Origin of the sequence: Chryseobacterium luteum (assembly GCF_000737785.1) — a bacterium.
In the GTDB taxonomy this organism is placed as follows: domain Bacteria; phylum Bacteroidota; class Bacteroidia; order Flavobacteriales; family Weeksellaceae; genus Chryseobacterium; species Chryseobacterium luteum.
In genome coordinates, this window is the sequence record NZ_JPRO01000004.1 from 1 (window position 1) to 115,343 (window position 115,343).

Annotated in this window: 101 protein-coding genes, 5 tRNA genes and 2 pseudogenes (1 of these 108 running past the window's edge); 57 read left to right on the top strand and 51 right to left on the bottom strand. The window is 37.1% G+C overall.

Annotated features, from left to right (window positions below):
- Positions 1–428, bottom strand: a pseudogene (locus tag IX38_RS06760) (hypothetical protein); the annotation flags it as partial.
- 177 nt (positions 429–605) lie between these two features.
- On the opposite strand from IX38_RS06760, the gene IX38_RS06765 reads away from it, so the two are divergent.
- The 4 genes from IX38_RS06765 (at position 606) to secG (ending at position 5,099) form a co-directional block, all read left to right on the top strand.
- Entirely contained in the window at positions 606–989 is a 384-nt protein-coding gene (locus IX38_RS06765) for a helix-turn-helix domain-containing protein (protein WP_034703181.1), read from the top strand.
- A gap of 212 nt (positions 990–1,201) precedes the next feature.
- Positions 1,202–2,515 carry a M16 family metallopeptidase gene (locus IX38_RS06770; protein WP_034703183.1) on the top strand — a complete coding sequence of 438 codons (1,314 nt, stop codon included), beginning with the start codon at positions 1,202–1,204 and terminating at the stop codon, positions 2,513–2,515.
- A gap of 52 nt (positions 2,516–2,567) precedes the next feature.
- Positions 2,568–4,613, top strand: a complete 2,046-nt coding sequence (locus IX38_RS06775) for a M16 family metallopeptidase (RefSeq protein ID WP_034703187.1) — start codon at positions 2,568–2,570, stop codon at positions 4,611–4,613.
- 129 nt (positions 4,614–4,742) lie between these two features.
- Entirely contained in the window at positions 4,743–5,099 is a 357-nt protein-coding gene (gene secG / locus IX38_RS06780) for a preprotein translocase subunit SecG (RefSeq protein WP_034703189.1), read from the top strand.
- Between the two features lie 51 nt (positions 5,100–5,150).
- Here secG and IX38_RS06785 read toward each other — a convergent pair whose 3' ends face one another.
- A complete protein-coding gene (locus tag IX38_RS06785; protein ID WP_034703191.1) occupies positions 5,151–5,984 on the bottom strand; it encodes a glycosyltransferase family 2 protein in 834 nt (277 codons plus the stop codon).
- Between the two features lie 2 nt (positions 5,985–5,986).
- Positions 5,987–6,598: a recombination mediator RecR gene (gene recR, locus IX38_RS06790; RefSeq protein WP_034703193.1), complete on the bottom strand. Its 612-nt coding sequence runs from the start codon at positions 6,596–6,598 to the stop codon at positions 5,987–5,989.
- A gap of 532 nt (positions 6,599–7,130) precedes the next feature.
- Here recR and IX38_RS06795 point away from each other — a divergent pair.
- From IX38_RS06795 to IX38_RS06815, 5 genes are all read left to right on the top strand, one after another.
- Positions 7,131–7,736, top strand: a complete 606-nt coding sequence (locus IX38_RS06795; RefSeq protein WP_034703195.1) for an LURP-one-related/scramblase family protein — start codon at positions 7,131–7,133, stop codon at positions 7,734–7,736.
- 18 nt (positions 7,737–7,754) lie between these two features.
- On the top strand, positions 7,755–8,246 hold the full coding sequence (locus IX38_RS06800) for a hypothetical protein (RefSeq protein WP_034703197.1): 492 nt from the start codon (positions 7,755–7,757) through the stop codon (positions 8,244–8,246).
- Between the two features lie 104 nt (positions 8,247–8,350).
- On the top strand, positions 8,351–9,793 hold the full coding sequence (locus tag IX38_RS06805; protein WP_034703200.1) for an aminoacyl-histidine dipeptidase: 1,443 nt from the start codon (positions 8,351–8,353) through the stop codon (positions 9,791–9,793).
- A 203-nt stretch (positions 9,794–9,996) separates the two neighbouring features.
- Positions 9,997–10,578, top strand: coding sequence for an LOG family protein (locus IX38_RS06810; protein WP_034703203.1), 582 nt, complete (start codon positions 9,997–9,999; stop codon positions 10,576–10,578).
- A gap of 16 nt (positions 10,579–10,594) precedes the next feature.
- On the top strand, positions 10,595–10,960 hold the full coding sequence (locus IX38_RS06815; RefSeq protein WP_034703205.1) for a hypothetical protein: 366 nt from the start codon (positions 10,595–10,597) through the stop codon (positions 10,958–10,960).
- 73 nt (positions 10,961–11,033) lie between these two features.
- On the opposite strand, the gene IX38_RS06820 is transcribed toward IX38_RS06815, so the two are convergent.
- Entirely contained in the window at positions 11,034–11,363 is a 330-nt protein-coding gene (locus tag IX38_RS06820) for a 2Fe-2S iron-sulfur cluster-binding family protein (protein ID WP_034703211.1), read from the bottom strand.
- Positions 11,364–11,375: 12 nt separating this feature from the next.
- Complete coding sequence (locus IX38_RS06825) at positions 11,376–12,431, bottom strand: NAD(P)/FAD-dependent oxidoreductase (protein WP_034703226.1); 1,056 nt, start codon at positions 12,429–12,431, stop codon at positions 11,376–11,378.
- Between the two features lie 157 nt (positions 12,432–12,588).
- Here IX38_RS06825 and IX38_RS06830 point away from each other — a divergent pair, with 157 nt between their 5' ends.
- Positions 12,589–13,356, top strand: coding sequence for a DUF3108 domain-containing protein (locus IX38_RS06830; RefSeq protein ID WP_051884539.1), 768 nt, complete (start codon positions 12,589–12,591; stop codon positions 13,354–13,356).
- Between the two features lie 267 nt (positions 13,357–13,623).
- Here the strand turns inward: IX38_RS06830 and pheS are convergent, their stop codons facing one another.
- Complete coding sequence (pheS, locus tag IX38_RS06835; protein WP_034703232.1) at positions 13,624–14,634, bottom strand: phenylalanine--tRNA ligase subunit alpha; 1,011 nt, start codon at positions 14,632–14,634, stop codon at positions 13,624–13,626.
- Positions 14,635–14,760: 126 nt separating this feature from the next.
- The gene (locus IX38_RS06840) at positions 14,761–15,420 is read right to left on the bottom strand and encodes a YceI family protein (RefSeq protein ID WP_034703234.1); all 660 of its coding nucleotides are present in this window, start codon (positions 15,418–15,420) and stop codon (positions 14,761–14,763) included.
- A gap of 75 nt (positions 15,421–15,495) precedes the next feature.
- Between IX38_RS06840 and IX38_RS06845 the strand changes: the two genes are divergently transcribed.
- Positions 15,496–16,452, top strand: coding sequence for a sulfate/molybdate ABC transporter ATP-binding protein (locus IX38_RS06845; RefSeq protein ID WP_034703236.1), 957 nt, complete (start codon positions 15,496–15,498; stop codon positions 16,450–16,452).
- A 278-nt stretch (positions 16,453–16,730) separates the two neighbouring features.
- On the opposite strand, the gene IX38_RS06850 is transcribed toward IX38_RS06845, so the two are convergent.
- Positions 16,731–17,078, bottom strand: coding sequence for a zinc ribbon domain-containing protein YjdM (locus tag IX38_RS06850; RefSeq protein WP_034703239.1), 348 nt, complete (start codon positions 17,076–17,078; stop codon positions 16,731–16,733).
- A gap of 396 nt (positions 17,079–17,474) precedes the next feature.
- On the opposite strand from IX38_RS06850, the gene IX38_RS06855 reads away from it, so the two are divergent.
- The 5 genes from IX38_RS06855 to IX38_RS06875 all read left to right on the top strand — a co-directional run bounded on the left by IX38_RS06855 (position 17,475) and on the right by IX38_RS06875 (position 24,631).
- Positions 17,475–18,680 carry an RsmB/NOP family class I SAM-dependent RNA methyltransferase gene (locus IX38_RS06855; protein WP_034703240.1) on the top strand — a complete coding sequence of 402 codons (1,206 nt, stop codon included), beginning with the start codon at positions 17,475–17,477 and terminating at the stop codon, positions 18,678–18,680.
- Positions 18,681–19,253: 573 nt separating this feature from the next.
- Positions 19,254–20,924, top strand: coding sequence for an asparagine synthase B (asnB, locus tag IX38_RS06860; protein ID WP_034703242.1), 1,671 nt, complete (start codon positions 19,254–19,256; stop codon positions 20,922–20,924).
- Positions 20,925–21,287: 363 nt separating this feature from the next.
- Positions 21,288–22,100: a hypothetical protein gene (locus IX38_RS06865; protein WP_034703247.1), complete on the top strand. Its 813-nt coding sequence runs from the start codon at positions 21,288–21,290 to the stop codon at positions 22,098–22,100.
- A 138-nt stretch (positions 22,101–22,238) separates the two neighbouring features.
- The gene (locus IX38_RS06870; RefSeq protein ID WP_034703249.1) at positions 22,239–23,642 is read left to right on the top strand and encodes an MFS transporter; all 1,404 of its coding nucleotides are present in this window, start codon (positions 22,239–22,241) and stop codon (positions 23,640–23,642) included.
- 113 nt (positions 23,643–23,755) lie between these two features.
- Positions 23,756–24,631, top strand: a complete 876-nt coding sequence (locus tag IX38_RS06875; RefSeq protein WP_034703251.1) for a pirin family protein — start codon at positions 23,756–23,758, stop codon at positions 24,629–24,631.
- 59 nt (positions 24,632–24,690) lie between these two features.
- Here the strand turns inward: IX38_RS06875 and IX38_RS06880 are convergent, their stop codons facing one another.
- On the bottom strand, positions 24,691–25,098 hold the full coding sequence (locus IX38_RS06880) for a hypothetical protein (protein WP_034703253.1): 408 nt from the start codon (positions 25,096–25,098) through the stop codon (positions 24,691–24,693).
- A gap of 589 nt (positions 25,099–25,687) precedes the next feature.
- On the opposite strand from IX38_RS06880, the gene IX38_RS06885 reads away from it, so the two are divergent.
- The 10 genes from IX38_RS06885 to IX38_RS06930 all read left to right on the top strand — a co-directional run bounded on the left by IX38_RS06885 (position 25,688) and on the right by IX38_RS06930 (position 32,673).
- A complete protein-coding gene (locus tag IX38_RS06885) occupies positions 25,688–25,999 on the top strand; it encodes a GNAT family N-acetyltransferase (RefSeq protein WP_034703255.1) in 312 nt (103 codons plus the stop codon).
- 62 nt (positions 26,000–26,061) lie between these two features.
- Complete coding sequence (locus IX38_RS06890; protein ID WP_034703257.1) at positions 26,062–26,961, top strand: pirin family protein; 900 nt, start codon at positions 26,062–26,064, stop codon at positions 26,959–26,961.
- A 22-nt stretch (positions 26,962–26,983) separates the two neighbouring features.
- Positions 26,984–27,523, top strand: a complete 540-nt coding sequence (locus IX38_RS06895) for an NADPH-dependent FMN reductase (RefSeq protein WP_034703259.1) — start codon at positions 26,984–26,986, stop codon at positions 27,521–27,523.
- Entirely contained in the window at positions 27,516–28,094 is a 579-nt protein-coding gene (locus tag IX38_RS06900; protein WP_034703261.1) for a TMEM175 family protein, read from the top strand. Before IX38_RS06895 ends, IX38_RS06900 begins: the two co-directional genes overlap by 8 nt.
- A 1-nt stretch (position 28,095) precedes the next feature.
- Positions 28,096–28,314 (top strand): (4Fe-4S)-binding protein, encoded by a 219-nt coding sequence (locus tag IX38_RS06905; RefSeq protein ID WP_034703264.1) that lies wholly within the window; start codon positions 28,096–28,098, stop codon positions 28,312–28,314.
- Positions 28,314–28,709: an OsmC family protein gene (locus tag IX38_RS06910; RefSeq protein WP_034703266.1), complete on the top strand. Its 396-nt coding sequence runs from the start codon at positions 28,314–28,316 to the stop codon at positions 28,707–28,709. The genes IX38_RS06905 and IX38_RS06910 overlap by 1 nt, the downstream gene beginning before the upstream one ends.
- Position 28,710: 1 nt before the next feature.
- Positions 28,711–28,998 carry a GNAT family N-acetyltransferase gene (locus IX38_RS06915; RefSeq protein ID WP_034703269.1) on the top strand — a complete coding sequence of 96 codons (288 nt, stop codon included), beginning with the start codon at positions 28,711–28,713 and terminating at the stop codon, positions 28,996–28,998.
- Positions 28,999–29,108: 110 nt separating this feature from the next.
- Entirely contained in the window at positions 29,109–30,668 is a 1,560-nt protein-coding gene (locus IX38_RS06920) for a sodium:solute symporter (protein WP_034703271.1), read from the top strand.
- 132 nt (positions 30,669–30,800) lie between these two features.
- A complete protein-coding gene (locus IX38_RS06925; protein ID WP_034703272.1) occupies positions 30,801–31,652 on the top strand; it encodes a transketolase in 852 nt (283 codons plus the stop codon).
- Between the two features lie 73 nt (positions 31,653–31,725).
- Positions 31,726–32,673, top strand: a complete 948-nt coding sequence (locus IX38_RS06930) for a transketolase family protein (RefSeq protein WP_034703274.1) — start codon at positions 31,726–31,728, stop codon at positions 32,671–32,673.
- Between the two features lie 594 nt (positions 32,674–33,267).
- Here the strand turns inward: IX38_RS06930 and IX38_RS06940 are convergent.
- Both IX38_RS06940 and IX38_RS06945 read right to left on the bottom strand, forming a co-directional pair.
- A complete protein-coding gene (locus IX38_RS06940) occupies positions 33,268–33,855 on the bottom strand; it encodes a recombinase family protein (protein ID WP_034703278.1) in 588 nt (195 codons plus the stop codon).
- Positions 33,856–33,914: 59 nt separating this feature from the next.
- Positions 33,915–34,457: an antirestriction protein ArdA gene (locus IX38_RS06945; RefSeq protein WP_034703280.1), complete on the bottom strand. Its 543-nt coding sequence runs from the start codon at positions 34,455–34,457 to the stop codon at positions 33,915–33,917.
- Positions 34,458–34,865: 408 nt separating this feature from the next.
- On the opposite strand from IX38_RS06945, the gene IX38_RS06950 reads away from it, so the two are divergent.
- From IX38_RS06950 to IX38_RS06995, 10 genes are all read left to right on the top strand, one after another.
- On the top strand, positions 34,866–37,031 hold the full coding sequence (locus IX38_RS06950; RefSeq protein WP_034703283.1) for an HsdM family class I SAM-dependent methyltransferase: 2,166 nt from the start codon (positions 34,866–34,868) through the stop codon (positions 37,029–37,031).
- Between the two features lies 1 nt (position 37,032).
- Positions 37,033–38,547: a restriction endonuclease subunit S domain-containing protein gene (locus tag IX38_RS06955; RefSeq protein ID WP_034703285.1), complete on the top strand. Its 1,515-nt coding sequence runs from the start codon at positions 37,033–37,035 to the stop codon at positions 38,545–38,547.
- Positions 38,548–38,812: 265 nt separating this feature from the next.
- Positions 38,813–39,022: a hypothetical protein gene (locus IX38_RS06960; protein ID WP_034703287.1), complete on the top strand. Its 210-nt coding sequence runs from the start codon at positions 38,813–38,815 to the stop codon at positions 39,020–39,022.
- Between the two features lie 6 nt (positions 39,023–39,028).
- Positions 39,029–39,487 (top strand): hypothetical protein, encoded by a 459-nt coding sequence (locus IX38_RS06965; protein ID WP_034703288.1) that lies wholly within the window; start codon positions 39,029–39,031, stop codon positions 39,485–39,487.
- An 11-nt stretch (positions 39,488–39,498) separates the two neighbouring features.
- Positions 39,499–39,864, top strand: coding sequence for a hypothetical protein (locus tag IX38_RS06970; RefSeq protein ID WP_034703289.1), 366 nt, complete (start codon positions 39,499–39,501; stop codon positions 39,862–39,864).
- Between the two features lie 393 nt (positions 39,865–40,257).
- Positions 40,258–41,802: a T9SS type A sorting domain-containing protein gene (locus IX38_RS06975; RefSeq protein ID WP_034703290.1), complete on the top strand. Its 1,545-nt coding sequence runs from the start codon at positions 40,258–40,260 to the stop codon at positions 41,800–41,802.
- A complete protein-coding gene (locus IX38_RS06980; RefSeq protein WP_034703291.1) occupies positions 41,799–45,032 on the top strand; it encodes a hypothetical protein in 3,234 nt (1,077 codons plus the stop codon). The genes IX38_RS06975 and IX38_RS06980 overlap by 4 nt, the downstream gene beginning before the upstream one ends.
- A 4-nt stretch (positions 45,033–45,036) precedes the next feature.
- Complete coding sequence (locus tag IX38_RS06985; RefSeq protein ID WP_051884541.1) at positions 45,037–48,816, top strand: DUF6443 domain-containing protein; 3,780 nt, start codon at positions 45,037–45,039, stop codon at positions 48,814–48,816.
- A 4-nt stretch (positions 48,817–48,820) separates the two neighbouring features.
- A complete protein-coding gene (locus tag IX38_RS06990; RefSeq protein ID WP_034703292.1) occupies positions 48,821–49,240 on the top strand; it encodes a hypothetical protein in 420 nt (139 codons plus the stop codon).
- 363 nt (positions 49,241–49,603) lie between these two features.
- A complete protein-coding gene (locus tag IX38_RS06995; protein ID WP_034703294.1) occupies positions 49,604–49,864 on the top strand; it encodes a hypothetical protein in 261 nt (86 codons plus the stop codon).
- A gap of 96 nt (positions 49,865–49,960) precedes the next feature.
- On the opposite strand, the gene IX38_RS07000 is transcribed toward IX38_RS06995, so the two are convergent.
- The 6 genes from IX38_RS07000 to IX38_RS07025 all read right to left on the bottom strand — a co-directional run bounded on the left by IX38_RS07000 (position 49,961) and on the right by IX38_RS07025 (position 55,649).
- Positions 49,961–51,391 carry a hypothetical protein gene (locus IX38_RS07000; protein ID WP_034703296.1) on the bottom strand — a complete coding sequence of 477 codons (1,431 nt, stop codon included), beginning with the start codon at positions 51,389–51,391 and terminating at the stop codon, positions 49,961–49,963.
- Positions 51,392–51,560: 169 nt separating this feature from the next.
- On the bottom strand, positions 51,561–52,343 hold the full coding sequence (locus tag IX38_RS07005) for a helix-turn-helix domain-containing protein (protein ID WP_034703299.1): 783 nt from the start codon (positions 52,341–52,343) through the stop codon (positions 51,561–51,563).
- Between the two features lie 13 nt (positions 52,344–52,356).
- The gene (locus IX38_RS07010) at positions 52,357–53,652 is read right to left on the bottom strand and encodes a phage integrase SAM-like domain-containing protein (RefSeq protein WP_034703301.1); all 1,296 of its coding nucleotides are present in this window, start codon (positions 53,650–53,652) and stop codon (positions 52,357–52,359) included.
- Between the two features lie 434 nt (positions 53,653–54,086).
- Positions 54,087–54,599: a hypothetical protein gene (locus IX38_RS07015; RefSeq protein ID WP_228377920.1), complete on the bottom strand. Its 513-nt coding sequence runs from the start codon at positions 54,597–54,599 to the stop codon at positions 54,087–54,089.
- The gene (locus IX38_RS07020) at positions 54,596–55,060 is read right to left on the bottom strand and encodes a hypothetical protein (protein ID WP_051884543.1); all 465 of its coding nucleotides are present in this window, start codon (positions 55,058–55,060) and stop codon (positions 54,596–54,598) included. The genes IX38_RS07015 and IX38_RS07020 overlap by 4 nt, the downstream gene beginning before the upstream one ends.
- Before the next feature lie 34 nt (positions 55,061–55,094).
- Positions 55,095–55,649, bottom strand: a complete 555-nt coding sequence (locus tag IX38_RS07025; protein WP_034703303.1) for a hypothetical protein — start codon at positions 55,647–55,649, stop codon at positions 55,095–55,097.
- A gap of 448 nt (positions 55,650–56,097) precedes the next feature.
- On the opposite strand from IX38_RS07025, the gene IX38_RS07030 reads away from it, so the two are divergent.
- The 5 genes from IX38_RS07030 to IX38_RS07055 all read left to right on the top strand — a co-directional run bounded on the left by IX38_RS07030 (position 56,098) and on the right by IX38_RS07055 (position 60,346).
- Positions 56,098–56,301 carry a TIGR04139 family peptide modification target gene (locus tag IX38_RS07030; RefSeq protein WP_034703304.1) on the top strand — a complete coding sequence of 68 codons (204 nt, stop codon included), beginning with the start codon at positions 56,098–56,100 and terminating at the stop codon, positions 56,299–56,301.
- Positions 56,302–56,409: 108 nt separating this feature from the next.
- Entirely contained in the window at positions 56,410–57,303 is an 894-nt protein-coding gene (locus IX38_RS07035; protein ID WP_034703306.1) for a hypothetical protein, read from the top strand.
- Positions 57,300–58,202 (top strand): grasp-with-spasm system ATP-grasp peptide maturase, encoded by a 903-nt coding sequence (gwsG, locus tag IX38_RS07040; RefSeq protein ID WP_034703308.1) that lies wholly within the window; start codon positions 57,300–57,302, stop codon positions 58,200–58,202. The genes IX38_RS07035 and gwsG overlap by 4 nt, the downstream gene beginning before the upstream one ends.
- Positions 58,203–58,377: 175 nt before the next feature.
- Positions 58,378–59,397, top strand: a complete 1,020-nt coding sequence (gwsS, locus tag IX38_RS07050; RefSeq protein ID WP_051884546.1) for a grasp-with-spasm system SPASM domain peptide maturase — start codon at positions 58,378–58,380, stop codon at positions 59,395–59,397.
- 64 nt (positions 59,398–59,461) lie between these two features.
- Entirely contained in the window at positions 59,462–60,346 is an 885-nt protein-coding gene (locus IX38_RS07055) for a hypothetical protein (protein ID WP_034703313.1), read from the top strand.
- A 115-nt stretch (positions 60,347–60,461) separates the two neighbouring features.
- On the opposite strand, the gene IX38_RS07060 is transcribed toward IX38_RS07055, so the two are convergent.
- From IX38_RS07060 to IX38_RS07070, 3 genes are all read right to left on the bottom strand, one after another.
- On the bottom strand, positions 60,462–60,839 hold the full coding sequence (locus tag IX38_RS07060) for a hypothetical protein (protein WP_034703314.1): 378 nt from the start codon (positions 60,837–60,839) through the stop codon (positions 60,462–60,464).
- 70 nt (positions 60,840–60,909) lie between these two features.
- On the bottom strand, positions 60,910–61,380 hold the full coding sequence (locus IX38_RS07065) for an Lrp/AsnC family transcriptional regulator (protein ID WP_034703315.1): 471 nt from the start codon (positions 61,378–61,380) through the stop codon (positions 60,910–60,912).
- A gap of 134 nt (positions 61,381–61,514) precedes the next feature.
- Positions 61,515–66,305, bottom strand: coding sequence for a translocation/assembly module TamB domain-containing protein (locus tag IX38_RS07070; protein WP_034703316.1), 4,791 nt, complete (start codon positions 66,303–66,305; stop codon positions 61,515–61,517).
- 4 nt (positions 66,306–66,309) lie between these two features.
- Between IX38_RS07070 and tsaD the strand changes: the two genes are divergently transcribed.
- The 3 genes from tsaD to IX38_RS07085 are packed head-to-tail and all read left to right on the top strand — an operon-like array spanning position 66,310 to position 68,479.
- On the top strand, positions 66,310–67,326 hold the full coding sequence (gene tsaD / locus IX38_RS07075) for a tRNA (adenosine(37)-N6)-threonylcarbamoyltransferase complex transferase subunit TsaD (RefSeq protein ID WP_034703318.1): 1,017 nt from the start codon (positions 66,310–66,312) through the stop codon (positions 67,324–67,326).
- Entirely contained in the window at positions 67,323–67,733 is a 411-nt protein-coding gene (locus IX38_RS07080) for a hypothetical protein (protein WP_034703320.1), read from the top strand. The genes tsaD and IX38_RS07080 overlap by 4 nt, the downstream gene beginning before the upstream one ends.
- A gap of 44 nt (positions 67,734–67,777) precedes the next feature.
- Positions 67,778–68,479 carry an RsmE family RNA methyltransferase gene (locus IX38_RS07085; RefSeq protein ID WP_034703322.1) on the top strand — a complete coding sequence of 234 codons (702 nt, stop codon included), beginning with the start codon at positions 67,778–67,780 and terminating at the stop codon, positions 68,477–68,479.
- A gap of 74 nt (positions 68,480–68,553) precedes the next feature.
- Here IX38_RS07085 and IX38_RS07090 read toward each other — a convergent pair whose 3' ends face one another.
- Entirely contained in the window at positions 68,554–69,225 is a 672-nt protein-coding gene (locus IX38_RS07090; RefSeq protein WP_034703324.1) for a TrmH family RNA methyltransferase, read from the bottom strand.
- 81 nt (positions 69,226–69,306) lie between these two features.
- On the opposite strand from IX38_RS07090, the pseudogene IX38_RS07095 reads away from it, so the two are divergent.
- Together IX38_RS07095 and IX38_RS07100 are read left to right on the top strand one after the other, a co-directional pair.
- Positions 69,307–70,270: pseudogene (locus IX38_RS07095) on the top strand (asparaginase).
- Between the two features lie 55 nt (positions 70,271–70,325).
- A tRNA-Ser gene (locus IX38_RS07100) sits at positions 70,326–70,412 on the top strand.
- Positions 70,413–70,593: 181 nt separating this feature from the next.
- Here the strand turns inward: IX38_RS07100 and IX38_RS07105 are convergent.
- The 7 genes from IX38_RS07105 to IX38_RS07135 form a co-directional block, all read right to left on the bottom strand.
- Complete coding sequence (locus tag IX38_RS07105) at positions 70,594–71,295, bottom strand: hypothetical protein (protein ID WP_034703326.1); 702 nt, start codon at positions 71,293–71,295, stop codon at positions 70,594–70,596.
- 205 nt (positions 71,296–71,500) lie between these two features.
- A complete protein-coding gene (locus tag IX38_RS07110; RefSeq protein WP_034703328.1) occupies positions 71,501–73,033 on the bottom strand; it encodes a M20/M25/M40 family metallo-hydrolase in 1,533 nt (510 codons plus the stop codon).
- Positions 73,034–73,149: 116 nt separating this feature from the next.
- On the bottom strand, positions 73,150–73,719 hold the full coding sequence (locus IX38_RS07115; protein ID WP_034703329.1) for a hypothetical protein: 570 nt from the start codon (positions 73,717–73,719) through the stop codon (positions 73,150–73,152).
- Positions 73,720–73,867: 148 nt separating this feature from the next.
- Positions 73,868–75,310 carry a TolC family protein gene (locus tag IX38_RS07120; RefSeq protein ID WP_034703331.1) on the bottom strand — a complete coding sequence of 481 codons (1,443 nt, stop codon included), beginning with the start codon at positions 75,308–75,310 and terminating at the stop codon, positions 73,868–73,870.
- The gene (locus IX38_RS07125) at positions 75,297–78,491 is read right to left on the bottom strand and encodes an efflux RND transporter permease subunit (RefSeq protein ID WP_034703333.1); all 3,195 of its coding nucleotides are present in this window, start codon (positions 78,489–78,491) and stop codon (positions 75,297–75,299) included. The genes IX38_RS07120 and IX38_RS07125 overlap by 14 nt, the downstream gene beginning before the upstream one ends.
- Positions 78,492–78,513: 22 nt before the next feature.
- Entirely contained in the window at positions 78,514–79,599 is a 1,086-nt protein-coding gene (locus IX38_RS07130) for an efflux RND transporter periplasmic adaptor subunit (RefSeq protein ID WP_185097674.1), read from the bottom strand.
- Positions 79,600–79,746: 147 nt separating this feature from the next.
- Positions 79,747–80,136, bottom strand: a complete 390-nt coding sequence (locus tag IX38_RS07135; RefSeq protein ID WP_034703335.1) for a hypothetical protein — start codon at positions 80,134–80,136, stop codon at positions 79,747–79,749.
- Positions 80,137–80,690: 554 nt separating this feature from the next.
- Here IX38_RS07135 and IX38_RS07140 point away from each other — a divergent pair.
- Positions 80,691–81,083, top strand: coding sequence for a hypothetical protein (locus tag IX38_RS07140; protein ID WP_034703337.1), 393 nt, complete (start codon positions 80,691–80,693; stop codon positions 81,081–81,083).
- A gap of 116 nt (positions 81,084–81,199) precedes the next feature.
- On the opposite strand, the gene IX38_RS07145 is transcribed toward IX38_RS07140, so the two are convergent.
- The 9 genes from IX38_RS07145 to IX38_RS07185 form a co-directional block, all read right to left on the bottom strand.
- On the bottom strand, positions 81,200–81,457 hold the full coding sequence (locus IX38_RS07145; RefSeq protein WP_034703340.1) for a SemiSWEET transporter: 258 nt from the start codon (positions 81,455–81,457) through the stop codon (positions 81,200–81,202).
- Between the two features lie 52 nt (positions 81,458–81,509).
- Positions 81,510–82,544, bottom strand: a complete 1,035-nt coding sequence (locus IX38_RS07150; protein WP_034703342.1) for an NAD(P)/FAD-dependent oxidoreductase — start codon at positions 82,542–82,544, stop codon at positions 81,510–81,512.
- Between the two features lie 55 nt (positions 82,545–82,599).
- Positions 82,600–83,538, bottom strand: coding sequence for a type IX secretion system ring subunit PorN/GldN (gene porN / locus IX38_RS07155; RefSeq protein WP_034703344.1), 939 nt, complete (start codon positions 83,536–83,538; stop codon positions 82,600–82,602).
- Between the two features lie 20 nt (positions 83,539–83,558).
- Positions 83,559–85,151: a type IX secretion system motor protein PorM/GldM gene (gene porM, locus IX38_RS07160; RefSeq protein WP_034703347.1), complete on the bottom strand. Its 1,593-nt coding sequence runs from the start codon at positions 85,149–85,151 to the stop codon at positions 83,559–83,561.
- A gap of 53 nt (positions 85,152–85,204) precedes the next feature.
- Positions 85,205–85,897 carry a type IX secretion system motor protein PorL/GldL gene (gene porL / locus IX38_RS07165; protein ID WP_034703349.1) on the bottom strand — a complete coding sequence of 231 codons (693 nt, stop codon included), beginning with the start codon at positions 85,895–85,897 and terminating at the stop codon, positions 85,205–85,207.
- A 57-nt stretch (positions 85,898–85,954) separates the two neighbouring features.
- Entirely contained in the window at positions 85,955–87,376 is a 1,422-nt protein-coding gene (gene porK, locus IX38_RS07170) for a T9SS ring complex lipoprotein PorK/GldK (protein ID WP_034703351.1), read from the bottom strand.
- A gap of 108 nt (positions 87,377–87,484) precedes the next feature.
- A complete protein-coding gene (glmS, locus tag IX38_RS07175) occupies positions 87,485–89,338 on the bottom strand; it encodes a glutamine--fructose-6-phosphate transaminase (isomerizing) (protein ID WP_034703353.1) in 1,854 nt (617 codons plus the stop codon).
- An 18-nt stretch (positions 89,339–89,356) separates the two neighbouring features.
- Positions 89,357–90,955: a DUF4270 family protein gene (locus IX38_RS07180; protein WP_034703355.1), complete on the bottom strand. Its 1,599-nt coding sequence runs from the start codon at positions 90,953–90,955 to the stop codon at positions 89,357–89,359.
- A gap of 11 nt (positions 90,956–90,966) precedes the next feature.
- Entirely contained in the window at positions 90,967–91,737 is a 771-nt protein-coding gene (locus tag IX38_RS07185) for a glycogen/starch synthase (RefSeq protein WP_034703356.1), read from the bottom strand.
- Between the two features lie 170 nt (positions 91,738–91,907).
- Here IX38_RS07185 and panC point away from each other — a divergent pair, with 170 nt between their 5' ends.
- A complete protein-coding gene (gene panC, locus IX38_RS07190; RefSeq protein WP_034703357.1) occupies positions 91,908–92,756 on the top strand; it encodes a pantoate--beta-alanine ligase in 849 nt (282 codons plus the stop codon).
- A gap of 178 nt (positions 92,757–92,934) precedes the next feature.
- Here the strand turns inward: panC and IX38_RS07195 are convergent.
- The 4 genes from IX38_RS07195 to IX38_RS07210 all read right to left on the bottom strand — a co-directional run bounded on the left by IX38_RS07195 (position 92,935) and on the right by IX38_RS07210 (position 93,512).
- A tRNA-Lys gene (locus IX38_RS07195) sits at positions 92,935–93,007 on the bottom strand.
- Positions 93,008–93,188: 181 nt separating this feature from the next.
- Positions 93,189–93,261: transfer RNA gene (locus tag IX38_RS07200), tRNA-Lys, on the bottom strand.
- A gap of 58 nt (positions 93,262–93,319) precedes the next feature.
- Positions 93,320–93,402: transfer RNA gene (locus IX38_RS07205), tRNA-Leu, on the bottom strand.
- 37 nt (positions 93,403–93,439) lie between these two features.
- Positions 93,440–93,512, bottom strand: a tRNA-Lys gene (locus IX38_RS07210).
- 114 nt (positions 93,513–93,626) lie between these two features.
- Here IX38_RS07210 and IX38_RS07215 point away from each other — a divergent pair.
- The gene (locus tag IX38_RS07215) at positions 93,627–94,142 is read left to right on the top strand and encodes a shikimate kinase (RefSeq protein WP_034703358.1); all 516 of its coding nucleotides are present in this window, start codon (positions 93,627–93,629) and stop codon (positions 94,140–94,142) included.
- Positions 94,143–94,155: 13 nt separating this feature from the next.
- On the opposite strand, the gene IX38_RS07220 is transcribed toward IX38_RS07215, so the two are convergent.
- Positions 94,156–94,593, bottom strand: coding sequence for an RNA-binding S4 domain-containing protein (locus IX38_RS07220; RefSeq protein WP_034703359.1), 438 nt, complete (start codon positions 94,591–94,593; stop codon positions 94,156–94,158).
- Positions 94,594–94,648: 55 nt separating this feature from the next.
- On the opposite strand from IX38_RS07220, the gene IX38_RS07225 reads away from it, so the two are divergent.
- Positions 94,649–95,392 carry a hypothetical protein gene (locus tag IX38_RS07225; RefSeq protein WP_034703361.1) on the top strand — a complete coding sequence of 248 codons (744 nt, stop codon included), beginning with the start codon at positions 94,649–94,651 and terminating at the stop codon, positions 95,390–95,392.
- A gap of 72 nt (positions 95,393–95,464) precedes the next feature.
- Here the strand turns inward: IX38_RS07225 and IX38_RS07230 are convergent, their stop codons facing one another.
- From IX38_RS07230 to IX38_RS07250, 5 genes are all read right to left on the bottom strand, one after another.
- The gene (locus IX38_RS07230) at positions 95,465–96,982 is read right to left on the bottom strand and encodes an FMN-binding glutamate synthase family protein (protein WP_034703363.1); all 1,518 of its coding nucleotides are present in this window, start codon (positions 96,980–96,982) and stop codon (positions 95,465–95,467) included.
- Positions 96,983–97,034: 52 nt separating this feature from the next.
- Complete coding sequence (gene mtaB / locus IX38_RS07235) at positions 97,035–98,381, bottom strand: tRNA (N(6)-L-threonylcarbamoyladenosine(37)-C(2))-methylthiotransferase MtaB (protein ID WP_034703365.1); 1,347 nt, start codon at positions 98,379–98,381, stop codon at positions 97,035–97,037.
- A 69-nt stretch (positions 98,382–98,450) separates the two neighbouring features.
- Positions 98,451–99,038 (bottom strand): DUF1572 family protein, encoded by a 588-nt coding sequence (locus IX38_RS07240; protein ID WP_034703367.1) that lies wholly within the window; start codon positions 99,036–99,038, stop codon positions 98,451–98,453.
- Between the two features lie 94 nt (positions 99,039–99,132).
- Positions 99,133–101,241 carry a T9SS type B sorting domain-containing protein gene (locus tag IX38_RS07245; RefSeq protein ID WP_034703369.1) on the bottom strand — a complete coding sequence of 703 codons (2,109 nt, stop codon included), beginning with the start codon at positions 101,239–101,241 and terminating at the stop codon, positions 99,133–99,135.
- Positions 101,242–101,410: 169 nt separating this feature from the next.
- Positions 101,411–102,208, bottom strand: coding sequence for a hypothetical protein (locus IX38_RS07250; RefSeq protein WP_034703371.1), 798 nt, complete (start codon positions 102,206–102,208; stop codon positions 101,411–101,413).
- 202 nt (positions 102,209–102,410) lie between these two features.
- Between IX38_RS07250 and glgP the strand changes: the two genes are divergently transcribed.
- Positions 102,411–104,066, top strand: a complete 1,656-nt coding sequence (gene glgP, locus IX38_RS07255) for an alpha-glucan family phosphorylase (protein WP_034703372.1) — start codon at positions 102,411–102,413, stop codon at positions 104,064–104,066.
- A gap of 86 nt (positions 104,067–104,152) precedes the next feature.
- Here the strand turns inward: glgP and IX38_RS07260 are convergent, their stop codons facing one another.
- Together IX38_RS07260 and IX38_RS07265 are read right to left on the bottom strand one after the other, a co-directional pair.
- Complete coding sequence (locus tag IX38_RS07260) at positions 104,153–104,338, bottom strand: DUF6496 domain-containing protein (protein WP_034703376.1); 186 nt, start codon at positions 104,336–104,338, stop codon at positions 104,153–104,155.
- 10 nt (positions 104,339–104,348) lie between these two features.
- Positions 104,349–104,822, bottom strand: a complete 474-nt coding sequence (locus IX38_RS07265) for a hypothetical protein (RefSeq protein WP_034703378.1) — start codon at positions 104,820–104,822, stop codon at positions 104,349–104,351.
- A gap of 120 nt (positions 104,823–104,942) precedes the next feature.
- Between IX38_RS07265 and IX38_RS07270 the strand changes: the two genes are divergently transcribed.
- Positions 104,943–107,072, top strand: a complete 2,130-nt coding sequence (locus IX38_RS07270) for a S9 family peptidase (protein ID WP_034703380.1) — start codon at positions 104,943–104,945, stop codon at positions 107,070–107,072.
- 99 nt (positions 107,073–107,171) lie between these two features.
- Here IX38_RS07270 and IX38_RS07275 read toward each other — a convergent pair whose 3' ends face one another.
- Positions 107,172–107,978 carry a GLPGLI family protein gene (locus IX38_RS07275; RefSeq protein ID WP_034703382.1) on the bottom strand — a complete coding sequence of 269 codons (807 nt, stop codon included), beginning with the start codon at positions 107,976–107,978 and terminating at the stop codon, positions 107,172–107,174.
- A 111-nt stretch (positions 107,979–108,089) separates the two neighbouring features.
- The gene (locus tag IX38_RS07280) at positions 108,090–108,884 is read right to left on the bottom strand and encodes a GLPGLI family protein (protein ID WP_034703385.1); all 795 of its coding nucleotides are present in this window, start codon (positions 108,882–108,884) and stop codon (positions 108,090–108,092) included.
- 94 nt (positions 108,885–108,978) lie between these two features.
- Here IX38_RS07280 and IX38_RS07285 point away from each other — a divergent pair, with 94 nt between their 5' ends.
- The 5 genes from IX38_RS07285 to IX38_RS07305 form a co-directional block, all read left to right on the top strand.
- Positions 108,979–109,329, top strand: coding sequence for a helix-turn-helix domain-containing protein (locus tag IX38_RS07285; RefSeq protein WP_316934138.1), 351 nt, complete (start codon positions 108,979–108,981; stop codon positions 109,327–109,329).
- Positions 109,330–109,484: 155 nt separating this feature from the next.
- Positions 109,485–111,140: a peptide MFS transporter gene (locus tag IX38_RS07290; protein ID WP_034703389.1), complete on the top strand. Its 1,656-nt coding sequence runs from the start codon at positions 109,485–109,487 to the stop codon at positions 111,138–111,140.
- Positions 111,141–111,272: 132 nt separating this feature from the next.
- Entirely contained in the window at positions 111,273–113,027 is a 1,755-nt protein-coding gene (locus IX38_RS07295; protein WP_034703393.1) for a peptide MFS transporter, read from the top strand.
- A gap of 57 nt (positions 113,028–113,084) precedes the next feature.
- Positions 113,085–114,080: a PDDEXK nuclease domain-containing protein gene (locus IX38_RS07300; RefSeq protein WP_034703395.1), complete on the top strand. Its 996-nt coding sequence runs from the start codon at positions 113,085–113,087 to the stop codon at positions 114,078–114,080.
- Between the two features lie 22 nt (positions 114,081–114,102).
- Positions 114,103–115,343, top strand: the 5' portion of a protein-coding gene (locus IX38_RS07305) for a peptide MFS transporter (RefSeq protein WP_034703397.1). The gene runs 271 nt beyond the window's last position; the window shows 1,241 of its 1,512 coding nt (coding positions 1–1,241); the start codon lies at positions 114,103–114,105; the stop codon falls past the right edge of the window.

Here is a 115,343-nt window from a genome sequence, read left to right on the forward strand (position 1 = left end):
TGAGAATCCATTCTCCAGAATTCCAATTCGGTTTCCTTATTTTTAAGAATACCTACTTCTATTCCGATAACCTCTTTGCCTTTAGCTACCGGGTAAAGAATCCACCGCTCATTCCCGTTTTTCATCATCAGCTCCTGAGAACGGATGTTAAATTCCACATATTCTTCCGATACCGATTTTCCCAGGATATTGTTTTTCAAAAGGGCTTTTCTTGTGTAGGCAGTACTATATATACTGTCGTATCTTTCCAGCAGGATTTTATATCCCAGGGGATAGTTTACAGGTTCTCCATTCCGGGAAGTAAAGATCTGAAAACGGTTCACCGTTTTCTGAGGATTGTGGTTTAGCTCGTCTTCCGTCCTGCAGGAGTGCAGGGAAAAGGTTGCAGCGGTCAGAAAGGCCAGCCGGAAAATAAATTTTTTCTTCATGCATTTTGTGTTTTTTTAGTTGTTAAATATAATTCTTTTCCTATTCACTTCCATGTGAATTTCGACAAAACTAAAACTAAATCTCAATCTGTACAACAACTTTTGTTTTAAAATCTACAACATTTGTTTTATTTTTAAAATCTAAAAAACAGTAAATTAGCAAAAAAATACACCCATATGTCTTTAGGAACCAAACTTCGTGAGCTGAGACACGAGAAAAAACTATCACAAACCCAAGTTGCCATAGAGCTGGATGTTTCCCAAACTGCATACGGAAAATGGGAAAGCGACCTGACAAAACCCGGAATAGATAATCTCTTGAAAATATCTGAGTTTTATGAAATGGATATTTATGATTTGTTAGGTAGTAAAGACGGAAATCATAATTTCAATAACACTTATGACAACTCAAACGTGAACAATGCGGTTGAAACGGTAAATTATTACGTTTCAGAAAAGCTGACCGAACAATACGAAGCCCGTATCACGGAGCTACAGGAAATAAATAAAGAACTTCGGGAGCAGCTTACTTTCTGGAAAAATAAGGCGGAAGGACAGTAACATACTTTCCCTTTTCACCGGACACTTCCTGCACCCTAGCAACAGACTTTCCAATATTCCGGAAAGTTCGTCGCAATACTGCAACGGACTTTCCGGGAACTCCGAAAACAACTTACACCTCTGCAACAAACCTTCGGGAATGATAAAGATATAAAACGGTGTAACATCTCACTTATATCTTCTACTAATCTATACAAAACAATTTCTACTTTATGAAAAAGCGACTTCTTTCTGTGGTAGCAGCATCTTTCTTCGGAATGGTCCTGAATGCACAGCAAATTAAATTCGAAGAGTATGACCTGCCAAATGGCCTTCACGTAATTCTTCATCAGGACAATTCTGCACCGGTAGTAACTACAGGTGTGATGTACCATGTAGGTGCCAAGGATGAAGTAAAGGGAAGAACCGGCTTTGCCCACTTCTTTGAACACCTTTTATTTGAAGGAACCCCCAACATCAAAAGAGGTGACTGGTTCAAGATAGTTTCTTCAAACGGTGGTCAGAATAATGCAAACACTACGAATGACCGAACGTATTACTATGAAACATTCCCGTCCAACAACGAACAGCTTGGTCTATGGATGGAAGCTGAAAGAATGCGTCACGCTGTCATCAACCAGGTGGGAGTAGATACTCAGAGAGAGGTTGTAAAAGAGGAAAAAAGATTAAGAATGGACAATCAGCCTTACGGAAATCTTTTCCCTACCATTCAGAAAAATTTATTTACGAATCACCCGTACAACTGGCCTACGATCGGTTCTATGGAAGATCTTAATTCTGCAAAACTGGAAGAGTTCCAGGCATTCTATAAAAAATACTACATTCCGAACAATGCTACATTAGTGGTTGCAGGAGATATCAAGCCTGAACAGACTAAAAAATGGATCCAGGAATATTACGGAGGAATTCAGAAAGGAACCCTTTATCCAAAGGATTTCCCGAAAGATGCTCCTATCACCCAGGAAAAAGAGGTAACGGCTACAGACCCGAACATTCAGCTTCCTGCGTATATTTTCGCATACAGAACTCCGGCCAACAAGGAAAAAGATGCGTATGTTCTTGATATGCTTTCATCTTATCTGAGCAATGGTAAATCTTCGGTTTTATACAAAAAATTAGTTGACCAGGATAAAAAAGCGCTTGCCGTACAGGCTTTCAACCAGGGTCTTGAAGATTACAGTATTTTTGCATTCTTCGCAATCCCAATGGGGCAGACTACGAAACAGGCTTTACAGTCTGACATTGATGCTGAAATCAAAAAACTGCAGACAGGTCTGATCTCTGAGGAGGATTATCAAAAACTTCAGAACCAGTATGAAAATCAGTTTGTGAATGCGAATTCAAGCATTCAGGGAATTGCTGCTTCACTGGCAACGAATCATGTACTGATGGGAGATACCAACCTGATCAATAAGGAAATCGACATCTACAGATCGATCACGAGACAGGATCTGCAGAACGCGGCTAAGAAATATCTGAATTCTAATCAAAGGGTAATCATTAATTACGTTCCTGAAAAAAAATAATCATTTAAAACCGAGGTTTGAAATATGATTATTAAAAATTAAATTTTTACAAATGAAAAAGCAATTAACATATATAGCTGTAGCGTTTTTATTCGCAGGAACGGTTTCAGCACAAAAAATTGACCTTAATGCAATGCCGAAGCCGGGACCTACTCCAGCGATCAACATTGCAAAACCAAAAACTTTCCAGCTAAGCAACGGCCTTACGGTAATGGTTGTGGAGAACAATAAACTACCGAGAGTAAACACTACTCTTTCTATGGACAGACCGCCTTTCCATGAAGGAAGCGTAGCCGGAGTAAGCTCCATCATGGCTGAACAGTTTGAAAACGGAACAACCAATCTGAGCAAAGAGGATTTTAATAAAAAAGTAGATTATCTGGGAGCTAATGTAAGCTTTTCTTCCAACGGTGCTTTTGCCAACTCTCTTTCAAAATATTTCCCTGAAGTATTGGGCTTAATGGCAGATGCGATCATTAATCCAAAATTCTCTGCGGAAGAAATTCAAAATTCAAAAGAAAGAGCCGTAGAAGGATTAAAATCTGAAGAGAAGAATGCTTCTTCTATCGCTGCCAAGGTTTCCAATGCGTTAATGTATGGTAAAAATACATCGAGAGGTGAATTTGAAACAGTGGAAACCATCAACAAGATCCAGTTAGCCGACGTACAAAACGTTTATAAAAAATATTACGCGCCTGACAATGCTTATTTAGTCATTGTAGGAGATGTGAAATTTGATCAGGTAAAATCATTGGTTGAAAAAGCTTTCAGCGGATGGAAAAAGGCGAATACACCTGTCACTCCTCTGGAACCTACCGCTAATGTTGGAAAGACCGAGATTAATATTGTAGACGTTCCTTCTGCCGTACAGTCTGTGGTTTCGGTAAACAACCTTAACAATCTTAAGATGAAGGATCCTAACTACTTCGCTGCTACTATGGCCAACTATATCTTAGGTGGCGGCGGTGAAGCGAGACTTTTCATGAACCTTCGTGAGAAAAACGGATTCACTTACGGTGCTTATTCCAGCATGAATGCCGGTAAATATTCTTCTGATTTCTCGGCCGAGGCAAGTGTGAGAAATGAGGTAACGGATAAAGCGGTTAAAGAATTTATGAATGAGCTTAATGCTATTTCTACCGTAAAACCTGAAGAACTGGAAAATGCCAAGGCTAAACTGAAAGGATCTTTCATCATGTCTTTGGAAAAGCCGGAAACGATTGCAAAATTTGCTTTAAATCAAAAAGTTCAGGATCTTCCATCTGATTTCTATACCAATTATTTAAAGTCAATTGATAAAGTAACTGCTGCTGATATTTCCAATGCGGCAAAAACCAACATCTTACCTAATCAAAGCAGAATTTTCATCGCCGGTAAAGCTGCTGATATTGCTGAAGGACTTGAAAAACTGGGCTATGCTGTAAAATATTACGACAAGGAAGCTAATCCGGTAGCAAAACCGACTGCACAGAAAGTGGATGCCAATGTAAGCGTAGCTTCTATCGCTGATAAATACATCAATGCAATAGGAGGAAAAGCCAATATTGCGAAGATCTCTTCTTATACAATGACTGCTTCTATGTCTATGCAGGGACAGAATATTGATTTTAAAATCATAAAAGCTCAGGGCGGAAAAGAATTGACATCAGTTACTGCCATGGGACAGGTTGTTCAAAAGCAGGTTTTCGACGGAAAACAGGGATATTCTGAACAAATGGGACAAAAAACACCTATGAAACCGGAACAGGTTGCTGAAAAACAGAAAAACACTGAGCTGTTTGAAGAATTAGGCTTCGCGAAATCTCCAGACTATAAAGTGGCTGGAATCGAAAAAATAGGTGGTGAAGATTCTTATACCGTTAAAGGTAATAATGTAACGTATTATTACAGCGTAGCTACAGGATTGAAAACAGGAGAAACCAGAACTGCAAAAGCGCAGGGACAGGAAATAACTATTCCTTCCACTTTCTCTAATTATAAGGAGGTAAATGGGGTAAAAATGCCACACACCATTTCAATCAATCAAATGGGCATGGACATGGTTATGAATGTAAAATCATACGAAGTGAACCAGGCTAAAGATTCTGATTTCAAATAAGAATACTCTTATATAGAAAAAACGGCAGCTGACGCTGCCGTTTTTATTTTTACTAATATTTACCGTGATGTTCTTTGTCATTCGGTAAAAAAAGATTAAATTTGCCCATTCAAAAAGATATCAAAATTAATGGATACTATATTTATACTCTTGATGGTTCTTGTTATGATCGCCAGCATCTTATTGGTAATCATCGTTATGGCTCAAAATCCAAAAGGAGGAGGCCTTTCCAGTACTTTCGGAGGTGCATCACCTGCACAGTTCGGAGTACAGAGAACCAATGATTTCATGGAAAAAGCAACATGGACTCTGGGCGCAGTAATCATCGTTCTTATCCTTATAAGCGTTGTAATTACGGGTAAGCCTACTACAGCAGCTCCTGCAAAGCAGCCAGTGAAGCAAGAAACTTCTGCCCCGGCAAAGCAATCTGCTCCTGCGGCTACTACCACGGCTCCGGCTCCGGTACCTGTAGCTCCGGCAAAATAATAACAGACCTATCTTATATACAACAAAAGCAGTTCAAATTGAACTGCTTTTTTATTTTAGCTTGATCTTCTCTATTTTGTGGCGGAGTTTCAGTCCCGCTTTTAAAAATGAATACTGCATAGGTTTAGATTTTCTGTAGTATTTATCAATAAAGATCTGCATAGCACCATAAAAACGGTCAAGGTATACCTCATCTTTAACGGTACTTTCGCCTTTGTGATGAAGAAGGGAAGCTTTTCCGTAATAATAGTTTTTATACCCGTTTCTCAACAGCGTATAACAAAGATCAATATCTTCTCCGTACATAAAATAGCTTTCATCAAGACCTCCTGTTTTTTCGTACACCTCTCTTCTGATCAATAAAAATGCTCCGGTAATAACATCTACTTCTTCCACTGCATATTCGTCAATATCGCTTCTGTAATAGGACTTTGAATTACTTCTTTTAAAATTTGTAAACAGTTTTTCAAAAGAATTGAACATATCCGGTACGGAACGTTTGCTTTCAGGCAGGAAATTTCCCTCTGCATCATGCATTCTTACTCCAAGACATCCGAAATCCGCCTTTGAATCTGCAAAATCCAGAATATCTTTCATATAAGATCCTTCCAGTTCGGTATCGGGATTCAAAAGAAGGACATAGTCTCCGGATGCCGTCTTTATCGCTTTGTTATTGGCGATGGCAAAACCTTCATTATGTGCGGAGGATATAAAATGTACCTCAGGAAATTCCGGAATGAGATCACCCCAGGAGGCATCCGTAGATGCATTATCTATAACGATCACTTCATAACTCTCCTCTTCCGTGTATTTCCTGATAGAAAGAAGGCAGTTCCTCAGCAGCCTGGTCACATTATAATTAACGATAATTATTGACAGTTTCATACTTAATCCTTTTCGTTATAAGGCAGCCTGTTAATAATGGATCTTCCCAAAGATACTTCATCCGCGTATTCCAGCTCATCCCCTACTGAAATTCCTCTGGCAATGCTGGAAAAACTGACATTAAAGTTCTTAAATTTTTTATAAATATAGTAGGCTGTGGTATCTCCTTCCATGGTAGCACTTAATGCAAAAATAAATTCCCTCACTCCGCCTTCATTTACTTTTCTTTCGATACTCGGAATATTCAGCTGGTTGGGACCAACGCCTTCCATTGGTGATATTTTTCCGCCCAGGATCAGATATTTCCCTGCAAACTTTCCTGTATTTTCTATGGCGATTACGTCACGGACGTCCTCCACAATGCAGATCAGCTCGCTGTTTCTTTTTTCATTGCTGCAAATCTCACAGACATCAAAATCTGAAAAATTATGGCATTCTTTACAGTATTTTATTTCGTTAACAAGGTTGATTAATGAGTTTCCAAGACCTACCGCTCTGGAGCTGGGCTGTTTTAACAGGTGTAGTGCCAATCTCAACGCTGTTTTTCTCCCGATTCCGGGCAGTCCTGAAATTTCGTCTACGGCTTTTGCCAAAACTTTACTAGGGTAATCCATAGGTGCAAAAATAAGGAATATTGTTGAGAATTGGACTTACAGGGCTGGAGGGTTTTTGCGTTTGAGAAATGAGAGTTTTAGGGTGGTTTTAAGTTTTAGTTATAAGTAAAGACAGAAGAGTTGCTCTGATTCCGGAAATACTGAATGGGTGACAAATATCCGGTGGTTGAACCTCCCAAAGCCAACAGCAGTAATTCTTGACGTATGTTCCCTGAAATCCATCCTTCACCATTCACTTGTGGAGCAAAATTCACAATTCACAGCTCAATCTCGTCTTGATTCCCGGCCTAAAATATCACGTCTGGTATCTAGTATCTAAAATCTTGACTTATATTCCTGAAATCTATCCTTCACCATTCACTTGCGGAGCAAAATTCACAATTGACAGTTTCAGTCTCGTCTTGATTTTCGGCCTAAAATATCACGTCTGGCATCTGGTATCTAAAATCTTGACTTCTGATCCCCGGTTCTTGGCTCTTCATTGTAAAAAAACCTCTATCTTTGGGATTCTAATATGAAAAAAATAAACTAAATGGTACTTAAAAATCTAAACTATCCGCTGGATTTCAAATTCAAAATCTCAACGTTGGCGAGTGACTTCAACATTACCGACAAAAACGGAAGCTATGTAGCCTATGTTCGTCAGAAGATGTTCAAACTGAAGGAAGATGTTATTGTTTTCAACGATGAAAGCAAATCTAAGGAGCTTTTCGGGATCAAAGCGAACCAATGGATCGATTTCAATGCGTCCTATTCTTTAAATGACCTTACCGACAACAAAAACTACGGAAGACTGGCAAGAAAAGGAATGCGCTCTATCTGGAAATCCACTTACGACATCCTGGATTCAAACGACCAGCCCAAATTCACAATCACAGAAGATAATGCATGGACAAAATTCTTTGACGGAATGGTAAGTGAGATTCCTATCATAGGTATGTTTACAGGGTATTTTCTTAACCCGGCCTATACTGTAAGAGGTATCGACGGAAAAGAATATTTTAAACTTAAAAAAATGCCTTCATTCTTCGGAAGAAGATTTCAGCTTGACAGAATGATCGATATTGATGACGAAGACGAAAGTTTGGTGATCTTATCATTACTGATGATGGTTCTTCTGGAAAGAGCAAGAGGCTAAAAATAAAAACAGCAGACAATGAAATATCTTATCATTTTCTTTTCAGCATTTCTTTTAACCGCGTGCAAAAAAGATAAAGAAACCGTTCAAAACCCTACTTCTAAAGATTCTTTAAATCTGGTTAAGGATTCTGCAAAAACAGGTACAGCATCAGGAAAAGTACTTGTAGACATTATCCCTTTTCCAAAAGAGATCAAAGAATGTTCATGCTATTTCGCAAGGAACAAGGCTGATTTTGAAGCAGAGAAATACATCTATGCCGACGATGCAGGAAAAACGGCCTACATGAAACTTGACGGTAAAAGAATGGCCATGAATCTCATTTCATCCAGTGATATGGAAGTGGACGAAGAACTGACAAAAGAAATTGAAAGTGACCAATACAAAATCTCTGTAAAAGGCAAAAAAATAAAAAGCGAAGAAGCTTTATTATTCGAAGGTACGCTGACGATTGAAAAACCGGACGGTACTGTAGAAACCATCCCTATCTATGGGGAATGCGGATGTTAAAAAAACAGGGATAAAAAACAAATTTACCTCTATCCCACTTATAAAATGCTTCCGGATTCACGGAAGCATTTTTTATTTTGTAATTTTGATAAAAATAAAAGTTCATGGAATTATCTAATATAGAACCGCAGATTATCTGGAAAAATTTCTCCAGATTAAATGCAGTTCCAAGACCGTCTAAAAAAGAAGAAAGAGTAATCGCTTTCATCAAAGAATTTGGTGAAAATCTAGGGCTGGAAACTACAGTAGACGAGGTAGGAAACGTTATCATCAGGAAACCCGCAACTCCGGGCATGGAAAACCGTAAATCTGTTGTCCTTCAGTCGCATCTGGATATGGTATGCCAGAAGAACAGCGATATTAATTTTGATTTTGAAACTGAAGGAATCAAAATGGAAATTGACGGAGATTGGGTAAAAGCAAAAGGAACAACTTTAGGTGCAGATAATGGCTTAGGAGTGGCAACAATTATGTCTATCCTGGAAAGTTCAGATATTCCTCATCCGGCTATGGAAGCTCTTTTCACGATCGATGAAGAAACAGGTATGACGGGCGCTTTAGGTTTAAAGCCGGGTCAGCTTACAGGAGAAATCCTATTAAACCTTGACACAGAAGAAGATGACGAAATTGATATTGGCTGTGCAGGCGGTGTAGATGTAACCATTACTCAAAATTACGGAACAGAAGCCGCAAAAGGGCAGATTGTAAAAATTGAGGTTAAAGGACTTCAGGGAGGACATTCCGGAATGGACATCCACAAAGGTTTCGGAAACTCCAATATTATCCTGGGAAGACTGCTTTACACAGGCGTGGCTAACCAGAATATCCAGCTGGTCTCTGTAGACGGCGGCGGATTGAGAAATGCAATTCCAAGAGAAGCTTCAACTCTTATTTCTGTGAGAAATGCTCAGGAATTTATTGAAGCTGCAACAGCTCTAAAAAAAGAAATTTTAGAAGAGTTTGCTACGGTAGAACCTGGTATCCATATTAATATTGAAAATTCTACAACTTCTGACAAAGCAATCTCCGAAGAAGATTCAAAGAAGATCATTCTTACATTAAAATCTCTTCACAACGGGGTTTACAGAATGAGTCCAGATGTGAAAGATCTCGTGGAAGCATCCAATAATGTAGCCAGAGTGGAATTGAAAGGCGGTGAGCTTAAAATTTTAAACCTGACCAGATCATCTGTAGATTCATCTAAATATTCTGTGGCAGAACAGTTAAAATCTGTTGCGGAATTAGCCGGAATGAACGTAGAATTCAGTGGTTCTTACCCGGGATGGAAACCAAAACCGGGTTCTGAAATCGTACAGCTTATGGAAAAGATCTACACAGAAAAATTCGGTGAAAAACCTCATGTGGTAGCTTGCCACGCAGGACTTGAATGCGGGATCATCGGAGCGAATTACCCTGAAATGGAAATGGTAAGCTTCGGACCTACAATCAGAGGAGCTCACTCTCCGGATGAGAAAGCCAATATTCCTTCTGCTCAGAAATTCTGGAGCTTTACTAAAGATATTTTAGCGAATATTCCTTTAAAATAAGAAGATAAAATTGCTATATTGAATATCCAAAATCGTATGATTTTGGATATTTTTATTTGAACCATTAAGGTTTTTAAGTTGTTAAGATGATTGAGAAGGCACAAGCTTCATGCTTAAAAATATCTCTGATATTTCTTTTTAACTTTCTTTAATAACTTCATTCATCTTAATGTTTGAAAAATTATTTAATAAGATTTACAATAATGAAAAGTATAACAGTATTTTGCGGCTCAAGTTTCGGCACAGATGATATTTTTAAAGAACAGGCTTTCCTGCTTGGGCAAACATTAGCAAAACAAGACATTCAACTCATATATGGTGGTGCAGATGTTGGCTTGATGGGAGCTGTTGCAGACGGAACTTTAAGTGAAGGAGGAAAAGCAACAGGAGTCCTTCCCCACTTCCTGCAGTCTAAAGAAATTGCCCATAAAAATCTTACAGAGCTTATCCTCGTAGAAACCATGCACGAAAGAAAAACGAAGATGAATGATCTCTGCGACGGCGTGATCGTTCTTCCCGGCGGCTACGGAACCCTGGAAGAGTTTTTCGAAATGATCACCTGGGCACAGCTTGGACTTCATAAAAAACCGATCGGGATTTTGAATATTGATGGATTTTATGATGATCTGATAAAACTTGTTCAGACGATGGTTGATAAAGGATTCTTAAAGCAGGTGAACAGAGATATGCTTCTGATAAATAACAGTATTGATGAGCTTTTGGAGAAAATGAGGAATTATGAGGCGCCTACTATTGGAAAGTGGATTTCGAAGGATAAAGTTTAAAACTTTTTAGTTTCATATGAATAATTACAATGTTAATAAAGAAATGCTTGGAGTTGCTACTGTATTTGTAACTATATTCATTATTATTCCTACTCTTTCTTCTTATTTTAGGGAAGATTGTAAGACAGCAATGGAAAGAATCAAAAAGCAAAAATGTAAAATTAAAGTAGAAAGTATTGAAGGTATAAGATCTCTTAAACTAACAGGAACTATTCCTGAAAGTTTTATGCACTGTGAATGTTCTGAAGACGGCCAATGGTGGGCTTCCTATAAAAATGAAATAGAACCTGGAGATTACTTTATAAAGAATGAAGGAGAAAATCATTTAGAAATCATTAAAGAAGACACTCTAATAAGACACGAGTATATATGTTCTCAATAATAAAATGGTTAATATAAAAAACAAAACCCGTTCAAAAATCTGAACGGGTTTTTATAGATTAAAAAAATATTTTCTAAGGATAAGGAGCAATAGCCACTTCAAGACCTTCCATTTCATCCATCATATGCAGCTGACATCCCAGTCTGCTGTTCTCTTTTACATGGTAGGCTTCTGCCAGCATCGCATCTTCTTCATCTCCCATTGGTTCAAGGCCCGGATCATTGATCACATATACCTGACATGAGGCGCACATCGCCATTCCTCCGCATACTCCAATGGTTCCCTCTTCCGCCAGTTCATAAGAGCGGATGATCTCCATCAGGTTCATAGACATATCTGTAGGTGCTACAACATCATGGGTTACCCCTTCCCGATCCGTGATCTTTATATTAATATCTGACATAATAATGCAAAATTAGTCAATTTTTTTCACAACTGCCTTTTCTGCTTCCTTACGGCTGCCGTCAAATCCGTCTACACCGCTTACTGTCGTATACTTAAGTACAAATTTCTTACCCGGATTCAGCCTGTTGTAAACACTCTGACACATCAAAGTAGCTTCGTGGAAACCGCAAAGGATTAGCTTCAGTTTACCCGGATAGGTATTGATATCTCCGATTGCATAGATTCCGTCGATGTTCGTTTGATAATCAAGGGCATTATTTACTACAATCGCATTTTTTTCGATATTCAGTCCCCAGTTTGCGATCTCGCCCAATTTTGGAGTCAGTCCGAATAAAGGAATGAAATAATCTGTTTCAATATCAAAAGCGTCCTGCCCTTCAATTTGTACTGTGATGGCTTCTACTTTTCCGTCCCCTTTGATACCGGTAACTTCAGCAGGCGTAATTAATTTAATTTTCCCCTGGTTTTTAAGATCCTGAACTTTCTCCACGGAATCCAAAGCTCCTCTGAATTCATTTCTCCTGTGGATCAAAGTAACCTCGCTTGCAACATTGGAAAGGAAAACACTCCAGTCCAGTGCAGAATCACCTCCTCCGGCGATTACTACTTTCTTATTTCTGAAATGCTCAGGCTCTTTAACGAAATATTCAAGACCTTTCTCCTCATAATCAGCAACATTTTCAAAAGTCGGTTTTCTAGGCTCAAAAGTTCCCAATCCACCAGCAATCGCAATAGCTTTACATCTGTGAACCGTTCCTTTATTGGTAATCACTTCAAACCATTCATCGTCCACTTTTGTATAAGAAACCGCAGTTTCCCCCAAAGTGAATCCCGGCTGGAACTGCTTGATCTGCTCCATCAAATTATCTACTAATTCCCCAGCATTCACTGAAGGATATCCCGGAATATCGAAAATAGGCTTTTTCGGATAAAGCTCTGCCAACTGTCCTCCCGGCTGCGGAAGCGCGTCGATAATGTGGCACTTCATTTTTAATAAACCTGCTTCAAAAACAGCAAAAAGCCCGGTAGGTCCGGCTCCTATGATCAATATATCAGTGGTTATCATAATAAAAAGATAATTTAATTATACTTGTAACTGCAAATTTACTAATTTTAATGCGAAGCATATTTAATTGATTCTAAATAAAAACCTGAGATTTATCAAATCCCTGTAAATACTTAAGAATCTTAATTTTGGCAACGTTTTTGTTAAATGTCATATCATGAAGAAAATTTTAACTCTTTTTGCAATGTGTATGTTCCTGATGAGCTATGCTCAGATCGACAATATTGCTGATGGCGAGTCTATTACATTCAGAATCCATTATGGAATCCTGAATGCCGGAACCGCCAATCTCACTACCAAAAAGACCAGCTATATGGGTGTTCCCCATCTGTACGTTAAAGGTACAGGAAAAACTACAGGTGCTGTAAAAGCCTTTTTTAAAGTAGAGGATTTATATGAAAGCTTCATCAATACACAAACCGGGCTGCCAAGCTTTTACGTAAGAAATGTACGGGAAGGAAGCTACCGCCAGCATTTTGAAACAGTTTTCAACCACAATAACAATACGCTGATTCTAACTGATAAAAAAACACCTGCCAACGGTTCAAAGGTGATTAAATCAGTAAAAGGAGTTCAGGATATGCTGTCCTGCTTCTACTACCTGAGAAGCAAAAGCACAAGCGAGCTGAAAGTAGGAACAGTGATCAATATGAATGTATGGATTGATGATGAAATGTTTCCGTTTCAGCTTAAAGTGACGGGAACAGAAGATCTGAAAACCAAATTCGGTACCATCAACTGTCTGAAGATTATCCCGTCTGTAAAGAGCGGAAGGGTTTTTAAAGAAAAAGAAGGCGTAACGATGTGGGTTACCAACGATGCGAACCATATTCCGATGCTTTTGCAGGCCGAACTGGCCGTAGGATCACTGAAAGCAAGTATTGATGATCTTAAAAATGTAAAATATCCTTTAAAATATAAGTAAAAGATAATCAGTCTTTTGATTAAAAAAATGCCGGCAAAAAAGATTTTGCCGGCATTTTTTATTTTATGATGTAATAGATTTCAACTTCTGATTGTCTTATTAATAACAGCAGATATAAGAATAAAGCTGCTTAACATGACATCCCTTCAGATGTCAGCCAATAAAGAATCACGTTGTAATTTTCAATACAATCGTTTTTAATTACGTTTTGTTTCTTAGGTCAGTAATTAAAAACAAAAACCTCCGGAAATTCCGGAGGTTTAATTTTTATAGTGATTTAAACTGTTCTAAAGTTCTGATATCATTTTCAAAGAACATTCTGATGTCGCTCATCTGGTAAAGAAGCATTGTAATTCTTTCAATCCCCATTCCGAAAGCATAACCTGAATATTTCTCAGAGTCGATATTTACATTTTTCAATACGGCAGGATCTACCATTCCGCATCCCATGATTTCCAGCCATCCTGTTCCCTTGGTAATTCTGTAATCGGTTTCAGAGTTCAGTCCCCAGTAAACATCAATTTCAGCACTCGGCTCTGTGAACGGGAAATAAGAAGGTCTCATCCTGATCTTGGATTTTCCGAAAAGCTCAGTGGTAAAGAACTGGATCGTCTGCTTAAGATCTGCAAAGCTTACATTCTCATCAATATACAAGCCTTCAATCTGATGGAATATACAGTGCGAACGTGAAGAAATAGCCTCATTTCTGAATACTCTTCCCGGAGAAAGGATTCTGATCGGCGGCTGGTTTTCTTCCATATAACGGATCTGTACGGAGGATGTATGCGTTCTTAAAAGGATATCCGGATTCTGTTCAATGAAGAAAGTATCCTGCATATCTCTTGCCGGATGGTATTCGGGAAGGTTAAGCGCCGTAAAGTTGTGCCAGTCGTCCTCTATTTCAGGACCGTCAGCTACCGCGAAACCTATAGATTTGAAAATTTCAATAATCCTGTTCTTCACCAGATTGATCGGGTGTCTTGACCCAAGATCCAACGGAAATGCGGGTCTTGTAAGATCTTCTTTTTCTGTGACCACAGCAGACTGGGAAGCATCTTTCAGATCTTCCAGCTTTCCTGCAACAGCCTGTTTCAAAGAATTGATCTTCTGTCCGAATTCCTTTTTCTGGTCGTTTGGAACTTCCTTAAATTTTTCAAAAAAATCATTCAGAACCCCTTTTTTACCATTATACTTAATCCGGAAGTTTTCTATTTCCTCTTTAGACGTAGCATTGAAGCTGTTTACTTCGGTAAGTAGTTCTTCTATCTTTTCTATCATTGTTTTACCCTTTCAAAATGTTTTGCAAAAATACGTTTTTTAAGTTTAATAATGAATCTGTGATAAAAAAATCTGCCCCTTTACGGGAGGCAGACTTCAATCACTTATTTCACTTAAATAAAAAAATTATTTCTTTTCTAAAGCTTTAACGTTGATCTGAAGAGTTACCTCATCCTTAATCACTCCGTTTTCAGCAGGAGCCTGGAACTTCACGCCAAACTCTTCTCTTTTAATATCCTTAGGCTCAGTAGCCACACTTACTTCTGCGCCTTTTACAGAAACATTGGCCTTAAACTGAACCGGTTTTGAAATACCTTTAATCGTTAAATTCCCGTCAAGAAGTGTATTGTAATCTCCTTCCACAGCCGGTGTCACTTTTGTAATTTCAAAAGAAGCTGTTGGGAATTTTTCCACTTCAAAAAAATCACCGCTCTTAAGATGGCCGTTCAGTTTTCCTAACTGATCAGCGTCATTTTTCAGATCTTCAGAGGTTAAAGAAGCCATATCAGCAACAAATTTTCCGCTTTCAAGCTTCCCGTCTTTCACCGTTACGTCACCACTTTCAAATTTGATGGTTCCGAAATGGCTTGTACTTTCAGACTTGAAAACCTTATATCCTTTCCACTCCACTTTACTGTTTAATGTATCCACCGTATACTGATTCCCGTCTTTTGTAGTTGTCACTTCATTGCCTTCGCTTGTAACCGGTTTGTCTTTTTTACAAGAAACCGCTACAGCCACAACAAATAAAGCAGGAATAGCCAGTGAAAACAGTTTTTTTCTCATTTTTGATATATTTTTATTACTTCCGCTAATATAATAAAAAATTTTATTTTTTCATAAAAACCTTACATTTGTATTATGCTTTTAGAAATAAACAATTTATATTTTTCCCACAACCAGGATAATCCCCTGTTTCAGAACCTTAATCTGGGTTTTGAAGAAGGCAGAATCATTGCACTGGCAGGAGAAAGTGGCTGTGGAAAGTCTACATTGCTCAACCTGATTTACGGTCTTCTGGACTGGGAAAGCGGCGAGATTATTTTTAACGGAAAACGGCTTCTGGGCCCTAAGGGAAACCTTGTTCCCGGAGAAGCTGAGATGAAACTGGTGGCCCAGAATTTTGACCTGATGCCTTACGCTACCGTTGCCGAAAACGTAGGGAAATTCATTTCCAACATCAATTTAACTCAAAAAAAAGAAACGGTCATGGAACTTCTGGAAGTGGTAGGACTTCAGGAATTTGCCCATGTACTTCCTAAATATCTGAGTGGCGGCCAGCAGCAGAGGGTTGCCATAGCAAGGGCACTTTCCGTACTGCCGAAACTTCTTATTTTAGACGAACCTTTCAGCAACCTGGATTTTTCCAGAAAAATAGAGCTTCGCGAAAGACTGTTCAGATATGTGAAACAGCATCAGATTTCGTTGATCATCTCTACCCATGAGCTTCAGGAAATTATGCCGTGGCTGGATCAGATCGTGATCCTGAAAGACGGAAGGCTGATCCAGAACGACAGCCCTGAAGAAACCTATAAGCATCCTTACAATTCTTATGTAGCCAAACTTTTTGGTGAGGTCAATATTTTCAGTGAAGAGGAAAAAGCAGAATTCCGGCTTCCAAAATTTTCATACTATCCTAAAGAAATAAAAATCTCTGAAAACGGAACCGAGGCCGAACTCCTGGAAAGCAGATTTGCAGGAAACCATTACTGGAATAAAATCAGGGTCCAAAATAAAGAACTTACAGTTTATACGGATGAGAAGATAGAGGGAAATATCAGGATTTCTTTTGTTCAACCCGGAGAGAAATTAAAATAGCTGTTGAAGTTAATTCCTATCAACAAATTCACAGATACACTCATCAATCCTCATAACTCATACATTTTCTTGTAGTTATTGTTAATATGTGGATAAAAAAAATACAAATCTAAGAAGCGGTCTGAAACTTTTTCTTACATTTGTATTTCTACAGCATAAGGAAATTTTTGGTTAATTCTCTTTCTGCCTTGAGACGGACATTAGCACACCCTGCAATCAAGTCTTTTTGAAAGATTACACTGTCCAATCTTTTCCTTTTTTATTTTTTGCAATAAGCCTTAAGCTTTCTTTACAAATTCTGATTTCAGAGCCATAGATCCGAAACCATCAATTTTACAGTCGATATTATGATCGCTGTCCGGTCTTAGACGGATATTTTTCACTTTTGTTCCCGCTTTTACAGGTTTTGGTGCTCCTTTTACAGGAAGATCTTTTATGACTACCACAGAATCCCCATCCTGAAGCTCGTTTCCGTTTGAATCCAGTATTTTTCCGTCATTAGCGGTTTCAGCAGCCGTTTCTTCAGGATTCCATTCGTAAAAACATTGCGAACAGGTCATCATATTATTTTCACTTGGATAAGTAAATTCGGAGCTGCATTTCGGACAAAGTACAGTATCACTCATATTTTTATTTTTTGCAAAGGTAAGATTTTTGTTTCAGATTTCAGATTTCAGACATGAGACAGGAGAAAGAGGTTAAGGCTGAATGGGAAGATGTCAATAGCAAATTTTGCTTTACAAGTGAATGGTGAATAGTTTAGATCTAAGGATTATAAAGTGTGAACTAAAGCTTAAAATGCAGCTATTAGATTTCAGATATGGTATCTTATGCTCAGAAACCCATACTTCAAAATTGAAACTCTCAAACCCTATGACCTTGAATCCCTCATCCAAAACCCAAACCTACTCTCAAACACTAAAACCCTCCAACTCTCCAACTTCCCCACCCTCAAAACTCTAATCCTGTAACTCTCAACTATAATTCGTACTTTTGCAGATTCAAACAGCGAAGCAAATTTTATGGAACTTATTCACAGAAACCTGGCTATCGGAATTCACGATGCTTTACAGGAAACATTTTTCGAAAAAAACAAATACGCAGATAAGGTAATCGAAAGACTTTTAAAAGCCCATAAAAAATGGGGAAGCCAGGACAGAGCCGTTGTTTCTGAGATTTTCTATAATATCATCCGCTGGAAAAAACGTCTTGAATATTATATGGGTGAGGGCGTAAAACCTACCAATATCTATAAACTGATGATTGCGTATCTGCTTTGGAGCAAGACGAATTACAAAAAGTTTGAAGAGTTTGACGGAATTAAAATCGCAGATATCCTTACCAAGCTTAAAAAGAACACCGTTCCCACGAAAGCTATCGAACATTCCATTCCTGAATGGTTAGCCGAAACTCTGGAAAAAGAATTGGGACCGGGCTGGGAAAAAGAAATGCATGCTTTAAATGAGCAGGCTCCAACCGTATTAAGAGCAAACAGCCTTAAAACAACTCCCCGGGAACTTATTTCTGATCTTTCGGATGAAGGTGTAGTAGCTTACACTGTGAAAAATTATCCGGATGCCGTACAGCTTGAGGAAAAGAAGAATGTTTTTCTTACGACAGCTTTCAAAGAAGGCTTATTTGAGGTTCAGGATGCTTCTTCACAGAAAATCGGGTATTTCCTTGATGTAAAAGAAGGACAGAGAGTTGTGGATGCTTGTGCAGGTGCAGGTGGAAAAACGCTTCACTTAGCTGCATTGATGGGAAATAAAGGTCAGATCGTTGCTTTAGACATCTTTGAATGGAAACTTGCTGAACTGAAACGTCGTGCAAAAAGAGCGGGAGCGCACAATATTGAAACCCGTATGATCTCTGACAATAAGGTGATCAAACGTCTTCATGACAAAGTGGACCGACTTCTGATTGATGCTCCGTGCTCAGGACTTGGAGTTTTAAAAAGAAATCCGGACAGTAAATGGAAAATTGACCAGGATTTTATCGACAGAATCAAAAAAGAACAGCAGCAGATTCTTCAGGATTATTCCAAAATGCTGAAAGTAGGCGGAAAATTGGTGTATGCAACATGTTCTATCCTTCCTTCTGAAAATAATCTCCAGGTAGAAGAGTTTTTGAAGAGCAATTCAGGCTATAAATTAATCAAAGATGATAAAGTAATGCCAAGTCATGGCTACGATGGATTCTATATGGCACTGATCGAAAGAATTTCTTAATCAGATTCAAATCTTAAAAATATACAGCTGCTCCATCCCAGGGGCAGCTTTTTTATTGGAAAAATTTAATCTTTATATATTTTAAGGTTTCAAAATCCAGAAAAATTTATATGTATTATGTATGGTGTCCGGTAACCTTTTATAAATGTCCGGAGAGCTGAAAGCGTGAAAACATATGATAAAGACTCGCAGGAGTAACGGAAGGTACGAGTTCCGGCTCGTAGGATGTTAATGCGTTCTGCTAAGGTACCCCTAAAACAAAACCTTCTTGCAAGAGAATTGCAAGAAGGTAAAAACACAAATGATGAAAAAAAATTATTTCGAGCCACAAAGTAAAGGCTAAATTTTATATAATAAATTATCATATATTATTAATTATTTCATTTTAATTTTGTATAGCATATAAGACGGGATTCTCACAGCGAAAAAAATCAATCAAATACGTAATAATTGATTCAAATAATTAATATTTTTCATTAAAACAAAGTATTTAGTTAAAAATATTAACTTTTAATTATTTTTTGTTGTTATTTTTAAACATCAAAGCTAATTTCGCTTCAAATAAGTAACAACATGTGTGGAATTGTATGTTTGTTTGATGCCAAACAAAAAACTGAAATGCTAAGACCTCAGGTTTTAGAAATGTCAAAAAAGATCCGTCACCGCGGTCCGGACTGGAGCGGTGTATTTCAGGATGATAAAGTAATATTTTCTCATGAGAGGCTAGCCATCGTAGATCCTGCTTCAGGAAAGCAGCCTTTATTCACCAAGGACGAAAAAGTAGTTCTGGCAGTGAACGGAGAGATCTATAACCATAGAGAATTAAAAGAGAAGTTTCCTGATTTTGAATTCCAGACCCAGTCGGATTGTGAAGTAATCCTTGCCCTGTACGGAAAATATGGGGAAAACTTCATCGAAAAACTTAACGGAATTTTCGCATTTGCCCTTTATGATATAGAAAAAGGAGTCTACCTGATCGCCCGTGATCACATGGGAATCTGCCCTCTTTATCAGGGTTGGGACAAAAACGGAAATTATTATGTGGCTTCCGAATTAAAGGCGCTGGAAGGAGTCTGTAAGACAATTGAAACATTCCTTCCGGGACATTTTGTATACAGTCCGGATGGAACTGAACTTCAGCAGTGGTACAAAAGAGACTGGGAAAGCTTTGACAGTGTAAAAGACAATGAAACCGATATTTCAAAAATAAGAAAAGGCCTTGAAGATGCCGTTCACAGACAGTTAATGAGTGATGTTCCTTATGGTGTACTCCTTTCCGGAGGACTGGATTCATCCGTTATTTCGGCAATTACAGCAAAATACGCAAGACAGAGGGTTGAAAGCGGCGATACTCAGGAAGCGTGGTACCCAAGACTTCACAGTTTTGCAGTGGGTTTGACAGGATCTCCCGACTTGGTGGCAGCAAGAAAAGCGGCAGACCATATTGGATCTGTGCATCATGAGGTTAATTTCACCGTTCAGGAAGGATTGGATGCAGTACGCGATGTGATCTATCACCTGGAAACTTATGATGTAACGACCATCAGAGCTTCTACGCCAATGTATCTTTTGGCAAGAGTGATCAAATCCATGGGAATCAAAATGGTTCTTTCCGGGGAGGGCTCAGATGAGCTTTTCGGAGGATACCTGTATTTCCACAAAGCGCCTAACGCAAAAGAATTCCATGATGAAACGGTAAGAAAACTGGGCAAGCTTCATTTATATGACTGTTTAAGGGCCAACAAAGCCCTGATGAGCTGGGGAATTGAAGGCAGGGTTCCTTTCCTTGATAAAGAATTCATGGATATTGCAATGGCTGTTAACCCAAAAGACAAAATGATCAGCGTTGAAGAAGGTAAAATCGAGAAATGGGTATTGAGAAAAGCGTTTGAAGATATTCTTCCGGAATCTATTGTCTGGAGACAGAAGGAGCAGTTTTCAGACGGTGTGGGTTATTCATGGATCGATACTTTAAAAGAGGTGGCCGAAAAAGAAGTCACGGATGAAATGATGGCCAATGCGAGATTCAGATTCCCGCTTAACACACCTCAGAATAAAGAGGAATACCGTTACAGAACAATTTTTGAAGAACATTTTCCAAGTGAAACGGCAGCGGCAACAGTTCCGTCCGTACCTTCGGTGGCCTGCTCCACTCCTATCGCTTTGGAATGGGATGAAGCTTTCAAAAAGATGAATGACCCGAGCGGAAGAGCCGTAAAAGTACATGAAACGAGTTATGAATGAGGATTCGGAGTTAGAACGTCGGAGAGTTTGAGGGTTTGAGGGTTTGGGAGGCTTAGAAGTTTCAATATAGAGTTTAAACAAAAAGTATTGATTTTGATCTCTCAATTTAAAATATAGAGTTCACTTGGGAAACAAAATTCAAAATTTGCGGTTTTCAGGTCTGAAATCTAAAAATTCAGTGTCTCATATATGATTTCTGACTTCTAATCTGCGGCTTCTAACAATTAAAATTTATCAATCCTGTAGAAATACAGGATTTTCTTTTGAATAACGCTAATAATATCAATATAATTTAACTGACAATCAAAAATAATATCTAAGAAATAATTATATTTGGACAACGAAAATATCAATTATAAAAAAATGAGAAGAAATCTTACTGTTTTATTTGCCTTACTATCCATCAGTTTTGCTTTCGGACAGGGAAAATATGGCAAATACTTAAATTCAAAAAAGCTTGCTTTGACTTATAAAAGCGTTAAGGATGCAGATAAGGACGACTATTATCAGCAGTTCTACTGGCTGGTAAAAGCGGAGCAGCTTAAAACGTATCCTCACCTTAAAGACGTAAAACCAGTCATTTTGTATGAGTTTGTAAAAAAAGTAAATCCTCAGAACCCTACGAAAAAGCTGGATGACAGAGGAAAAGAACTCAGAGCAACGGCAGAATTATCTTTAAATCAGTATTTTAAGAACAAAAAATTCGAGAATAATTCGGTTTTGATGTACAATCTTGAAACTTACGTAGATCCGTCCAAAGGTCAGTTTTACACCAAGGTAGATCCGGAGAAGATCAAAGAACTGGTTCCTAAAGAGCTTTTTGCCTTCAATTCTTTAAACAGGAACTTAGGTGAAGAAAAAACATACTACCTGTGGATCGATAAGAAAAAAGACGACCTTAATATTGTAGATATCATCCCTGACGAAAAAGATAACAAAGCTTTCTACGCAAGATTAAAACAGTATCTTCCGAGCTATAAATTTTCCAAGTATGTTCCGACTGTGAAAAAAGGGAACAAATCAGACAAAACAGATGTTGATTATTACTACATCATGCCGTTTGAACAGAACACCGATAATATCGAGTACAAAACAAAAGATTTCAAAACTTTTATCTTAAGCCAGTACAGAAAAGCCGGTGATGAATGGAAAGGAGTAGAAAAACCTAGAAAATAAATCTAAAAGTCCTGTGAAAATTCACAGGACTTTTTTAATTTTATAAGAAATTCCTGATCTAAGGTCAGACTGTAAAAAAAACAGAACTGAATCAATAAAAATAAATCTGGAAATAATTTGATCTCCAGTCTATAACGAATGACAGAAACAAGCCCGCAACAAACCTCTGTAAAAAAAATACTCCCATTAATCCTGGCCACTGCTATTTTTATGCAGATGCTGGATTCCACAATCCTGAACACTTCCCTGCCCTCCATCGCAAAAGACCTTCATGAATCTCCACTCAATATGCAGAATGCCATTATCAGCTATGTTCTTACATTGGCCGTTTTCATGCCTGCAAGCGGTTTCCTGGCAGACAGATTCGGAACAAAAAAAGTATTTATTTTTTCCCTGGTCCTTTTCAGTTTCGGATCACTGCTCTGCTCCATGTCGCAAAACCTTACGCATCTGGTTATTTCAAGGGTGATTCAGGGTGTCGGAGGAAGCCTGATGACACCAGTAGGAAAACTGGCCCTGATCAAGACTTTTGATAAAAGTGAATTGCTTAAAGCAATGAATTTTGCCATTATTCCTGCACTGATCGGCCCCGTGCTTGGTCCGCTGGTCGGAGGATATATGGTGGATTATCTTTCATGGCACTGGATCTTCCTGATCAATATTCCCATCGGATTTCTGGGAATTATTTTAGGGCTAAAATACATGCCCAATTACAAATCTACCGATGTTGACTTTGATTTAAAAGGATTTTTAATTTTTGCCGCCGCATCACTTCTGTTATCCGTTTCACTGGAACTTTTCGGGGATGTACAGAATATCAGTCCCGTCCTTTTTGTATTTATTCTGGGCTTTTTATTCCTCTATTACTATTACAGACATGCAAGAAGAGGCGGAAATCCTATTTTCCCCCTGGATCTGTTCCAGGTAAGAACGTTCCGCGTAGGAATTGTCGGAAACATGGCTACCCGGTTAGGGATCAGCTCTGTTCCGTTGCTCCTTCCCCTGATGATACAGATTGCTTACAAACAATCTGCGGTAACTTCCGGATGGATCATTGCTCCTATGGCCCTTACCGCTATATTCGGAAAATCATCAGTCATTAAAATTTTGGACAGATACGGTTACCGGCAGACTCTAATGGTGAATACCTTCATCATCGGAACCCTGATCTGTCTTCTTGCCATTCCCGATATCCATACTTCTCTATACTGGTTTGTCCCGATCATTGCTATACTGGGGTTCTTTAACTCTATTCAGTTTACCTCAATGAATACAATTTCCATTGCAGACCTTAGAAATTTCCAGACCAGCAGCGGAAATTCACTGATATCAGTTAACCAGCAGCTGGCTATCGGCTTCGGAATTGCTTTCGGACTTATCGTTTTGAAATTGTTTGAAAACTCAGATCTTATCGGGGGCGAAACTCACAATGCTTTCCGCTACACTTTCCTTACCGTGGGAATACTGACCATTATCTCAGGTTTTGTTTTCAGAAGGCTCCATATTTCAGACGGGAAGAATATGAAGTCAAAAGAAGATTGATATAACCGAACCAATCCGTTCCTTATCACTTTTGCTATTTTAAAGAACTTACCACAGATCAATGCATCTGATTCTTCGCTGCAGTATTTTTGTTATATAAAATTCACACTAGTATGACAGCGAAAAAAGTAGAAATCGTCGTATCACCAAAACCTGCACACTTTGTAGGTGATGGTTTTAGGGTTCATAATTTTATACCGGGGGCACAGGGATTGGACATGAAAAGAATGGACCCTTTCATTATGCTTGATTATAATTCAAAATTCCATTTTAACGGTTCGGAAACTCCCAGAGGTGTAGGAGTTCATCCCCACAGAGGTTTCGAAACCGTAACAATAGCTTACCAGGGAAAAGTAGAACATCATGACAGTGCCGGTGGTGGCGGAATCATAGGAGAAGGTGATGTACAGTGGATGACGGCTGCAAAAGGCGTTCTTCACAAAGAATATCATGAAACCGAATGGTCCAGAAAGGGAGGGATTTTCCAGATGGTCCAGCTATGGGTGAATCTTCCGGCAAAAGATAAAATGAGCTGCCCGAAATACCAGGCTATAGAAAATGCAGCCATGGAACGCGTCAGTCTTGGTGAAAACGGCCTGGTTGAGATCATTGCAGGAGAATATAACGGGCACAAAGGTCCGGCAGACACTTTCACCCCGGTGAATATGATGAATGCTAAATTAAAAGCCGGCGGAAAAGCTGAATTTAGTTTCCCTGCGAACTTTAATACAGCTGCGTTGGTAATTGAAGGAAACATTACCGTAAATGGAGAGGAAAAAGCAGCAGCAGACCACTTTATTTTATTTGAAAATGAAGGTGAAACATTCAGTATTGAAGCTCATGAAGATGCAATAGTACTGATCATCAGTGGCGAGCCTATCAATGAACCGATTTATCCTCACGGACCTTTCGTGATGAATTCAAGAGAAGAGATCATGCAGGCTTTTGAAGATTATAATACCGGAAAATTTGGATACCTGGAGGATTAAAAAAAGAAAAGGCATATTAAATTATAATATACCTTTCCTTTTTATGAAATGCAATATTCTTATTTAGGCTGTTGAGCCTGTACTAATTTCATTGCAAACTCTGACCATAATTTAGCATCATCCGGAGTCATTTTACCAGCCAAAGAAGACTGTTTTGTAGCCCACTCCTGTGCTTTTGCATTTAGTTCCTGTATTTTAGCTGCGTCACCGGATTTTGATGCTGCCATTGTTTCAGACACATAAGCTGCATAATCATTGGCAAATTGCTGCATCTCAGGAGTACTGAATTTTGGCACCTCAACACCATTTACAGTAGTAGGGGCAGCGGTTGATTCCTTAGCAGCCGGAGTTGAAGCAGTTGACTCTACAGGCGCTGCAGAAGTATCTGTAGTTTTTGCTTCTTCTTTTTTACATGCTGTAAGAAGTACCATACCTGCTAACCCCAGAGTTAATGAAAGTTTTTTCATGATTTTAATAATTTTATTATTTAGTTATCAACAAATATAAATAATATTTTAATTAATTATAATCAAAATTAAATTTTAACATAAAAATGGCAATAATATCACTTTATATAGAAAAATTAACACTTTATAAAAATAATTTAATCAGATAAATCCCGGTATTTTTTAATAGCATTTATCGTTAAAGCTAAATTATTTTGTATTAAATTATACTAATTATGAAATAACATTAAAGAGAAAAATAATAATAAATTTGCTATTTATGCCGGGTATCATTGAACTTATCACATAAATAAAAGCAGGATTTAACCATTCTGTTCTGTTTAAAAATAAAGATGAAATGTTATTCAACAGGATAATGAATGGATCTGTCTTCACGAACCTTTCAGAGAGAAAATTATACAGGCTTTTGAAGAATACAATACCGGAAATTTAGGTTATCCGGAGGATGAATAGAATTAATTGATCTTAATCTTACGTTATTGCTTTTTTATTTAACTTTATATAATGATGTTTGGTGAAATATAAAGATGCACAGTTTAAATGACTTTGCCTCTTTTGAGACACCAATCCTTTTACAATACAATAATTTATGAAACCAGAATTTGAAAACATTCCTCTTGTAAAAGCAGGAAAAAGATTTGAAATAGAAATCGAAGGGCATTTTGCATTTATCGATTACCGTGAAATGGGCCACCAGATCGCTTTGGTACACACGGAAGCAGAGCCTGAACTGGCAGGAACCGGTGCCGCCACTGCCGTTGTGGAAAAAACACTGGCTTATATTGAAGAAAATGAAAAAAAACTTCTTCCGTTCTGTCCTTATGTCTTTGCCTACATCAAGAAGCATCCGGAGTGGAAACGTATTGTTGATGAAAGATTTGAAGGATACGACAAACTGTAACCGTATACTTTAAAGACTGTCCATCCACTTAAAACAAAATTCAAAAAAACATTTACCTTATTATGTCAAATATCGGACTCATTATAGAAGAAAAAGCAGCAGACATCGGAAATTTCCTGGTCGGAAGACTTCTTCCTTTCCGTGAAAAAAGAGCAGTCGGACCTTTTGTATTCATCGATCATATGGGACCTTCTGAACTGAAGGATTACCAGAACCTTGATGTTCCGCCGCATCCTCATATCGGATTATCCACCCTAACTTACCTTTTGGAAGGCTCTATTTTTCACAGGGACAGCATTGGAAGCGCGGTTGAAATAAAACCGGGAGCCGTTAACTGGATGACTGCCGGAAAAGGTGTGGTACACTCTGAAAGAACTCCTGAATACCTGAGACACAGCGACAAAAGACTTCACGGATTCCAGATCTGGGTAGGTCTTCCAAAACATCTGGAACAGTCGGAACCTACATTCCATCATATTGAGGCCGATGAAATTCCGGTATGGGAAGAAGATGGAATCCAGTATAAGCTGATTGCCGGTGAGGCATTCGGAAGGAAGTCTGCAGTTCCTGTTCACAGCCAATTATTTTTTATCGAAATCAAAACGAAAGAAGCAAAGAAAATAAGCATCGGAAAGGATCTTTATGGGGAAGCAGCGATGTATGTGCTGGACGGAACGGTTTCTACGGAAGGAAATACTTACGGTTCAAAACAGCTGATGATCGCCAAAGACACCAAGCTTTGTGAGTTCGAGATGAGTGAAAACGGTACCGTGTATCTTTTCGGCGGCGAACCTTTTGATGAGGAGCGTTTTATATTCTGGAATTTTGTAAATTCAGATAAAGAAATGATCAACCAGGCCAAAATCAACTGGAATGATCAGAACCACGATGCTTTCCCTCTGGTTCCCGGTGATGAAAAAGAATACGTTCCGCTTCCTAAAGCGATTTTAAACAGGAAATAACCGTCAGTGTCAGTATACAACCATGAAAATATTAGCATTTGCAGGAAGTACTTCTTCCACTTCGATCAACAGGGAACTGGTAAAATTTGTTCTGAAAGATTTCAGGGAGGAAGAGGTCAATCTGATCGACCTGAATGATTTCACCATGCCTGTTTTCTCCGTAGATCTTGAAAAGAAAGGATTTCCGGATGAAGCCCACAGCTTTTTAAAAAGGATTGAAGAATGTGATGTGATCATCTGTTCGCTTGCGGAGCACAACAGATCCTACAGCTCGGCTTTTAAAAATGTCTTCGACTGGGCGTCAAGGATCAATGTCAAAGTATTCCAGAATAAGCCTATGCTTTTGATGAGTACATCTCCGGGAGGCTACGGCGGAGGTAATGTGATGAATACAGCCAGGACATTTTTCCCGCAGTTTGCGGCAGATATCAAAGATACCTTCTCACTTCCGAAGTTTTATGAAAATTTTGATCTGGAAAGCGGGGTCATCAATCCGGACCTGCTTAAGGAGCTTAAAGACAAGATAGAAAACTTTAAAAACGAGGTTAAAACCGATGACTAAAGGAAGACTGGAAGCTTTCAGTGATGGCGTTTTAGCTATCATCATCACCATCATGGTCCTTGAACTGAAGGTTCCGGAAGGAAGCAGCTGGAGCAGTCTCAGGCCTCTCCTGCCGAGGTTTCTTGCTTATATTTTCAGCTTTATTTATGTAGGAATCTACTGGAACAATCACCATCATCTGTTTCAGACCGTAAAAAATGTAAACGGAAGCATTCTCTGGGCCAATCTTCATCTGCTGTTCTGGCTTTCGCTGATGCCGATTGCCACGGAATGGATCGGGACAACACATTTTGCAGAGAATCCCGTGGCAGCCTACGGGATCTGCCTGATCATGGCTGCTGTGGCCTATACTATTTTAGAAAACGTGATCATCCGGTATGAAGGTGAAAATTCCAGACTTAAGGAAGCTATCCATTCAAAATTTAAAGAATATATCTCAATTATATTTTACGTTCTCGGAATCGCTGTTTCGTTTTTTTATCCTTATATTGCCATCGGTTTTTATTATATTGTGGCTCTCATATGGCTGATTCCGGACCGAAGAATCGAAAAATCACTAAAAGAAAACTGATATGGAAACACACGAATATCCCAACGGCAGCATCACTGTCATCTGGCAGCCACAGAAGTGCATCCACTCGGGTGTCTGCGTAAAATTGCTTCCCAAAGTCTACAATCCTAAAGACAGACCGTGGATAAAAGCTGAAAACGCAGCCCCGGAAGAGCTTAAAAACCAGATAGACCAATGCCCTTCAGGAGCATTAAGTTATAAATTCAATACAAAACAATAATGGCGGTAACCGTAAAAGCAAGTTTAGGAAAAACAAAATATTATACTGAGGTAACGGCCGGGGAAAACAAGATCATTACCGACGAGCCAATAGATAAAGGCGGACAGAACAAAGGTTTTAATCCGCTCGAAATCTTAGCTGCGTCTCTGGCAAGCTGCACTGCAGCCACGTTAAGGATGTACATCGAACGAAAGGAATGGGACGTAGAAAACATCAGCGTAGAAGTAGAACTCGAAAATTTTCCTTTAACGAAGCGAGCTGTATTCAAAAGGGATATCAGCTTTGAAGGTATTCTGGATGATGAGCAGATAAAAAGGCTGCATACCATCGCAGATGCCTGCCCTGTGCACAAAATATTAACCAACGACATAGAAATACTAACCAAATTTTCATAATATGACCGAAGTAAAACAAAACAACGACGAAAAACACGGAAGTTTTGAAGCTTTCATAGATGGAAGACGCGCAGGGATGATGACTTATACCTGGGCTGGAGAAGAAAGATTCATCATAGACCACACAGAGGTGGAAGAAGACTACAACGGAAAAGGGGTAGGAAAGGAAATGCTCCTGGCAGCAGTAGATTTTGCCAGGAAAAACGGCAAAAAGATTATCCCTCTCTGTCCTTTTGCCAAAGCAAGTTTTCAGAAAAGTGAAGAATTACAGGATGTTTTAGTGAATTGATACTATTTTGTCCTTCAGATACAGACCTTTCAGATGTTTTACTCTGGAAGGTTTTTTCTTTTTCAGCGGAACAGAAAAAAACTATATTTGCTAAAATTTAAAATTTCAGCATGAATTCAGGAACGATCCTTTTGCTATTTGTTTTTATCTATTTCGTCGGCCTTTTGGTGATTTCCTATTTTACAAGCCGGAATTCTGATAACCAGTCATTTTTTATAGGCAATAAGAAAAGTAAATGGTGGCTTGTGGCATTCGGGATGATAGGAACCAGCTTAAGCGGGGTGACCTTTATTTCGGTTCCGGGAACAGTCGGAAAGATGACAGGCAGCGAATATATTTTCGGCGGTTTTGAATATTATATGATGGTGATCGGCTTTTTCATCGGCTATTTTATTGTGGCAGCGGTACTTCTTCCACTCTATTATAAGATGAATCTGACCTCCATTTACACGTATTTAGGCAAAAGATTCAATGTGGAAGCCCACAAAATCGGCTCGGTCTTTTTCATTGTTTCAAGAGCCATTGGAGCCACGGCAAGACTGTACCTGGTTGTCAACGTTTTACAGATATTTCTACTGGAAGGTTTAGGCGTGCCTTTTTGGGTTACGGGTCTTGTACTTTTACTGATGGTTCTTTTATATACTTTTGAAGGAGGGGTAAAAACGATTGTAATTACCGATACTTTGCAGACTTCCTTTATGATCATCAGCCTGGTGGCGTGTATTATTTATATTTTATCCAATCTGAATTTATCCTTTGGTGAAGCATACACCATTTTAGAGCAGAAAAATTATACTCATTTTATCAACTTTGATCCCAATTCCAAAACATTTTTCCTTAAAACCATTTTAGGAGGGATTTTCATCACCATTGCCATGACGGGACTGGATCAGGAAATGATGCAGAAAAACATTTCTGTTGACAATTTGAAAAACTCAAAGAAAAATATGCTGACTTTTGCAGGAACTCTTCTTTTTGTGAATCTTGCATTCCTGTTTTTAGGAGGTCTGCTTTACCTTTTTGCATTACAGAACGGTGCGGAATACGGACTGGCAAAATCTGAAACGGTAACCAATATTTTCGGGTTCAAAGATGCAGCAGGAAATATAAAAAATATTATGGGTGACGACCTTTTCCCTGCCTTATCACTTCAGGGACACTTTCCGATGATGATTTCCGTTATTTTTATTATCGGACTGATTTCGGCACTGTTTCCTTCTGCCGACGGTGCTCTTACGGCAGTAACAAGCTCATACTGCGTGGATTTACTAAACCTTAATGAGGATAAAACCAAAACTGAAAAAGAAAAAAAACACCTCCGTATGAAAGTTCACCTGACTTTCACCGTGGTTTTCTTTATTCTGATCATGGTTTTTAAAGCAATGAATGATAAATCAATCGTTTACCTCATCATGGAAATTGCCGGCTATACTTATGGGCCACTTTTAGGACTTTTTGCATTCGGAATTTTCACCAAATTTCAGATTTCGAAAAAATATTCAATCCTTGCTGTGACCATTTTAGCTCCGTTTCTTACCTATTTAATTAATTATTTAGTAACCACTTACACCGACTACAGAATTGGTGTGGAACTGATAATCCTTAATGGGTTACTTACCTTTATCGGGTTGTGGCTGGTAAAGAATAAGCAGTATTTAAAGGTTGTATGATCAGGAAATTGATTTTAAATTTTGGCTAAAGCCTGATAAAATAATTCTAAAATCCGGATCATAAGTCCGGATTTTTGCATTTCCGTAAGCCGACAAAAAATTGTAAATTCGCATGCAAATAAATCCTAATATATGAGTAAAAGTATTGAAGAGCTGAAATCTCTTACAACACAAATCAGAAGAGACATTTTAAGAATGGTTCATGCTGTAAATTCAGGTCACCCGGGCGGAAGTTTAGGCTGTACGGAATATTTTACGGCACTTTACGGTAAAGTAATGAACTACAATCTTCCTTTCACCATGGAAGGTAAGAATGAAGATCATTTCTACCTTTCAAACGGGCATATTTCGCCGGTTTTTTATTCTACTTTGGCAAGATTCGGTTTCTTTCCGGTTGACGAATTGAGAACTTTCAGAAAATTAGATTCAAGATTACAAGGTCACCCAACCACTCACGAAGGTTTGCCGGGAATCAGAATTGCTTCAGGATCTTTAGGTCAGGGACTTTCTGTTGCTCTTGGTGTTGCTCAGGGTAAAAAATTAGACGGTGACGATTCTTTGGTATACACGCTTCATGGTGACGGAGAATTACAGGAAGGTCAGGTTTGGGAAGCATTGATGTATGCTGCGGCTAAAAAAGTAGATAATATCATTTCAACAATTGATTATAACGGACAACAAATTGACGGAAGCACAGAAAATGTACTTTCATTAGGAAATCTTCATGCAAAATTAGAAGCTTTCGGATGGATCGTTTTGGAAGAAAAAAACGGAAACGACCTTGAAGCGGTAATGGCAATCCTTGAAAGAGCAAAAACTGAAACAGGAAATGGAAAACCTGTTGTCATCATTCTTCATACAGAAATGGGTAATGGTGTTGATTACATGATGGGAAGCCACGCTTGGCACGGTAAAGCTCCGAATGACGAGCAGCTGGATACCGCTTTCAAACAATTGTACTTAGAAGCTCCGGCAGATTATTAATAATAAATGATGACGGTTTAAATCTTTAGAGAGAATTGTCATTTATCAATTATCAAAAACTTTAGTAAAAAAAATGAAATATACATATACAGAAAAAAAGGATACCCGTTCAGGATTCGGCGCCGGATTAGCAGAACTTGCCGACAAAAATCCTAATGTAGTGGCACTTTGTGCAGACCTTATCGGTTCTTTGAAAATGGAAAAATTCATCGAAAAAGCACCGGAAAGATTCTTTCAGATAGGTATTGCGGAAGCAAATATGATGGGAATTGCTGCAGGTTTGAGCATTACCGGAAAAATTCCTTTTACGGGAACTTTCGCTAATTTCTCTACTTCAAGAGTCTATGACCAGATCCGCCAGTCTATTGCTTATTCTGGGAAAAATGTGAAGATCTGTGCATCTCACGCGGGTCTTACTTTAGGGGAAGACGGTGCTACCCACCAGGTTCTGGAAGATATCGGTATGATGAAAATGCTTCCTGGTATGACGGTAATTAACCCATGCGATTACAACCAGACGAAAGCGGCAACATTGGCCATCGCTGATCACGAAGGTCCTGTATATTTAAGATTCGGAAGACCTACGGTTCCTGTATTCATCCCGGAAGATATGCCTTTTGAAATAGGAAAAGGAATTATGCTTCAGGAAGGTACTGATGTAACGATTGTTGCAACAGGGCACCTTGTCTGGGAATCTCTGGTAGCAGCCGATGAGCTTGCAAAAGAAGGAATTTCCTGTGAAGTGATCAATATTCACACGATCAAGCCTCTGGATGAAGAAATCATCATTAAATCTGTTGAAAAAACCGGGAAGATTGTTACCGCTGAAGAGCATAACTATCTTGGAGGATTAGGAGAATCTGTGGCGGGAATGCTTGCAAGAAAGAGACCTACAAGACAGGAATTTGTAGCGGTAAATGATACTTTCGGAGAATCTGCTACCCCTGCCGAGCTTATGAAAAAGTACAAAATTGATTCAGAAGCTGTAAAAGAAGCTGTGAAAAGAATTTTAGCTAACTAAGATTATATATAACCCGTTGTGCATTTTGCAAAATTTTGGTATTAGATTCGTCGGTTCGAGTGTTTTTTCGTAACAAAGTGGAGAAAAAATGTATCGAGAAAAGATTTATCTTCAAAATTACCAACTTCTCCATCCTATTTTTTTTTCAAAAGTCTACTCGAAGTGACGAAAATAAATCAAAATGCACAACGGGTTATATATATTAAAAAGGCTCGGGCTGTTTCTTAGATGCAACCTGACAAAATCGCAATACATTCACTTACAATGTATTGCGATTTTATTTTATGGAAATTTTCCGACATATTTCCGACAATCAAAACTCAAACCCCTTTCAAAGAACTCTACTGCAAAGATACAAATACTATGCCTGAAAGGCAAAAATCATACTCTTTTGTGGTTGTTTAAAACCTTAAAAATGCGAAATGTTATTATTTTTAAAGATCAACAGGTAGCTAAATAGAGGACCATATTAACTATATAGAATAATAAAAGCAACTACAACGCCTCCGATAGTAAAAACAGCTCGTTTTACCTCATTTCTGATCTGTCGATAGTGATAATTTTATTTTCTTTGAGTGGTCTACCCTCTTTACATCAGATATTATTTTTGACTTTCTGAACAGTTCCTATACTAACATTACAAATTTTTGCAGTGTCCCGGATAGAGTTTCCTTTCTTTAGGCTCTTAATCACCTCTTTATACTTAGATAGAAAATCTTCCATACTCTCCGTAGAACCCTTTTCACGCCCTTTGTAAGTTCCACGAGCCTTTGCCAGTGCAATGCCCTCACGTTGACGCTCTAAAATCGTTTCTCGCTCCATTTCTGCAATGTTAGCCATAACAGAAATGATAAGTTTGAATGCCTGATTCTCCTTTCCTTTGATTAGGCTTTCTATTCCGAGATTATCTACTTTTAAGATAACGCCATTTTCTTTGAAAAATTCCAAAGTTGTTAATATGTCGTACAGATTACGTCCTAACCTGTCAATAGAACTCACAGAAACGTAATTAATTTCGCCGTCCCCAATAGCTTTTATAAGTTCCTTCCCATGTTCTCTATCCTTAAAGGGAGTAGAACCACTAACAATATCAGTAAATACTCTTTCACCTACTGCTTGTCGTTCCTCTTGTCTTGCAATGTTTTGTGCACCTGTGGAAACTCTAATATATCGTGCTTTCATAATTTTAAAATATTATAAGCACCCTGCATTTAAGCAAGGTGCAAAGATTCTTATTGTAATTAGTTTCTGAAATAATACCCGTTAGAACTCATATAATCATACATCAAATGTCTGGCTGTTGCTTCCCAATCAATGTAAATGTAAGAAGGTAAGTTTTCAGGAATTGAGCCGTCCTGTTCTAAAGTAGTCTGTGCAAAATCTTCGTCTGAACTGTACTCGCCATAATATGAATCTGAAAGACTCTCTAATAGGTCTTCTACGTCCTTATGATAATAACTCATGCACTCTGCATAGGCTTCTATAACCTCGAAATCATAATCTGAATTGTTGATCTCTTCGGCAATCTCATAAATGTTTGCTGAAAGATGGCATTCGCTGATTAGCTTTTGTTTGATAAAGAACTGACTACATTCATAGTCCTGAAACATAAATTCTGGATCTTGCTCGTCTTGGTGAAGTTCCTGCATAGCTTCTAAAAGCTCGTCATAATTTGAATAATCTGATAATTTAAGCCATGAGCCATAAATGCTCCCTGAATTGTACTTACTGTAAGTACCAACATAGATTTGGAAGTCCTCCAAACAATTTTGTAACTTTGTCATTGTAGATAAGTTTTAATTACACGTTAAAATTTTACACATCCCCGCTCAATATTCGTAGTATTGACGGGGTTTTTTCTTAGTTTTTATCACTCGAAAACTATGCCAAATGTGCAAATTTTAGGGTGCTTTTGAATGAAACACAAGAAATATTTTAAACCTGTACAAAATTCTCTCAAACCCGTTCTAACTTTAAGTTACAGTCTAAAAATGTTCAAAAAAAGTGCTGAGGTTTTTAGACCTCCCAAAAACTTTTGCCCGACTCTCAACAGCTGGGGGTACTATCGAAAACTTGACCTAGTGGGGTACTGCTTGGCTTAGATACCTACTCTATCGAGACATACAAAAAGAGTACTAATAATATTTCAAATTCAAGATTTTTAATGATACTTTTGCAAAACAATTTCAAATATGACCTTTACAGAAGCTAAACAGGATTTTGACCACAAATACGAAAATGTAGTAGAGTTTGACTGCTTCATTCAAGAGCACTTAACTTTTGGAAAAAAAACAAAATTCCAAAAGAAGGATGGAACTAAGAATGAACAATATTACAAGTGGCAATTTCTATATTCTATTATCCAATCGGGACTTTATATAAAAGATTATATTGGCACAGAAATACAATTTCCAAAAGGAAATAAATCTTCAGCACCACTAAAACTTGACGGAGCCATTTTTGATGACATTTCTTGGTCAGACAAATACAAAGACTATCATGAAAATGGCAACAATGAAAGTTTAGAATGGTTACGGGAACATTTAATTGTCTCATTAGAATTCAAAAAAGAAGATAATAAAACTGTAAGTGATGTTTGGGATAAACAGTTAAAAGCCTATCTAAACGAAAGTAGAAGATCTTTTTGTTTGGCAGTCCTTTATGATACAGAAAGGCTTTATTTATTCCGTAAACACAATAATAAGTTTTTACGATATAGCGAAGAATTTAACACAAAGGGAGAAGCAAGTAAAAGTAAAGAATTGGCTTTGCACATTCCTGATCCTTACATAAATATCCCAAGTTTCGAAGATATTTTAGCATGGACAGAAACCAAAGTTGTTGATCGTTCAAAACGAAGTATAAAAGATTTAGATATTATTTCAGGAGTACATTCTACACAAATTAACGATGCTATGAGTAGTATTTTACGTACTATGGACAAAGTAGGAATGGTTAATCAAAAAGGCTTTGAAATTTTAATTCAAATTCTTTCTTTAAAAATCTTTGATGAAAAAAGAAATGAAAAAACTTCAAGCCGTTTTTTAGATTTTTATATTAAAGAAGAAGAAAAGAATTTCAAATCTCTTGCCGATAAACCATTACAAAACTTCATAAAGCGTAATAATGATCTAAGGGACGAAGCATCAGGAACATATTATAGAATTTTAAAAGATAATCCTTTAAACCCTAAAAACGAAAATCACATAAAAGTACTTATTGAAGTTGTCTATCAATTTCAAGACTATTCCTTTGTTCGTTCTCATAAAACAGACCTATACCAATTAGTATTTTACAAGTTTGCGACACCCTTTTCAAAAGATGCTAATGCACAGTTTGTAACACCATTACCACTAATTGAGTTTTTGGTTAATATTGTAAATCCAAGAAATGGTGAAACGGTAATTGATCCAACAGTTGGTATTGCTGATTTCCTTTCGGTTTCTTATGTGAACTCAAATAGTAAATTAGACGATAATAATATTTTTGGGATGGACATTGATGAGCAAATGGTAATGCTTGCCACCTTAAATATGTTATTAAATGGGGATGGAAATGCAAAAATTAAAGCACAAGCAGGTTATGGTTCCTTACTTTCAAAATTTGATCACAAAGGGGAAGTCTTAGAACTTGTGCCAAGCATGAACCAAAAAGGTAATTGGGATAACAGACCCGACGAAAACAAACTTAAAAAATTCGATGTCGTTTTAACTAATCCACCATTTGGAGAAGATCGAGCCTTTGTACCAAAAGACGACAAAGATCTTGAAATGATACAATGTTATGAACTCTGGCATTTGTACAGTAACAAAGGGGAAGAACCAGAAGAGGGCAGAAAGAAAAAAGCTGAAAAACAAGCTAGCAAAATAGATCTAGGCGTTGTATTTCTTGAAAACGCTTACCGAATTTTGAAAGAGAATGGAAGAATGGGGATTGTTATATCTAATTCCATTGCAAGTATTGATACTCATAAAATAGCAAGAAAATGGATCATGGACAACATGCGAATTGTTGCAATTTTTGATTTACCTGCCAATGTATTTGCTGAAACAGGTGTAAATACCTCAATTATTGTCGCCTATAAACCCAGTGAAAAAGAGCTGAAAAAACTAAAAAAACTAAACTACGAAGTATATTTTAAAGGCATTGAAAAAGTCGGGTATGAAGTGAAAACAAGTAAAAGAGTCAAATTTTTCTCACCAAATTATAAAATCAATTACGAAAACTTTGAGATAGAAATAGACAAAGATGGTAGAGCTTTGCTTGATGAAGAATTTACATATACTATTTCTGATTTCAAGAATTGGTGTTTGAAGCAAGAAAAATCATTGCAAGATATTTTTATTAAAGCTAAATAATATGAGCAACAAGTATTTAAAGGTACCTAATTCTATTTCTTATAATTCCATCGTTGAAAAAGAATATACCTTATCTTCATCTCAATATATGGATTTGATAATGCCTAACAAAAATTTTCTTTTTGTTAGAAATTTCTTGACAAGAGATCTACAAAGAAAAGATTTAGGTGTAGAAGTTGGTTCCTTGAACTATATTGGGCAATCAACGCATTATTTTGTAAGAACAAAAGCACTACAAGCTCATTCATTTTTACCAGAAATAACAATCGAAACAGCCCTCCCAATAATGCCAAATTCATTTGTTAATATGAATCTAAAACAAGGCGATTTATTAATTTCAAAAGATAGTAATATTGGTGAGGTTGTAATTTTAGATAAAGACTATCCAAACTTTATGCTTTCAGGGGCAATTTATAGATTACCCGTAATTGAAAAAAAATATTATTTACTAGCATTTATAAAACACCATATTTTTAGAGAACAACTAGACTTCATGGTTCCTAAGGGATCAACCATCCGCCACGCAAAAACACTCTTTCTGGATTGTAAAATTCCAATGCCTAATCATGATCCAGAAAATACAATTAAATTTGTAGAAACACTAACAAAAGCAATTATAGTTAAAGAAAATCTTATAAAACAACGTCATAAAACAATTTTATCTTTGATTGAGAATGAAATAACAAATAATCAAAGATCAGATATCTTCACGTTTGAACTACCGAAATTGAAAGAAATTAGTGAAATTGGAAGATTGGACACAAATTTATATGGTAAATATTTTAAAAAAGAAATTTTCAAAATACAGAATTACATTGGTGGTTTCAAATCATTTCAAGACCTTGGTTTCAAACTAATTAGAGGCAATAATTTAGCCGTATCTGTAATTGGATCAAGTGTATATTCAGATATCGACTATAAAAATTTCTATAAATTATTTCTGCCTAAGAACATTAGTAAATATGGTACAAATATCAGAAGTGAATACTTAGGAAATCCTAATAAACTAATAACTTTAAAAAAAGGGGATATAATTTTTGGTGCTGAGGGTTTTGAAAAGGGGCGCTCAATGGTAATTTTCGATGATTCACAAAGGAATATTACAAATTTTCATGGAATGACCATTAGACAAAGTACTAATAATTTAAATCTTACAATTTATTTTAAATGTTTGTTAGATTACCTACGAGATAAAGGGCTAATAGATTTGTACGCAACAGGAGGTAATGGAGGGAGTTTATCACAATCTTATTGGAGCACAATTCCTTTTCCCATGTTTGATGAAAATAAACAAAAAGAGATTGTCTCTCTCTATCATAATCCCACTAACTCTTATATGTCTGACAACATCACATTAGATAATTTTATCGAAAAAGACGATATTTTTAATAAAAATGCGGGCATATGCGAATTAGATAAAACAGCAAAACAATTAAAACAATTATTAAATCAAACTATTGACAATATTACTAATGACATTGAAACTGAAATCAATTTTAATATACTAATGAGTTAATAATTACTAGGCACAAAATTTGTAGTTTTGTGCAAATATTTCAACGAAAAAATAAAAGTGTAATAACGTTTGTCTTTTGTTCTGTGAATCGGCAAAATTTATAAGAACCACAAAATACAAACAGTTTAACACACTTGTCATATCTATGGCAAGTGGTTATCCTGTTTTTATGTGGTACAGGCTTTGCCGAGCCTTCAGAACAGAAAGCATGTGAGAACCCACTTGCTTTTTTTGTTGCCCAAAATCAAACAAAATTTATAAAAATATGAGCAACACAAATGACAGCGGATGCCTGCCCGTATTCGCATTTATCCTTTACTTAATCGTAATTATTGGTTCAGGGGTTCTCTCATGGAACTGGACAGAACCAGAATCTTTTGTCGGAGCAATTGGATTTTTGATTGTCTGGGGAGTCCTCACCTCCATCGGACATTTTATTCTCATTGGAATTATTGCATTAATATCTGAAAAATAATTCATTATGAAAAATATTTACTTATTAATAGCTTTTTCCGTAGTAGTTAGCTGTAAAAAACGAGATACTTTGGATGATGTTTATATGAATACTGATTCCATTAGCACCGACACCACCTATCAGGCTTCTACAACCATTTTCAACGATTCAGCAAACAGTATTCAGGACACCGCATCAATTGAGTCAATAAAGCCCAAATACGCAATTATATGGGCGATAATAGCTCCCAATAGCGACTCTGTACTTACTAAAGAGAATATGTCTCGTTACCAAAGTATCGGAAGCGATGTTATTGAAATGATGGATATAAGCGAAGATGCTAAGTACAAAAAAATGGACGAGTTTGAAAAAACGCTGTATCATGACCGTGCTATTCCAGCAGGTATGAATATCAGAAAAAGGAAAATCCTTGTGTTTGACACTTACGCAGAAACTTCAAAACAAAGAGAAGAATTTATCAAATAAAATATATCATTATGAAAAAATTAATTTTTACACTAGCGTTGGTACTACCAACACTTTATTTTGCACAAACAGCTCAAAAAGAAATTCCAGAATCCTGCAATATTGAAACAGGATTTAAAGAGCCAAAAGGACAGTATAAAAACCAAAGAGCCCTCAAAAGAGTTGGTGCAAGTGTTGATGATTTAAAAACACATATTTCTGTTGACAGAGGTGTTGATGCTAAGTCAATTACACTGCTTCAAATATCTGAACAATTAGGCAACGGAATTTACATTGTATGTGCTAATGGGGTAAAATATAAATACCGTCGAAGTGGTTCCGTTTTCTATAGGGATGGCGTTGAGAATCCATTTGAACAATTAAACTCTGGGAAATAAATGCATTTTCTAACTTCAACCCTTAGTTTAAGATGCTATACACTACCATATAAAGAATATAGCACTTGGGAAAATATAGAGTTTTACTTAATGCTAATCTCACTTGCTATTCTTTATGTTGGTTGTACTTATTACCTTCTGTATGCTTTAAAACTTATTACGGATAGACTGAAAAAGTATTTTAACAACGAAAAATGCTAAATAACTCAAAACCTGTTTATAACACGACAGGTTTTGTCGCTTTGCTGAAATATCTTTGTGTTATAACAACTTAAAAACTAATAAAAAGACCTCTAGGTGATAAAAAATTATATTAAATCACATTAACATGACTTGAATGCGTTAAAAAAACGTTAAATTTGCAAAATTTTAAAAACTAACATACACAAATAGATGAGAAAACTCTACATGAGTGCATTTACGATGTGCACAATTTTTGGTCTGTCGGCTCAGGAGGTTGTTTGGCAAAAAGATATCAAATCCAGTACTCAGGATTTTTTAAGCCAAATCACTACAACAATAGATCAACAGTATTTGATCACGGGAAGCTCGATTCAGAGCAATAAACTTCAAAAAGAAGGAAGTAAACAAAACAATGGCTATGATTTCCATTTGGTTAAATTAAATCAACAAGGCCAAGAGGTTTGGGAAAAGTATTTCTCAGGAAATAATCATGATTACCTGTCAGCCTCAGTATCTACTCAGGATGGAGGATTTTTGCTTTCAGGCACCTCATATTCAGCGAAAGGGCTGGATAAAAAAGAAGAATCCAAAGGTGGGTCTGACATCTGGCTAATTAGGCTCAACGAATTTGGAGACGAACTTTGGCAAAAAACTTTAGGATCAGCATCCGATGAAGAAGCAAGATCAGTTATTCAGACAACAGATCTTGGATTTTTTGTAGCAGGTAATGTTCAGAATTCAGCTAAAGGTTATGGTTCAAAAGATGTTTTGATTATAAAACTCGATAAGGATGGAAAAGAAATTTCTCAGTTAATCTTAGGCGGAAAAGGATTAGATGAAGTAGAGAAAATGATTCCCACTAGAGACGGTGGTGCATTGTTAGGGATCTATTCCAGAAGCAACTTGAGAGGTTCAAAGAAAACGGAAAATTATGGTGAAGGAGATTTTTGGGTTATCAAATTGGATAAATCTGGAAAAGTAGAATGGGAAAAGGATTTTGGAGGAAAAGCAGATGATCATTTGAAAACGTTAGCTTTGACTTCAACTGGCTATATTATCGGTGGGGAATCCAGATCGGAAAGATCAGGAAATAAAACTGTAGGTATTGAAGAAGGAACAGACCTTTGGTTAATCTCGCTTAATGAAAGAGGAGAAGAAATCTGGCAGAAGTCTTACAATTTCAAAAACCGTGATATTTTGATGGGAATGAGTGTCATTCATTCAGCAGATGACAAATCTTCAAAAGGAATTCTTTTAGGTGGCTACACGCAGGCAGAAGGAAGGCTAGAAACTGACGATGAGACCTTCTGGGTGTTTTATTTAAATGCAGATGGAAATGAGCAGTGGCGCAAACATGTTAAAGGAGAATCCAGAAAAAGAGAAGAACGGCTTTCTGATATTAAACTAAACAGAGATGGCTCTATTATTCTGGCAGGAACCAGCGCAGAAGAGCTGGGAAAAGAAAACTGGAAGATCGTAAAGCTTGGGGATAAGCAGCTTGACCAGTTGATCGAAAAGCAGGATATTAAGATTTATCCAAACCCAGTATCAGAGTATGCTTATGTAGAAATTGGCTTTGACTTCAAAGAGGCTGATATTATTCTTTATGATATGGGAGGAAGACAGCTTCAGACTGTAAAAACCAAGAATAAAGTAACCAAGATCAACACACAAAACTTAATTCAAGGAGCTTATCTGGTGACCATAAAAACAGATACCAATAAAACAGCAAATGCTAAATTGATTAAAAAATGATGAATAAAAAAATAGTTCTGGGTCTATTATTATCAATCTCGCTTAACACATTTATTTTGGCACAAGCGGATTTAATACCAGTAGCAAAATGGAGTGAAAACAATGATGCTTCTGTAAGTAAGTATGGAAATGATTTAATTAGTGTAGATCATTATCGAGGACAACCCAATATAAATATACCGTTGTTTAGTGTTGAAGAGGGAGGGTTAACATTAGATATTTCATTAAAATATAAATCTCAAGGTGTTAAAGTTAATAAACCCTCAAATTGGGCAGGACATGACTGGATGCTAGAAGTTGGTAGCATTAATCGAACTGTTAAGGGAATGCAATTTGATGAATTAGACTTTAACAATGCTGAAGGTATTGCTCCAAATAGCCATGATGGCAATTGTTATCCTTTACCAAGTGGAACAGTTGGAATGGGAGATTTCCAATATGGCGGATTAGCAAAGGGCTTTATGCTCACACATCCTAAAATTAACTCAATCGATAATAGCTGGCGTGGTTTAGACAACCTTGTAAATCTGATGGCAGAAACATCCCCGAAAGACGGAGGTTACAGAGCTGATTATGAACCAGATATTTTTAATTTTAGTTTTTTTGGCCATACTGGATTTTTCTTTATTGGAACCGATGGAAAGTGGAAAGTTTCATCAAAAAGTAATTTAAAAATACTTTTTGATAAAGAACAAGATATGTTTTATGGCTTAAATGGATTTAAAGATATTTGGGGAACATATCCAGCAACATGCAGAATAAAAACTATTGGTAGATTTACTATTATTGACGATAAAGGCTATAAATATGTTTTTGGAGACAATAATGTGAGAAATATTGAAATGAATTTGCGGGATTTTTATCATGGAGCTGATTCGCTTCCTGTATATGCAAATTCTTGGAGTATTGTAAGGGTGTATGATTCCAATAATATTGTTTTATATGATTTTGAACATATTAATGGAGAACACTATTCTAACTATTTGTATAGTAACAGTAAACAATATATCGTAGTCCCTAGAGAATCAACAGATGGAAATAACCCTTTAACCACCACATCAGTTCACCCTAATAATACCACTAATAGTACAGCGCATTATAGTAGTTTTTATAAGGCCTCTGGGATTTTATATATTCCAACATATCCAAGCGTAATTAGAACAAAATCAGGAAATAAGATTGATTTCTCATCAATAATTGAAGATAATTTAAATTATTTTAGTACTTCAGGAAACACTTTACTTGAGAATGACCCTTCGTACTATAATAATATATTAACACCGCCATATACATGGGGTAGTAATTCGCCAACTCTTGGGATTGGTGACAATACATCATCTTTTAATAAATTTAAAAAGAGAAAGTTAACGGCAATAAAATTGACCTCTGCAACTGGAGCTATTATCAATGATATTAAGCTCACTCATGCTATTGCAACGCAAAGGATTTTCCTCCATAGTATTAAGAATAATGAAAAAACATATGTCTTTAATTATGATAATGTAAATTCACTCCCACCGCTTTTAAGTAATAAAACCGACATGTGGGGCTATAATAATAACATTCCCTATAAGATACATGTAGATTTTGGGAGTACAAAAACTTATTGGAATAATTTTGAAAATAACAAATTCGGGGAATTACAAGTTAATACTCCATATTTATATTATGGAACTCTTAAAGAAATATATTGGCCAACTGGGGGAAAAACTGTTCTTGACTGGGAGTCCAATAGCTTCACGACAAGAGTTTACCCCAAAAACGGTAACTTAGTTTCTGCAAATTTACCTGGCGGAGGTGCCAGAATTAAGAAAATAACTTCTGATAATTCTACAAGAGAGTTTTTTTATACAAACTCTTTTAATGAAATGGATTATAACATATCAAGTGGTATTTTGGTTAATGAACCGATTTTCTATGATAATTCAAATAAAGCTCTAGAAATATTAGGTTTCCATAATAATTCTAATGCAAACCCCTCTTTTCCCAACAATACATATACAGGGAGTATAATGGGGATTAATCCGAAATCGATATTTGAGCCTTCAGATGTAGTATATTCATCAGTTTTCGAGAAAAGTAATGATGGTTATACCCATTATAATTTTTCAACTCATTTTGATGTTCCTGAGAATTATTATCCTGGAATAATACCTAGTAATAACACACTAGGATTAACCAGAAATGATTTATCTAATCAAAGAGGTTTATTATTAAGAAAAGATTTTTATGACAATAGTCAAAAAATTATTAAGAGAATAGATTTCAAATACAAAAAAACATCAAATTTGCTTGGTAGAGGTGTCTCTTATGATTTGTTTTCTACAAGCACTTATGTTAATTGTTATTTTTGCATCACTAATGCATCCCCTTATGAGATTGATTATTCAGATAATGTTTTGAGTGAAATTTTTACTACAGAATTTTTTCAGAATGGAAGAAACTTACAATATTTGACAAAGTATTACTACCAAAGTCCTATAGATCCTAGCTACACCCTTGTTGATAAAATAGAAGAGTATCCTAATAAATTTGACCTTTCTAAGTTTAAGACTGTTAAATTTCAGTATCCATCAGATATGGGTACTTCAAGCCAGCTTTTTTCTGATATGATTGCTAGAAATATGATAGGAATTCCTTTATCAACTACAAAATATAATGAAGCTCAGCAGCCAATTTCCAGAACAGAAACTATTTTTGCCAAAAACTCTACAACGAATAATTTTATACTGCCAGTTTCATCCCGAATTATAAAAACAGGTTTAAATGATTACGGGAATGACACCAGCGTTGATACAAAAATGACTTATGATTTATATGATGGTCAGGGACGTGTTTTGCAATATACTGATGCTTTAGGAATTCCGACAACCATTATTTATGGTTACAATAAATCTCAGCCAATTGCAAAAATTGTAGGTGCTACCTATAATTATGTAAATGCAAATACCAACATTGGATATTTGCAGGATGCCTCAGATGTGGATGTGGATGCTGCCTCAGAAAATATATTGATCTCACTATTAGATGATCTTAGAAAAACCACAGCTTTTAAAGATTATATGATCACAACATATACATATGATCCTTTAATTGGAATAACAAGCCTTACAAATCCTGATGGATTAAGAGAGAATTATAAGTATAATGCTCAGAACCATAAGCTTGAAAAAATGGTAGATGTTGATGGTAAGATAATGGAGGAATACAAGTATCATTATAAAAACTAAAATCATGAATAAAATATTAATCATATTATTAGGGCTAATTTTTAGCTATTCCTACTCTCAGAATCTCACCGATACTGAAAATTATGTTTATAAGAAAACATACCTGTCTGATCCTTCTGATGCTGTACAGAAGCAATTAGAAGAAGTTCAATATTTAGACGGCCTTGGACGACCCAAACAGGTAATATCCGTAAAGTCTACACCGTCAGGACAGGATATGGTTTTACCAATAGTATATGACCAGTTTGGAAGGAAAACAAAAGATTATTTACCTGTTCCTGTACAGACTTCTAATGCTGGTATTCAGACTTCGGTTAACGAAAGTACAGTTAATTCATATTATGGAGTTACCAATGCATTTTCTGAAAAAGAGCTTGAATCCTCACCTTTAAGCAGAATGTTTCAGTCTGCCAATCCTGGCGAAGAATGGAAAATGAGTTCAGGTCATACTGTAAAATATTCTTATGATGCCAACTCAACGGCTGATCAGGTAAAAAAATATCAGATCACTACAACATGGGATAATGCCAATCAAATTTATAATTCAACTCTTTCTGAAACTGTTTTGTATGATGAAAACTCATTATATAAATTTAGTATTAAGGATGAAGATAACAATGAAAAGATAGTATTTAAAGATCTTTATGGTCATATTATACTGATTAGAAAAAATGATGGAACTCATAATATTGATACATACTATGTCTATGATAGTAATGATCATCTGGCTTATGTTATTCCGCCATTAGCATCAGCATCATCTTCATTAACAACAACTATGTTAGATAATCTGTGCTATCAGTACCGTTATGATAATAAAAACAGATTGGTTGAAAAGAAGATTCCTGGAAGAGGATTAGAATATTTAGTATATGACAAGAAGAACAGGCTTGTCCTGTCACAGGATGCTGTGTTAAGAACAGTAAATAATAACTTTACGAAGAGAGGCTGGTTATTTACAAAATACGATCAATTTGGAAGAATCGTTTATTCAGGTTTTTTTGCTAATACGGCATCGAGAACAGCTATGCAGACAGCCTTAAATAATATGGCATCGTGGAATAACGAAAGTAGAAGCAATACGCCGTTTACATTAAACGGGATGGATGTTTTTTATACTAAAGACGCTTTCCCTACAGGAAGTATGACGATTTTAGGTGTTAGCTACTATGATACTTATCCTCCACTTCCAACTGGAGTCTCTATTCCGTCTTATGTTATTACTCCAACACAGTCAGTATTGACACAGGATGCACAAAACTCATCGAGAAGTACAAAAAGTCTCCCAACTGCTTCTTATGTGAAGAATGTCGAAGATGATAATTGGAGTAAAGATTTTATCTGGTACGATACAAAAGGAAGAGTAATAGGAACTCATTCTGTCAACCATTTAGGAGGATATACCAAAACTGAGGCAGAACTTGATTTTTCTGGTACTCCAAAGAAAACAAATATTTATCATTTAAGAAGACTGGGGGAAAATGGAGTAACTGTTAAGGAACGTTATGTGTATGATGCTCAGAATAGGGTGAAACAGCATTATCATCAAGTAGATAATAAACAGGAGGAGCTATTAACCGAGAATACCTACAACGAACTGTCAGATCTTATAAACAAAAAAGTAGGCAATAACCTTCAGAGTATTGATTATACATATAACATAAGGGGCTGGCTCACTGCTGTCAATAAAGACCAGATGACAGTTTCTGATTTAGGAGGAAAGCTATTTTCATATAAAATAAAGTATACCCAGAAAGATGGAATCACAAACCCTGATACAGTTTTATTTCCTGATAGAAACGTAAAACCAAAATACAATGGTAATATTGCAGAAGTGGACTGGAGGGCTGTCACTAATTTAGGAAATATCCCATCCCCAACACCCAAAAGATATGGCTATGCTTATGATGGTTTGAATAGATTAAAGGCAGGATATTATCAAAATCCTGATAATCCATGGAGTAAGGAACACACAGAGTCTCTGGATTATGATTTGAACGGAAACATTACCAATCTGTACAGAACATCCTTAAAGGAAAATAATAATACTTTTGCTACAGTAATTGATAGTCTGGAGTATATCTATTCAGGAAATAATGTAATTAATATTAAAGATCATGCAAATAACCCGACAGGTTATGAAGGTGGAGGTGGAGAAATCAAATATGACCTGAATGGTAATATGTGGAAAATGGCCGATAAAAATATTAGCAAGATCCAATATAACTACCTGAACCTTCCTACCCAGTTCGAATATGGAGATATGGGAATAATGGGGATGTTTAAACATCTATACAGAGCAGACGGAACCAAACTTCAGAAATCAGCAATAAGGTTTGAGTGCGGTATCATTAACTGCTATGGAATTACGGATACAACTGATTATCTGGATGGCTTTCAGTATATGAGAACCGTAATGTCCAATAACGGAGGTGGCGGAGAAACAGAGATCCTCCAACGTTCATTTTCACAGGAAACTGAAAAAGCAATGGAGATACAAGCCTTTTCAGTTGAAGAAAGAAAAACTATCCCTCCGACTAAAACACCTGACCTTAGGTTTTTTCCTACAGCAGAAGGGTTTTATGATTACCAGAATGATCAGTATATTTACCAGTATAAAGATCAGCTAGGAAATGCAAGAATCAGTTTCGCAAGAAACAATTTAGGAGCTCTTGAAATTACTGATGTAAATGACTATTACCCATTTGGTATGAATCACTTAGGAACGGGAAATGCTTTCTTTGGAAAAGGAATCTACAAAAATTACAAATTTCAGGAACAGGAACTACAGGAAACTGGTTTTTACAGTTATAAATGGAGAAATTATATGCCGGATGTAGGTAGGTTTTTCAATGTTGATCCGTTAAGTGAAGCATATGCTTATCAATCGCATTATAATTTCTCTGAAAACAGGGTTATTGATGCCAGAGAGATTGAAGGTTTGGAAGCACAAACGGTAAATAATACAGGCTTTAACGGAGGTCATTATGAAGGAGGAATAAATGTTAATGATGGGTCATCAACACTAATGAAAGATAGTGGTGGAAATACGATAGGAGCTGATATTGCTATTATTGATTTAGGCACATTTAGTGCTTCTACATTTACCTCTGGTATAGGAAGAGGCTTTACGGATACTTTTAAAGGAATTGGTAACTTTATAAGTAGTCCTATAGATGGAATAAGTAATGCCGTGAGCAATTATACATGGAATGATTATGGAAACTCTATGCTTAATTCGTTTAGTTTTGGGCTATATGGACAGATAAATGGGATAACAAGTTTTGGTAATAATCTTTATGATGGTAATAATTATGATGCAGGTTATCAGACAGGCGAAGCTGTTGCGGGAGCAACTATAGCTTTAGCTACTGAAGGAGCAGGAAGAGGTATGGGGAAATTGGCTGGTTCTGGACCTGTTGCTGGGGTAATAGAAGTTAGTGAACGAGTAAAATCTGTTGGTCGATTCAAAAATTACTTTCCCAAAAGCTATATAGAATTTGTTTTTGATACTGAAACTAATTCTTTTGCTGTTGGAAAACCACACACTCCACAACCGTTTACTTCTCCCCATGAGAGCCTAGCTAATGCATTAGAATCTGGAAGTGCTGGAAATAAGAAATATGTTGGAGGTATGTTTGAAAGAAAAGGTAATACTATATTTACTAATGAAAATTCGGGACATTATGGATGGAATTGGACTAACGAAAATAGAGCCCAGTTTATTAAATATATGGAAAACAAAACTGGTATAAAAATTAATCATCAAGCTTGGACAGATTAAATTTATGGAAAAAAGAATAATATATATCGCTGAATTACAATATGAATGCTATTTTTTTGAAGATCAATGGAAAGTTGTTCGTGAAAATAAAATAGAAAATATTTTTATTAAATCTTTTTATGGCTATCCTTTTTATATAGTTTTTGAAAATATAGAAACTGCAAGTGAGCAACTAATATTATTTATGGATAAGCACAGTGTTTCACTTTTAGATATTTTTCCAGTAGAGCTAATATTGAAAGATATAGTAGACAATCAGCAAGGTTATTGGCTTAATTTAAGCCTTGATTTTATTATTAAGATGAAATGTTTGAATGAAAATATTGTGAAAACACTGACGAAAAGTATGAATGATAAAAGTCTCAATCAAGAATTAAGGCATAAAATTAGAAGAATTATTAATAGTTTTAAATCTCAATTTTAATGACAGAATTTTAACAGTTCTACTACTACGAAAAAGTTCAAATTATTAGTCCTAAAAACTTAAAAAATAGAAAACAGGCTTATTGTAAGCCTGTTTTCTATTTTGGTATTTTACCTTCTTTGATTTGACATGTTTTAAATCATCTTAAAGCCCTATTGTAGAGTACTAATCAATTGAAATTCTCGGTACATTCCCAAAATTACTATAAAAAACAACATTTTTTAAAAATGGTAGTGAAGTGAAGTGGGACGGAACACAATTTGTAAAATAAATAATATGGAAATAGTAACAACTCAATGAGAACTTAAAACTTTAAATAGTAGTAGAGCTCAAATTTGGTTATTTGATATTAGCCATCAAAAAATGGCAATAAAAATATCTATTAAAGAAAATAACAAGATAGCCTATTTAATACTGGCAAACTGTCATTACATTAAAGGGTCTTTTTCTATAGATAATCCTACATTTTCAGTAAGTCAATATTTTAATGAGATAAGCTTAGAAAATATGTATAGAATTATTGATGAAAATAATAATTTTGAACTTATTTCAGGTGGAATTGCTCTAGCACAAGGTATGGAATCTGAATTTGGAGAGAATTTTGAGAACTTCTTGAAAAAATAGAAATAAACGTAACACAAAAACAAAAACAGGCTTACAATAAGCCTGTTTCTCTATTTTAATATCTTTTACTTTCTTAAAGCCCCATATCGTAGCTTACTAATCAATCGAGATTCTCGGCACATTCCCGAAACTACTATAGAATACAGATTCTATTTGTTTGGTCACAACGGGAATATTTTCTTCTGTAGTGGCTATGCAGTCGTGGACGCTAAAAACAGGAATCTTTCTCTTATGATTTTTAATGAGCGGTTTAGCTACTTGGTCAATCATGAGACTACCTTCCAAATCAAAAAGAGATTTTGCTACTGCTTTATAGCTTTGTTTCTTCTTTGTGGTTAGAACGTCCCACAATATAGGAAAACTCTCTGCAAATACTTGTTGAACCTCTGTGAATTGACTAATCTTACCGAATAACATCATAATAAATAATTGTTTGGCTAGAGCTCTGTCATGCTTATAAGATTCAACATACCTTTTATCAAAATACATTATAAACATTTCAGACCACTTTTTAGCGTACTTTTCTTTCAAAGGTTCAATAAAAATATCATAGACTGTCCCTTCAATACATAAATTTTTGAAGTCTACAATCTCCCTATCCATGCATGTTTTCAAGTCTTCTGAACACATATAAATAGAAAGACTAAATTGTAGACGACTAACCCTCTTGGAGGTCATTCTAATATTGGTTACACTGAAAAGATTAGAGAGAAGGTATGGTACACAATTCTTCAAATCTATTTCAATTAGTTTTCCCCCTTTGTAGATAAGGTTTTGCCTGATCTCCTTATTGAGAAAAGAAAAAGAAGTATATAGTCTACCTTTTGTCTTATAATCTTTTTTCCCTGTTTTCTTATTGTTCAAGCTGGCTGTACTTCTGGAAAACATATATTCTCCATTCATGAATTGAACCATTTTTTTCAAAGCCATAAGATAACTACTGTAAGACTTCAAATCACTCGCAATCGGTTTTCCGTGCGATTTTTTAAGCTGATAATTAGCCAACCCAAAATACCTTTCAAACAAATCGTTTTCAGCCTTATCACCATCAATAGCAAAATCGGTATTCACAAAAAAGTCACTTAAAGGCTTTTCATATTTCTTCGTATAACTTGAATTGAACTTTTTATTTTGATGTTTATGAACACCTTTTATTTGAATCACCTCTACATTGATTCTGGAATAACGATATGGAACGACCAAACCATAGCCAAAGCATGTTTTTTCTTGATAAGGGGTTCGATATATTATTTTTTCATCTCTTAAAAGTTCAATATATCTTAAATAATCCGTCCCAATTGTTTCAACCCAATAATTTCTGGATAGATAACTTTGATCGAAATAGTTAATAACTTCCATACCACCTTTAAAAGCAACTGATTTCAAGACAATTGAGTGTAAAATGAATTTAATAATATTCATGTCAAATTTTTCAATCTTCCCTTTTCCAGAGTTTTCAATATGCTCATAGTTAACCGAGCTTGGCAAAAGTGCCATCATTTCATTTTTTCTGATAGTTTGTATCATTTATATAGATTTAATCCTCAAATCTTTAGTAGAAATAAGGATGGTTAATAAAATAGACTTCAAGCAAAAGCAGCGGCTAACATAAGCCCTCGCTCATGCTTGAAATCTTCCAATAAAATTTTAGGTGTTTGGTTCAGTAGGACAGAAAAAATCCTACTTTACAGATAGATTAATTCGTTCTTACGAGACAGTTTACAATCTCATGTGGTTTAAAGTAGGTTTGTGCTCCAAGCATATACTCTGGAATCAACCCCGCTTTTCTCATTCTCCAAAAAGTAGTTTCACCCACCCCTAAGAAATCAGTAGCTTCTTTGATTGATAAAAGTTCAGGTAACATTCTTTCTTCCAAAGAGCTTATTTTAGCCGTCAAATCAGCAGTTCGTTCAGCTAAAATCCTTTCAATGACAGATTGTAATATTTCATCATTTGACACGCCAGAATCGCCTGAAAATGATTCAGAATATTGCACACATAGTTTATCCAGATTCTCAATTTCTTTACTGTATTGATCCACGAAGTAATCAACTACTTCTTTTTGGATAGGATTAAGGTTTTCAAGTGTAGATAAAATCTCACCGATACTAATAAAATGTAATTTTATTTCATAGGCAGTTTGTCGTTTTGTTTTTAAATCGTTAATAGTTAATAGATAATCTCTCAATTCATTTCTGAAACCATGCGACAAATCCGAAAAGATTTGTGCGGTTGCATTATAGAACAATCCGAAGTCGAAAATGGGTAGTACCTCATCATAATTGACAAAATACACATGAAAATGATTGTTTACGTCAAATTCACTTTCCAAGATTTCTGTTTCTTCGTTACAGTCAAAAAATGTCATTCCTACACTCATTTTAGGGTGCAAAAATCCGAGATTTCCGTACCTGCATACAAATGTATCAATCGACAATAAATCGTGTTTTAAAAGCGGGTTTTGTAATAGTTTATTCATTCTGTATTATCATTTAATTATTAATCATAAAATAACTGGCTAATGCATGAGATTGTTGTTGGTCTACTTTTCCGATGTACCTTAGAAACATACCCTCGGATTTGTGACCAGTCGCAGTCATTAACAAAGGGGTTGGTATTTTACCATAATTATTACTTGCAAAGCTCCTTCTTCCGATGTGACTTGTCACAAGCTCATGTTTTGGATAATTGGCAAAGACTTTCCTTTTACCTTTTTCAACTCCTCCATAACAAACCTCAGTAATTCCCGCATCTTTACAAACAGTTTTCACTAATTTGTTGTACTTGTCTTCGTCATATTTGGGCGGAAATTGAAAACCTCTTTTATTGAGTATATCCAAAATCTTCGGGTGAACAGGCAAATGTAACACATGATCTGTTTTATCTTGGGTGAAGTTTAAAAAGTAGCCTTCTTGCTCATTTTCAAGCTTTTCTTTAGTAAGCATTTCTACATTAAACCTCATAAAGTCCGATATTCTTTGCCCACTGAAAACCGAGACTAATAACCAATCACGGACATTGTATAAGTCGGAATCTTCAAAATTGTGTCTTTCAATAGCTTCTAATTCAGCAGGTGTTAAGATTTGAAAAATGGCCTTTTCTTCTTTTGACTTCACCAACTTAATTTGAGAATGTAGTTTAACACCATTTCTCTCAGCTTGATAAGCTATAATTCTCAATAGCCTAAGATTTGCAAATGTGTAATTCTTTGAGTACCTCATCACTTCATAGCAATACTTCTCAAAGTCAACCTTAAACTTCATATTAATTTCGCTGAATTTTAAAACTTTCTTCTTATTATTCTTCAAAAATTTCTCAACAATCACTTTAACACAGTTGATTCTTGTTATATAACTTTTTGAAATTTCGTGTTTCTTTTGCTCTATGAAGACAGCACAGAATGACACAAAATCATCTGGAACAGTATTTTCCACTACAACAGGGGGATTAATCACGCTTTTCAACCATTCTGTATTAAATTCTACCTCTTCAGCTTCTTTAAAGGCTTTATCAATCTTTTTAGCCAAGTCTTGAAGCCTTTCGTTTACTACTTGACTCTCTACAAACAAGGCTCTTGTTGCCCCGTCTCTCTTCTCAACCAATTTACCTTTTTGCTCAACGAAAAATCTCTCTTTCATCATTCCATTATCACCATCCCAATGGGAAGCAATACATGTTTCTTTAGTTGCTATTTTAAGGTCGAACGCTCGACCATTGCTTACGCGTACATAAATAGGCGTAATTACTTCGCCAGACTTGTGTCTGACAAAAAATTTTGTCTTTAACATAAATTATTTGGATTAAATGTTAGTATTACCTCAAGCTTTTTGAGGAGTGCAAAGATACGAAAATTCTCACAATCGGACAAATTGTCACATGTTAAAATTTGGTTAAATAAAATTAATTTCATATAATACGAGCAGATTCAAAAATTCAGCGTCAGATTTGTTCCGACATCTTTCCGACATTTAAGAAATTCAATGAAAAAAATTGAAGTTTTTAGACGTAAATACGAAATGTAACAAAACAGAAAACCCCTGAAAAGAGCCGTTATTACACGAAACTCGTTTCAAGGGTTTTCATTTGATTTCAAGCGCACCAGTATCTTCGAAACAGCCCGAGCCTTTTTTAACCACCCCGGCAAATCAAAGATTTGCCGGAGAGTAGCTATAGTACCAATTGTAATGTTTATCAATACTCTGTCATTTTACTGCTAATATTATTACTGTGGTCTATTGATAGGAATATCCATCACATCAAGAACCGGGTATAATATTTTTTCCAGGAATTCATCTTCTCTTATCCGGGATGCTTTGGAACCGGAAAAATAATTGCTGATCCTGTAGTTCTTTACAAACTGATTTCTTTTTTTACCGATCACATAATAATATGCTCCGCTCTCTTCATTAATGAAATAGGTCATTTCATCGAAGCTCATGATTTTTGTGGTAATAAATAGTTTTCTGTAAATACATTTCTCTCTCTTGTCAAAAATATATTTTACAGGAACCCTAAAGATCAGATCAAACAGAAAATAAACCATATAGACTCCCCATATAACGGAAGCAATGATAAAGGCTTTTTCAGCTATGATATTTCTGAAATAATACATAACCGGAACGGCAAGAATGCCGGCTCCCAACCACCATCTTAAGCCACGAAGGGAGCTGTAATCAGGCATAAAACTTATTTCGCTGCCATTTTCTTCAAATTGATATCGGGTTTTGGTATTCATCGCTGGTTTTCATTTAAGCGCATGATATCTTCAGTTTCGTTCACCATTTTTTGTATTGCTTTATGGTTAAGAGCCTGTCCTATCATGAATTTATGTTCTTTTCCATTGACCTCAAAATGAATATTCAGAAATACATTCATGGTAATGAATCCAAGATATTTAGTCGTTAAAACTTCAAAATTTGTAAAATCCTGGAAAGCATAGGTTTTTGCGGGAACAAAAACACTGGGTTTGCAGGTAATGGTCTGCTGCTGCTGATCGATCACAAACTTTTTTGCAAAGAAATTAGCGATGATCAGGCCTCCGAAAGCAATCAGGAATAAGGCAAACAAAGGGAAATTATATTTATAGGCAAGTCCTGCAGCAATGAATAAAAGAATAACCAATACGGAAAGAAATACCGGCTGGTTTTTAAAAATAAAAAGGTTTCCGTCTTTTTTGTAAAATTGATAGATGTTCATAATGAATAGTGATTTATTTTAATATATAGTTATTTTATCCGGATGTGTAACGTGTTGCGATGTCATCATCACTAATGGTTTTGAAAGTATTCAGGTCCGTTCTAAAGTATGTGTCATGAATTGAAAAATAGGCATCTGCCCGACTTTCTGTCTGTGCCGAGGCTTTTTTCCAGCAGTCAAAGAACCAGTTTTCAAACAGTTCATATTTTTCATCATTATACTCGTCCCAGAGGTCATGAAAGTCGTCATCTTCCTCATGGTGATACTGAAAACCGGAGGCTGTCATCCATATTTTTTCCGGCAGAAAAGAATTCCAATTGCTGTTTCCGGCAGACTTTTCTTTCTTTTGACTTGTCAGGGTTACTGTATGTGTAATGATTTCTCCTTTTTCATCTACGGCCCAAACCATGATATCCAAATAATCGTACTCATATTCAAAATACAGAGATTTGATATCCTTCTTATTCTTCCCGTCAAAATAATCCAGATTTTCACCCTTTAGAAGCAGGGCAAGGTGTTCAATAATTTGTACACTTGATTGTTTAAGATACTTTTTTAATTCAACATTCAGGGGCTTGAGGCTTTCCATACAATCATCTTTTTCATTAGAGGATTAAAAAATCGACACAAAAATAGTCCAAAAATACAAGCCTGACCAGCATTTCAGGCAGTTTTTGCATTTTTGGACTTAATATTTTATTGTACAATAGAAAATATTACGATTTATTTTATTCTTAATTGATATTTTACTTTATATAATCAGGTGCTCTTTTATGCTTTTAAAGAGTATTTAGCTTCTGTTTAAATTCTCATTATGTTGTTGTATGCCGTATGTACAAACCAAAAAAACCTACAATAAGATTACAATTTTGTCCCAATTAAGTGATGTAAAAAATTAATAGTTTTGAAACATCAACGTTGATTGAAAATTTGACATTTCGCCTGTAAGTGTACAGTATGGGATGGAATGAAGAATGGTAAAACCCATGTCAGGGTTTGTATGGCAACACAAATATTAATTAAAAAATTATTCAATTATGAAAAAGCTTCAAGGAATGAAGAACGGTTTTTCTTCATTAGAAAACAAAAAGATGAACAATCTGGGAACAATTACCGGAGGAAGTGGTACCTCACGAACTTCAAATCAGACACTATGTGGCCCCAACTGTTCTGATACGGAATATTATAAAGATGGCGCAAAGACTATGACATTATATATTGACGGTCCTAATCCAGCTTAAATTTAAAATGAACAGGGCAGTTGCTAAAACAGCCCTGTTCTATTACTTTAAAACGGAAAAAAGCATATCCTACAATCTATAGCTTTCAAATATACCTTCTTCACAAATATGAAACAAAATCAAAACATCAAATATATAGTGAGCTCTTTAATTATATGCTTTTTCTTTTACTGCTGTAAAAGCAAAGATTATATTGCATACTATAATAAGGTGAACGAAATCGACAGCATCTACAGGATGGCAAAGCAGCCTGAAAAAGCAGCAGATCTGTATCATAAGCTATTCAGAAAATACCGTCCACTCAACCAGGAACGGATTGAAGAGTATGAGACCTATATCAGGATTTCCGACAGATACCATAAAAATTTCGGAGGAAAGAAAAGTCTTTACCGTCTGATTCCCCTGATTGCTCCCTACTGGAGGTATAAAAAAGAAGATCCTAAATTCATTAAACTTTATAAAAAATACGGAATAGACAGCCTGAGCATGGAACAGAAAGTTGCCCAATGGGATAAAAGCCTAAACAAAAAACTGATAGACTCTTTTGTGATAGCATTTGAACGTGACCAATATGGAGATCGCCTTAATAATTCTGATCGTGTTGAAAATGATCTGAAAAATGCTGAACTATTGAAATGGACTTTTGAGAATCACGGCTTTCCTTCCATGCAGAAAATAGGTCTCTACTATAAGGATGCTTTTATGCCAATGAGTGTATTATTACTACATATGGCAGATTATGATGAATATCACCCTTATTTCAAAACTAAAATACTGGAATATATAAAGTCCGGTGAGTGCTCTCCACGAGATTATGCTGCTATGATGGACAGGAATAATCTGCATCATAAAACTCCTTATCCCTACGGTGTTTATCAGGGATATCAAAATATAAAAGATTCAGCACAGGTAAACCGGAACAGGAAAAGTATTGGTCTTCCAAGCTTAAAATATCGAAACAAATTAGCAAAAGATCAGGCAGACAGCCTAAGAAACAAATGATACTGATACTTTCCAACAATAACGACAGAACAACGATAGAAGTTATACGGTGGCTGGCAGCTCTCAACAAAAACTTTATTCTTGTGAATGATGATGAATTTTTTGAAATTAAAGTTGATAAAAAACGCATCCTTCTTCAAAGCCAAAAGAACCGTTTCTTTCTTGATGAGATAAAAAGCGTATGGTACAGAAGAGGAGGTATGCAGTTTAAACGTTTCCGGTACAGCCATGAGTCTATTAATATTTATATGAATGAAGCCCAGCATTGGCTGGAAGATTATATACTGCGGACTTTAGAATCCAAAAGGCACGTCAACAAACAAAGCAACAGCATTGTCAATAAGCTTTTGGTATTAGAATATGCGAAAAAAACAGGATTCCACGTCCCTGAATATTTTCTGGCCGAAAATACAGATGAAATTATTTTGGATAGGACCATCACAAAGTCAATCACAGGAAACGTGATAATAGACCGGATATCTGAAAACATGGATGGAATTATGTATACAACCATTGTGGAAGAAAAGGAAAAAGAGGAGTTCTTTATCTCTTTTTTTCAGGAAAAAATAGAAAAGGATTTTGAGATCAGAACTTTTTATTTGAATGGTGAATGTTTCTCCATGGCTATTTTTTCACAAAATGATGATCAGACCAAAACAGATTTCAGAAAATACAATGATGAAAAACCCAATAGAAATATCAGGTACAATCTTCCGAAAGAGATAGAATTTAAGATTCAAAAGCTGATGGAAATACTGGATCTTAATTGTGGTTCTTTAGATTTTATCAAGAGTGGAGATGTGTACTACTTCTTAGAGGTTAATCCTGTAGGACAGTTTGCTAATGTAGCCTATCATTGTAATTATCCCTTATTTAAAAAAATTGCAGATTATTTATGAAAAAAAATTTTGGAGAAAAATATAAACTCCCCTTATCATTTAAACAAATGGAATATTTTAAACATAAAAACTCTAACAAAATAGACAGCAACACAATATGTGTATTAAAAAGTGAAAAATACCAAAGTGACTTTTATGTAAGAGAAAAACCTGTAAAATCACTGTTCCGGTTGTTATGAGATATTTCAATTTGTTTTCAAATATATTGGTTACAAAAGGAGTAAGCAGAATTTTGATATCCGATCTTCAAAGGAATATCTCTGAACTCTATCCTTTAGAATTATATGATATCATAGAAAAATTAAAAGAGTATTCTGTAGAGAATATCATAGAATATTATGACGAAGAATCTGCAGATATAGTCAAGGAATACATCAATATTTTAGTAGAAAAAGAATACGGATTTATTACAGAAAACAATTGGGATAAAAATTTTCCGCCTCTTAGCTATGAATATGATGAACCCAGCATGATAACAGAGATTTTTATAGAATTATCAGAAATTTCTGTATTGAAAAAAATAAAGGAGTCAATAGAAAATCTCAGAATAAAACATTTGGTTCTTTACAGCGAAAAAACTTTTACCGCAGAGGATCTCATACAGATCGATCAAATATTCACCACGTCCGTTTTATCCGGTATAGAAATTTTTTCTTTATTCCATAAGGATATAGATAAGCCTTTTATAAATAAGCTTCATCAGAATACGGAAAGAATATACAATCTCGTTTTTTACAGTTGCGGGAAAAAGCCTTTCAAAGTAAAGGATGAATTCAGATTCAACTTACATTTTATTGAAGAAGAAATGAAAATCTCCTCTTGCGGAAAAGTAGATCTGAAATATTTCAATACCAATATCTCAAAAGTATCAGAGGCTATAAATTATAATTCCTGTCTCCACAAAAAAATAGGAATCGATATAAACGGCAACATCAAGAATTGTCCTTTAATGGCTGACGATTTTGGGAACATCAATAATACAAGTCTTGAAAATGCTTTGACAGACCCTAGATTCAGGAAGTACTGGAATGTAACCAAAGATAATATAGAAATATGTAAAGACTGTGAATTCAGGTATATCTGTACAGATTGCAGAGCTTATACCGAACGCAGCCATATCAACAGCGAAGGACTGGACACCTCCAGACCCCTGAAATGCGGTTATGATCCTTACACAGGGAAATGGGAAACATAGAGCAAAAACCCTTTAAAACAAAAGGCTGTACGTTTTTATAAAAGCATATACATAAACTCAGGGCATGAAATATAGAAAAAACACTTTTATATTACTTATTATTTTCCTCATCCTTTCCTGCAAAAGCAAAAAACTGAATTATATTGAATATTATCATAAAGTATATGCTATTGACAGCGCCCATAGAGCGGGTAAAGATACTTTGGCAACAATCAGGCAGTATAAAAAATTATTCAGAAAATATCCTCCCGCTCAAAATGAAAGGATCGAAGAGTATGAAGCCTACATAAAGTATGCAGACAAATTCAATAAAAAATTTGGTGGTATAAAAAGTTTGGACAGGCTTATAGCGCAGTCTGCACCTAACTGGAAATACAAAAGAGAAGATCAGGATTTTTTTAAACTCTATAAAAAGTACGGAATTGACAGCATTGGTGTTGAACGAAAAGTTTTGCAGTGGAAAAAAGGCTTAAATAAAATACTGATAGATTCTTTCAGTATAGCAGCAACAAGGGATCGGTATAATGATCGTGTAGGCCCTACTGTAGTAATAGATGACAAAAAGAATGCGGAACTTCTGATCTGGACATTGAAGAATTATAGTTTCCCATCAAAACAAAAAATAGGACTTTACGGAAATAATGATGTCCCAATATATATGGGCATTATACTCAATCATATGGCAGGATCCGAATATTATGAGTACTTCAGGACTAAACTGCTGGAATATGTAAAATCCGGTGAATGTACACCCAGAGACTATATTGAGATGATAGATAAATACCAGTATATTCATTATCTGGAACCTGTGTACGGTATATTCATTCATTATAATTTTCCGGATTTTAATGCTTCAGACTCTGCAAGAATAGACCGGAACCGGAAAGCGGTAGGGTTTCCTACGCTCAAACAGTCTTCAAAGATTACAAGAGACTTCCAAAGAAAATGAATAGTCAATTAGTTGTTTATTATACTCCTTATTATCTCTAAAAATAATGAAATTACAACCACAGAAGTAATTAACCGAGCTTAGATTAAACATCTGAACAGCCCAGCCGAATCTTCTACCTAAAGAATTTCCATTTCGGAATAATAGCAAGCATTCCAAAACCTGTAAAAAGGAAAAGATTGGTAACATCCGTATACAAAAACGTAGACAGATAATAATTGTGCATAAAGAAATGCAGCACCAAAAGCGCTGGAAACATAAAGATCCCGATTTTTCTGTAGAAGAACATCAGGACAAGCCCGGCTATCATCAGTACATCAATGGAAAAGATAACGAAAAAGTACCATCCCGGGATCCGGAGATATTCATGCTGAAGATATTCATCCACATCTATTCCCAGCCCCATAATGGTGAACAGCATTAGTGCTGCAAATGCTAAAATAAAGCCCCATCCTTTCTTCGGATCCTCGTCAAAGTAACTGTATTCTTCCATAGATGCAAAAATAAAGAACTTATGAATACATTCATAAGTTCTCCGGTATATTATTCGTTTAAAATTTGAATTATATAGAAATAGCGTTGATCAGTCTGTTTTTGTCGCTCAAGTACTCTTCCATAGAGATCATACTTTCGGTTCTCATTACATCCTGAATGTCGTCTATCTGATAGATAATTCTCTTCGCATCTTCCGTATTCTTAGCTCTTACTTTACAGAAAATATTATATTTCCCTGAAATAACGCTTGCTTCGATTACGTTCGGAAGTACTGATAACTCTTTCAATACCTCTTGAGTGCGGTTTGATTTTGTCAAAAGGATCCCAATGAAAGCTGTAAAGTGATAATCCAGCTTACCATAATCGATATTAAGAGATGATCCCAAAATAATACCTGCATCCTCCATTTTTTTCACTCTTACGTGAATTGTTCCAGCAGAAACATCCATCTGCTTTGCAATTTCTGTAAAAGGCATTCTTGTGTTTTCGACTAAGAAATCAAGAATTTTCTTGTCTATTTCGTCCAGTTGATAGTTCATATTAGTTAAATTACAATTTTCTTAAAAAATCTATGTATTTATTGCAAATTTATAAAAAATAATTTAACTAAAAAAATTATATCAAATATTAACAATAATTAACACGGATGATAAAAATCATTAAAATATCACGATTATTTACTCCCTGATTTTGTAGAATCTGTTTTTATTTCCGTTTCAACTTTTGGCTGTTTTTTATCTTTTTTCCTCTTTTTAAACAGAGAATTAAAGCTTTTACTCCACACTACCCCTCCACCATAGGCCTGATTTGCAGAACCGTTCGTGCTCACCATACCAATATTGGTAGGTTTGGAATAGCCTCTTAAAACCAAACTTCCGTCATTCTTTTTAGAAATATCATACTCAATAGATCCTTCACCAGAGAGATAATTAGCCTGTGCACCCTCCGTTTTGTTCAAAGGAATACCCAATCCTGTCTTTATATTGATCCTCGGTGAAACCGCCACACTCACTCCTGCATTGGCCCTGTCTCCCGTATTGGAGTTTTGGTCACCTTTCACATAATTCAGGTCAATCTGAAATTCGTTACTCATTGTATTAAGGACAGATCCAAGCTGCTTAAGAAGCATATTATATCCGGAAGATTCCGCAACGCCTGCCACATCAAAATCCACCCCTCCGCTGTTGGAAACATTAAAGGTGCTCAACAGCAGTACAGAACCGAACTGAAGCACTTTTTCACCTTCCTGGCTCATCTTGGCGGCCAATGTTTCCTTTACCTGGCTGGAAACATCAAGAGCAGTCACATTCAGGTCAATTTTCGGGTTAATCAGGGACTGGGTAATATTAGCCTGAAGAAGCACACTGATCGGCTGCAGTTTCCCCATGCTCAGATATTCTCCCGCATTGGAAACCATTCTTACATAATTGGCTGTAATATCCAGTGCCGGCTTCATCGCATCACCGTCCCACCTGATGCTGCTGTTCTTTTCTATCTGGAAAGTTTTATTAAGAATCGCTTTAGAAACAAATGTTCCGTTATCTACTTTATAAGTCCCGTTCATCGCAATACCTCCCTGTCTTCCCATCTGGAACCTCAGCTTATCCGCTGTTCCTTTTACCGTAATATTTCCCACATCATCACCTACAAGAACATTCACCGTAGTTCCTTTATCCACATCAAGACTGAAGTCGATACGCATATTAGCCCCCGTTTTTTTCTTTTCTTCCAATGTGATAAGCCCGTCTTTTCCTTCTTTCAGGAATCTCAACATTTTAAATTCTTCCACATTGGATGTTGAGCTGGAATTAAAGGTAAAGTTACTTCCGTTCAGTGCCTTCATATTGGGAGTTGAAATACTCAATCCGGAAACAGGTCCGTCTACATACAGATCCCCCTGTCCGTAAACCCTTCCCCAGAAAAGATCATAATCTTTCTGCGTGGTATTCAGCATAAGAAGATTGTCGGCCCTCATTACAAGGTTGACCCCCATTGATGAAATGGTTTCAAACTGGATGGCCCCGGAAACTGTTCCTTTAGAATTTGACCTTCCGTCATGAACCTGGATATTGTTAAGAATAGCAAGTCCCTTTGAAAGTGGAATTACAGTATCATCAAATGAATAATCCACTCCGGTAAACAGAAGCTTCAGTCCAAAACCTTTCAAAGCAATGTCACCGCTGTAATCAAGATTGTTTAATTTTCCGTTGATCTTCAGATCGCCCGTTGCTTTTCCTCTGATATTTCCAAAAACAGTCTGAACAAACTGCTGGGTAAAAGCAAGGTCAAAATCACGCATTTCCGCGGTCAGATCAATTGTAGGAGAAGCAGTATTATTATTTACAGTACCTGTCAGATGCAGGTTGTTATTACCAAGAACGCCTGCCGAAGTCACTTTTACATCTACGTCATAAACATTCAGAGAGAAGCCGTTGGTCGCAGAAATTGTAAGATCACCCATTTCATTCCCGTTCATCACAATATTGTCTACGGTAAGATCTACGAGCGGCTGCAGAGTGCTTTTATCCATCTTGATCTTTACACTTCCGTTCGCAAGACCTTTTATGCCCATAGGATTTCCGCCGGACTGCATTTCAAGAAGCTTTTCAATAGCAAACTCTTCAACATCTGCATCTACATAAAAATCTTTGGCAGATTTGAACTGGGCCTCTTTAATAAAAAGGGCACTTTTATCCGAATATATCCGAAGATTCCTGATATCGAAATCTCCTGCCTTTTTCCTGTAGGTAATGGAATGATCAAGCTCGGGACTTGTATCTATTGCCCAGGTCACCTCATTGAACTTAACTTCTGTAGGTTCAAACCTGAAAACGTAATCTCCGGCAGCATTGGTGGACTGATCTACATTAATGGCATAGGCTTTAAGGTTATCATTCAACTCATCCTCCGGACTTCCATGCTTGAATGTAGTGGCGAGGTGAAGAGCTGTATTGTTTTCGTTTTTTCCTTTAAGTTCAAAATCTTTGATGATGTTTTTATTGTATTCCAGCTTGCTGATTTTTGCATACAGCTGTTCGTTAAGGTTGGCCGTATTGATCCTTACCATAACGCTGTCGATCATGGCACTGTCCCTGGAAATATTATTCCTGTCATTGATCTTATATTCGGGATTGGCAGCGGCCAACGCTTTGTCTGCATCCGTGATCTCTTCTTTTTTGGTCATCATATACTTCAGGGAAGCAGCATCCAGGTTCAGGATAAGATCATTGGAATCCCCGTTGTACTCTCCTTCTACCACAGCACCCTGCGGAAGCTTGAGATCAGGAAGGAAATAATTCACAACCCCCTGCTGAACATCAAAATTCATCTTAAAGTTCTGGCCCCGGTATAATTTTCTCGGTGGAGGTCCCACCAGTATTCTTCCGATTCCGTTTTCCACCATACCTGCAAGGTCGGCTAGGTTATATCTTCCTGATATTTTACCGCTTGCAGCACCCGGCGCATCCACATCTATTACACGCCCGCCTGCTTCCAAAAAGGTTTTCAGCTTCGCTTTCGGAATAATATATTTTTGTGTAGCCGTAGCAAAGTGAAGATCACTGGCATCCACATCCAGTGTAAGATCGTTAATATTGGACATGGACATTTTCCCTTCTACCTGCCCGCTCACGATCTGGCTTCCCGGTTTGTTGGTAAAATAATTCAGATTAAGAGAAGTAACATCAGCATTCACATTCATAGCAACCCTTGAGGTACTGAAGTCAATAAGTCCTTTAATGGTAGCTTTGGCCTGTTCATCATTGACTGTGATGAGGCCGTTATATTTTTTATGGTCCAATAAGCCGTCCAGATACAGATTACTGATCTGCTTATCCATAATTTCAATGCTGGTGATCTGGGATTTGGTTGTAAGGCGCATGGTATTGACATCAAAACTCTGCCCGTTAATATCAAATTTACCGGAGATCAGGCCGACTGTTTTGTTTTTGGTAATCACGGAAGTGTTCAGGTCTTTTACTTCCAAATATCCTGAGTATTTAGGCATTGCAGTGCTGTAGCCTGTAAGATATAGCTTGGAGATTTTAGCCTGTCCTATTCCTGTCATCAGATTTCCTGCAGGAATATAGATCTGCTCGGGATTTACTTTTGCAGCTCCGTTATATTTCAGTTTTCCAAAGTCGTCCGCAAAATTCTTCATCTTTTTGGAAATAAAAGAAGGCAGCATCGCTTTAAGATCCTTATAGGTAAAATCTGTTGAAAGATCATTGGTTTCGATAGAGAAATTTCCTTTCAGCAGCCTGTCGACCTTCATGGTTCTGGTTGCAATATTAACATCCGGATTTCTGATGAGGAAGTTTTCCAAATAAAATTTATTCAGAGGACCAGTCATTTTTCCGGCAAGGTTGAACGGTTTAAAATTATCCCAGTTCGTTACAAAGTAGCTGATATCATATCCACTCAGCTGGCTTCCCTGCTGGATTTCCATATCCCAACGCACCCGGTTTGCAAAATCGGACCACGAGCCGTCATGAAGATTAAATTTGATATTTCCCTGAAGCAGCGAATGGTCTGTATTCAGGGTAAGGTCTTTTAGTGACAGAAATTCATGCGTTAAAGAAAGTTCTGTAGAAAAGGTGTCTACAAAATGAGATTTCCCCCATCTTGTAGTGACGAAGGACATATTATTGATCAGTGCCGAAATATTGGCTCCGTTGACCTTTACATTAGGTGCTTTTAAATTAAATTTTGTGGCAGTAAGCCATTTTCCCGGTTCTCCAGGAGAATTCTGACTGACAATGGAAACCTTTGAATCAATGATCTGCACACGGGAATCCAGCTGGAAAGGAGGTTTTTTCGGGTCTCTTTTTTTACCGCTGTCGAAGAGCTGCGTAAATCGTATAAAATTGGAAATACTGTCCCCTTTGTAGGTAATCACCTTTACATCTGCATTCACAAGAGTAAGGGAATTAAAGCTTAATGAATTGCTGTTCCCCGAAATGGCATTGTAAGCCAGAGACATCCAGTCTGAATTTGCACGGAATTCTCTTGCTTTGATGAATTCAAGGCCTTTGTAATCCTTGATTTTTAATCCTTTTATGGTTACATCTCCGAAATAGTCAACTTCCACACTTTCGGTAGACATTGCTGCTTTAAAATCTTTATTGACGATCTGAAGCGCCTGATCCGCCGCCCACTGCTTGGTTACCGGAAGGTTAATGACTGTAAGCACGCCTCCGATAAGAATAACGCCCAGCCAGAAAAGGATAAGCAGAAGCCTCCCCCACCAGGAATAACTGGTTACATCTTTTACAGCCTGCTTCCCAAATTCCTCAGCTGTTTCTACGGGATGATGAATGGCATCTGATGCCAGTTCAGATGCTTCCTTAACCGTTTCCTTTACAGCTCCTTCTACATTTTCTACAGTCTTCTGTACCTGATCACTTAGGTTTTCACCTACTGATTTTTTATTCTCATTCTCGTTATTATTCTCTAACTTTGCCATTATTATGAGCGACTCTATAATTTTAGGTATTGAATCGTCCTGCGACGACACCTCAGCAGCTATCATCAAGGGAAACTGTATTCTGTCCAACATTGCTGCGAATCAGGCCATCCATAAAGAATATGGAGGTGTGGTCCCGGAACTGGCATCGCGAGCTCATCAGCAAAATATAATTCCCGTTGTTGAAAAATCTATTACTAAAGCAAATATACAACAAAATGCTATTTCAGCTATAGGATTTACGCGCGGTCCCGGACTTTTAGGATCACTTCTGGTAGGAACATCATTTGCTAAGTCTTTGGCAATGAGTTTGAATGTCCCTTTAATTGAAGTTAACCACCTCCAGGCCCACATTTTAGCCCATTTCATTGACGATGCAAATCCTATGCCGCCTCAATTTCCTTTCCTGTGTCTTACGGTAAGCGGCGGGCATACGATGATCGTACTGGTGAAGGATTATTTCGATATGGAAATTATCGGGAAAACCATTGATGACGCGGCCGGAGAAGCTTTTGACAAGATCGGAAAGATCTTTGACCTCGACTACCCTGCCGGACCTATTATAGACAGGCTGGCTAAGGAAGGGAACCCCGATGCTTTTACATTCAATAAGCCGAGAATGGAGAATTATGATTATTCTTTCAGCGGGATCAAAACTTCTGTTCTTTATTTTATACAGAAAGAGGTGAGAAAAAATCCGGATTTCATTAAAGAAAATCTGAATGATCTTTGTGCCTCCGTACAAAGAACAATCATTGAAATTTTAATGGCTAAACTTGAAAAAGCAGCCAAAGAATTGAATATAAAAGAAGTTGCCATTGCCGGTGGAGTTTCTGCGAACTCTGCTTTGAGAAAAGTAATGGAGGACAATCATGAAAAATTAGGCTGGAATATTTACATTCCAAAATTTGAATATACAACTGATAACGCTGCGATGATCGCCATGGTTGCTCAACTGAAGTTTGAAAGAGGGGAATTTACGGATCTGAGAACTTCCGCAACCGCAAAATACGATTTATGAAAATATTATTAGAAGAAAAAATACTTGGAACGCATTCTAAAAAGAACTCGAAATATTACTGGGTTTTAGAAACCATAATAGGAAAAAATGAAGTAACAGAAAAATCTGAAGACGAAGATTATTTAATGATAAGTTCAGAGATTGGATATGTTCAAAATATAAAGGAAGAGATTGTAGAGAAAATCAATTCAGAAAATGTATTCAGTTTTACTTACGAACCCAAAGAAGGAGATTATTTATCCATCAAAAATAATTTAAGAAAAAACGAATATTTGAATTTAATTTTTATGAATAATAAGTGGATTGAAGAAATTTACGCATGTTCATATAGAGATTGTGAAGGTGATATTTATACTACGATAAAAACCGGTGTAGCATTTTTAAGCGATAATGAAATTACCTTTTAATAATCACTTATAAATAAAATTCAGGCGCATTCTAATATCAGTATATGAAACTTTTTTTTGGCGAAATCAATAACGGAAAAGCAATAATTAATGACGAAGAACAGCAGCACATTGTGAAAGTTCTTCGTATGAAAGATGGTGAAGAAATTCACGTAACAGACGGAAAAGGAAATATAGCTTCGGGAAAATTAATTATTGAAGGAAAGAAAGCCGGTCTGGAAGTTTCTGAAATCAAAACAAACACTACGGATTTCAACCCCAGGCTTCACATTGCTATTGCTCCGACGAAAAATATTGACCGAATTGAGTTTTTTGTGGAAAAAGCCGTGGAAATGGGTATTTCTGAGATCACTATTTTACAGACTGAAAAAACCGAACGTAAAAATATCAATATTGATAAGATCAGAAAACAGGCTGTTGCCGCCTCTAAACAAAGTCTTAGATTTCATTTTCCCGTCATTAATGACACCATGAAACTTCCTGATTTCTTAAAAAATATTGATCCGGAACATACTTTCGTGGCACACTGCCATGAAAACCTGGAAAGGATTGAACTTCAAAATATTCCCTCCCTTGAACAGATCACTTTTTTAATTGGTCCTGAAGGTGATTTCTCTGAAAAGGAAATCCAGTTTCTATCTGACCACAACATCAAGGCAGTTTCTCTTGGAAACCAAAGGCTGAGAACGGAAACGGCGGGGGTATTTGTGGCGGCGTGGAATTATTTTAATATGATGAGAGGGTAAGATTACGGTACGAGTTACGGGGTGCAGGTTTCGTGATTCATACTGCGAAACGTGAACTCGAAACCCGAAACCCATTAGAATTCCAGATTATGATCTCTCAAATATTTTTCAAAGATCTGTTTTCCGCTTCGCATTGAATTCACGGCCCAACGAATCTTCATTTTCATCAGTTTTTCTTCATTGAGTTTATAATCAATGCCTGATTTTATCAGTTTCTGTTTCAGTTCATACATACATATTCCTGCTGCTACGGAAACATTGTAGCTTCTCGTCAAGCCGTACATGGGGATAGCCAGCGTTTCATCTGCAAAGTCTAAGACTTCTTCTGACACTCCTTCTTTCTCGGTTCCAAATACGAGGGCGATAGGTTCTGTCATCTGATAATCAGGAAGCATCACCGCATTTTTTTCCAGCGATACCGCCAGTATTTTATATCCTCTGTCTTTGATGTTCTGCAACGATGCTATATTTTTAGGCATTTTTTCCACTTCCACCCAGGTTTCGGCACCTTTTGTTACGGTAAGGTTAGGATCGAAAACATTCTCCTCCTCCATGGCCACGACCTTATGAAAGGCACAGGCCTCCACCGATCTTATAATAGCCGCCGCATTTCTGAACTGGTAAACATCGTCCATCACGGGAAGCACAAAATCAGAACTTTCTCTGGAAAAATGTTCTATTTTTGAGAGTCTTTCCTCTGATAAAAACTGTTTTAAATATTCAAAAGTTTGCGCTAAATCTTCCATTCATTTTCAAATCTTTGCAAATTAACGTAATTTTGGGCTATGAACCTGAACGAGGCTCTATTTCTTACTAAAAAGTAATTCATGAAACGAAAAGTCCTGCTCATCTATACCGGAGGAACCATCGGTATGGAAAAAGATTATGAAACCGGAAGTCTCCGCGCATTTGATTTTGGAAATATTTTCGAAAAAATGCCCGAAATGAAATTAATGGAATGCGAAGTATTTGTACATCCTTTCGCAAAACCAAAAAAAAAATTATGAACAGTATGACGGTTTCCTGGTCCTTCACGGAACGGATACAATGTCTTACACGGCTTCTGCTTTAAGTTTTATGTTAAAAGGACTGAGAAAACCTGTGATCATGACGGGTTCGCAGCTGCCAATCGGAGATTTGAGAACCGATGCCAAGGAAAATCTTCTCACCAGCCTTTATTACGCCAGTCTGTATGAAAATGACGAAGCGGTTATCCAGGAGGTTGCGGTGTATTTTGAATATAAATTATTAAGAGGAAACAGAACACTTAAATATTCTGCGGAATATTTTGATGCCTATGCAAGCCCTAATTACCCTATACTGGGGCAGTCGGGAGTACACTTGAATATTATCAAGGATAATCTTTACCGCTGTGACCCGGATGTAGAATTTCATGTGGATGAGCATATTTCTGAAGATATTCTTTTCTGGAGAATTTTTCCGGGAATGCATCTGAGCCACTTTAAAGAAATCCCCAAAATGAAAGTTCTGATCCTTCAGGTCTTCGGCTCGGGAACTATTTTCAGCAGTGAAAAGACACGGGAAACGCTTCAGGAAATCAGAAACAACGGAACCGAGATTGTGGTGGTAAGTCAGTGTATTTCAGGAGGTATTTCGTTCGGTAAATATGAAAACAGTAATATTTTTTCAAGGATCGGAGCGATCAGCGGAAAGGATATGACAGCGGAGAGTGCCATCAGTAAAGCAATGCACCTGATAGACAATCCGAATTACTCCGGAACCTTTGCAGACAACTTCACCAAAAGCCTTTGCGGAGAAATTAGTGAGTAATTTTAAATAATAATTTGCAGATTCCAGAAATTACTCTATTTTTGCAATCTCAATTAGAGAGGTGTCCGAGTGGTTGAAGGAGCTACCCTGGAAAGGTAGTATACGGGTAACTGTATCGAGGGTTCGAATCCCTTCCTCTCTGCAAGAAGATAAAGGTCTTAAAATTAATTGTTTAAGGCTTTTTTATTTTTTACTCAATATCATTAAATAATGAGTAATATCTCAAATAAGACAAAATCCCGGCATTTTTGCCAGGATTTGTCTGGAAAACTCTTAAAAGTCTTCCATCAATATAATTAGATATGAATGTTTGGTGTAAAAATTTAATTACAAATGGTCAGAAACTGGTGGCTTATCTGTACTTTGAATTTGGCTTCTGATTTTAATTTAGCATAAACAGTGTATTCAAAAGCCTGTACCGATTTCAGTTTCCGGTCGATATACTCTGCGATCTGTGCAACAGAAAAAATAAAATCCCTGTACACTGCAATATTCACGGTCTGTCCGTAATAAGGAAGATAGGCTTTCAAAAAAGGAACTGCGGCCTGATGCCTGTTATAATTTACACAGTATCCCGCTCCTTCTCTTGAGGTCACAACCTCACAGTCATTGATATAATCCAAAACTGTTTTATTTCCTTCCGCAGAACTTCCATTTTTTAACAGGTGCCTGTTGATTTTATCCAGAATATGCTGTGCGTATTCCATCATGGTAATGGTTTTCCACTCAAATATATGGTTCATTCCTTTGGCTGCTTTAGGGTATTTTTCATTGTCGCAGTTTGTGCAGAAAGAGATCCCGATCTTTTCATGGTAAGGGAAAAAGCAGTCTTTAATTTCCATAGAAGCATCTGCCAGAAGTCTGTCATCCGCAAAACTGTAGTATAAATAAGGACTGTAAAGATCTGCCAGGGCCTTTAAATAATCGATCTCGCTGGCATTATGATATTCTTCAAACCATTTTTCAAGGGTGTCGTAATAATGGCTTTCAAATTCTTTAAATGTTAAGTAAAACGGCAATTCCATAGCTCTGTAATTTTGATAGGACAAAGCTATTGCTGTAATGCGACAAAACTTGACGTGTTATTTTTTTTTAAATGTAAAAATGTAAAATGTATTAATGAGACAGGATAAGATTTCAGACAATGAGCTTGTCAATGGTTAATTTTGCTTCGCATGTGAATGGTAAATTTTTAGAATTAATATTTAAATAAATTCCGGCTAGCAAACACTATTTATCATAATTTGTCATCATATACTCAAAATAATGGATCATTTTCAGGTAGTTCTCAATACTGATGTACTCATTGGTACTGTGGATGCTCTGCTGCTCCGAGCTGTTGATCCTGATAGGCATGAACCTGTAGATATTCTTGCTTACGATCTGGTATTTATAAGCGTCGGTACCAGCCATCGTAAGATACGGGGTCACAATGGCATCCGGATAAATCTCCCTGACTCCGGCTTCTATTAATTTAAATGCTTTTGTATCGGAAGGGGAAACAGCGGAAGCTTCCCGGGTGTTGTCGATATCTTCTATCTCCACATCGAAACCTTCTGTCGCTTTTGTAATATGTTCACGGACATCTTTCACGGTATTTCCTGGGAGGAGCCTGAAATTGACCACAAATTCCACTTCGGGAGAAAGTACGTTGGTTCCGTCGCTTCCCTTCATCATCGTCAAAGCAGTTGTTGTACGCACCAGGGCATTGGTGGTATTATTTTTGGTAAGCCGGGACAGCAGAAGAGGCTTTAGCAGCCATTGGTTTGAAAGGGCCAGCCGGGTGGTAAAAGGCATGCTTCCCCCGATATTATCAAAGAATTCTTTGATGAGTGGAGTTATGGCAGGCTTCATCTGATCGTCTTCAAGACGCTGCATAATAATGGCAGCTTTTCCTATTGCACTTTCCATAGGAGGCATTGAGGAATGTCCTCCAAGTCCCTTGACTTTTATCTTCGCAGAGAAAAAACCTTTTTCCGAACAGCCGACAACAGCTACATCGGAATCTATTCCTGCTATATTACCCTTCCGCATGATCAAACCGCCCTCATCATAGACCGCATCGAACTTAAGCCCTTTTTTCTTAAAGTAATCCGCAATCTGCACAGCTCCTTTTTGTCCGCCAACCTCTTCATCGAAACCGAAAGCCAGATAAATATCACGTTTTGGGACTTTTTTACTTTTAATCAGCATGTCCATTGATTCCATCAGGGAAAAAAGCATTCCTTTCATATCAATGGCTCCTCTTCCGTAAATCCTGCCGTTGGCCACGGTCCCTGAAAAGGGTTCAAAATCCCAGTCTTCAGCTATTTTTGAAACGGGAGGTAGAGCTTTGTCATCGGGTCTGAAAATATTCTGCTCTTTATTTTTCACATCGGCATCTCCCGGCGGCACCACGTCTATGTGGGAAAGGAAAAGAATAGGCTCCAGTGAAGGATCACTTCCTTTAAACCGGAAAACCAAAGCATGGGTATTGACCTCATTGTTTTCGGTATGTTGATAAACCAGCGGGTAAGATGTTTTCAGATATTCTTTGAACTGATCGAAGGGAGCATAATTGAATTCGCCCATACTTCCTGTAGAAACCGTAGGGATTTTGAGCCCGCCTGACAAATGCATGACAGCTGAATCATTCTTTACGGGTTTCCACCCTTCTGAAGTTCCTGCTACAGCTTTTTTAAAAGGATAGGTATACATTTTGACCAGCAATACAGCAACCAAAATAACAAGGATTCCGAGAAGGGCTAAAAGGAACTTTTTCATGGCAATAAGATTTGTGTGGTGTTGATTGATGAACAAATATACCAAAGAAAAATTCTTTAACCGCATTGAAAATTAAATATATCCCTTGTTTTAGATATAAATAAAAGCGAAAATATTTACTGCTGGTTCCACAGTCCTGAATTGATATCAAAAAATACATTATTGTTTTCCAGCCTGAATTTTTCAATAGACTGCTTTGCTGAATTGTTTACCGAAATAAAACGTACCACGCCTTTTTCTTCCTGCCTGTAAAATTCCATAATATAATAACCTTTGTAATCGTAGGCATACAAAAGCCCGTTCTGCATTTCTTTTTCGGGAGTTTTTATGGAGAAGTTATTTTTTATCTCTTCCAAAGTTTTCCCGGCGTAGTAAAATCCCAGCATATTATTGTAAATACTGGATTTGGTGTACGTAAAAAGAACCTGCGAAGAAGGTTTCATGTTGAGATTACTCAGAATCCCACTGACATCCTTATTGGTGAAAAATATAAAATTCCTGTCTACTTCATCAAAAATATAATCTCCATAAAAGCTGACATTAAGAGTTTCATCCTGAAGGAATAATTTTCTGGTTATGTTTTCAGAAGGCACTGATTCTGTATGGATCGTTTTTATATAGCCGGTACATGAAGCTGTGATTAAAAGGAAAACGGCTGCAAAAGTGAAGAATATTGGCTTTTTCATAGGCATTGCTTTACTGTAAATTTAGTTTTTCTTATTTCTATTACATGTTATTTGTGACTGTAAATATAATGGTAAAACTAAAAAGAGCCAACCCCCGAAGAGGTCAGCCCAAAACATTAACTGTTTTATATGATAGAATTATGATTTCTTATTTCCAGCCACCGCCTAAACTTTTGTAGATGTCTACAACGGTACTCAGCTGTTTCTGTTTAGCTTCAATCAGTTCCATTTTAGCGTCCAGAGCATCTCTCTGGTTCAGAAGAACTTCAAGATAATCTGCTCTTGAATTCCGGAAGAGCTGATTGGCGATATCAATTGACTGATCCAGCGCCTTGGTTTCCTGTGACTTCATCTGATAGTACTGATCTATATTCTTCACCTTTGACATTAAATTGGCAACATCCAGATAAGCACGCAGAATTGTTTTATCATATTCATACAGTGACTGTATCTGTTTGGCATCAGCAGTCTGGAAGTTCGCTTTTATTGCACTTTTATTGATCAGCGGACCTGCCAGCTCACCTGCCAGACCTGAAGCAATGGATTCCGGCAACTTAACCAGATAAGAAGGTTTAAAAGCTTCTAATCCCAACGTTGCAGAAATTTCCAGTGACGGATAAAATTCCTTTCTTGCAGCTTCCACATCCAGTTTTGACGCCTTCAATTCCAGTTCCGCCTGTTTGATATCCGGACGGTTGGCCAGCAACTGAGATGGGATTCCTGTATAAACAGTTGGCGGCATCGTAGACATAAAGCTTTCCTTCGTTCTCACAATAGGCTGAGGATATCTTCCCAGAAGAGCATTGATCTCGTTTTCTTTTTCGGTGATATCCTGGCGGATTGTATATTCCGAGGCTTTTGACTTAGCCAGTTCAGCTTCAAATTTCTTCACGGCCAATTCTGTAGCGGCGGCAGCTTCTTTCTGAATTTTGGAAATCTCCAGCGCTCTTTCCTGCAGTTTGATGTACTGCTGAATAATGTCTAACTGATTGTCCAGTGCCAGCAGCTCGTAATAATTATCGGCCACCTCTTCAATAAGATTGGATAATACGAAGTTTTTTCCTTCTACTGTAGAAAGGTAATGGGCCACTGCAGCTTCTTTTTCAGTTCTGAGTTTTTTCCAGATATCAATCTCCCAGTTGGCCATCAGGCCACCTTCAAAATTACCCAACGGATCCGGCATTTCTCTTCCGGGCTCTATTTCTGTAGTGGCATCACCTGCCCCTTCGCTTGTATAGCGGCCTGCCTTTTTTACTCCGGCTCCTATTCCAGCAGAAACAGTAGGTGTAAGTCTTCCTTTTTTAGCTAAAACACCGCTTTTCGCAATTTCAATTTCCTGAAGCGTGATCAGTAATTCCTGATTGTTCTTTAAGGCAGTTTCAATTAAACTTACCAGATTAGGATCTGTAAAAAACTGTCTCCACGGGGTGGTCCCGCTGTTTGCATTGGCATCCTGCTGCTCTTCCTGATTGAAATTCTGGGGCAGGTTCTCTTTTACTTCATCTTTTATAACAGTGGCCATGGGAGCTCTACAGCCTGTGAGTACAAGCGATAAAGCAATGGCTCCTATATATTTATTATAAATCTTCATGTTTGTTATCGTGTTGGTAAGGTTCTGTTTGTTCTGTTAAAGGATTCTCCTCTTCATATCTTGCCAGTCTTGATTTCTCTGCGATGGTTCCGAAAATGTAGTACAGTCCCGGAATGATCATCAGCCCGAAAACAGTTCCTATCAGCATTCCACCTGCTGCTGCCGTACCGATTGTCCTGTTTCCTACAGCTCCCGGCCCGGTGGCTATCACCAACGGGATAAGTCCGGCGATAAATGCAAATGAAGTCATCAAAATCGGACGGAAACGGATGGCCGCTCCTTCTATTGCTGCTCTGGCAACAGGAATTCCTTCTTCTGCTTTCTTCTGAACGGCAAATTCTACAATCAATACTGCATTTTTACCCAAAAGACCTATCAGCATGACCATAGCCACCTGAGCATAGATGTTATTTTCCAGCCCTAATAATTTCAAACATAAAAATGCTCCGAAAATACCTGTAGGAAGAGATAAAATCACCGGTAACGGCAGGATAAAGCTTTCATACTGTGCTGCAAGGATCAGGTATACAAATCCAAGACAGACCAGGAAGATAAATACAGCTTCATTTCCTCTGCTTACCTCGTCCTTGGAAATACCGGCCCAGTCTATACCGAAACCTCTCGGAAGTGTTTTATCCGCAACCTCCTGAATCGCTTTAATAGCCTGTCCGCTGCTGTATCCCGGTGCCGGAGTTCCGCTTACCTCTGAAGAGTTATACATATTATGTCTTGTGATCTCCGACAATCCATATACTTTTTCCATCCTCATAAAATCTGAATACGGAACCATCTGGTCTTTATCATTTTTCACATACAGCTTCAGCAGATCTGTGGGCAGCGCACGGTATTGAGGACCTGCCTGCACGATCACTTTATAAGGTCTGTCGAAACGGATGAAACTGGTCTCATAGTTGGAGCCGATCAGGGTAGACAGGTTATCCATCGCATTTTCTATGGTCACCCCTTTCTGCTCAGCAAGATCATTATCTACCTTCAGCATATATTGAGGGAAACTTGCAGAATAGAATGTGAATGCGGATCCAAGCTCAGGCCGTTTTTTCAGTTCTTTTACAAAATCATTACTTACCTGCTCCATTTTATGGTAATCCCCGCTTCCTGCCTTATCCAGCAGACGGAGTTCAAAACCTCCTGCGGCCCCATAACCCGGGATGGAAGGCGGCTGGAAGAATTCTATATTGGCCCCGGGAATATTCTTGGCTTTTTCCTCGAGTTTTTCAATGATCTCTGCTGCAGATTCTTTACGGTCTTCCCAGCTTTTAAGGTTGATCAGACAGGTTCCTGAGTTAGATCCCGTACCTTCTGTCAGGATTTCATAACCTGCCAGTGAAGAAACAGACTGTACTCCGTCTATACCTTCAGATTCTCTTAAAAGCTCCTTAGCGATCTGGTTGGTTCTTTCCAAAGTAGATCCCGGAGGGGTCTGAATAATGGCATAGATCATTCCCTGGTCTTCCGCCGGAATAAATCCTGAAGGAAGTGAGTTGCTCAGGAAGAATGTACAGGCACAAAATGCCACTAACAAAGGAAGTGTGATGGTTTTTTTTGTAACTGTTTTATTCAGCATCTTCTCATACTTCCCGGCTCCTTTCGTGAATAAATTGTTGAATTTATCCAGGAAAATGGTAATTGGTGTTTTCTTTTTGACTTTTCCGTGATTGTTTCTCAGGATCAGGGCACATAAAGCCGGAGTCAGTGTCAGTGCAACAATCCCTGAAAGGATGATCGCTGAAGCCATCGTAATGGAAAACTGACGGTAAAATACTCCAACCGGACCGGACATAAATGCAATCGGGATAAATACGGATGCCATAACCAATGTAATCGCGATAATTGCACCACTGATCTCATGCATGGCTTCTTCCGTAGCTTTTAGTGGAGAAAGTCCTTTTTCTTCCATCTTGGCATGGACGGCTTCAATCACCACAATCGCATCATCGACGACGACCCCGATGGCCATTACCAATGCAAATAGCGAGATCATGTTTAAGGTAATTCCAAATACGGACATGACCGCAAATGTACCGACAAGTGAAACGGGAACCGCCAAAGCAGGAATTAAGGTTGAACGCCAGTCTCCAAGGAACAGGAATACCACAATTGCCACCAAGATAAAAGCTTCAAATAAGGTATGAATTACTTTTTCCATGGATGCATCCAGGAATCTGGAAACGTCATAACTGATGTCATAATGCATTCCTTTCGGGAAATTGTTTTTCTCAAGATCTTTCATCAAAGTTTTAACATTTTTGATAACGTCACTTGCGTTGGAACCGTAGGATTGTTTTACGGTAATGGCCGCAGAAGGTTTCCCGTTCAGTGTAGAATAGATGTCATACATTGAGGAACCGAATTCTATATCTGCAACGTCTTTTAATCTTACAAATTCTCCGCCCGGCTTAGCTTTTAAGATAATATTTCCGTAATCTTTTTCAGTGTTGAAACGCCCGGAATATTTCAGAATATACTCGAATGACTGGGACCGTTTTCCTGAACTTTCTCCTGTTTTCCCTGGAGAAGCCTCTAAACTCTGCTGGTTCAGGGATTCCATCACTTCGTCTGCAGAAATATTGTAAGCGGTAAGCCTGTCCGGTTTAAGCCAGATACGCATGGCATATTCACGGGTTCCCAGGATGTCTGCAAAGCCTACTCCGCTTACCCTTCTCAGCTCAGACATCACGTTGATATCGGCATAGTTGAAAAGGAATTTCTGGTCAGCTTTGGGATCGTCGCTGTACAGGTTAATGTACATCAACATATTGGGTTCTTCACGGGTAATTTTTACCCCTTCACGTACTACCAGAGGCGGTAGCTTGTTCACAACGGAAGATACACGGTTCTGAACGTTTACTGCAGCAACATTGGGATCTGTTCCAAGATCAAATACGATCTGAATGGATGCCTCGCCGTCGTTACCTGCATCGGAGGTCATATATTTCATACCCGGAACTCCATTCAGTCCTCTTTCGAGGGGAATAACCACTGATTTTATCAACAGTTCGTTGTTGGCTCCCGGATATTCTGCGGTGATATTTACTTTAGGTGGTGAAATGGAGGGAAACTGGGTCACTGGAAGTTTTACCAGCGACAGAACCCCCATAAATACAATGATCAGTGAGATCACGATAGACAGAACAGGTCTGCGGATGAATTTCTTAAACATACTGCTTCGTTTTACGAGTAGACTACTCTGCTTTTAGTTTCAATGACTGAAGAACTTTTTTAGGATCCTGATATTTGGTCTGTATTTTCTGGTCGTCTTTTACTTTCTGTACTCCTTCCAAAAGGATCTTATCGCCTTCGGCAAGTCCTGAGCCCAATACATAGAGATCCGGCAGTTCGTAAGACACTTTTATATTTCTGGATTTTGCTTTTCCATTTTTATCAATGACGAATACATATTTCTGATCCTGAATTTCATAAGTCGCTTTCTGTGGAATGATCAGTGCATTATGAACCGGAAGGGTCATCTGTACTTTTCCTGTCTCTCCGTTTCTAAGCAGTTTGTCTGGGTTAGGAAATTTTGCTCTGAAGGCAATATTCCCTGTTTCATTGTCGAATTCTCCTTCTATGGTCTGGATCTCACCTTTCTGCGGAAGCATTTCTCCGTTCGCCATAATTAAGGATACCTGATTGCTTCCTCTGTCGGCAGCATGGGTCTGATAGCTTATATATTCAGGTTCTGACACGTTAAAGTAGCTGTAAACATTGGTGTTATCTGATAAAGATGTCAGCAGATCTCCTTCGTCTACAAGGCTTCCCAATTTTAAGGGAATTCTGTTGATTACTCCGGAAAACGGTGCTTTGATATCTGTAAAAGATAAATGGATCTGGGCCAGTTTCATTTCAGCGTTAGCTGCATCCAGTTTGGCTTTGGCCATTGCCCGTTCGTTTTTAGAAACAATATTGTTGCTGGCGAGGGTACTGGCATTTTTCAGTTCAATGGAAGCCTGCTCCACTTCTGCTCTGGCTTTTAATAATTCTGCCTGATACAGCTGAGGCATAATTCTGAACAGGGTTTGTCCTGCATGAACGTACTGCCCTTCATCTACGTAAATTTTTTCAAGAAATCCTTTTTCCTGTGCGCGGATTTCAATGTTTTTCACAGACTGGATCTGGGCTACATATTCTTTATTGATCACCGTATCCATTTTTACAGGGCTGGTGACGGGATATACTGTGGCTTCTTCTTTTTCTTCTTTCTTCTGACTGCAGCCAACAGTCAATAAAAGGGTGCTTATCGCAATGCCTGAGGCAACTCTTTTGATCATAATTCTAGAGTTTAATATAAATCGTTAATGTTTTGAAAAGGATAAAACGGTAATAGAAATCCTGCACCGTAATGATTACCGGCATATGCAGCGCAGTGTATTTCCTATCCGGAACCGGGACAGAAATAAAATCAGGAAAGAGGAATCTTAGATTCTGATAGAACGGATCAGAATAAATGTTTTAACGTTGGAATAGAGCGAAAGAAAACCGTGAATATTGGGTTTCCTGCTTTTAGAAGAAGATAAGCCAAAAATATAGACAAGACTGAATACTCCGGCCAATACAGCAATAATCTGTATGGTGTCAGACAGCTGAAAGTCGTTTTCAGTAAGTTCGAGGCTGGAATTATCTACATTGTCTGCCATCTGCTGTACCGAAAGCTTTTCAAAAGTCTGGTTCAGGCGGTTGGCTTTTTTAGGCATATGATGAGAAACATGACCTGAATAGTCATTTCGGAGTGTCTTAACACTAAGTCTGCTTTCTACTACAAAGAGCAGAAAAAGGCCTGTTAAAAAGTATACTATGAAGTTTCTCATTTGAAGTGGCAAAGGTACATTTAGAAAGGTATACCCTCATAGCAGATTAACAAAATTTAACTCTCCTTTAAATTAGCTGAATAAGGAACTGCGTTATTTCACAATGTGCAGGGAGACTCTTCAAAATTTTAACAGAAATATTAATCCCTGTATTCAAGGGGCCGGATCACATGAAATTCAGTTATTCTTTTAATTTATTGCAAAAAAGGATTTTCCAGGAGTATGATTTAAATCATTTTTACTGTGTATCAGCATTCTATAATTTTTAATAATTTTGCTGCCTATTAAAACAACAAATGAAACATGGGAAAATCTGTACTATTTTATTCTTAAACCGGCGGCTCCATGCAGCATTTCAACGGTGATCAGCTTCAGACCTTTAAAAAGAGTCCTTTTCAGAATTTTATAAAATTACTTAAAGAATCTGTCATGCCCAAAAGATAAAAATATCAATTAATTTATGTAAAATTAACATATATTTATCAGAAATATTCGTAAATTTATACAGTATTAATATCACCATTTCATGATACACTTTCAAATCACTTATTACTATGAAAAAATTATTCACATCGGTTCTTATCGGGCTGGCAGTCCTTTCCTCAACAGCGTGTAAGCATCCGGGTAAGGAAGCAGAAACACTTACTGAGGTAGTTCCTGAAAACAAAGATGAAACGTCGAAAGATATTTTCACCGACAGTTACGGGGATAAAATTGAGGTTACCATCAATCACACAAAAGGTACTGCAACAGTTCATCTGGAAGGTAAAACCTATGACCTGAAAAAAAGCGAAGCCCTTCCTGACTATACTGCAAGCAATGAAGAATATCAGTATTCTAATATCAAAGGAAATATTACTTTACTGAAAAAGAATGTAGATATGGTTCTGTTCCACGCAAAAAGTGAAACAAAAGGTTCAGGGTCCGCAAAGATGGCTTCTTATTAAGCAGAAAGAAAAAATTATCTCAGGATAAATTTATTCTTCGGCTACAATCGGATCAAAATTTTATGATATAAAAAGACGCTTTACTGTTTTGTGAAGCGTCTTCTTTTATTATATTTTTAAGATTTCCGGTAGATCATATAGCAGATCAGGAGGCTTATATTGACAAGCACGGCAAATGCATTTGACAAAATAATAGGAAGTTCGTCTTTCATAAAGCCATACCAGACCCATAGTGAAAGCCCGGTAATAAGCACTAAAAGCATTACCAGAGAAATATCATCCACATTTTTTTCTTTGATCACCTTGATCAGTTGGGGGATCATGGAAATGGAAGTGAGAACTCCTGCAACTATACCCAGTATATTTTCATTCATAGTTTGAATTGTCTTTTGAAGTTATGGATTTTCGAGGTATTTTTAAGCTAAATTATTTAAATCTTTCACTGGAAACTTCTTCATGCAGGGGAATATTTTCTTCAATAAACTGATACAGGCTTTTTGAAAAGTAACAGCCATTCAGAATTCCTCTTGCTCCAAGACCATTGAAGACGTATAGGTTTTTAAATGTTTCGTGCCTTCCAATAATCGGTCTTCTGTCTTTTACGGTCGGCCTGAAACCGAAATTCACTTCTTGCACTTCAAAATCATAAGGGTAAATTTCAGACAGTCCATTGACAAGCTGCGTAACTGCTGATTCATCCACATGATGATGAAGCTGTTCTCTGTCATAGGTTCCGCCATAGAAATGAAGTCCGTTATCTGTGGGGAATAAGAAGTGTTTCTTTTTAATGGTGATATCGTTTGGAATTGCTTCGGAGAGTTTTACCTTTATGTGATGGCCTTTATTGGGAGTTACAGCAATATCGGAGAAAAAAGGATTTTCTTTCACGCCCATTCCTTCACAAAATACAATATGTTTAAACTTAAAATCTTTATAGGAACCTGAGGAAGCATCCAATTTTTCGTAATCGAACTTTTCTTTGACCAGAAGCTCTTCTTTTTCTAAAAAACTGAATAGATCCGTGAAAAATCCACTTACCCGAAGCCTGGCAGATTGATTGACCTTTCCTGTGTTAAAGTTGTTTTTTACCACCTCTAAATGATCGAAATTTTTATCGAGAAAGCTGGAAAGTTCTTCATTATCCGATTTTTTCAGCCAAAGATTCTGTTCGTTCTCATCATGAAAAATCCGGTGGATCGGCGAACTGATCAGATAATTTTTCCCGGTATAAGATTCTATTTCATTCAGAGTGTCTTTCAGGAAGTCAATCTGTTCCTGTGCTTTCCAGAAAGTCGTGAATTTCTTAAGAACTACAGGGTTGACAATGCCTGCAGAAACCTGGGAAGCGCTTTTCCTGCCTTCTGACCAGATCGCAAATGATTTGTTATTTTTAATTAACTGATGAGCGAAAAACAACCCCGCATATCCGTCTCCAACGATAATATAGTCTATATGTTTCATAATAAAAAAACCTGAGTAAAAGTACTCAGGTTTTGTATAAATATCAAGTGAAATCTTAGTAATTCCACATATCATTTTCCATATTAAGGATCTGCGTCTTGATTCTTTCGCTTTCTTCCAACTGATCTTCAGCATCTTTAGGGATATAGTCCTTGATGGTACCGTCACCTAAACCGCTTGATGATTTGTAAATAATAGAAGAGAATCTTCTTGCATTGATAATATCATCGAAGGACAGGTCAGCAGAAGAGTTTTTTCTGTTGTAAACATAATTGTTTGCCAAAACATCTCTTGCGTTCGGATAGTAGATCCAGAATAAGTCGATCAGCTCGTCATTACTGGCAATAGGCTTACCATCTGGTCCAATAACTCCCTGTACAGCCGGATCAGGTCCCATTGCTGCAATTCCCAGAGGTCTGTATTTCATTTGTCCGTCTCTCTTATCGATAAACCACATACCCATGATCTTAAGGACTTTTACTTTTTCAGTAGTCGTCTTGAAAACGTCGGTATATTCTTTTTTCTCCTGTTCGGTTAACGGTCTTCCAGAGTTAAGGATATCAATAGCAGCATCGTTGATTACTACTTTTTCCAATCTCTTCTGAATACCTTCCGGTGAAAGTTTCACGGTAAAGTTTTCATCATCATAAACCTGCTCGATCTTTCCGGTTAATGCACCGTCCAATAATAACTGGTACAAAGATCTGGTAGGTGTAGCAAGAAGTCCATCCGGATTGTCGTAGTAGAATGGCTGGTTGATCTTATCATTCATATCAATGATCTCCCAAACAAACATACTCTTAAGGATATCTTTATCTTCTACAAAACCATATTCAAGAGGCTTTACTGTGTTATCAATAATAGTATCACCAACTTTTTGTTTGTTTTCCTCTCTCATCTGTCTGAACTCTTCTGGAGAAGAAGCATTCAGAATAGTTTGGGATAAAGCAAATCCCGAAACTAATACTAAAAGGCTGCTAATATATTTTTTCATAATAAATTACAATTTTAGTCCTATTGAACATTAATAATTATAGGAGTAATGTTTTTAATCTGCTGTCCTTCTAATCCTTGTGCTGTAGCTTTAATTTCGAAAATTGAAACTACATCTCCAGATCTAAGATTTTTAACTAATCCGGCTGCATCGCTTAATGAATTTCCGTGGATCAGTAATGCTGCTCTTCCAGGAATTCTAACCATGAACTGGGTAACATTAAATGAAACCGGGAAGTCGAAGTCTGGAATCGCTGCCTGTACAGACTGGTTAGGAATAGAAGTTGCCGGCATCGACAATACATTCTGTCCTCTCATCTGTCCTTGTGGTGGCGGAACATTTTTAATTCTATATTCAAATACCTGAGATACAGATTTTCCATAAGGATCTATTCCGGATAATGTCAGTCTAACTATATTACCTGTTGTAGGCTTCACGATCCATTTACCTGGACCTGTATTTCTTACAGATGCTCCCGGAGCAGATAATGAAAGTTTAGAATTGTCAGCACCTAAGATTGATCCTGAAACAGGGTTCTCAAGTCCTCTATACATTACATTCATTTTATCCGCAGAAAGCAATAATCCTTTTTCAAGTTTTACTTCTCTTGGACCTGCGATTACGTTATACGTGTGCGTCCATGGGAAACTCTGAGGTTTTCCTGAAGCATCCGTTAAAGTAATTGTTCCTCCTAATGTATGTTCACCAATACCAGAACCTGATATTGAACTGATACCTTTACCATTCTCTACTCTGCTTACACCAGTGATACTGATCTTGTTGCTTGTAGAATATGTACCTAACATTACTTTTAGTTCAGCCTGTTTTCCTGCCTGGATATCTACCGGACCTGAAACGATAGGCTCGTAACTTGAGAATTTGATACTTGCATCCACTTTCTCCTGAAGTAATAATGCCAATGCATCAGACTGTACGTTTCTCGCATCATTCTGGATGATCTCTAAGTTAGAGATTGCAGCGATTAACGGCTGGTGATAGAATTTATTCTGGAACCAGGTCTTGTCATTCGGAGATTTTCCTTTTGGATATTCAGCGATCAGAGACTTATTAGCTCTGTCCACCAAATCTTTTAATTGTGGATTGTTACCAAAAGTTGCATTGATATAATTTCTTACATCATCAATTTTAGCTTTTAATTCCAAAGCTCCTTTTGAAGGGGTGTTTTCTTCTCCTTCTTTGAAGAAATATTCTGTAGTTGCTTCATTATTATTTAATGCTGCAAAATTTTCGCTTACATCAATTTCTTTTCCTGTTTTTGGATCTTTATCATGAAAATCCGACTGTTTTTTCAAGGCGTCTTTAATTCCCTGAGCAGACGATACTAATACATCTATTTTACCTTTTAAAACTTTATACTGTTCCCAAGGCTGTGCATAGGTATCCGGAACCTGTTGAGCTTTAGCCTCTAACGTTTTTTCAAAGATTTTTTCATTCTTTTTCTCCGTTAAAGTTCTTGTTTCATTCAAAGCTCTGGTAGAGTCATAATATGATCTGATGATTTCTGCATCAATATTTAGGGCCATCATCGCGATGAACACCAAATACATCAGGTTGATCATCTTCTGACGAGGGGTCTGTTTTCCTTGTGCCATTCTCTTTTCTTTTAGTTTTTGATTAAGTAGTTAAATTTAGAAATGGTTAGGAATTAAGACTTCATAGCAGTAAGCATACCACCATAAACTCTGTTTAAACTGTTAAGATTAGTTGTTAAACCTTGTAGCTCTTGATTGAATTTTTCAGACTGCTCTGCAGATTTCTGCATATCTGCCACATACTTGTTGGCAAATTCAGACTGTCTTTTACCGCTTTCAAGCTGCATTGCATATAAAGCATTCATACTTTCCATATGCTGAGCTGCTTTGTTAAGCTGGTCATTATACTTATGAGTAGAAGCTGATACGTCAACTGTCTGGTTGATCTGATCAACAGAGCTTGAGAACTTGTCGATACCTGTTCTAAGTCTGTCAAACAACTGAACATCCAGTTTTGCTTCCTGAAGCATTTTGTCTAATTTATTTGAAAGAGAATTTTCTAATTCCGCAAGCTGCTGTGCATTGTTTCTAGATGACACATTAGAATGTAAAGGGTTTGGGTTGGCATGCTTATCCAATAATTCAGGATATACATTTTCCCACGCATAAGATTCTTCTGATTTTGGAGGGTCAAATGCGAAAATAATAAAGATAATAGCTTCTGTAATAAGTCCCACAGTAAGAGCGATATTACCATTAATTGGTCCCAAGGTAATGTGAGTAATTTTAAGCCAAGCTCCAAGAATTACAATTGCAGCACCGAATGAATAAAAGAAATTCATCCAAGCATCTTTAGTCTTAAACATATTAAGTTAGTTTTTTTAATGTTAAATAAAATTGTTATTGAAAAATTGTCCGGTTAATTATCTGTTAACTCTTCTTGGCTTAACAGCTGCTTCAGGGATATCCTGTACAGTTCTGAATCCGATATAGCTTCTTGCGGAATCTTTTCTTTCCCAATCTCTAGCACCTGTCATAAGGGCATATCCTATATCTTTCCAAGATCCACCTCTTACAGACTTCTTCGTATCCTTTTTATCTTTCGTAGAAGGATTTAGCGTAGAAGAGAATCCATAAGAAGAGTTGTTATACGCAGATTCTGTCCATTCAGAAACGTTTCCAGCCATATCAAATAACCCAAATCCATTTTTCTTAAATTTCTTTACTGGAGCTGTATATGTATAAGTACCTTTTTTATCGTCTTCCATATAGTTACCTCTCTTAGGTTTGAAGTTGGCAAGGTAGCAACCTCTGTCATCCATTAAATATGGACCTCCCCAAGGGTAAGTAGCATTCTGCATTCCGCCTCTTGCAGCATATTCCCACTCGATCTCTGTAGGAAGACGGAACTGCATTGGTCTTTGTTTTTTTCTTTTTAAGCTTTCGTTATAATCTGTTTTCAGTTTAGATCTGAAGTTACAGTAAGCTCTTGCCTGATCCCAAGTTACTCCTACTACAGGATAATCTTTATAGGCTTTGTGCCAGAAATACTGTTCGAACAATGGTTCGTTGTATGCAAAGTGGAAATCTTTTACCCAAACTGTGGTATCGGGATAGATCGCAATGCTTGAACTTTTAAGGTAGTTTGCACCTCTTTCGTTGTCAGCAAGTGCGGCATCCATATCTCCCCACTGATAGTTGTATTTTAGTTTACTAACGTCTAAAATCCTTTCGTTTCCGATTCTAGAAGAAGCCGGTAAATACATAGATTCCAGAACTTCTGCATATTCTACATCAGGGTACTTTCCGGTACTCCAGTGTAAAGGGATTTTCCAGTCCAGTTTTTTAGTTGCATCATAACCTCCGTCTTCTCTTCCTCCCTGGCCTTCTAAATATTCTTGATAAGGTGTTAAATTTTCTTCTTTTTTAGCAAGGTATGCATAATCACCTATGCTTGCTCCTTTACGTCCACCTTCTTCACCGCCTTCCCCAGCGGCTTCGGCTAGCAGAGTTCTCGCAATGGAATCTCTTACATAATTGATAAATACCCTGTATTCTGCATTGGTAGTTTCCGCTTCATCCATGAAGAAAGAGGAAACAGTAACAGTTTTCAATGAAGCTTTTTCAGGAGTATTTGTTGGATCCTGATCTGCCAGACCGGCAACAAATGAACCTGCCGGAATACCAACCATTCCAAATGGTCTTTCCGCAACAAATGATTTTGTTTTTTCTCTTGGTATCAATTCTCCTTTTGTTCCAGGTTTCCCTACAGAAGAACTGCCACCACCTGAACAAGATACTGATGCTACCGACGCAGACAATAATAAAAGAAATATCCTTTTCATGTTAATTTTTATAATTAAGCCGTAAATATATAATTTTTTTAAGAAACTTTTAAGATTTTTTTTGAAATAACGGAAGAAATCTAAATTTATTTTATTTACAACTGTTTTTTATTCCACGGTTACTGATTTTGCCAGGTTTCTCGGCTGATCTACATTGGCTCCACGGTATACAGCAATATAATAAGCTAATAGCTGTAAAGGTACGGAAGCAACGATTGGTGAGAAACATTCTGAAGTCTCAGGAATTTCAATAACATAATCTGCCATTGCACTTACCTGCTTATCTCCTTTATTGACTACAGCAATGACTTTTCCTTTTCTGGCCTTAATTTCCTGAACGTTGCTCACAATCTTATCGTAATGCCCTTTTTTAGGAGCAATAATAACAATTGGCATGTTCTCGTCAATAAGAGCGATAGGTCCGTGCTTCATTTCTGCTGCCGGATATCCTTCTGCATGTATATAAGAGATTTCTTTCAATTTTAAAGCACCTTCCAATGCTGCAGGATAATTGTATCCTCTTCCTAAATAAAGGAAATTGGTTGTGCTTATAAAGTCTTTTGCTATTTCCTGAGTCAGCTCGTGAGTGGTATTTAAAACTTCTTCGATTTTTTTAGGAATAGCATCCAATTCTGCAATTAAGCTCATGAATTCAGCGTTTCCTAAATTACCGTTGTGCTTTCCTAATTTTAATGCAATTAAGCTAAGGATGGTAAGCTGTGCCGTAAATGCTTTTGTAGAAGCCACACCGATTTCCGGGCCTGCGTGAGTATATGAACCGGCATCTGTAATTCTTGCAATAGAAGAATCTACCACATTACATATACCATATATAAACGCTCCTTTTTCTTTTGCTAATTTCAATGCAGCCATTGTATCTGCTGTTTCTCCTGACTGGGAAATAGCGATAACAACGTCTTTATCTGTAATAATAGGGTTTCTGTATCTGAATTCTGATGCATATTCTACCTCCACAGGAATTCTTGCGTATTCTTCAATAAGATATTCCCCGATAAGACCTGCATGCCATGAAGTACCGCAGGCAATAATGATGATTCTGTTTGCATTTTTGAATCTCTCTAAATGATCCCAGATACCTGCCATTTTTATTACTCCTTCTTCTACAAGAAGTCTCCCCCTCATAGTATCGTGTATGGATTTAGGTTGCTCAAAGATTTCTTTAAGCATAAAATGCTCGTAACCGCCTTTTTCAATCTGCTCCAAGCTTAATTTAAGCTCCTGAATTTCAGGTTCGATTCTGGAGTTTTCGTTGATCGTTCTGATATCTACACCAGTTTCCAATGAAATGGTAGCCATATGTCCTTCTTCCAGATAGATCGCCTCTTTGGTAAATTCTACGAAAGGTGATGCATCAGAAGCAATAAAATATTCTTTATCTCCCAGTCCTATTGCCAGTGGAGAGCCCAGTCTTGCAACGACCAATACTCCCGGATAATCTTCATGAAGTACCGTGATCGCGTATGCTCCATATACTTCATTCAAAGCGTATCTTACCGCTGTAGGAAAATCTGTTTCAGACTTCAAATCCATGAAATACTGGATAAGATTTACCAATACTTCCGTATCTGTTTCGGATTTGAAAGTAAATCCTTTTTCACTAAGCATTGTCTTTATAGTATCATAGTTTTCTATAATACCATTATGTACAACAGCAATTTTTCCGTTGTTTGATAAATGCGGATGTGAATTCCTGTCACTTGGAACTCCATGGGTAGCCCATCTGGTATGCCCCATTCCTATTTTAGCCGTACCTTTCAACTGTGCCGAAATATTGACCAGGTCATCTACTTTCCCTTTTGTCTTTTCTACTTCAAATTTATTGTTTGAACCTTCCAGGACAATTCCCGCACTGTCATACCCTCTATATTCCAATCTTCTAAGACCGTTGATCACAATGTCATACGCATCCTGAAATCCTGTATATCCTACAATTCCACACATATTTTATCTGGTGTTTTTTTATTTTTTTGTTCCGTAAATAATATTTAACTGAATTCTGTTGGGATTATTTTTGTCCGACCCCACAAAAACGCTTCTTTCCGTTGCAAAAGATCTGGATGTATACTTATACCCAGCCAATACATTTGCTTCAGTTGGTATAAAATTACCCATATTAATAAGAAGATCTTTATTAGCTTTTCCTGCTTCAACAATATCCTTTACTGTTTTTGTAACTATAAAATCATAATAAGAAGGATTTTTATCCAGATCATATGATTTCATCATTCCAAAGCCTGCGTTCATATCTGCAATAAAGTCTGACAAAGTAATTACTTGTGTTGACGCATCTCTTTTATCAATAGGCAAAATGGTTAAATTGTTGTCCTTCCTTCTATATTTATTGCTCCATGTTGCAGCATCCGTAAAGATTCTGATTTTTGCACTAATAATAGCAGCTTTATCTGCATCATATAGAGTTTTAAGCTTAGTGATTGTTTCTTCAGGAATTTTAACTCCTATTGAAGGGCCTCCCATTCCCTGTAAATAAAGCTTAGGATCTCCATCTGGGTTGTTGGTAGAGGATGCTTTTTCCCATGCAGAACCAGTCCTGTTATATTCATACTGGCCATAACGTCCTCCGTTTACAATTAGCTTAAAGGTAGACTGCGGTCTTGTTATAGTACCATTAGTATTTTTCTCATTGGTATAATACATCATTATTTCCATATTATCCGGAGAAAACTCAAAAAGATAGCCATCTGTTTCTTCTACAGAAAGTCTGATTCCTTTAAAGTGTCTGGTAAAGTTAGCCGCATCCATAAGTTCCGGCTTCTTGCTTTTATCAAGAATTTTAGTCTGGAAAAAACTTTTATTTAAAGCCATTCTGAATCCTGCATCTGATGTGAATACGGAAGAATTATCCGATTTCTTAGTGATGGTTACAGCTCTTACTTTTCCGTCAAAGACAGAAGTTCCCAATGATTCTCCGGTAGCTACGGTTACATTTGATCTTTTGAAAGCATCAGAATTCCCGTCCAGGAATGTAGTTACTTCATCCACTTTTATATGTAAAGGAGTGTTTGTTCCTCCAGCTCCCAGTTTTGTCTTACCGTATTTTTTAGTATAATTTACCGGGTATGTTTTTATATCTGTTGAAACCGCTACATTTTCAGTTCCAATTAATAAATTTTCATCTTTCGCTCCAGGTGCGCTAACTGAATCAGTTACGGCTGCCGGTCTCATCACCAAAACTACAGAATCTATTTTCGGACTGGTTCCAAAATCAAAATCGTCTGTAGACATTCTTAACTGAGTAAGAAATGATGCTTTCTGCATTCCAAACTGTCCCTCAGAAAATGCGCCTAAAACAGCAGTATATGTAGAGTTCCCTGTTGTGTTGATCAAGCTTACAAGCCTGCTTGCATCACTTCTGATCGAATCATGATTATTAATATTGTAAGCAATAAGGTCATAAGAAGTTACATTGCCTTCCGCAGCACCGTCTACAAAAAGTTGTTCGCCGAGCGAATCCGCATCCGGTTCACAGTTATAAAGAAGGGCACTCCCGAAAACCGCCACAAAAAGCATGGCTAAGGTTCTTTTAACAGTATGAGTCATTAAAAATGTGTTTAATAAAGTTGGTTTATAGAATCTACGTCAACATATTCTGACTTAGGAGTCGTTGTTTCATTGAAACCCTTATCCAGGTCCGCATCCAGGAATTCATCTCCTTTTACGACCATGTCAACGTATTTCATACTTTCAATAACAAAATTTTTGATTGTCGGATTATCTAACGCTTTTAATCCGGAAATATTATCGAATGTCAATTTTTCAGCAATATTTTTGTCCAGGTTAGCGTCTTTCTCATTGTATAAAGAAAGGACGATTTTGGCATCCTTGAAATAAGTATCAGATTCGTAGTAAGTCTTTAGATAAATTGGAACAAAAGAAGACATCCATCCGTTCAAATGGATAACATCCGGAACCCAGTTTAGTTTTTTGATGGTTTCTATAACACCTCTTGCAAAGAAAATTGCTCTTTCGTCGTTATCATCAAAAGGATTTCCTTCATCATCTACGTAGTATTGCTTTCTTTTGAAGTATTCTTCGTTGTCTATAAAATAAACCTGAAGTCTTTCCCCCGGAAGAGACGCTACTTTAATGATTAAAGGCTGGTCCAGGTCATTGATAATAATGTTCATCCCCGAAAGACGGATTACCTCATGAAGTTGGAATTTTCTTTCACTTATTTGTCCAAATCTTGGCATAAAAACTCTTACATCATTGCCTTCATTGTGCATCTTAAGTGCCATTTTGTTTACCAATGCAGCCATATTCGTGTCTTCCTGATATGGATACATCTCTGTAGTAATGTACAGTATTTTTTGATTCGGCATAAATTCTATCTATATTTTTGTAAAAACGCTTTAATGTGCAAAATTACAAAAAAACATCCAACATTATTTTAATTAACATTTTTTTACGATAATTCCTATTTTCAAATTATTAAAAACTCATATAATTATATGATATTTTTAGTATTTTTGAATTAGTATTAAAATAAACTATGGAAGTTATAAAGAATAAGAAAACCCTCCAGGATTTCATTGAGAGACAGAAAGAGATGGGGAAAAAGATAGGTTTCGCCCCTACTATGGGAGCACTTCATAAAGGTCATCTTTCCTTGTATGAAGAAGCCAGAAAAAATAATGATTTGGTCATTTCTTCAATTTTTGTAAATCCAACCCAATTTAATAATCCTGAAGATCTGGAAAAATACCCGAGGGACATTAACAGAGATATTCTTATTCTGGAAAATTCAGGATTAGTAGATGCCGTTTATATCCCTGAAGTCACCGATATTTATCCGGTAAAAACAGAAAGCCTGCATTATGATTTCGACGGACTGGAAAATGAAATGGAAGGAAAATCGAGACCCGGACATTTTGACGGAGTGGGAACTGTGGTGGAAGAGCTTTTCAGACAGACCCGGCCAGACAATGCCTATTTCGGGGAAAAAGACTTCCAGCAGCTTGCCATTATCAAAAAGATGGTTGAAAAGAAACAGCTTCCGGTAAAAATTACGGGCGTTCCTATTTACAGGGCAGAAAATGGCCTTGCTCTTAGCTCCAGAAACCAAAGGCTTCAAGAAAACCGGAAAGAAACCGCAAAGATCATTTACCAAACCCTAAATAAAGTCAACGATTGGTTCCGCACTGTAACCATTTCCGAAATAAAGGAAAGAGTAACGGATGTTTTTGATCACCAGCAGGGAATGAAATTAGAATATTTTTTAATTGCCGATGAAGACACATTAAAAGAAACTGATTTTTTTTATAAGGACAGAAATTACAGAGCATTCATTGTCGTGGTAGTAGATGGTGTAAGATTAATTGACAATATGCATTTGGATTAATATTAAGAAGGCGAACAAATACTGCATATCTGCTTTTTACAAAATACAGCTCTGGTTAATACAATCGGAGCTTTTTTCAGCTACAATATATAAAAAATCAAAGGTCTCTTGAGGAGACCTTTGAAACACCAAATCACAAAATATTAATATGAAAAAAATTTACTTTTCAGTAAACTTGTGACCCGGCTGGGATTCGAACCCAGGACCCATACATTAAAAGTGTATTGCTCTACCAGCTGAGCTACCGAGTCGGTCACTTGTCAACGATTTTGCATATAAACAGCGTTATCGTTTTTAAGAGGTGCAAAGGTATAATTCTTTTTCGGTTCCTGCAATAGGATTTATAAAAAAATCAAAGGTCTCTTACGAGACCTTTGAAACACCAAATCACAAAATATTAATATGAAAAAAATTTACTTTTCAGTAAACTTGTGACCCGGCTGGGATTCGAACCCAGGACCCATACATTAAAAGTGTATTGCTCTACCAGCTGAGCTACCGAGTCGGCCACAATTAAAAATGAAAACTAATCCATTATTAATCATTAAAATTTTTCTTTGCAGTGCCTGCGACTGGACTCGAACCAGCACATCCTTAGGAAACCACCCCCTCAAGATGGCGTGTCTACCAATTTCACCACGCAGGCTATAAAATTACAAAAATCCAGTAATTTTTTTCGCTTGTGACCCGGCTGGGATTCGAACCCAGGACCCATACATTAAAAGTGTATTGCTCTACCAGCTGAGCTACCGAGTCGGTCACTTTGTCAACGATTTATATTTAAATAATATCCCTCGTTTTCAGTGGTGCAAAGATAGGAGTTTTTTCATTATCTCAAAACTTTTTTGCAAATTTGTTTAAAAAAAATTCATGGTTATTTCACTGATCGGATACATGGGATGTGGCAAATCTCACATTTCCAAAATTTTAAGCGATAAAATAAATTTTAAACTCATTGACCTCGATAAAGAGATTTCCAGGAGAAATAAATTAACCATTCCTGAGATTTTCGAAAAGAAGGGAGAAATTCAGTTTCGAAAGCTGGAAAGAGAGGCATTGGAAGAGATTCTCGCTTCGGAAGAAAATGTGGTTTTAAGCCTGGGAGGAGGAACGCCGGTTTATTATAACAATATGGAGATTATTAACCACAGCTCGAAAAGTATATTTTTAAGGGCCTCCGTAAATACTTTGTATGAAAGACTGTCCAAACAGAAGGAAAAAAGGCCTTTAATAGCCAATATTTCCGATGAAGATCTGCCGGAGTTTATTGCCCAACATTTATTTGAAAGGAATGCGTTTTACAGCAAAGCACAGTTCAGCGTCAATACAGATGCCCGGGATCCTGAAGATATTGTACAGGAAATAGTAGAAAAGTTCTATCTCTAGAGCTTTTTTGTTCTTAATCTTCGTTTTCGGCAGTATCTGCTGTTTCTCCAAAGAAATCATCCCAGTCTGTAAAGTCTGAGGCTATATCATTTCCTACATATTCATCCATCTCACGACGGTCTTTTTTAGTTGGTCTTCCTTCGCCTTTATTTCTGTAGTAGTCCTGTGACATTTTGCGGAGCTTCAGCAATTCATACTGCTCTTTATCCGTCACATCCTGGATATGAAGAGGGACAAGTTTTGCTCCCATTCTGCTTTTGGGGATCTGAGTGACCTTTATTTTATAATCAATCTGATTTTTGCGGATCTTGATAACATCTCCTTCTTTTACCTCTTTAGACGACTTTACGGCAGACGTTCCAATAGAAACTCTGTTCTTTTTAATTTCCTCTGTTGCAATACTTCTCGTCTTATAAAAACGAATGCACCATAAAAATTTATCTATTCTCATAATTTTTTATACTTTTGCCGTTATATTATTTGTAAAGTAATTAAAGTTTTTTGAAATGAAAAAAATATTTTTATATATCCTTGCGGGATCTTTATGTTTTTCTGCATGTAAGAAAGATGATGAAGTTGAAACTTATAAAGAACCGGAAGACATCTCCGTTCAGAACAGTTATGACGATCAGGCCATTAAAAAGTTTATGAACGACAATTATCTGGATGCCCAGGGAAATATAAAAGCATTCAGCACAACGGACGCCAGTGATGATAATGAAAAAAAGTTAATAGACCTGCCGTATCAGACGCTTCCTTCCGGGACCATATACATCATGAGAGACGGGGCACAGCCAACAGTTGAGCCGCAAACTATCGGAGAAGATGATATTCTTACGCTTATGATAAGAGCGAATGCTTATTTAGCAGGAAATACTGATGGAAATGTTTCTTTCATTTCTTCACTTACAATCAGCAATACAATTAATGGGAACGGACTTCCGCTCGTTGATCCGCTGTATTATTTTGCAAAGAAGTCTATACGACTTGCAGCAGCAGGAGTTGCACAACAGAGAAGTTACTATGAAGTTGAAGGTTTCCGTGAGGCGATACAAAAATTCAAAGCGTTTAAAAATCTTCCAAATGGAAATCCTTACAATCTTCAAGGCGTTATCTTAGTCCCTTCAAGAGCTGCTTTTGCGAGAGATCCACATTATCCTTACAGTTCACAATACTCGTTGAGAAATTATTCTATGGTATTTAATTTTCAGGTATACGGAAGAGCCGACAGACCTAATGACGAAAAATAAATCAAAAATTTATACATTTTAAACATACAGAAACCGCCCTCATCTGAAGGCGGTTTTTATATTTCATTGTTTTTAAAATCTTGCTTTCTCCCTTACATTTCCTAAAATATCCGGGAAATAAAGATCTGCCAGATGGTCAAACTCATCTCCTCTCATGAACATGGTGGCATCTACTTCTTCGTAAGAGCTTCTTCCCGCAGCTGCAATCAGTTCATTACAGGTATGCAGTGTGTTTTTGTGGAAATGGTATACTCTTTCACTTTTATCAGTAACATCAAGCCCTTTAACGAGCATTTTATCCTGAGTAGCCACTCCTGTAGGACAATTGTTATTATTACATCTTAAAGCCTGTATACATCCCAGTGAGAACATAAATCCTCTCGCATTATTACACATATCTGCTCCCATAGCCACAGCTCTCAGAATATCCAGGCTTGTCAGCACCTTTCCACTCGCAATAACTCTTAATTTACTTCTTACATTATAATTGTTAAGGGTTCTGTTAACAAAAATAAGAGCGGGTTCCAAAGGCATCCCTACTCCATCTGAAAATTCCGGCGGTGCGGCTCCTGTTCCTCCTTCTGCGCCATCTATGGTAATAAAATCCGGATAGATCTTTAGAACATTCATCTGTACACAGATATCCTCGAACTCTTTAGTATCACCGATACACAGCTTAAAACCGGTCGGTTTACCTCCTGAAAGTTCTCTCAGATGCTGTACGAACCTCAACAGACCTGCAGCATCAGAAAATGAACTGTGGGATGGCGGTGAAATAACGGTCATTCCCGGGGTGACGTGACGGATCTTTGCAATCTCAGGAGTATTCTTCACACCCGGAAGCACGCCTCCATGTCCCGGCTTTGCCCCTTGGGAAAGCTTAATTTCAATCATCTTTACATTCGGGAGGGTGGCGTACTTTTCAAAAAGTTCGGGGTTAAATTTCCCCTCTTCGTTACGGCAGCCGAAATATCCGGTTCCAATCTGCCAGCAAAGATCTCCTCCTTCCATGTGATAAGGCGAAATTCCTCCTTCTCCCGTGTTATGGTAGAAATTTCCTTTTTTAGCACCTCTGTTTAAAGACATCTGCGCCCTGTCGCTTAACGCTCCAAAGCTCATTGCAGAAATATTGAATAAGGAAGCATGGTAAGGCTGCGAACACTGCTCTCCTCCAACCCATACTCTCGGAAGTTCTTCTGCGGGTGATTTTGCATAAATAGAATGCTTGATCCCTTCATATTTTCTGTGATTAACTTCTAACTGTGTTCCGAAAGCTACGGTATCACTTAGATTTTTGGCACGTCTGTATACTGCCGAACGCTGATTTCTGGGAAATGGTTTGCCGTCTGTTTCCCTTTCGATGAAATATTGCTGCATTTCGGGTGAAATACTTTCGAAAAAATACCTGAAGTAGCCCAATACCGGGAAGTTCCTCAAAATAGCGTGTTTCGACTGATAAGCATTGTAAACACCCAATGCATAGATGGCGGATAACAGGATGGGTATCCAGTAATGCGCTCTGATCAGTAATGCGACAACCCATGTAGCAGTTACTAATACAATTCCCCAAGATAAAAACTTATCTCTCATGAATGTAGTATTTTAAAGTTAAAATAAATTTAGTGGAAATTTTGCAAAGAGACTATGCTTTTGCCAAAAAACTTTCGAAGGATGACTGCACAGAAACCGTGCCATCTGACAGGATTTTTTCTAAATTTAGAAATTCGATCTGGTTAACAAGTGCGGGATCAAAATCTTTCTGGACTCTCACATAGTTTTCAGTGAAGCCGTACATTTTGCCGTCTTTATTTTCGTGCTCCCAGAGAACGGGAAGCTTTTTTCCAAGCTGGGTCTGGTAAAATGCCATTTTCTTCTTTTCAGAAAGGATTCTCAGCATTTTATTACGTTTTTTTCTTTCAGGGATAGGAACTACTCCCTCCATATCGGCGGCTTCCGTATTTTCTCTTTCAGAATAGGTAAATACGTGAAGATAGGTGATAGGAAGTTCATTCAGGAAGTTATAGGTTTCCATGAATTTCTCTTCTGTTTCACCCGGAAATCCTACAATCACATCTACCCCGATGGCTGCGTCAGGCATTACCTCGCGGATTTTATTCACTCTGTCATTATAAAGCTTGGTAAGGTAACGGCGCTTCATTTTTTTCAACAGATCATCACATCCTGACTGTAACGGGATGTGAAAATGAGGAACAAAGCTTTTGCTTTTGGAAACAAGATCAATACTTTCGTCTTTCAAAAGATTCGGTTCAATGGAAGAAATACGTATTCTTTCAATGCCCTCCACTTTATCAAGCTCTGAAATTAAGTCCAGGAATGTATGCTCGTGTCTTTTATTACCGAATTCGCCTTTACCGTAATCACCGATATTCACTCCTGTAAGAACAATTTCTTTGATGTCTCTTCCGGCAATTTCCTGGGCATTTTTAAGAACGTTCTCGATGGTGTCTGAACGTGAGATTCCCCTTGCCAGCGGAATGGTACAGTAGGTACATTTATAATCGCATCCGTCCTGTACTTTCAGAAAGGCCCTTGTTCTGTCACCAATTGAGTAGCTTCCGATAAAGAAATCGGTTTCCTCAATTTCGCATGAATGGACAATCCCTTCATTTTCTGATTTTTCTAAATCGTCCAGATAGCTCAGGATATTGAATTTTTCTTTGGCTCCCAGGACAAGATCCACACCATCGATCTGTGAAATTTCCTCAGGCTTCAACTGGGCATAACATCCAACGATAACAACCAGGCCCTCAGGATTGGCTTTCATAGCCCGCTTCACGTGAAGTTTACACTCACGGTCTGCATTTTCAGTTACGGAACAGGTATTGATTACATAGACGTCTGCCTTATCATCAAAACTTACTTTATCATAACCTGCATCTGTCAATTGACGGGCAATAGTAGATGTTTCCGCAAAATTTAATTTGCAGCCGAGTGTATGAAATGCGGCAGTTCCGTGAAAAGTAGACATTGATTTACTCCTGAATTTTCTGGGTGCAAAGATAGTAATTTTATAAGAATTCTAAATTGATTCGGTCTATTATTTATATTCATCCCTTACTTCAGGGCTGTTTTGAAAACATACCGGAGACGAACCGGAACCCTGTTCTTCTCTGGAAAACCTGTCTTTCATTTCGATATTAAATTCCTGAGATTTATTTCTTTCAATGGAAAGTGTTTTCCAGCCGTCATTCTTTATCATTTTCGCAATGGAAACAATCTGCCCGATATGATAAGGATAATGCGCAAGCTGACGCAAAACCGCATCTAAAAACGAATGCGCTTCTCCCCTGATGTAAATAGTAGAATATAAATTTTCATCATTGATCTGGTCCAGGGCATTAAAAAAACATTCCCAGCCCTTTTCCCATAAATCTATAATTTCCTGTTTGTTTTTAAAGGTATTGACAAATTCATCGTCACGGTTGCGCCAGAGCTTTTCTCCGTCTTCCGTAAGAAAATTTGTCCATCTCGAAAGCATATTTCCAGCGATATGTTTAACAATTACAGCGATGGAATTGCTTTCATCATTATACTGCCAGAAGATCTGTTCATCAGAAAGCTGTGCGAATGATTTATCTCCGAGCGATTTATAGTATTTGAAACGGTTTACAAAAAGATCTTTCATTTTTCTGTTATTAATAGAACCAAATTAAATTATTTTAACGACAAAACCATCTCTCCCGAAATGGTTTTGTCTATATAGTTTATTATTGAAAAGCTTAATCTCTGTTTTTAACTACAATCCATCCTGAATACTTGATTGGGGTATTCATTTTATCATTTTCATTCCATCCTACGGAATACCAATAGTTTCCGGTAGGCACTTTCACACCGCCTTTAAAGGTTCCGTCCCATTTATACCCGGTAGATTTATCCACCTGGAAGATCATATTTCCATAACGGTCGAAAATATTCATCACTAAGTTTTTCTTATTGGCCAGTGCAGAATAATCAATAATATCATTGTAGCCGTCACCATTTGGTGTGATCACATTAACAAGGTTGGGAACTACTATGCTGATATCTATCGGGTCGCAGTCATAGGAATCTTTGACAAATATAGTGGCATCACCTCTTTTTATATTATTAAATACATTGGAATCCTGCCAGTTGATGTTATCCATTGAATATTTGTAAGGGGCCGTTCCCCCTATCACAAATACCGTAACGGTAGTGTTTGAAATTTCGATACTTGAAACAACAGGCTGCTCAGAAGGATATACTTTTACATTCTGCAATACGGTACAATCTCCTGTTTTAAGCTTTACCCAATAGGTGCCTACTCCTACATTCGTGATTGTCTGGGTAGTTGCGCCTGTACTCCATTCGTATTTATTAAATCCCGGGCCTGCATCCAAAGTCGTTCTGTTTTCCACACAAATAATTTTATCTTTCAAAATGGTGGAATAAACGGGTGGAATAACCACCAGTGTGATTTTAGCTATATTATAACAGCCTTGTGTGTTATAAACCCGTACATAAACCACACCGCTAGGAGCAATGTAGCCTGCGGATGTTAAAATTTCATTGGTCTGGTTTACAGCATCCGTTTCTGAAGGATAGTATTTTTTACTGACACCTCCCTGATTGGTTACTGATGCACCTGTAAGATTAAAAGATGCCGTAGACGGATTGCTTTCAATAGAACAGGATCTTAATGTGGCATCATTTACCACTATAGGCGGATAGAATTTCAACATGATCTGTGCATTAGCAGTACATCCGAAAGATGAGATCACTTTTACATATATTGTTGCTTCGGCAGAAGTAAATGCTGATGGATTGGCAATTTCATTGATACCTGCATTCAGATCTGAAAGACTGTTGTAATATTTCTTGGTCACATTCGGATCTGCAATAACATCCGCTGTTGTCAGATCAAATACCGCTGTTCCTGCATTATTGTTATTACATTGGGTCAGTGTTGCATTTTTAGCGGTGATTTTACCGTCTTTAAATTTAAATGTTCCGATCTGTTTACATTTATTAAGCGGGCTGTTCGGATTGCCTGGATCCGTATAACTTATGCTGTAGTAGTAAACAGATGTTGTATTTACAATAGTAGGAACTGTAATGGCGTTATTTCCTGTTAGTGCATCATTCTGGCTTGTGTGATAGCTTACGCTAAAGTTTGGATTCCCGTTTAAAATTCCTGCAGAAAGTGTAGAAAAATCGAATAAAGCCGGATTTACACATACAATTACTTCTCTCGGATCTGCCGGATTAGCAGCCGGAACTCCGGGAGGGAGGAATGGAAAAGGCTGTAAAGCAGGATCTGTAAACGGAGAAGCCAGTGTTGCAGTTCCTCCCCAGGTCAAAGAAAATGGAGCTGTTGTGGTACTGGTACTGCTTACCCAGTTATCAATAAACAAATAATAAGTTTGCCCCGGCAGAACATCCAGGTATTTACAGTAAGGTGTAAGCGAGCCTCCGATGGCACTGGTAAGGGTACTTGTCATGTTTAATCCTGTCGCAGGGCCAGGGCCTATAACTGTTGCGGCATTGCAGCGTATGGGTGCTCCCAAAGCTCCACAGTTTACATTAGGACCGAAAATTGCCCAGTCATAATCGGCATCCGGGTCATTAGGAACCAGATCGAAGGTGAGAGTTCCACCCGTAGCAATGGTAATTTTGTACCAAATTGAATTGTGCTCACCCGTTGCATCTATACAGCTTCCGGAGTTGACCAATTCACGGATGTTACCGTATCCTGTGGGACTGTAGGTGATGTTGGAATTTCCGCAGACTGACAGAGCTGTGGAACAATCTGCCTGTGCAAAGAATATCTGAGAAATACCGAAAAAAATAAGAAGTAAAAGTTTTTTCATAGATCTATAGTTTTAGTGAATATGCTTGGAAATCACACCATATGTGTTGTAAATCAACACATACATCAAATATACCTATATTTTAATCACAAACAATGGATTTTCAAAAAACTTAAATTATTTTAAATAAAAACATGAAATAATTATGATATACCGATATAAACACCCACTATTTTATGCTTATAATATTTCCGCAAAGATTTTCGAGATGGAAAATTTTATGAAACGGGCTCTTCACTTCATGCAGGTGCTCCTTATCCTGAATAAACGTATATCGTGAGGCAATGGAGTTCATATCGGAAACAATGACCAGCCAGCATTCGTCTACGGAAGTATCATAATAAGGGAATTTTTCATTTTTCTTGTCGATAAGCTCAATGATCTTTTCGGAGCAGAGCTCATCGAAAAGATTCATACTGTATTCATGGGTAATAAAAACATTCCTGCGGTGAAAAGATTTTCTCATTCCTTTTACGCATCCTGCAGGTTTGTTCTTTTTTATGCTTTTATAGATGCTGAGTATATTTTCTTCCTGCTGATCTATATTGTCGAATTTAATATTTGGATGGAATTCTAAAAAATAAACACCACGGTACTTCGCGGTGTCTTCCTGTTCTAATAATATTTCTGCCTGGCGGAACATTTTATTCAAAGTGCTTTCTACTTTTTTCATCTCCAGATGGTTGATCACTTCGGTCAGCTCTATTCCGATCTTTTTGTCGTTGAGTTTGGCGATAAAGTCCGGACTTTCGCAGGTGAGATCTTCAAATTTGACATCGGGGAAGTGGTGCATAAATGAATTAAGCAGCAGAATCTCAGATTTCTTTCTGTATTTTTCGCGGTCGTGAAGCAGAGATTCGTCTATTTTACGGTGATACTTCTCCATCGGCTTTTTTTTCAAATGCCGGTTCATATAGTATAAGCTCAGATTCTTTATTAAATCTTCATCAGAAAATGTCTTTTTCATAGGTGACTTTTTTATGTGATCAAAGAACGCATGCATATGGGTTTTCACCGTTAGAAGTTTTTGATTTTCAAAAATTTACATAATAAAGGTAGGTAAAAAAATTATTCACAGGATACTTTTAAATTAATTTATCAAATAATTAATGTAAAGTTTATTTTCATAATCAATACCTTAGCCCTTTAAATATTAAACTGTGATTTATATGGATTTTAAAAACTTTAAAATACCTTACAGCGTCAATCCACAATATTCTAAAAAAGCCGTGTATTTTTCAATGGAATTTGCCATTGAACAGGTTTTAAAAATATATTCGGGAGGCTTAGGATTCCTTGCAGGATCTCATATGAGAAGTGCATACAATTTGAAACAGGATCTTATCGGGATCGGAATTCTATGGAAATTCGGGTATTATGATCAGGCCAGAAATCATGACCAGACCCTTCAGCCGGTATGGACCAGAAAAATGTACAGTTTCCTTGAAGACACCGGCATCAAATTCCAGATCGAAATTCACAGTGCCCCGGTATGGGTAAAGGTATGGTACCTTGATCCCGAGATTTTCAATACGGCACCGATGTTTTTCCTTTCTACAGATGTTCCAGAAAATGATCATGTTTCCAAAACCATCTGCCACAAATTATACGATGCCAACGAATCTACAAAACTGGCGCAGTATATTTTACTTGGAAAAGGAGGTGCTAAATTAATGGACGAAATGAATGCCGAAAGAGAGGTTTACCATCTGAATGAAGCTCATGGACTTCCTGCTGCATTTTATCTGCTGAAAAAGTATAACGGAGATCTGAACCGGGTGAAAGAAAAACTGGTTTTCACAACACACACTCCTGAGGAGGCCGGAAATGAAAAACATAATCTGAAACTGTGCTATGATATGTCCTATTTTTCAGGCTTCAGCATGGAAGATGTAAAAAATATCGAAGGAGTGGTTGATGACCGTTTCAATCATTCATTATGTGCTCTGAAAATGGCAAGAATGGCGAATGGTGTTTCTAAACTGCATGGTGAGGTTTCCAGAGCTATGTGGAGTAAATATTCCGGCATCTGCGAAATCACGTCCATTACCAACGCTCAGGAGTTTAAATACTGGGCGGATAAGCCTCTGTACAATGCCAAAGACGAAAATGATGAAACTGTTTTTGATTACCGTAAAAAGCATTTAAAGAAAAGACTGTTCACGATTGTAGCAGATCAGACGGGAAACCTGTTCAATCCCAACATTTTCACCATTGTCTGGGCAAGAAGATTTGCCGGGTACAAACGCGCAGACTTACTGCTTCATGATAAGGAAAGATTTTACAGGTTACTAAACAATCCGAAATATCCGGTACAGATCATCTGGTCGGGGAAACCTTACCCAATGGACTATTCTGCGATTTCCACTTTCAACACACTGGTAGAAGAAAGCAAGAATCACAAGAACATGGCTGTCCTTACAGGCTACGAGCTTTCTTTAAGCAAGTCTATGAAACAGGGCTCAGATCTGTGGCTCAACAATCCAAGGGTACCGAGAGAAGCTTCGGGAACTTCGGGAATGACGGCTGCTATGAACGGATCTATCAATCTTTCTACTGATGACGGATGGATTCCTGAATTTGCCCAGCCTGGTAAAAACTCGTTTGTGGCACCCAAAGCAGATTATTTAAATATGAGCATCTACGAACAGGATACGTATGACCTGGATAAGCTGTACGAAATCCTGGAAAACGAAATTCTTCCTATGTATTACGACAATCCGGACCAGTGGAGAAAAATTCAGTATAATGCCATGAATGATGTTCAGGAACATTTTAACAGTGATAGAATGGCAGATGAATATTATAAAGTGCTTTACAAATAAGTAGAATGTGCCTGTTAAGCGCATTTTACCTTTTTTAATCAATAAAAATTCCGTGAATATATGTTCACGGAATTTTTATTACTGGTTTATTCTTTTTTCTTCTTCGGGACTTTCAAGCCTTTTTCTCTTGCTTCTGAAATCCCTATGGCCACAGCCTGTTTTTTGCTGGTTACCTTTTTTCCTGAAGAGGATTTCAATTTCCCCTCCTTGAATTCGTGCATTACTTTTCCTACTTTGTCCTGAGCTTTTTCTGAATATTTGGTCTTGCTCATGATAAAAAATTTAAGATTTCGGCAGGGATACCCCTAGTTCATAAACTTCGGCGTGCTTCAAGTATTTTGAGCGTTCTCTGGAAGTTACCGATTCAAAATGGTCATTCTTGATCACAATGATCGGGTCTTCTATATTTTCGATTTCAAAACTGGCCAGATATCTTTCATCCGGGCTGGTTTTATCTCTACTGGCTTTTAATTTCTGCAGTTCATCCGCATATTTTCTAAATCCGGGATCGGAAGAGTGGATAAATTTATATTCATCACCGGCATACACGTAATAGTGAAGCTTTTTCTCAATAAGTCCGGCTTCATCTGTAATCTGCGGATTATCATTCCCATCTTTAAAACCAACTTCTACCAACGTTCCGCCTTTTTTGTCTGCACACTCTTCAGCGTCTTTAAAGCTTGAAAATCCTGTATAAACCACACGGTCGGCCAAAACATAACGGTTGAGTTTCTGGTCATAGGCATTCGTTTCCATAATTATTATTTAATTTGATTGTATACTTATACATTCAATTTTTCTGCCAAAACCTGTATGAAAAAAGGTTTTTTATGCATTTAATAAAATTATTATCTTTGAAATCCATTAAAATTAGAAATGAAAAAATTATTCTTAACTCTTACTGTAGCTGCAGCATTCCACAATGTATCGGCACAGGAAATCACTTTAGATAAAATATATTCAGGATACTACCGTGGGGAGGGCATTGCCGGCATTGCTTCCATGAAGAACGGGGAAAACTATCTGGTCATTGAACCGACAGGAATTGCCAAATATTCTTATAAAACTTCACAAAAAGAAGGAAATATTGTTGACGGTAAATTTGAGAGTTATGAATTCTCTGATGATGAATCAAAAATTCTTCTTTTAACGGAAAGTGAACCCATTTACAGACATTCTTTTCTTGGAAAATTTGAGGTAAAAGATCTGAAATCAGGAAAAACGATCAGCTTAAATGACGGTAAAACAGTACAGGAACCAAGATTTTCTCCTGATGCCACTAAAGTTGCATTCATCGCGGAAAATAATTTATTTTATCAGGATATGAGTTCAGGAAAAATTACGCAGATTACGAATGACGGCAAGAAAAATTCAATTATCAACGGACTTGCAGACTGGGTGTATGAAGAGGAATTCGGGCACGCAAGACAGTATGAATGGACAAAGAATTCGGATGCCATCGTATTTGTAAAATCTGATGAAAGCCAGGTTCCGGAGATCTACATTCCGATCTATGGAAAAAAACTTTATCCGGAGGAAATGCGTTACAAATATCCTAAAGCGGGAGAAAAAAACTCTATAGTTTCTGCACAGCTCTACCGTCTTGATACCGGAAAAACAATGCCGCTGAATTTAAGTTCTTTCAAAAATTATTATATCCCGAACGTTATCCAGACGGCAAAACCTGATGAGATGGTTCTGGTGACTTCTGAAAGAATTCAGAATGCTTCTGATGTTTTAAAAATCAATACCAAAACAGGAGCTATTCAGAAATTATTCACAGAAACGGATGATCAATGGATCGATACGGACAGTCCTACCCTGGAATTCCTTGAGGATGATTCTTTCCTCTGGGCCTCCGAAAGAGATGGAAACCGCCATCTTTACTGGTACGACAAAGACGGAAAGCTTAAAAAGCAGATCACAAAAGGAAACTGGGAAGTAACCGATTATTACGGATTCAATCCAAAGTCTAAGGAAATTTATGTTCAGACCACCGAAAAAGGGAGTATTAATAAGGTAGTTTCCAAAGTTAATATTGAAAACGGGAAATCCCAGCTGATCTCCAATGCAGAAGGAAATAACTCTGCCAATTTCAGCAAAAACTATAATTATTTCATTGAAACGTCTTCTACTGCTTCAAAACCTTACACTTTTGTTTTAAAAGACGGAAACGGTAAAACGGTAAAAGAGCTTCAGAACAATAACAAACAACTTCAGAAATTAAAGGCAGATAATTTTGTAGATAAAGAATTCATCACGATTCCGAACGATGCAGGCGATCAGATGAATGCATGGATCATGAAGCCCAAAAACTTTGATCCGAACAAAAAATATCCACTGTTCATGTATCAGTATTCCGGACCGGGATCGCAGCAGGTGGCGAACTCATGGGATGCAGGAAATGCATTATGGTTCAATCATTTGGTACAGAAAGGCTACATCGTTGCCTGTGTAGATGGTCGCGGAACGGGTTACAAAGGGACTAAATTCAAGAAAGTGACCTACATGAATTTAGGAAAATATGAGATTGAAGATCAGATCACGGCCGCAAAATGGTTCGGAAAGCAGTCTTATATCGACAAAACGAGAATCGGAATGTTCGGATGGAGCTTCGGTGGATATATGACCAGCCTGGCAATGACTAAAGGAGCGGACGTTTTCAAAGCAGGTATTGCCGTAGCCCCGGTGACCAACTGGAGATACTATGATTCTGTCTACACGGAAAGATTTATGAGAACACCTCAGGAAAACCCTGATGGATACGACAAAAATTCCCCAACGGAATATGCCAACCTACTGAAAGGTAAATTCCTGCTGATCCACGGAACAGCCGATGACAACGTCCATTTCCAGAATTCTATGGAGTTTTCCGAAGCTTTGATCCAAAATAAAAAACAGTTTGATTTCATGGCTTATCCGGACAAAAACCACGGAATCTACGGCGGGCAGACAAGACCGCAGCTGTATCAGAAAATGACGGATTTTATTTTGAATAATTTATAATAAAATTTAATTAAAACATCCCTTTCAAAATTTTGAAAGGGATGTTTATAGTGATCAAAATATGTAATTGAATAATGTACTCAGTTTAAATGAATTTCCCTACTTATAGTTTATTTTATGATTGAGTTCTATTGGGTTATTATTTTCTCTTATCCGTTTCTGAGTACTTTCTGCCATCTGTTTTAAATTTATTTCAACCGGATTTCCTTTTTCATCAGTGACTTTATATTTTATATTTCTTGTCTTGATTTCCGCAAACGGGTCTGAATAATAATCACGTTGTATTTTTTCATAGGTCTCCCAACTTATTTCTTTTCCTTTTCTTAAATAAAACGTTTTGTTTTTATCAACATTTATAGTCTTTATCAGACTAAAATCATAATCATTTTTATCATCAAAAATTTTTATGATTAATCCCGGTAGTCCGTGAAATATATAAGGTCCTTCCTGTAAAGGTATGCTTTGGCTAAACCATGCTATCCAGTTTCTCTCACCGTACTTTACTGTTGCTTTCTGGCAGTCCATATCTCCAATCTTCATCCTTTCAGGCAAAATCTCCCAATCCAGCTTATCATTTATACTGATGTTATACAAATCATGCATTGATAGAGTTGTTATACTTTTGATGATACTCTTATTGATCAAGTTCTTAATAATATAAAGCTGATTAAGTGAAGTTTTTGGTCCGCCTTCCCAATATCCATTTTTAAGCATTAACGAATCAGCATATCTTTCCTTTTCTGACCGGAAAGCAGATTGACCTCCAATTATATCAAGATAATAATTGCTAGTTTCAAAAATTTCCTTATCCGGATTTGGCTTATGCTTAATTTCGTAAACAAACGAGACAAGTTGCGCCGACAAAATATTTGAAAGGAAAAGTAAAATAAAAAATATTTTTTTCATAGTAAAATATTAAGATCTTGTTTAACAAACTTAATAAAAGTAATAAAACACTGTAATAAAAATGAGATGCATTACTGCACCTCATACAAAATACTTTTTTAGTTTTATTCGTTAAGGATACTTTACAACTTTATCTAGCTCTATGGGATTATTACTTTCTTTCATTTGTTTTTGAATACTTTCTGTAATTTCTTTGAAGCTTATATTTACAGGATTTCCATTGGCATCACCAACTTTTGTTTTAATACTTCTGGCTTTTACTTCAGCAAATGGATCATTATAATAGTCACTTTGTAATTTTTTATAAACATCCCAACTTATTTCTTTGCCTTTTCGCAAATAGAACATATTATTTTTATCAGATTTTTTAATTTCTATAAGGTTAAAATCAAAATCTCCCTTATCATCAGAAAGTTTAACAATTAATCCCGGAAGTCCATAAAATATATATGGACCATCTTGTAATGGACTTGCAGGATCAAACCAAGCAATCCAATTGCGTCCACTATATTCTGTTGTCGCTTTCTGACATTGTATTTCGCCAATTTTCATTTTGTCAGGTAGAATCTCCCAGTTTAACTTATCATCAATGTTGATATAGTATAAGTCATACATAGCAGGGTGTGTGACACTTTTATAAACTTTATTACTAATTAAATTTTTGAATGAATAAATATTTTCAAAAGTAGGTTTACGGCTCTGCCAATACCCATTTTTTTGCATTAACGAGTCTGCTTCACGTGCCTTTTCTGATCTGAAAACAGACTGCTTTCCTAAAACATCAAGATAATAATATTCTGTCTTAACTCCTTTATGGGCCAAGTCTTTTAATTCATAGATAAAGCTTATATTTTGAGAAAAAAAAGTATTTGATATAAGCAGTAAAAAGAAAAGTATTTGTTTCATAAGCTAAATGATATATTATTATAAAGATAGGAAAAAAGAGATACTCAACGTATCTCTCTTAACATTCATTGCAAACTAATTACATACAAGCATTGTGCGACTCTATCTCCGAAAACAAAAAGGTATATCACAAGAAAAAATGGCTAAAATATTATCTACAGACCCCTCTAATTATTCTCGCAAAGAACGTGGGGAAGTAAGGATTCATGAGGAAGAATGGCAAAAATTGGCTGAAGCACTTGATGTTTCTGTTGAGGATATTAAAGAAGAAAAAGATGTGAAGATAGTGCATAATGATAATTCCACATTTAATGATAATTCTGGAAACTATTACAATCAGCATTTTAACATTCCCAATTCTCTAATAGAAAACCTACAAGATTACATTAGTCTTCTAAAGAAAGAAATTCATGAATTAAAAGAAGAAATTAGACAAAAAAAGTGAAATTTTAAAATTTCACTTTTTTAAACAATATTTCAAAAACCTTTCAAATCGAATTGATCGGTTTTATTTACTTCATTAATCATTTTTGTAAAACATTATTTATTTTATCAATTGAAATTAAAAACTTATTTTTGAGAAATTTGAAAATTGATTATATGAAGACTAAACATCCTAAAGGCCTGCCCTTCCTCTTTTTCACAGAAATGTGGGAACGTTTCGGATATTATCTGATTCTTGGAATCTTTGTTCTTTATGTCATTGAGCCTACAGGACTAAAAGGAGGACTTGGACTTCCCGACAAAACAGCTGATGATATCTTTGGGACATATATTGCTTTGACCTATTTAACGCCGTTCCTGGGAGGATTTTTAGCTGACAGGGTTTTAGGATATATCAAATCTATCTATCTGGGCGGAATTTTAATGGCTGCCGGATACATCGGAATGGGAGTCTTCAAAGAACTTCCTCTTTTTTACGGTTCTCTAGCATTAATTATCATCGGAAACGGTTTCTTTAAACCTACCATTTCCACATTGCTGGGAAACCTTTATTCTGAAGAACCTTACAAAGCCAATAAAGACTCCGGATATAATATTTTCTATATGGGGATCAATATTGGAGCATTTATATGTAATATCATTGCTGCTTTCATGCGTAATAAATTCGGTTGGGGTGAAGCTTTCATCACTGCGGGAGTAGGAATGCTTGTAGGTCTCGTGATCTTTACAATCGGAAGAAAGCACTATATCCATGCAGCACAGATGAAACCTGTAGAAGAAGGAGACACCAAACTTTCTGAAATACTGATGAAGGTTTTTGTCCCTGCAATTGCAGTTGGGGCAATAGGATGGTTTATTCCCGGAAATATTTTCGGAAGTGACAGTACCGACGCCTTTATTTTTGCCTGTGTCCCTGTCATTTATTTTTATGCTTCACTTTACTTTAAGGCTAAACCAGAGGAGAAACCATCAATCGGTGCTTTGCTTTCAGTTTTTATGATCAGCATGTTCTTCTGGGCGGTTTTCAAGCAGAATGGTACGGCTTTAACAAGATGGGCCAACTATTATACGGACAGAAGTGTTCCCGCTTCACTGGAAAAGCCTCTTGAAGACATTTATATGGTAGAAGGGAAAGGCTACGAAGACAAACAAGTTCCTGTATATGATAACCAGTTCCAGTCTCAGAAAGACAAGGACGGAAAAAGCATCAAGGAAACCGGAAAAGATATCTATTTCAAAAACGTTACTCCTGAACAGCGTGCAGCCTTAGAAAAAAATCCCGAAACTAAAGTATATTTATACAACACAGAATTATTCCAGTCCATCAATCCATTCTGGGTAATTGCTCTAACGCCCCTCATTGTTGGATTCTGGGCTTTATTAAGAAGAAAGGGAAAAGAACCTCTCACGCCTACCAAGATTGTTTTGGGGCTGTTTATATCAGCATTATCCTGTTTGGTCATGGTTCTTGCTGTTATGGCCGGAGACAATGGAGCCGTAAAAGTTTCACCTTTGTGGCTGGTAGCAGGATACGGAGTGATCACCGTCGGAGAGCTCTGCCTTTCTCCCATGGGGCTTTCTTTTGTTTCCAAACTTTCACCGGCAAGAATTACAGCTTTGATGATGGGAGGTTTCTTCCTTGCCAACTCTGTAGGAAACAAGCTTTCTGGAATCCTGGCCAGTACGTGGTACAGTTACGACAACAAGATGAACTACTTCCTGGTTAACTTCGCTTTGTTAATATTTGCGACACTTTTAGGACTGTCTATGTTAAAAAGACTAAACAGGATTATGAAAGAAAAAGGGCACTAATCCTTAATTATCATGAAGAATATCAAGCTGCAGAATCACTCTGCAGCTTTTTTATTTAAATATAAAATTAAAACCTTGCCAAAAACTCAAAAAAAACTATATTTGTCAGTCTTAACAAAAATTAACAATAGAATGGATAATATTGAAGCATTAAGTCCGAAACCGGATGAATTTGTAGAGAATAAGAATTCAAGGCATCCAAAAGGATTGTGGGTTCTTTTCGGAACAGAAATGTGGGAGCGTTTCAACTTTTATGGGATGAGAGCCCTTTTGACGCTCTTCATGGTAAATTCCTTATTAATAAAAGAAGCTGATGCAGCAATCATTTACGGTGGATTTTTAGCTTTATGTTATTTAACGCCTCTTTTGGGAGGATTTATTGCTGATAAATATATCGGAAACAGAAATGCCATCTTAATCGGTGGAACTTTAATGGCTATTGGCCAGTTCCTGCTTTTTATCAGTGCATCTACCTTCTCAGCAGATCTGGGAAGCTCTAAAATGATTATGTGGCTGGCTTTATTCGTTATCATTTTCGGTAATGGATTTTTTAAGCCCAATATTTCCTCAATGGTGGGAAGCCTTTATCCTAAGCAGGAGAAATCCAAACTTGACTCTGCGTTCACCATTTTCTATATGGGGATCAACATCGGAGCATTCCTGGGACAGTTTATCTGCCCGTATGTAGGAGATGTGAAAGATGCAGCTACAGGAGTAAGAGATATATTTGCTTTCAAATGGGGATTCCTGGCGGCTTCAATTGCGATGGTAATTGGAACGGTAACATTCTTTATCCTTAAAAATAAATATGTGGTAACACCGGAAGGAAGACCTATCGGTGGGTTACCTAAGAATAATACAAGTGCAGACTTTGAAGAAGGTGAAACTCAGACCGCAAAATTCTCAGGAACATCTTTAGGTATTACCGGATTTTTATTCGTCGTTTTATTCTTTGTCTTCAGATACCTGCTGGTAGGGGAATTTGGATTTAAAGCTGTAGAAATGGGGCAGATGATCAAAGGAATTATTTATCCTTTCATCTATGCAGCCGGTATTTCCTTAGCCTTCCTTATCATGAGTTCGGCAGAAAACAAGATTGAAAGACAAAGAATCTGGGTAATTTATATTGTATCCTTCTTTATCATTTTCTTCTGGGCAGCTTTCGAGCAGGCAGGATCTTCATTAACCTTTATCGCAGATAACCAGACGGACAGAAACATTTTCGGATGGAATATGCCGCCTTCAATGGTTCAGATCTTCAACGGTATTTTCGTCGTTCTGTTGGCTGTTCCATTCAGTTTAACATGGGATAAATTAAGAACAAAAGGAAGAGAGCCCGTATCTCCTTTCAAGCAGGCAATGGGATTGGCATTGATCGCTCTTTCTTACTTCATCATTGCACACAACGTAAAAGATCTTGGAAATTCAGGATTACTGGCCATCAAATGGTTGATGCTTCTTTACTTCATCCAGACTTGTGGTGAGCTTTGTCTATCCCCAATCGGTCTTTCATTGGTAGGTAAGCTGGCTCCAAAGCGATTTGCATCATTATTATATGGTGTATTCTTTATTTCCAATGCTGCAGGATACGCTCTGGCAGGTTCATTGGGAGCTCTTATCCCGGCTACCGGTGATAAATTTACAAAAGCAAAAGAAATAGGGGTAAACCTTCAGGATGTTTTGGATAAAAAAGTAACGTTAACGGCTGATCAGGCGGCGGCATTTGAGAAAGCTCAGTTACCGTTGCACAATCCTACATTTGCAGGGTTTGAGATCCATAACCTATTCGAATTCTTTATGGTATTCGTAGTACTTTGTGGTATCGCAGCTGTTATTTTGGCACTTATTTCTCCAATCTTAAAGAAAATGATGCACGGTGTAAAGTAACCGCGTTAATAAATACAACAAAACCTCTGCTAAGTCAGAGGTTTTTTTTATTTTCGTATGATGGAAATTTCCGAAGATTCTTTATTTCAATCCGTAAAGGAAATTATTAGGCAGTCGCGCGAAAAAGTGTTTCGGATCGCGAATTCTACTTTACTGCTTACTTACTGGCAGATCGGAAAACTGATCGTAGAAAATGAACAGCAGGGAAAAGAACGCGCTGAATACGGAAAGCAAACATTAAAAAATCTTTCTAAAAAACTATCTCTGGAGTTTGGAAAGGGCTTTGATGAAAGTAATTTAAGAAATATGCGGTCTTTTTATCAGGCATTTCCAATTTGTGACGCATTGCGTCACGAATTAAGCTGGACCCATTACCGATTACTGATAAGAATTGATCACATTGATAAAATGAACTATTACATCAATGAAGCCGTTCAGAATAACTGGAATTACAGAGACTTGAAAAGACAGATCAATTCACTTGCTTACGAAAGAGTGTTGGAGCACAAAAAATCTCCGGTAGAAAACATTCACAGTGTTTTAAAAGACCCCTACATTTTTGAATTCTTAGGTTTAACACCAGACCAAAAGTTTTCTGAAAAGGAAATTGAAACAGCCATCATTGATCATATTCAGAAGTTTCTTCTGGAATTCGGAAAAGGATTTGCTTTTGTGGCCAGGCAACAGCATATTTCTACGGATACTTCAGATTTTTATATTGACCTTGTTTTTTACAATTATATCCTAAAGTGCTTTGTCATTATAGACCTTAAAACAGGAGAACTCTCCCATCAGGACATCGGGCAGATCGATATGTATGTAAGAATGTACGATGATCTGAAACGCGGAGAAGGCGATAATCCAACGATAGGAATTCTACTCTGTTCAGAAAAAGATGAGACCATTGTAAAGTATTCCGTTCTGAATGACAAAAACAATCTCTTTGCCAGCAAATATCTCCTCTACCTTCCAAAAGAAGAGGAATTAAAAGAAATCATTGACCAGGACAGAATCCGTTTTGAGCTGGACCAAAGCAACAATAAACAACCCTAATTAAAATCAATCATATACAATTATGAGTTTAACTTTAGATGAAATACAAAATTTCAAAGGAAAATACCCTAGTCAAATCTGGAGCCTGTTTTTCTCTGAAATGTGGGAACGCTTTTGTTTCTACGGAATGCGCGGAATGCTGGTTTTCTTCATGATCTCACAGCTGAATTTCCACGAAAAAGAAGCTAATCTTCAATACGGCGCGACACAGGCATTCGTGTATGCTTTTACTTTCATCGGCGGTCTTTTTGCTGATAAGATCCTCGGGTTCAGAAAATCTCTCTTTTGGGGCGGACTTCTGATGATCGCCGGGAGTTTGATTCTGGCAACTGACCCGCACAAATTCTTTTTCTTAGGAATTGCATTTACCGTGGTAGGAACAGGTTTCTTCAAACCGAATATCTCATCTATGGTCGGCCAGCTTTATAAGCCGAACGATTCACGGGCTGATGCAGGTTTTTCTCTTTTTTATGCAGGAATTAACCTGGGAGCTTTATTAGGCGGATATTTATGTATTGCCATTGGTAAAGGAGAAATTTTAGGAAGCCTTATTCCGGAAGCAATGAGGTGGAATGTTGCGTTCGGGCTAGCTTCAGTGGTAATGGTAATAAGCCTTATCAATTTCATTTTCACCCAAAAAAGAATGGGAACAATAGGCCTTCAGCCGGGACACCCTTTGGCAGAGGTAAAAACTGCCCCGATCCCCAAATGGAAAGAATACAGTGTATATGTTTTATCTCTTATTTTCGTTCCCATTATTATGAAAATGGTAGCCAAAACGGAATATACAGATTATTTTATGTGGACCATCGGTCCTTTGACATTGATTTACCTGTTCTATGAAATGTCTAAAGTAACTGCTTCAGAACGCAAGAAACTTTGGGCTGCTTTGGTTTTCATCATTTTCTCAATCATATTCTGGGGAATTTATGAGCAGAGCGGTGGATCATTAAGTATTTTCGCTGCGAAAAATTTAAATAAAGATCTTCTGGGATTAGATCCAAACGGTGTTAACAATTCAGGAGGAGCCTTTTTCATTATTTTCTTGGCTCCGCTCATTGGTTTGCTATGGATTTGGTTAAATAAGAGAAAAATAGAGCCGAATACTATCATTAAATTCGGATTAGGATTTATTTTCCTTGGTTTGGGTTATTATATTTTATTTGCTACAAGGCTTTTTGCCAATCTTCAGGGGATAACTTCACTGAATTTCTTCACTGTTGCATTATTGGTTATTACTTTGGGGGAACTTTGCCTCTCTCC

What these genes read in the sequence shown, in the direction of transcription:
- gwsG (WP_034703308.1), top strand. Translation starts at nt 57,300, where the DNA reads ATGATACTGATACTTTCCAACAATAACGACAGAACAACGATAGAAGTT.
- IX38_RS06920 (WP_034703271.1), top strand. Translation starts at nt 29,109, where the DNA reads ATGAATTCAGGAACGATCCTTTTGCTATTTGTTTTTATCTATTTCGTC.
- porM (WP_034703347.1), bottom strand. Translation starts at nt 85,151, where the DNA reads ATGGCACAAGGAAAACAGACCCCTCGTCAGAAGATGATCAACCTGATG.
- IX38_RS07220 (WP_034703359.1), bottom strand. Translation starts at nt 94,593, where the DNA reads ATGAGAATAGATAAATTTTTATGGTGCATTCGTTTTTATAAGACGAGA.
- IX38_RS06795 (WP_034703195.1), top strand. Translation starts at nt 7,131, where the DNA reads ATGGTACTTAAAAATCTAAACTATCCGCTGGATTTCAAATTCAAAATC.
- glmS (WP_034703353.1), bottom strand. Translation starts at nt 89,338, where the DNA reads ATGTGTGGAATTGTAGGATATACAGGATTTCAGGATGCGTATGACATT.
- IX38_RS07125 (WP_034703333.1), bottom strand. Translation starts at nt 78,491, where the DNA reads ATGTTTAAGAAATTCATCCGCAGACCTGTTCTGTCTATCGTGATCTCA.
- recR (WP_034703193.1), bottom strand. Translation starts at nt 6,598, where the DNA reads ATGGATTACCCTAGTAAAGTTTTGGCAAAAGCCGTAGACGAAATTTCA.
- IX38_RS06880 (WP_034703253.1), bottom strand. Translation starts at nt 25,098, where the DNA reads ATGAAAAAACTTTCATTAACTCTGGGGTTAGCAGGTATGGTACTTCTT.
- IX38_RS06850 (WP_034703239.1), bottom strand. Translation starts at nt 17,078, where the DNA reads ATGAGTGATACTGTACTTTGTCCGAAATGCAGCTCCGAATTTACTTAT.
- IX38_RS07240 (WP_034703367.1), bottom strand. Translation starts at nt 99,038, where the DNA reads ATGAAAGATCTTTTTGTAAACCGTTTCAAATACTATAAATCGCTCGGA.
- IX38_RS07145 (WP_034703340.1), bottom strand. Translation starts at nt 81,457, where the DNA reads ATGAATGAAAATATACTGGGTATAGTTGCAGGAGTTCTCACTTCCATT.
- IX38_RS06845 (WP_034703236.1), top strand. Translation starts at nt 15,496, where the DNA reads ATGCTTTTAGAAATAAACAATTTATATTTTTCCCACAACCAGGATAAT.
- IX38_RS06820 (WP_034703211.1), bottom strand. Translation starts at nt 11,363, where the DNA reads ATGTCAGATATTAATATAAAGATCACGGATCGGGAAGGGGTAACCCAT.
- IX38_RS07110 (WP_034703328.1), bottom strand. Translation starts at nt 73,033, where the DNA reads ATGAAAAAGTTCCTTTTAGCCCTTCTCGGAATCCTTGTTATTTTGGTT.
- glgP (WP_034703372.1), top strand. Translation starts at nt 102,411, where the DNA reads ATGGATTTTAAAAACTTTAAAATACCTTACAGCGTCAATCCACAATAT.
- IX38_RS07250 (WP_034703371.1), bottom strand. Translation starts at nt 102,208, where the DNA reads ATGAAAAAGACATTTTCTGATGAAGATTTAATAAAGAATCTGAGCTTA.
- pheS (WP_034703232.1), bottom strand. Translation starts at nt 14,634, where the DNA reads ATGATAGAAAAGATAGAAGAACTACTTACCGAAGTAAACAGCTTCAAT.
- IX38_RS07295 (WP_034703393.1), top strand. Translation starts at nt 111,273, where the DNA reads ATGGATAATATTGAAGCATTAAGTCCGAAACCGGATGAATTTGTAGAG.
- IX38_RS07030 (WP_034703304.1), top strand. Translation starts at nt 56,098, where the DNA reads ATGAAAAAGCTTCAAGGAATGAAGAACGGTTTTTCTTCATTAGAAAAC.
- IX38_RS07230 (WP_034703363.1), bottom strand. Translation starts at nt 96,982, where the DNA reads ATGAGAGATAAGTTTTTATCTTGGGGAATTGTATTAGTAACTGCTACA.
- secG (WP_034703189.1), top strand. Translation starts at nt 4,743, where the DNA reads ATGGATACTATATTTATACTCTTGATGGTTCTTGTTATGATCGCCAGC.
- IX38_RS07215 (WP_034703358.1), top strand. Translation starts at nt 93,627, where the DNA reads ATGGTTATTTCACTGATCGGATACATGGGATGTGGCAAATCTCACATT.
- IX38_RS06905 (WP_034703264.1), top strand. Translation starts at nt 28,096, where the DNA reads ATGGAAACACACGAATATCCCAACGGCAGCATCACTGTCATCTGGCAG.
- IX38_RS06785 (WP_034703191.1), bottom strand. Translation starts at nt 5,984, where the DNA reads ATGAAACTGTCAATAATTATCGTTAATTATAATGTGACCAGGCTGCTG.
- gwsS (WP_051884546.1), top strand. Translation starts at nt 58,378, where the DNA reads ATGAGATATTTCAATTTGTTTTCAAATATATTGGTTACAAAAGGAGTA.
- IX38_RS06990 (WP_034703292.1), top strand. Translation starts at nt 48,821, where the DNA reads ATGGAAAAAAGAATAATATATATCGCTGAATTACAATATGAATGCTAT.
- IX38_RS06980 (WP_034703291.1), top strand. Translation starts at nt 41,799, where the DNA reads ATGATGAATAAAAAAATAGTTCTGGGTCTATTATTATCAATCTCGCTT.
- IX38_RS06895 (WP_034703259.1), top strand. Translation starts at nt 26,984, where the DNA reads ATGAAAATATTAGCATTTGCAGGAAGTACTTCTTCCACTTCGATCAAC.
- IX38_RS06810 (WP_034703203.1), top strand. Translation starts at nt 9,997, where the DNA reads ATGAAAAGTATAACAGTATTTTGCGGCTCAAGTTTCGGCACAGATGAT.
- IX38_RS06885 (WP_034703255.1), top strand. Translation starts at nt 25,688, where the DNA reads ATGAAACCAGAATTTGAAAACATTCCTCTTGTAAAAGCAGGAAAAAGA.
- IX38_RS07070 (WP_034703316.1), bottom strand. Translation starts at nt 66,305, where the DNA reads ATGGCAAAGTTAGAGAATAATAACGAGAATGAGAATAAAAAATCAGTA.
- IX38_RS06805 (WP_034703200.1), top strand. Translation starts at nt 8,351, where the DNA reads ATGGAATTATCTAATATAGAACCGCAGATTATCTGGAAAAATTTCTCC.
- IX38_RS07010 (WP_034703301.1), bottom strand. Translation starts at nt 53,652, where the DNA reads ATGTTAAAGACAAAATTTTTTGTCAGACACAAGTCTGGCGAAGTAATT.
- IX38_RS07180 (WP_034703355.1), bottom strand. Translation starts at nt 90,955, where the DNA reads ATGACTCATACTGTTAAAAGAACCTTAGCCATGCTTTTTGTGGCGGTT.
- IX38_RS06965 (WP_034703288.1), top strand. Translation starts at nt 39,029, where the DNA reads ATGAAAAATATTTACTTATTAATAGCTTTTTCCGTAGTAGTTAGCTGT.
- IX38_RS07080 (WP_034703320.1), top strand. Translation starts at nt 67,323, where the DNA reads ATGAAAATATTATTAGAAGAAAAAATACTTGGAACGCATTCTAAAAAG.
- IX38_RS06870 (WP_034703249.1), top strand. Translation starts at nt 22,239, where the DNA reads ATGACAGAAACAAGCCCGCAACAAACCTCTGTAAAAAAAATACTCCCA.
- IX38_RS07120 (WP_034703331.1), bottom strand. Translation starts at nt 75,310, where the DNA reads ATGAAGATTTATAATAAATATATAGGAGCCATTGCTTTATCGCTTGTA.
- IX38_RS07150 (WP_034703342.1), bottom strand. Translation starts at nt 82,544, where the DNA reads ATGAAACATATAGACTATATTATCGTTGGAGACGGATATGCGGGGTTG.
- IX38_RS06770 (WP_034703183.1), top strand. Translation starts at nt 1,202, where the DNA reads ATGAAAAAGCGACTTCTTTCTGTGGTAGCAGCATCTTTCTTCGGAATG.
- IX38_RS07105 (WP_034703326.1), bottom strand. Translation starts at nt 71,295, where the DNA reads ATGGAATTGCCGTTTTACTTAACATTTAAAGAATTTGAAAGCCATTAT.
- IX38_RS06775 (WP_034703187.1), top strand. Translation starts at nt 2,568, where the DNA reads ATGAAAAAGCAATTAACATATATAGCTGTAGCGTTTTTATTCGCAGGA.
- porL (WP_034703349.1), bottom strand. Translation starts at nt 85,897, where the DNA reads ATGTTTAAGACTAAAGATGCTTGGATGAATTTCTTTTATTCATTCGGT.
- IX38_RS06875 (WP_034703251.1), top strand. Translation starts at nt 23,756, where the DNA reads ATGACAGCGAAAAAAGTAGAAATCGTCGTATCACCAAAACCTGCACAC.
- tsaD (WP_034703318.1), top strand. Translation starts at nt 66,310, where the DNA reads ATGAGCGACTCTATAATTTTAGGTATTGAATCGTCCTGCGACGACACC.
- IX38_RS07055 (WP_034703313.1), top strand. Translation starts at nt 59,462, where the DNA reads ATGAAATATAGAAAAAACACTTTTATATTACTTATTATTTTCCTCATC.
- mtaB (WP_034703365.1), bottom strand. Translation starts at nt 98,381, where the DNA reads ATGTCTACTTTTCACGGAACTGCCGCATTTCATACACTCGGCTGCAAA.
- IX38_RS06925 (WP_034703272.1), top strand. Translation starts at nt 30,801, where the DNA reads ATGAGTAAAAGTATTGAAGAGCTGAAATCTCTTACAACACAAATCAGA.
- IX38_RS06800 (WP_034703197.1), top strand. Translation starts at nt 7,755, where the DNA reads ATGAAATATCTTATCATTTTCTTTTCAGCATTTCTTTTAACCGCGTGC.
- IX38_RS07085 (WP_034703322.1), top strand. Translation starts at nt 67,778, where the DNA reads ATGAAACTTTTTTTTGGCGAAATCAATAACGGAAAAGCAATAATTAAT.
- IX38_RS06995 (WP_034703294.1), top strand. Translation starts at nt 49,604, where the DNA reads ATGGCAATAAAAATATCTATTAAAGAAAATAACAAGATAGCCTATTTA.
- IX38_RS07135 (WP_034703335.1), bottom strand. Translation starts at nt 80,136, where the DNA reads ATGAGAAACTTCATAGTATACTTTTTAACAGGCCTTTTTCTGCTCTTT.
- IX38_RS06910 (WP_034703266.1), top strand. Translation starts at nt 28,314, where the DNA reads ATGGCGGTAACCGTAAAAGCAAGTTTAGGAAAAACAAAATATTATACT.
- IX38_RS07060 (WP_034703314.1), bottom strand. Translation starts at nt 60,839, where the DNA reads ATGGAAGAATACAGTTACTTTGACGAGGATCCGAAGAAAGGATGGGGC.
- IX38_RS06950 (WP_034703283.1), top strand. Translation starts at nt 34,866, where the DNA reads ATGACCTTTACAGAAGCTAAACAGGATTTTGACCACAAATACGAAAAT.
- IX38_RS07015 (WP_228377920.1), bottom strand. Translation starts at nt 54,599, where the DNA reads ATGAATACCAAAACCCGATATCAATTTGAAGAAAATGGCAGCGAAATA.
- IX38_RS06865 (WP_034703247.1), top strand. Translation starts at nt 21,288, where the DNA reads ATGAGAAGAAATCTTACTGTTTTATTTGCCTTACTATCCATCAGTTTT.
- IX38_RS06930 (WP_034703274.1), top strand. Translation starts at nt 31,726, where the DNA reads ATGAAATATACATATACAGAAAAAAAGGATACCCGTTCAGGATTCGGC.
- IX38_RS07000 (WP_034703296.1), bottom strand. Translation starts at nt 51,391, where the DNA reads ATGATACAAACTATCAGAAAAAATGAAATGATGGCACTTTTGCCAAGC.
- IX38_RS07140 (WP_034703337.1), top strand. Translation starts at nt 80,691, where the DNA reads ATGAAAAAATTATTCACATCGGTTCTTATCGGGCTGGCAGTCCTTTCC.
- IX38_RS07115 (WP_034703329.1), bottom strand. Translation starts at nt 73,719, where the DNA reads ATGAAAAAGCCAATATTCTTCACTTTTGCAGCCGTTTTCCTTTTAATC.
- IX38_RS07020 (WP_051884543.1), bottom strand. Translation starts at nt 55,060, where the DNA reads ATGAACATCTATCAATTTTACAAAAAAGACGGAAACCTTTTTATTTTT.
- IX38_RS06960 (WP_034703287.1), top strand. Translation starts at nt 38,813, where the DNA reads ATGAGCAACACAAATGACAGCGGATGCCTGCCCGTATTCGCATTTATC.
- IX38_RS07260 (WP_034703376.1), bottom strand. Translation starts at nt 104,338, where the DNA reads ATGAGCAAGACCAAATATTCAGAAAAAGCTCAGGACAAAGTAGGAAAA.
- IX38_RS07275 (WP_034703382.1), bottom strand. Translation starts at nt 107,978, where the DNA reads ATGAAAAAAATATTTTTTATTTTACTTTTCCTTTCAAATATTTTGTCG.
- IX38_RS07005 (WP_034703299.1), bottom strand. Translation starts at nt 52,343, where the DNA reads ATGAATAAACTATTACAAAACCCGCTTTTAAAACACGATTTATTGTCG.
- IX38_RS06815 (WP_034703205.1), top strand. Translation starts at nt 10,595, where the DNA reads ATGAATAATTACAATGTTAATAAAGAAATGCTTGGAGTTGCTACTGTA.
- IX38_RS07065 (WP_034703315.1), bottom strand. Translation starts at nt 61,380, where the DNA reads ATGAACTATCAACTGGACGAAATAGACAAGAAAATTCTTGATTTCTTA.
- IX38_RS06900 (WP_034703261.1), top strand. Translation starts at nt 27,516, where the DNA reads ATGACTAAAGGAAGACTGGAAGCTTTCAGTGATGGCGTTTTAGCTATC.
- porN (WP_034703344.1), bottom strand. Translation starts at nt 83,538, where the DNA reads ATGAAAAAATATATTAGCAGCCTTTTAGTATTAGTTTCGGGATTTGCT.
- IX38_RS06970 (WP_034703289.1), top strand. Translation starts at nt 39,499, where the DNA reads ATGAAAAAATTAATTTTTACACTAGCGTTGGTACTACCAACACTTTAT.
- IX38_RS06855 (WP_034703240.1), top strand. Translation starts at nt 17,475, where the DNA reads ATGGAACTTATTCACAGAAACCTGGCTATCGGAATTCACGATGCTTTA.
- IX38_RS06975 (WP_034703290.1), top strand. Translation starts at nt 40,258, where the DNA reads ATGAGAAAACTCTACATGAGTGCATTTACGATGTGCACAATTTTTGGT.
- IX38_RS06985 (WP_051884541.1), top strand. Translation starts at nt 45,037, where the DNA reads ATGAATAAAATATTAATCATATTATTAGGGCTAATTTTTAGCTATTCC.
- IX38_RS07265 (WP_034703378.1), bottom strand. Translation starts at nt 104,822, where the DNA reads ATGGAAACGAATGCCTATGACCAGAAACTCAACCGTTATGTTTTGGCC.
- asnB (WP_034703242.1), top strand. Translation starts at nt 19,254, where the DNA reads ATGTGTGGAATTGTATGTTTGTTTGATGCCAAACAAAAAACTGAAATG.
- IX38_RS06890 (WP_034703257.1), top strand. Translation starts at nt 26,062, where the DNA reads ATGTCAAATATCGGACTCATTATAGAAGAAAAAGCAGCAGACATCGGA.
- IX38_RS07270 (WP_034703380.1), top strand. Translation starts at nt 104,943, where the DNA reads ATGAAAAAATTATTCTTAACTCTTACTGTAGCTGCAGCATTCCACAAT.
- porK (WP_034703351.1), bottom strand. Translation starts at nt 87,376, where the DNA reads ATGAAAAGGATATTTCTTTTATTATTGTCTGCGTCGGTAGCATCAGTA.
- IX38_RS06915 (WP_034703269.1), top strand. Translation starts at nt 28,711, where the DNA reads ATGACCGAAGTAAAACAAAACAACGACGAAAAACACGGAAGTTTTGAA.
- IX38_RS07035 (WP_034703306.1), top strand. Translation starts at nt 56,410, where the DNA reads ATGAAACAAAATCAAAACATCAAATATATAGTGAGCTCTTTAATTATA.
- IX38_RS06825 (WP_034703226.1), bottom strand. Translation starts at nt 12,431, where the DNA reads ATGATAACCACTGATATATTGATCATAGGAGCCGGACCTACCGGGCTT.
- IX38_RS07185 (WP_034703356.1), bottom strand. Translation starts at nt 91,737, where the DNA reads ATGCCGAATCAAAAAATACTGTACATTACTACAGAGATGTATCCATAT.
- IX38_RS06955 (WP_034703285.1), top strand. Translation starts at nt 37,033, where the DNA reads ATGAGCAACAAGTATTTAAAGGTACCTAATTCTATTTCTTATAATTCC.
- IX38_RS07300 (WP_034703395.1), top strand. Translation starts at nt 113,085, where the DNA reads ATGATGGAAATTTCCGAAGATTCTTTATTTCAATCCGTAAAGGAAATT.
- IX38_RS06945 (WP_034703280.1), bottom strand. Translation starts at nt 34,457, where the DNA reads ATGACAAAGTTACAAAATTGTTTGGAGGACTTCCAAATCTATGTTGGT.
- IX38_RS06940 (WP_034703278.1), bottom strand. Translation starts at nt 33,855, where the DNA reads ATGAAAGCACGATATATTAGAGTTTCCACAGGTGCACAAAACATTGCA.
- IX38_RS07245 (WP_034703369.1), bottom strand. Translation starts at nt 101,241, where the DNA reads ATGAAAAAACTTTTACTTCTTATTTTTTTCGGTATTTCTCAGATATTC.
- IX38_RS07130 (WP_185097674.1), bottom strand. Translation starts at nt 79,599, where the DNA reads ATGATCAAAAGAGTTGCCTCAGGCATTGCGATAAGCACCCTTTTATTG.
- IX38_RS07225 (WP_034703361.1), top strand. Translation starts at nt 94,649, where the DNA reads ATGAAAAAAATATTTTTATATATCCTTGCGGGATCTTTATGTTTTTCT.
- IX38_RS07280 (WP_034703385.1), bottom strand. Translation starts at nt 108,884, where the DNA reads ATGAAACAAATACTTTTCTTTTTACTGCTTATATCAAATACTTTTTTT.
- panC (WP_034703357.1), top strand. Translation starts at nt 91,908, where the DNA reads ATGGAAGTTATAAAGAATAAGAAAACCCTCCAGGATTTCATTGAGAGA.
- IX38_RS07290 (WP_034703389.1), top strand. Translation starts at nt 109,485, where the DNA reads ATGAAGACTAAACATCCTAAAGGCCTGCCCTTCCTCTTTTTCACAGAA.
- IX38_RS07090 (WP_034703324.1), bottom strand. Translation starts at nt 69,225, where the DNA reads ATGGAAGATTTAGCGCAAACTTTTGAATATTTAAAACAGTTTTTATCA.
- IX38_RS07025 (WP_034703303.1), bottom strand. Translation starts at nt 55,649, where the DNA reads ATGGAAAGCCTCAAGCCCCTGAATGTTGAATTAAAAAAGTATCTTAAA.
- IX38_RS06830 (WP_051884539.1), top strand. Translation starts at nt 12,589, where the DNA reads ATGAAGAAAATTTTAACTCTTTTTGCAATGTGTATGTTCCTGATGAGC.
- IX38_RS06765 (WP_034703181.1), top strand. Translation starts at nt 606, where the DNA reads ATGTCTTTAGGAACCAAACTTCGTGAGCTGAGACACGAGAAAAAACTA.
- IX38_RS06840 (WP_034703234.1), bottom strand. Translation starts at nt 15,420, where the DNA reads ATGAGAAAAAAACTGTTTTCACTGGCTATTCCTGCTTTATTTGTTGTG.